This window comes from Xanthomonas sp. (assembly GCF_017163755.1).
In the GTDB taxonomy this organism is placed as follows: Bacteria; Pseudomonadota; Gammaproteobacteria; order Xanthomonadales; family Xanthomonadaceae; genus Xanthomonas_A.
The window spans coordinates 1-115,343 of sequence record NZ_JAFIWC010000009.1 but is presented as its reverse complement, the minus strand read 5'-3'; the positions used below and the strand labels follow the sequence as shown (position 1 = coordinate 115,343).

The 115,343-nt window shown below is 68.1% G+C and carries 92 protein-coding genes, 1 tRNA gene and 1 pseudogene (1 of these 94 running past the window's edge); 39 read left to right on the top strand and 55 right to left on the bottom strand.

Going from position 1 to position 115,343, the window contains the following annotated elements:
- The 8 genes from JR065_RS08105 to JR065_RS08070 form a co-directional block, all read right to left on the bottom strand.
- Window positions 1–1,045: the 5' portion of a serine hydrolase gene (locus JR065_RS08105; protein WP_206233532.1), read on the bottom strand. It extends 566 nt beyond the left edge of the window; the window shows 1,045 of its 1,611 coding nt (coding positions 1–1,045); its start codon is at window positions 1,043–1,045; its stop codon lies off the left edge, out of view.
- A gap of 21 nt (window positions 1,046–1,066) precedes the next feature.
- The gene (locus JR065_RS08100; protein WP_206233531.1) at window positions 1,067–2,182 is read right to left on the bottom strand and encodes a YkvI family membrane protein; all 1,116 of its coding nucleotides are present in this window, start codon (window positions 2,180–2,182) and stop codon (window positions 1,067–1,069) included.
- 55 nt (window positions 2,183–2,237) lie between these two features.
- Window positions 2,238–3,281, bottom strand: a complete 1,044-nt coding sequence (locus JR065_RS08095) for a DUF1611 domain-containing protein (RefSeq protein ID WP_206233530.1) — start codon at window positions 3,279–3,281, stop codon at window positions 2,238–2,240.
- A 90-nt stretch (window positions 3,282–3,371) separates the two neighbouring features.
- Window positions 3,372–5,717, bottom strand: a complete 2,346-nt coding sequence (locus JR065_RS08090; protein ID WP_206233529.1) for a TonB-dependent receptor — start codon at window positions 5,715–5,717, stop codon at window positions 3,372–3,374.
- A gap of 170 nt (window positions 5,718–5,887) precedes the next feature.
- Window positions 5,888–7,585: an N-acyl-D-amino-acid deacylase family protein gene (locus JR065_RS08085; RefSeq protein WP_241093473.1), complete on the bottom strand. Its 1,698-nt coding sequence runs from the start codon at window positions 7,583–7,585 to the stop codon at window positions 5,888–5,890.
- Between the two features lie 72 nt (window positions 7,586–7,657).
- A complete protein-coding gene (locus JR065_RS08080; RefSeq protein ID WP_206233526.1) occupies window positions 7,658–8,992 on the bottom strand; it encodes a peptide MFS transporter in 1,335 nt (444 codons plus the stop codon).
- Window positions 8,989–10,023, bottom strand: a complete 1,035-nt coding sequence (locus tag JR065_RS08075) for a dipeptide epimerase (RefSeq protein WP_206233525.1) — start codon at window positions 10,021–10,023, stop codon at window positions 8,989–8,991. Before JR065_RS08075 ends, JR065_RS08080 begins: the two co-directional genes overlap by 4 nt.
- 38 nt (window positions 10,024–10,061) lie before the next feature.
- On the bottom strand, window positions 10,062–12,080 hold the full coding sequence (locus JR065_RS08070; protein WP_206233524.1) for a serine hydrolase domain-containing protein: 2,019 nt from the start codon (window positions 12,078–12,080) through the stop codon (window positions 10,062–10,064).
- A gap of 245 nt (window positions 12,081–12,325) precedes the next feature.
- Here JR065_RS08070 and JR065_RS08065 point away from each other — a divergent pair, with 245 nt between their 5' ends.
- The gene (locus JR065_RS08065) at window positions 12,326–13,054 is read left to right on the top strand and encodes a helix-turn-helix domain-containing protein (protein WP_206233523.1); all 729 of its coding nucleotides are present in this window, start codon (window positions 12,326–12,328) and stop codon (window positions 13,052–13,054) included.
- Between the two features lie 245 nt (window positions 13,055–13,299).
- Here JR065_RS08065 and JR065_RS08060 read toward each other — a convergent pair whose 3' ends face one another.
- The gene (locus tag JR065_RS08060) at window positions 13,300–13,836 is read right to left on the bottom strand and encodes a CGNR zinc finger domain-containing protein (RefSeq protein WP_241093472.1); all 537 of its coding nucleotides are present in this window, start codon (window positions 13,834–13,836) and stop codon (window positions 13,300–13,302) included.
- A gap of 191 nt (window positions 13,837–14,027) precedes the next feature.
- On the opposite strand from JR065_RS08060, the gene JR065_RS08055 reads away from it, so the two are divergent.
- Entirely contained in the window at window positions 14,028–14,960 is a 933-nt protein-coding gene (locus JR065_RS08055; RefSeq protein WP_206233522.1) for an alpha/beta fold hydrolase, read from the top strand.
- 34 nt (window positions 14,961–14,994) lie between these two features.
- Here JR065_RS08055 and JR065_RS21700 read toward each other — a convergent pair whose 3' ends face one another.
- The 6 genes from JR065_RS21700 to JR065_RS08030 form a co-directional block, all read right to left on the bottom strand.
- Window positions 14,995–15,117, bottom strand: coding sequence for a hypothetical protein (locus JR065_RS21700; RefSeq protein ID WP_277420132.1), 123 nt, complete (start codon window positions 15,115–15,117; stop codon window positions 14,995–14,997).
- A gap of 450 nt (window positions 15,118–15,567) precedes the next feature.
- Complete coding sequence (locus JR065_RS08050) at window positions 15,568–16,209, bottom strand: 3-keto-disaccharide hydrolase (protein WP_206233521.1); 642 nt, start codon at window positions 16,207–16,209, stop codon at window positions 15,568–15,570.
- A gap of 91 nt (window positions 16,210–16,300) precedes the next feature.
- Entirely contained in the window at window positions 16,301–16,561 is a 261-nt protein-coding gene (locus tag JR065_RS08045) for a hypothetical protein (protein WP_206233520.1), read from the bottom strand.
- A gap of 38 nt (window positions 16,562–16,599) precedes the next feature.
- Window positions 16,600–17,226 carry a gluconate 2-dehydrogenase subunit 3 family protein gene (locus JR065_RS08040; protein ID WP_206233518.1) on the bottom strand — a complete coding sequence of 209 codons (627 nt, stop codon included), beginning with the start codon at window positions 17,224–17,226 and terminating at the stop codon, window positions 16,600–16,602.
- On the bottom strand, window positions 17,226–19,028 hold the full coding sequence (locus tag JR065_RS08035) for a GMC oxidoreductase (protein ID WP_206233517.1): 1,803 nt from the start codon (window positions 19,026–19,028) through the stop codon (window positions 17,226–17,228). The genes JR065_RS08040 and JR065_RS08035 overlap by 1 nt, the downstream gene beginning before the upstream one ends.
- Window positions 19,029–19,035: 7 nt before the next feature.
- Window positions 19,036–19,269 carry a hypothetical protein gene (locus JR065_RS08030; protein ID WP_206233516.1) on the bottom strand — a complete coding sequence of 78 codons (234 nt, stop codon included), beginning with the start codon at window positions 19,267–19,269 and terminating at the stop codon, window positions 19,036–19,038.
- A 121-nt stretch (window positions 19,270–19,390) separates the two neighbouring features.
- Here JR065_RS08030 and JR065_RS08025 point away from each other — a divergent pair, with 121 nt between their 5' ends.
- The 8 genes from JR065_RS08025 (at window position 19,391) to JR065_RS07990 (ending at window position 30,360) form a co-directional block, all read left to right on the top strand.
- Window positions 19,391–21,079 carry a GMC oxidoreductase gene (locus JR065_RS08025; RefSeq protein WP_206233515.1) on the top strand — a complete coding sequence of 563 codons (1,689 nt, stop codon included), beginning with the start codon at window positions 19,391–19,393 and terminating at the stop codon, window positions 21,077–21,079.
- The gene (locus JR065_RS08020) at window positions 21,076–21,735 is read left to right on the top strand and encodes a gluconate 2-dehydrogenase subunit 3 family protein (protein ID WP_241093471.1); all 660 of its coding nucleotides are present in this window, start codon (window positions 21,076–21,078) and stop codon (window positions 21,733–21,735) included. Before JR065_RS08025 ends, JR065_RS08020 begins: the two co-directional genes overlap by 4 nt.
- Before the next feature lie 60 nt (window positions 21,736–21,795).
- Entirely contained in the window at window positions 21,796–22,089 is a 294-nt protein-coding gene (locus JR065_RS08015) for a family 16 glycoside hydrolase (protein ID WP_206233514.1), read from the top strand.
- Window positions 22,090–22,160: 71 nt separating this feature from the next.
- Window positions 22,161–22,772, top strand: coding sequence for a hypothetical protein (locus JR065_RS08010; RefSeq protein ID WP_206233512.1), 612 nt, complete (start codon window positions 22,161–22,163; stop codon window positions 22,770–22,772).
- 206 nt (window positions 22,773–22,978) lie between these two features.
- A complete protein-coding gene (locus JR065_RS08005) occupies window positions 22,979–26,086 on the top strand; it encodes a hypothetical protein (RefSeq protein WP_206233511.1) in 3,108 nt (1,035 codons plus the stop codon).
- A 26-nt stretch (window positions 26,087–26,112) separates the two neighbouring features.
- Window positions 26,113–27,963, top strand: a complete 1,851-nt coding sequence (locus tag JR065_RS08000; protein WP_206233510.1) for a pre-toxin TG domain-containing protein — start codon at window positions 26,113–26,115, stop codon at window positions 27,961–27,963.
- A gap of 355 nt (window positions 27,964–28,318) precedes the next feature.
- The gene (locus JR065_RS07995; RefSeq protein WP_206233509.1) at window positions 28,319–28,612 is read left to right on the top strand and encodes a hypothetical protein; all 294 of its coding nucleotides are present in this window, start codon (window positions 28,319–28,321) and stop codon (window positions 28,610–28,612) included.
- Window positions 28,613–29,085: 473 nt separating this feature from the next.
- Window positions 29,086–30,360, top strand: a complete 1,275-nt coding sequence (locus JR065_RS07990; protein ID WP_206233508.1) for an FG-GAP repeat domain-containing protein — start codon at window positions 29,086–29,088, stop codon at window positions 30,358–30,360.
- Between the two features lie 51 nt (window positions 30,361–30,411).
- Here the strand turns inward: JR065_RS07990 and JR065_RS21695 are convergent, their stop codons facing one another.
- The 17 genes from JR065_RS21695 to JR065_RS07905 all read right to left on the bottom strand — a co-directional run bounded on the left by JR065_RS21695 (window position 30,412) and on the right by JR065_RS07905 (window position 54,509).
- A complete protein-coding gene (locus tag JR065_RS21695; RefSeq protein ID WP_206233507.1) occupies window positions 30,412–38,376 on the bottom strand; it encodes a calcium-binding protein in 7,965 nt (2,654 codons plus the stop codon).
- Complete coding sequence (locus tag JR065_RS07980; RefSeq protein WP_206233506.1) at window positions 38,373–39,131, bottom strand: hypothetical protein; 759 nt, start codon at window positions 39,129–39,131, stop codon at window positions 38,373–38,375. Before JR065_RS07980 ends, JR065_RS21695 begins: the two co-directional genes overlap by 4 nt.
- 148 nt (window positions 39,132–39,279) lie before the next feature.
- Complete coding sequence (locus JR065_RS07975; protein WP_206233505.1) at window positions 39,280–40,698, bottom strand: HlyD family type I secretion periplasmic adaptor subunit; 1,419 nt, start codon at window positions 40,696–40,698, stop codon at window positions 39,280–39,282.
- Window positions 40,695–42,860, bottom strand: coding sequence for a type I secretion system permease/ATPase (locus JR065_RS07970; RefSeq protein ID WP_206233503.1), 2,166 nt, complete (start codon window positions 42,858–42,860; stop codon window positions 40,695–40,697). Before JR065_RS07970 ends, JR065_RS07975 begins: the two co-directional genes overlap by 4 nt.
- Window positions 42,861–43,079: 219 nt before the next feature.
- Window positions 43,080–43,511 carry a SymE family type I addiction module toxin gene (locus JR065_RS07965; protein WP_206233502.1) on the bottom strand — a complete coding sequence of 144 codons (432 nt, stop codon included), beginning with the start codon at window positions 43,509–43,511 and terminating at the stop codon, window positions 43,080–43,082.
- Between the two features lie 370 nt (window positions 43,512–43,881).
- Complete coding sequence (locus JR065_RS07960) at window positions 43,882–44,610, bottom strand: abortive infection family protein (RefSeq protein WP_206233501.1); 729 nt, start codon at window positions 44,608–44,610, stop codon at window positions 43,882–43,884.
- A 43-nt stretch (window positions 44,611–44,653) separates the two neighbouring features.
- Window positions 44,654–45,577: a hypothetical protein gene (locus tag JR065_RS07955; RefSeq protein ID WP_206233500.1), complete on the bottom strand. Its 924-nt coding sequence runs from the start codon at window positions 45,575–45,577 to the stop codon at window positions 44,654–44,656.
- A 4-nt stretch (window positions 45,578–45,581) separates the two neighbouring features.
- Complete coding sequence (locus JR065_RS07950; protein WP_206233499.1) at window positions 45,582–46,229, bottom strand: DUF2026 family protein; 648 nt, start codon at window positions 46,227–46,229, stop codon at window positions 45,582–45,584.
- Between the two features lie 207 nt (window positions 46,230–46,436).
- Window positions 46,437–46,862: a type II toxin-antitoxin system VapC family toxin gene (locus JR065_RS07945; protein WP_206233497.1), complete on the bottom strand. Its 426-nt coding sequence runs from the start codon at window positions 46,860–46,862 to the stop codon at window positions 46,437–46,439.
- On the bottom strand, window positions 46,862–47,116 hold the full coding sequence (locus tag JR065_RS07940; RefSeq protein WP_206233496.1) for a type II toxin-antitoxin system Phd/YefM family antitoxin: 255 nt from the start codon (window positions 47,114–47,116) through the stop codon (window positions 46,862–46,864). Before JR065_RS07940 ends, JR065_RS07945 begins: the two co-directional genes overlap by 1 nt.
- A 148-nt stretch (window positions 47,117–47,264) precedes the next feature.
- A complete protein-coding gene (locus JR065_RS07935) occupies window positions 47,265–47,822 on the bottom strand; it encodes a copper chaperone PCu(A)C (RefSeq protein WP_206233495.1) in 558 nt (185 codons plus the stop codon).
- Window positions 47,823–47,906: 84 nt separating this feature from the next.
- Window positions 47,907–48,533, bottom strand: a complete 627-nt coding sequence (locus tag JR065_RS07930) for an SCO family protein (RefSeq protein ID WP_206233494.1) — start codon at window positions 48,531–48,533, stop codon at window positions 47,907–47,909.
- 10 nt (window positions 48,534–48,543) lie between these two features.
- On the bottom strand, window positions 48,544–50,619 hold the full coding sequence (locus JR065_RS07925; protein ID WP_343237255.1) for a TonB-dependent receptor family protein: 2,076 nt from the start codon (window positions 50,617–50,619) through the stop codon (window positions 48,544–48,546).
- 105 nt (window positions 50,620–50,724) lie between these two features.
- Entirely contained in the window at window positions 50,725–51,084 is a 360-nt protein-coding gene (locus JR065_RS07920; protein WP_241093482.1) for a DUF2946 family protein, read from the bottom strand.
- Window positions 51,085–51,504: 420 nt separating this feature from the next.
- Complete coding sequence (locus JR065_RS07915; RefSeq protein WP_206233491.1) at window positions 51,505–52,116, bottom strand: TetR/AcrR family transcriptional regulator; 612 nt, start codon at window positions 52,114–52,116, stop codon at window positions 51,505–51,507.
- 324 nt (window positions 52,117–52,440) lie between these two features.
- The gene (locus JR065_RS07910; protein WP_206233490.1) at window positions 52,441–53,844 is read right to left on the bottom strand and encodes a sensor histidine kinase; all 1,404 of its coding nucleotides are present in this window, start codon (window positions 53,842–53,844) and stop codon (window positions 52,441–52,443) included.
- Complete coding sequence (locus JR065_RS07905) at window positions 53,844–54,509, bottom strand: response regulator transcription factor (protein WP_206233489.1); 666 nt, start codon at window positions 54,507–54,509, stop codon at window positions 53,844–53,846. Before JR065_RS07905 ends, JR065_RS07910 begins: the two co-directional genes overlap by 1 nt.
- A 251-nt stretch (window positions 54,510–54,760) precedes the next feature.
- Between JR065_RS07905 and JR065_RS07900 the strand changes: the two genes are divergently transcribed.
- From JR065_RS07900 to JR065_RS07865, 8 genes are all read left to right on the top strand, one after another.
- A complete protein-coding gene (locus tag JR065_RS07900) occupies window positions 54,761–55,861 on the top strand; it encodes an oxidoreductase (protein ID WP_206233488.1) in 1,101 nt (366 codons plus the stop codon).
- Between the two features lie 49 nt (window positions 55,862–55,910).
- A complete protein-coding gene (locus JR065_RS07895; protein ID WP_206233487.1) occupies window positions 55,911–57,314 on the top strand; it encodes an NTP/NDP exchange transporter in 1,404 nt (467 codons plus the stop codon).
- A gap of 51 nt (window positions 57,315–57,365) precedes the next feature.
- The gene (locus JR065_RS07890; RefSeq protein WP_206233486.1) at window positions 57,366–58,151 is read left to right on the top strand and encodes a MipA/OmpV family protein; all 786 of its coding nucleotides are present in this window, start codon (window positions 57,366–57,368) and stop codon (window positions 58,149–58,151) included.
- Between the two features lie 287 nt (window positions 58,152–58,438).
- Window positions 58,439–59,557, top strand: a complete 1,119-nt coding sequence (locus tag JR065_RS07885; protein ID WP_206233485.1) for an SDR family oxidoreductase — start codon at window positions 58,439–58,441, stop codon at window positions 59,555–59,557.
- A gap of 233 nt (window positions 59,558–59,790) precedes the next feature.
- Window positions 59,791–61,167 carry an NTP/NDP exchange transporter gene (locus JR065_RS07880; protein ID WP_206233484.1) on the top strand — a complete coding sequence of 459 codons (1,377 nt, stop codon included), beginning with the start codon at window positions 59,791–59,793 and terminating at the stop codon, window positions 61,165–61,167.
- Between the two features lie 155 nt (window positions 61,168–61,322).
- On the top strand, window positions 61,323–62,279 hold the full coding sequence (locus JR065_RS07875) for an SDR family oxidoreductase (RefSeq protein WP_206233483.1): 957 nt from the start codon (window positions 61,323–61,325) through the stop codon (window positions 62,277–62,279).
- Window positions 62,280–62,420: 141 nt separating this feature from the next.
- Complete coding sequence (locus JR065_RS07870; RefSeq protein ID WP_206233482.1) at window positions 62,421–62,780, top strand: hypothetical protein; 360 nt, start codon at window positions 62,421–62,423, stop codon at window positions 62,778–62,780.
- Window positions 62,734–63,330, top strand: a complete 597-nt coding sequence (locus tag JR065_RS07865) for a hypothetical protein (protein WP_206233481.1) — start codon at window positions 62,734–62,736, stop codon at window positions 63,328–63,330. Before JR065_RS07870 ends, JR065_RS07865 begins: the two co-directional genes overlap by 47 nt.
- Window positions 63,331–63,817: 487 nt before the next feature.
- On the opposite strand, the gene JR065_RS07860 is transcribed toward JR065_RS07865, so the two are convergent.
- Entirely contained in the window at window positions 63,818–64,795 is a 978-nt protein-coding gene (locus JR065_RS07860; RefSeq protein WP_206233480.1) for an AraC family transcriptional regulator, read from the bottom strand.
- Between the two features lie 135 nt (window positions 64,796–64,930).
- Here JR065_RS07860 and JR065_RS07855 point away from each other — a divergent pair, with 135 nt between their 5' ends.
- From JR065_RS07855 to JR065_RS07825, 7 genes are all read left to right on the top strand, one after another.
- On the top strand, window positions 64,931–65,404 hold the full coding sequence (locus JR065_RS07855) for a DUF6152 family protein (protein ID WP_206233478.1): 474 nt from the start codon (window positions 64,931–64,933) through the stop codon (window positions 65,402–65,404).
- Window positions 65,395–65,868 (top strand): DUF6644 family protein, encoded by a 474-nt coding sequence (locus JR065_RS07850; protein ID WP_206233477.1) that lies wholly within the window; start codon window positions 65,395–65,397, stop codon window positions 65,866–65,868. The genes JR065_RS07855 and JR065_RS07850 overlap by 10 nt, the downstream gene beginning before the upstream one ends.
- 569 nt (window positions 65,869–66,437) lie before the next feature.
- Window positions 66,438–67,508: an NAD(P)H-binding protein gene (locus JR065_RS07845; protein WP_206233476.1), complete on the top strand. Its 1,071-nt coding sequence runs from the start codon at window positions 66,438–66,440 to the stop codon at window positions 67,506–67,508.
- Between the two features lie 342 nt (window positions 67,509–67,850).
- The gene (locus JR065_RS07840) at window positions 67,851–68,573 is read left to right on the top strand and encodes an ABC transporter ATP-binding protein (RefSeq protein WP_206233475.1); all 723 of its coding nucleotides are present in this window, start codon (window positions 67,851–67,853) and stop codon (window positions 68,571–68,573) included.
- Window positions 68,570–70,009 carry an ABC transporter permease gene (locus JR065_RS07835; RefSeq protein WP_206233474.1) on the top strand — a complete coding sequence of 480 codons (1,440 nt, stop codon included), beginning with the start codon at window positions 68,570–68,572 and terminating at the stop codon, window positions 70,007–70,009. Before JR065_RS07840 ends, JR065_RS07835 begins: the two co-directional genes overlap by 4 nt.
- Window positions 70,006–71,289, top strand: a complete 1,284-nt coding sequence (locus JR065_RS07830; RefSeq protein WP_206233473.1) for a DUF3526 domain-containing protein — start codon at window positions 70,006–70,008, stop codon at window positions 71,287–71,289. Before JR065_RS07835 ends, JR065_RS07830 begins: the two co-directional genes overlap by 4 nt.
- A gap of 41 nt (window positions 71,290–71,330) precedes the next feature.
- Window positions 71,331–73,373 carry a TonB-dependent receptor gene (locus JR065_RS07825; protein ID WP_206233471.1) on the top strand — a complete coding sequence of 681 codons (2,043 nt, stop codon included), beginning with the start codon at window positions 71,331–71,333 and terminating at the stop codon, window positions 73,371–73,373.
- Window positions 73,374–74,088: 715 nt separating this feature from the next.
- Here the strand turns inward: JR065_RS07825 and JR065_RS07820 are convergent.
- Window positions 74,089–76,281 carry a TonB-dependent receptor gene (locus JR065_RS07820; protein ID WP_241093469.1) on the bottom strand — a complete coding sequence of 731 codons (2,193 nt, stop codon included), beginning with the start codon at window positions 76,279–76,281 and terminating at the stop codon, window positions 74,089–74,091.
- A gap of 110 nt (window positions 76,282–76,391) precedes the next feature.
- Between JR065_RS07820 and JR065_RS07815 the strand changes: the two genes are divergently transcribed.
- Window positions 76,392–77,297 (top strand): helix-turn-helix domain-containing protein, encoded by a 906-nt coding sequence (locus JR065_RS07815; protein ID WP_206233469.1) that lies wholly within the window; start codon window positions 76,392–76,394, stop codon window positions 77,295–77,297.
- 370 nt (window positions 77,298–77,667) lie between these two features.
- Here the strand turns inward: JR065_RS07815 and JR065_RS21800 are convergent, their stop codons facing one another.
- The 10 genes from JR065_RS21800 to JR065_RS07765 all read right to left on the bottom strand — a co-directional run bounded on the left by JR065_RS21800 (window position 77,668) and on the right by JR065_RS07765 (window position 88,465).
- Window positions 77,668–78,264 (bottom strand): TonB family protein, encoded by a 597-nt coding sequence (locus tag JR065_RS21800; protein ID WP_206233468.1) that lies wholly within the window; start codon window positions 78,262–78,264, stop codon window positions 77,668–77,670.
- A 131-nt stretch (window positions 78,265–78,395) separates the two neighbouring features.
- Window positions 78,396–78,827 (bottom strand): TonB system transport protein ExbD, encoded by a 432-nt coding sequence (exbD, locus tag JR065_RS07805; RefSeq protein ID WP_206233467.1) that lies wholly within the window; start codon window positions 78,825–78,827, stop codon window positions 78,396–78,398.
- A gap of 13 nt (window positions 78,828–78,840) precedes the next feature.
- A complete protein-coding gene (gene exbB / locus JR065_RS07800) occupies window positions 78,841–79,515 on the bottom strand; it encodes a tonB-system energizer ExbB (RefSeq protein ID WP_206233466.1) in 675 nt (224 codons plus the stop codon).
- A 363-nt stretch (window positions 79,516–79,878) separates the two neighbouring features.
- The gene (locus JR065_RS07795; RefSeq protein ID WP_206233559.1) at window positions 79,879–80,259 is read right to left on the bottom strand and encodes a YbaN family protein; all 381 of its coding nucleotides are present in this window, start codon (window positions 80,257–80,259) and stop codon (window positions 79,879–79,881) included.
- 64 nt (window positions 80,260–80,323) lie between these two features.
- Window positions 80,324–80,917, bottom strand: a complete 594-nt coding sequence (locus JR065_RS07790) for a biliverdin-producing heme oxygenase (RefSeq protein WP_206233465.1) — start codon at window positions 80,915–80,917, stop codon at window positions 80,324–80,326.
- A 78-nt stretch (window positions 80,918–80,995) separates the two neighbouring features.
- Window positions 80,996–82,492, bottom strand: coding sequence for a surface lipoprotein assembly modifier (locus JR065_RS07785; RefSeq protein WP_206233464.1), 1,497 nt, complete (start codon window positions 82,490–82,492; stop codon window positions 80,996–80,998).
- Window positions 82,493–82,600: 108 nt separating this feature from the next.
- On the bottom strand, window positions 82,601–83,380 hold the full coding sequence (locus JR065_RS07780; protein ID WP_206233463.1) for a Slam-dependent surface lipoprotein: 780 nt from the start codon (window positions 83,378–83,380) through the stop codon (window positions 82,601–82,603).
- A gap of 84 nt (window positions 83,381–83,464) precedes the next feature.
- Window positions 83,465–86,551 (bottom strand): TonB-dependent receptor, encoded by a 3,087-nt coding sequence (locus tag JR065_RS07775; protein WP_241093468.1) that lies wholly within the window; start codon window positions 86,549–86,551, stop codon window positions 83,465–83,467.
- 356 nt (window positions 86,552–86,907) lie between these two features.
- Window positions 86,908–87,885, bottom strand: coding sequence for a FecR family protein (locus tag JR065_RS07770; RefSeq protein ID WP_206233461.1), 978 nt, complete (start codon window positions 87,883–87,885; stop codon window positions 86,908–86,910).
- Window positions 87,886–87,970: 85 nt separating this feature from the next.
- On the bottom strand, window positions 87,971–88,465 hold the full coding sequence (locus JR065_RS07765) for an RNA polymerase sigma factor (RefSeq protein ID WP_206233459.1): 495 nt from the start codon (window positions 88,463–88,465) through the stop codon (window positions 87,971–87,973).
- 850 nt (window positions 88,466–89,315) lie between these two features.
- Here JR065_RS07765 and JR065_RS07760 point away from each other — a divergent pair.
- The gene (locus JR065_RS07760; protein ID WP_206233458.1) at window positions 89,316–89,786 is read left to right on the top strand and encodes a hypothetical protein; all 471 of its coding nucleotides are present in this window, start codon (window positions 89,316–89,318) and stop codon (window positions 89,784–89,786) included.
- A 377-nt stretch (window positions 89,787–90,163) separates the two neighbouring features.
- On the opposite strand, the pseudogene JR065_RS21865 reads toward JR065_RS07760, so the two are convergent.
- From JR065_RS21865 to JR065_RS07745, 4 genes and pseudogenes are all read right to left on the bottom strand, one after another.
- Window positions 90,164–90,329: pseudogene (locus JR065_RS21865) on the bottom strand (response regulator); the annotation flags it as partial.
- Complete coding sequence (locus JR065_RS07755) at window positions 90,307–90,930, bottom strand: DUF4166 domain-containing protein (RefSeq protein WP_343237256.1); 624 nt, start codon at window positions 90,928–90,930, stop codon at window positions 90,307–90,309. The gene JR065_RS07755 and the pseudogene JR065_RS21865, both read right to left, overlap by 23 nt.
- A 666-nt stretch (window positions 90,931–91,596) precedes the next feature.
- Window positions 91,597–91,672: transfer RNA gene (locus tag JR065_RS07750), tRNA-Ile, on the bottom strand.
- A 57-nt stretch (window positions 91,673–91,729) separates the two neighbouring features.
- Window positions 91,730–94,105, bottom strand: coding sequence for a GH92 family glycosyl hydrolase (locus tag JR065_RS07745; protein WP_206233456.1), 2,376 nt, complete (start codon window positions 94,103–94,105; stop codon window positions 91,730–91,732).
- A gap of 129 nt (window positions 94,106–94,234) precedes the next feature.
- Between JR065_RS07745 and JR065_RS07740 the strand changes: the two genes are divergently transcribed.
- The 3 genes from JR065_RS07740 to JR065_RS07730 all read left to right on the top strand — a co-directional run bounded on the left by JR065_RS07740 (window position 94,235) and on the right by JR065_RS07730 (window position 97,957).
- Window positions 94,235–95,281 carry a substrate-binding domain-containing protein gene (locus JR065_RS07740; RefSeq protein ID WP_206233455.1) on the top strand — a complete coding sequence of 349 codons (1,047 nt, stop codon included), beginning with the start codon at window positions 94,235–94,237 and terminating at the stop codon, window positions 95,279–95,281.
- On the top strand, window positions 95,278–96,582 hold the full coding sequence (locus JR065_RS07735) for a sugar MFS transporter (RefSeq protein ID WP_206233454.1): 1,305 nt from the start codon (window positions 95,278–95,280) through the stop codon (window positions 96,580–96,582). Before JR065_RS07740 ends, JR065_RS07735 begins: the two co-directional genes overlap by 4 nt.
- A gap of 88 nt (window positions 96,583–96,670) precedes the next feature.
- A complete protein-coding gene (locus JR065_RS07730; protein ID WP_206233453.1) occupies window positions 96,671–97,957 on the top strand; it encodes an AGE family epimerase/isomerase in 1,287 nt (428 codons plus the stop codon).
- 676 nt (window positions 97,958–98,633) lie between these two features.
- Here the strand turns inward: JR065_RS07730 and rpoD are convergent.
- Complete coding sequence (gene rpoD / locus JR065_RS07725; RefSeq protein WP_206233452.1) at window positions 98,634–100,493, bottom strand: RNA polymerase sigma factor RpoD; 1,860 nt, start codon at window positions 100,491–100,493, stop codon at window positions 98,634–98,636.
- Window positions 100,494–100,605: 112 nt separating this feature from the next.
- Window positions 100,606–101,046 carry a D-aminoacyl-tRNA deacylase gene (gene dtd, locus JR065_RS07720; protein WP_206233451.1) on the bottom strand — a complete coding sequence of 147 codons (441 nt, stop codon included), beginning with the start codon at window positions 101,044–101,046 and terminating at the stop codon, window positions 100,606–100,608.
- 170 nt (window positions 101,047–101,216) lie between these two features.
- Here dtd and JR065_RS07715 point away from each other — a divergent pair, with 170 nt between their 5' ends.
- The 5 genes from JR065_RS07715 to JR065_RS07695 all read left to right on the top strand — a co-directional run bounded on the left by JR065_RS07715 (window position 101,217) and on the right by JR065_RS07695 (window position 105,513).
- Window positions 101,217–102,131, top strand: coding sequence for a lauroyl acyltransferase (locus JR065_RS07715; RefSeq protein WP_206233450.1), 915 nt, complete (start codon window positions 101,217–101,219; stop codon window positions 102,129–102,131).
- A 111-nt stretch (window positions 102,132–102,242) separates the two neighbouring features.
- Window positions 102,243–103,265, top strand: a complete 1,023-nt coding sequence (locus JR065_RS07710) for a zinc-dependent alcohol dehydrogenase (RefSeq protein ID WP_206233449.1) — start codon at window positions 102,243–102,245, stop codon at window positions 103,263–103,265.
- 21 nt (window positions 103,266–103,286) lie between these two features.
- The gene (locus JR065_RS07705) at window positions 103,287–103,685 is read left to right on the top strand and encodes a 6-pyruvoyl trahydropterin synthase family protein (RefSeq protein ID WP_206233448.1); all 399 of its coding nucleotides are present in this window, start codon (window positions 103,287–103,289) and stop codon (window positions 103,683–103,685) included.
- Entirely contained in the window at window positions 103,682–104,731 is a 1,050-nt protein-coding gene (locus JR065_RS07700; protein ID WP_206233446.1) for a glycosyltransferase, read from the top strand. Before JR065_RS07705 ends, JR065_RS07700 begins: the two co-directional genes overlap by 4 nt.
- A complete protein-coding gene (locus JR065_RS07695) occupies window positions 104,728–105,513 on the top strand; it encodes a class I SAM-dependent methyltransferase (RefSeq protein ID WP_206233445.1) in 786 nt (261 codons plus the stop codon). Before JR065_RS07700 ends, JR065_RS07695 begins: the two co-directional genes overlap by 4 nt.
- Before the next feature lie 16 nt (window positions 105,514–105,529).
- Here JR065_RS07695 and JR065_RS07690 read toward each other — a convergent pair whose 3' ends face one another.
- Both JR065_RS07690 and JR065_RS07685 read right to left on the bottom strand, forming a co-directional pair.
- Window positions 105,530–106,051: a GNAT family N-acetyltransferase gene (locus tag JR065_RS07690; protein ID WP_206233444.1), complete on the bottom strand. Its 522-nt coding sequence runs from the start codon at window positions 106,049–106,051 to the stop codon at window positions 105,530–105,532.
- A 415-nt stretch (window positions 106,052–106,466) separates the two neighbouring features.
- Window positions 106,467–107,297 (bottom strand): dihydrofolate reductase family protein, encoded by an 831-nt coding sequence (locus tag JR065_RS07685; protein WP_206233443.1) that lies wholly within the window; start codon window positions 107,295–107,297, stop codon window positions 106,467–106,469.
- A gap of 202 nt (window positions 107,298–107,499) precedes the next feature.
- Between JR065_RS07685 and ribA the strand changes: the two genes are divergently transcribed.
- The 4 genes from ribA (at window position 107,500) to JR065_RS07665 (ending at window position 111,567) form a co-directional block, all read left to right on the top strand.
- Window positions 107,500–108,633, top strand: a complete 1,134-nt coding sequence (gene ribA, locus JR065_RS07680) for a GTP cyclohydrolase II RibA (protein WP_206233442.1) — start codon at window positions 107,500–107,502, stop codon at window positions 108,631–108,633.
- A gap of 18 nt (window positions 108,634–108,651) precedes the next feature.
- A complete protein-coding gene (locus tag JR065_RS07675; protein WP_206233441.1) occupies window positions 108,652–109,437 on the top strand; it encodes a CDP-alcohol phosphatidyltransferase family protein in 786 nt (261 codons plus the stop codon).
- 88 nt (window positions 109,438–109,525) lie between these two features.
- The gene (locus JR065_RS07670; protein WP_206233440.1) at window positions 109,526–110,053 is read left to right on the top strand and encodes a PH domain-containing protein; all 528 of its coding nucleotides are present in this window, start codon (window positions 109,526–109,528) and stop codon (window positions 110,051–110,053) included.
- Entirely contained in the window at window positions 110,050–111,567 is a 1,518-nt protein-coding gene (locus JR065_RS07665) for a PH domain-containing protein (RefSeq protein ID WP_206233439.1), read from the top strand. The genes JR065_RS07670 and JR065_RS07665 overlap by 4 nt, the downstream gene beginning before the upstream one ends.
- Before the next feature lie 532 nt (window positions 111,568–112,099).
- Here JR065_RS07665 and JR065_RS07660 read toward each other — a convergent pair.
- The 3 genes from JR065_RS07660 to JR065_RS07650 form a co-directional block, all read right to left on the bottom strand.
- Window positions 112,100–113,134 (bottom strand): CDP-glycerol glycerophosphotransferase family protein, encoded by a 1,035-nt coding sequence (locus JR065_RS07660; protein ID WP_206233438.1) that lies wholly within the window; start codon window positions 113,132–113,134, stop codon window positions 112,100–112,102.
- Window positions 113,134–113,967, bottom strand: coding sequence for a glycosyltransferase family 2 protein (locus JR065_RS07655; protein WP_206233437.1), 834 nt, complete (start codon window positions 113,965–113,967; stop codon window positions 113,134–113,136). Before JR065_RS07655 ends, JR065_RS07660 begins: the two co-directional genes overlap by 1 nt.
- A gap of 75 nt (window positions 113,968–114,042) precedes the next feature.
- Window positions 114,043–115,326 (bottom strand): O-antigen ligase family protein, encoded by a 1,284-nt coding sequence (locus tag JR065_RS07650; RefSeq protein WP_206233558.1) that lies wholly within the window; start codon window positions 115,324–115,326, stop codon window positions 114,043–114,045.
- Window positions 115,327–115,343 lie beyond the last annotated feature (17 nt).

The following is a 115,343-nucleotide window of genomic DNA, read 5'->3' as shown; positions in this document are numbered from 1 at the left end:
ACACCGCGCCGCCGTGCTGCACCACCTTGACCCCGCGATAGTCCTGCACGTTCCAGCCCAGCGCGTAGCCGGAGAAGTTCGGCGTGATGTCGGCGATCGGCGCCGGATACGCATTGATCGGCACCGGCACCTGCGGGGTCCACATCGCCTGTGCCGACGCCTCGCTGTACAGGCGCTTGCCGTCGGCGCCGGGCAACTCGCCGCGCGCCAGCTGTATCTGCAGCCAGCGCGCCAGGTCGTTGGCGCTGGACGACAGGCCGCCGGCCGGCGCGCCTACCTGGCCCAGGCCCTCGCGCTCGGGCAGCGCCTGCTGCGGGCCGAGCCCGCGCGCGCGCGGGTCCAGGCGCGCATGCGGCTGCGCCCGGTTCGGATTGGCGAACCGGTCCTTCTCGTCGCTGACCGAGCGGCTCATGCCCGCCGGCTTGAACACGCGCTCGCGCATGAAGCTTTCCCAGTCCTGTCCGCTGGCCGCGGCGATCACCTCGCCGGCGACGATGTACAGGATGTTGTCGTAGGCGTAGTTGCTGCGGAAGCTGGTGGCCGGCCTGATGTGGCGCAGCGCGCGGACGATGTCGCCGCGGCTGCGCGAGCTGCGTGGCACGAACAGCAGATCGCCGGCGCCCAGCCCCAGGCCGCTGCGGTGCACCAGCAGGTCGCGCACGGTCATCTCGCGCGTCACCCAGGCGTCGTACATGCGGAACTCGGGCAGGTGGTCGATGACCTTGTCGTCCCAGCCCAGCTTGCCCTCGTCCACCAGGATCGCCAGCGCCGCGGCGGTGAAGGCCTTGCCGGTGGAGCCGGTGGGGAAGATGGTGTCCGCATCGACCGCGTCGGTCGCGCCCAGCCTGCGCACACCGTAGCCCTTGGCGTGCACGATCCTGCCGTGTTCGACGATGGCGATCGCCATGCCCGGCACGCCGTGTTCGCGCAGCGCTTTCTCCACGCGCGCGTCGAAGCCCGGCGGCGGCGCGGCCCAGGCCGCGGCGGCCAGCGCGAGGCCGGTCGCGGCGAGCAGGACCCGCAGGCAGTTCGCAATGGCGCTCATCGTGGATTCCCCAAAGGTTGGCTAGCGAAGGTCGGCGTCGACGCGCCGCGGACGGCGCCACAGCAGCCACACGCCCCAGGTGATCAGCGGCAGCACGTACACCGCCAGGAACAGCCAGGTCAGCGTGCCATAGCCCTTGGCGATCAGCTCGACCAGGCCGACGGCGCTGGCGGCGTACACCGCGAGCAGCATCGTGCCCACCGCCAGCGCCGGACGCAGCGCCTGCGGCATCGGCCGGCGCCGCTCCTCGAAGGCCTTGGCCACGCGCTCGTTGAGGGCGTGCAGCAGGGCCACGCCGGTGTCCACCAGGGTCAGCAGCACCGCGATCTGGAACGCCCACTCGAACCACGGCGCGTGCAGCTTGCCGAGCAGGAACGCCGACGGCAGCGCCTCGGCGCCGATCTCGTGGTAGTAGCCCATCATCGCGATGTAGAACACCACGCCCGGCAGCATGCCCAGCGGACCGGCCAGCGCGCCGGCGGCGAGCGCCTCGCGGCGGCTGCGCAGGTGGCGGATGCAGAACAGCACCGCCGGGATGGTGGCGACGTTGTAGCCGGCGTAGGTGATCCCGGCGGCGAACCAGCCATCGGCGAGCGGCACGGCGGCGAAGTTGGCTTCGATGCGCCCGCCGAACGCGACCACGCTCCAGACCAGGAACACGAAATAGACCAGGTACAGATAGCCCACCGAGGCGGTGAGGAACGTCTCGATCGCCGCGCTGCTGTAGACCAGCATCAGCCCGGTGGCGGCGATCATGCCCAGCGAGCCGGCCAGCTTCGGCAGGCCGAACAGGCTGTGCGCGATCTCGCCGGCGGCCGCGCCCATCACCGCCAGGATCACGATCATCAGCGCGACGTAGCCGATCTCGAACAGGAACCAGGCGCGGCCCAGCAACACCTTGAAGAAGGACCGGTAGTCGTACGCCCGCGTGACCCGCGCCAGTTCGAAACTGAGCATCAGCACCGCGCTCCACACCAGCATGCTGACCGCCATGCCCAGCAGGCCGCCCCATGGCCCGGCCGGCAGGAAGAACTCCACCAGTTCGCGCCCGGTGGCGTAGCCGCCGGCGATCACCGCCGCCTGGAACACGAAGCCCGGCAGCAGGTAGCGCTGGAACCAGCTGGGCGCGGCGGTCACGGCGCGTACCCTCGCGCGTCGGCGCGGGCCAGGGCGATGCGGTGGGCGGTCGGTGTCATGCCAGGCAATCCTCCACCAAACGGTCGAACGCCGCACCGCCGCGCATCGGATCGGCGACCGCGCAGCCCAGCCGCCGGCTCTCCGCCGCGCACAGCGCGTGCGCGGCGGCCTCGTCCAGGTGCGATGTGTTGAGGCTCACCCCGGCGCAGCGGATGGACGGATTGGTGCGCCGCCCCAGCTGCAACGCCAGCGCGATGGTCTCCTCGATGCTGGGCAGCGCGAACCCGGGATGGCCCAGCACGCGCTCGCGCCCGGGCTGGTGGCAGACCACCACCACGTCCGGCTGGCTGCCGTGCAGCAGCGCCAGCGAGACGCCGGCATAGGCCGGATGGAACAGCGAACCCTGCCCTTCGATCACGTCCCAGTGGTCGTCGGCGGCGTCGGGCGACAGCAGTTCGGCCGCGCCGGCGGCGAAGTCCGACACCACCGCGTCCATCGGGATGCCGCTGCCGGCGATCATGATCCCGGTCTGGCCGGTGGCGCGGAAATCCGCATCGGCGCCGCGCTGCGCGAACGCCCTGGCCAGCGCCAGCGCGGTGTATTTCTTGCCCAATGCGCAGTCGGTGCCCACCGTCAGCAGCCGCTTGCCGCTGCGCGGCCGGCCGCTGGCCACGCCGATCCCCGGCGGCGGCTGGCGCACGTCGATGAGCCGGCATCCCAGCGCGGCCGCCGCGTCGCGCAGGCGCCCGATCTCGCCCATCCGCACGTGCATGCCGCTGACGATGTCCAGGCCGGCTTCCATCGCCTGCAGCAGCGGCGCCACCCACGCCTCCGGGACGACCCCGCCGGGATTGGCCACGCCGATCACCATCGAGCGCGCGCCCCGCGCCGCGGCCTCGGCCGGCACCATCGGCGGCAGCCCGGTGGTGACGCCCGCGCCGGCGCAGGCGAACTCGCCGATGCAGCGCTCCGGCGCCCAGTCGCGCAATCCGAAGGCGGTCTTGGCGTAGCCGGGCTCGGCGATGTCGCCCAGGAACAGCAGGTGCGGCGCGGGCAACGCCTGCAATGCCGGTGGAGCGGACAAGCGGGTCTGTGGCATACGGTGTCGGTCACTGGAAGATCATGGAGGCGCCGCGCCAGGGCGGCGCGGCGGATGCGAAGCGAACCGTCCGTGCGCGCGGCACCGCGGCTAGAACCGGTAGTCGATCTCGATGCCCACGGTGCGCGGCCGGATCGGCACCGCCGCCACCTGCACCGGCGTGCCGCTCACCTCGCTGTCCACCGGCGTCAACGACGACCAGGCGTCTTCGTTGGTGAGGTTGTTGGCATAGACGCGCAGTTCCCAGTTGTTCCTGCCGATGCCCGCGTACACGTCCACGGTACGGTAACTGTCCAGCCGCAGCGGCGGCGTCACCACCTCGTCCAGCACGGTCGACGGGTCGCCCGGCGCGGTCACCCGCTGGCGCTCGGTGGTGTCGTTGAGCTGCGAGCCCACGCCGCGCAGCGAAGCGCCCACCTGGCCGGTGAAGCCGCCACCGGTGGCGAAGGCGTATTCGGTGTTCAGCGCCCACGCCAGCCGCGGCGCGTACGGCATGCGGTCGCCGGCCAGGCCGGTATTGAGCACGATGTCGAAGCCGTCCTGCGGGATCACCGTGGGCTCGAAGTCGTTCTTGATGCGGGCCTTGGTGTAGGCGACATTGAAGCCGACGGTCCAGTGGTCGGTGGCCAGGAACTGGGTGGACAGTTCGGCGCCTTCGCTGGTCGCCTCGCCGCCGTTGACCAGGCCGCCGATGCCGTTGAAGGACGAGCTCACCTGGATGTCGTCCCACTCGATGCGGAACGCGGCCAGGTCCAGTTGCACGCGCCGGTCGGCGAACTGGGACTTCAGCCCGAGTTCGTAGCTGGTCAGCATCGAGGAATCCACCTTGGGCGGTATGCCCGGAAGCGCCACGTTCGGCCCGCCCGGTTGATAGCCGGTCGCCACGCGCGCATAGAGCATGGATTCCTCGCCCAGCTTGAACTGCGGGCTCAGGCTCCAGGTGAACACGTCCTCCTCGGATTCGCCGGGCGTATCGCCGAGCGGGACCAGGATGCCCTCGCTCACGTTCTGGCTGAACCATTGTTCGTTGCGCGCCTGGCGCACGCCGGCATCGATCTTGAAACGATCGCCGATGCGCCACGAGCCGTTGGCGAACACCGCGAACTCCTTGTAGGTGCTCGGCATGCCGAGCAAGGTCAGCGTCGAGTACATCGCGTCGTAAGGCGCCGGCAGCGGCGAACCGTCGAGCTGGCTGAGCGAGGCGAGCTGGCGCTGCAACGCGTCCTCCTTGGTGTAGAACGCGCCCAGCAGCCACTCGAACGTGCCGCCGCTCTTGGAGCTCAGCCGCAGTTCCTGGGTCACCTTGTCCAGGTCGAACGTGTAGCGCACGAAGGAACTGCCCGCCTCCGGCAGGCCCAGCAGCAGATTGGCCACCTCGCCGAACTGGATGGTCGAATCGGTCTGGGTCATGGTGTCGGTCTGCGACCAGCCGGTGGCCGACACCAGGTCCGCCCAGCCCAGGTCCCATTCCAGGCTCAGCGAGGTCAGGGTCAGTTCCTTGGAGAACGGCTGCGGTTGCCAGGTCCGGTCCACGTGGTCGCCGAACAGCGGCTCGAGCGTGTCCGGGTCCAGCGCGGTCCCGCCGCGTCCGTCGGCATCGATGCGCTGGTGCAGCACCGACAGGTTCGCGTCGAACGCGTCGCCGTCCCAGAACAGCGCCGCGCGCGCGCCCATCTGTTCGCTGTCGTTGATGTCCTTGCGGCCGTCGGTGGCGTTGTCGGTGTATCCGGGCAGCGCGTTGCGCGCAAAGCTCATGCGCAGTCCCAGGCGATCCTCCTTCAGCGGCACGCTCGCCCCGAAACGCGTGTTCCAGCCCTGTCCGCCGCCGGCCACCGAGCGCAGGCCGAAACCGACACGGAACTCCTCGCCGCTCACCTCGGGCGCGCGCGTGACGTACTTGAGCAATCCGCCGATCGCGCCGGCACCGTAGAGCGTGCCCTGCGGCCCGCGCAGCACCTCGACCCGGGTGATGTCGTAGGGCAGCACGTCCAGCATCAAGGTGTTGGCGCCCTGGTAGATGCCGCTGGAGCCCACCGGCACCTCGTCGATGTAGGTCGCCACCGTGGCGCCGGAGGACAGCGCGGAGATGCCGCGCAACGACACCGAGGTCTGCCCGGGACTGCCGCTGTCCTGCACCTGCATTCCTGGAATCAGGCCGGCGTAGTCGGCCAGCGAATTGACCCCGAGGTTCTCCAGCTGGCGCTCGCCGATGACGCTGATCGAGGCGGCGACGTCGCGGATGTTCTCCACGCGCTTGTTGGCGGTGACCTCGATCCTGTCGAGCGTGGCCATGCGCTCGGCGGAGACCGGCGGCCCGGCGGCCTCGGAACTCGCCTGCGCCAGGGCCGGGACCGCGGCCGTCCACGCCAGGGTGCCGGCGATGGCGAGGGACAACGGCGAGCGATACCACGAGCGGGTGGACTGAAGCGCGTTCATCTTGCTCTCCCGGAAGGGCGATCGGTTCGCGGCGGGGTGCCCGGCGGTGGGGCGCTCGCGGCGAGCGGCATGCTCTGATCAGGGATAATGGTCCTAATCAGAGAATTGTCAATACGCTTGGAAAACCATTGCGCGCGCGGGCGCCGGCGCACGACGCGCCGGCGCCGCGCTCATTCCCGCTTGGGTTCGCGCCATCCCGGCCCGCGCACCACCCGCCCCGGCTTGGCGCCGGTGTGCTCGCCCTGGCGCAGCACCTGCACGCCATTGACGAACACGTCGCTGACGCCGGTCGCGTACTGCTGCGGCGCCTTGTAGGTGGCGTGGTCGGCGATCGTGGCCGGGTCGAACACCACGATGTCGGCGTAGCAGCCCGGCTTCAGGCATCCGCGGTCGCGCAGTTTCCAGTTCGCCGCCGGCAAGCCGGTCAGCCGGTGGATGCCCTCTTCCAGCGGCATCAGCTTGCGCTCGCGCACGTAGTGGCCCAGGAACCGGGCGACGTTGCCGTAGGCGCGCGGATGCGTGCTGGATTCGAGGAACACGCCCTCCGGCGCCGACGATTCGGCGTCCGAACCCAGGCTGGTCCACGGCTGCTTCAGGCCCAGCTCGACGTTCTCCTCGCTCATCAGGAAATACGCGGCGACCACGCGCGAATCGTCCTCCACGATCAGGTCGAGCACGGTCTCCTCGGCGGACTTGCCGCGCGCCCTGGCCACTTCGGCCAGGGTCTTTCCGAGCAACGGCTTGAGCTTTTCGTTCTTGAACTCGATGAACAGCACGCGCTCGTCGGAACCGGTGAGCAGGCGGATGTTCTCCCAGTCCACGTTGGGGTCCTTCATCTCGGCGATCACCCGCGCGCGGGTGGCCGGATCCTTGAGCCGGGCGACCATCGCGTCGTGGCCGCCGGCCTGCACCCAGGGCGGCAGGCCCGCGGTCAGGCCGGTGGCGCCGGCGGTGTAGGCGTACATGTTGGCGCTGACCGCCAGGCCTTGCTTGCGCGCCTGGTCGATCCTGGCGATCGCCTGGGCCATCTTCGGCCAGTTCTTCTCGCCCGCCGCCTTGAGGTGGTAGACCTCGGCGCGCTGTCCGGTGGCGCGGGCGATGGCGATGGTCTCGTCCAGCGCTTCCAGGAACCGGTCCGCCTCGCTGCGCATGTGCGCGACATAGCCGCCGCCGGATTCGGCCGCGGCCTGCGCGAGCGCGACCAGCTCGCCGGTGTCGGCGAACGCGGCCGGCGGATAGATCAGCGAGCCGCCCACGCCCAGCGCGCCTTCGGCCATCGCCTGGCGCACCAGCGCCTGCATGCGCGCAAGCTGCGCGGCGTCCGGCTCGACGTCGCCTTCGCCCAGTTCGTGGATGCGCACCGTGGTGGCGCCGACGAACGAGGCCACGTTCGGCGTGATGCCGCGCCGTTGCAGGTAGTCCAGGTACTCGCCCAGCGTGGTCCATTCGATCGGGTAGCGGATGTCGCCCTGCTGCTTCAGCGCATCGGCCTTCATCGCCGGGGTGTACGGGCCCATCGACCAGCCTTCGCCGAATACCTCCAGGGTCACGCCCTGCTTGGTGTCGCTCACGCCGCGGCCATCGACGATCAGCGCTTCCGGCGCCCAGCTCAGCATGTTGATGAAGCCCGGCGCCACCGCATGGCCGCGGGCATCGACGGTGCGCGTGGCCACCGCCGCGCTCCCCGCCGGCAGCAGCGCGGCGATGCGGTCCGCGCGCACCGCCACGTCCACGCGCCGGCCGGCGGCGCCGCTGCCGTCGTAGACCACGCCGTTGCGTATCAGCACGTCGTACGATTCGCCGGCGGCCATGGCGGCGGGCATCGACGCGCAGCCGGCCAGCATCAGCATCAGAACGGAAGGTCGCAATCGGTACATCGGTTTGCTCCTGGTGGATACCGCGATGACGGGCAGGCGCCGCCGGAAGGTGCAACGGCGGCTTCAACGATGGGGGTTCTCCGCCGGCGCGTGCGCCGCGGCGGGCGGCGGTTCGACGGACGCAGGGCGGCGCTCCCGTTCCATGGCGCGGATCGGCCGGTCCAGCATCCACAGCGCGCAGGCGGCGAGCAGCGCCAGTCCCGCCAGCAGCACGAAGAATCCGGCGTGGCCGATCCACGACCACAGGGCGCCCACCGCGCCGGCCAGCAGGCTGCCGGTGAAGATCGCCAGGAACCACGCCGCCACCGTGGTCGCGCCCAGCCGCGGCGGCGCCAGGCGCGCGAACAGTCCCAGCCCGGTCGGCAGGATGTACAGCTCGCCCAGGGTGAGGATCGCGAAGAACGCGAGCAGCCATGGCCAGCCGACGCGCCCGCCGCCGGCCGACCCATCCAGCGCCGCCAGCAGCAGGTAGGCCAGCGCGACGATGACCGCGCCGATCGCCATCTTGCGCGCCGGCGACATGTCGCGGCCGGCATCGGCGCGCCGCCGCCAGTGCAACAGCAGCAGCGGCGTCATGCTGATCACCAGCAGCGGATTGAGCGCCTGGAACCAGGTCATCGGAATGACCGCGTCGCCCCAGCTCCGATCCACGCCGCTGTCGATCCACAGCGGCAGCGTGTTGCCGATCTGCTCGTAGGCACCGCGGAAGATCGTCGCCGCCAGGCCCACGCACAGCAGCAGCAGCCACAGCCGCGCGCCATTGCCGCCGCGTTCGTCCGCCGCGGCGGCGGTGCGCACCCGCGTGCGGCTGTCCGGCGGGAGATAGCCGCGGCCCAGCACGTAGATGATCAGGCCGACGAACATGCCGATGCCGGCGGCGCCGAAGCCGTAGTGCCAGCCGTAGACCTCGCCCAGGGTGCCGCAGACCAGCGGCGCCATGAAACCGCCGATGTTCAGGCCGACGTAGTAGACGTTGTAGGCCCGGCCGCGGCGCGGGTCGTCGGCACGGTACAGGTCGTTGATCTGGCTGGGCAGGCTGGGCAGGAACAGGCCGTTGCCCAGCGCGATGGTCGCCAGCGCGACGTAGAACAGCGGCTCGAACGTCATCAGGAAATGGCCCAGCGCCATCACGCTGCCGCCGATGATCACCGCGTTGCGCTTGCCCAGCCAGCGGTCGGCGAGCGCCCCGCCCAGGATCGGGGTGAAGTACGCCATCGCGGTGTAGGTGCCGTAGATGAAGGAAGATTTTTCCTGGGCGAACAGCAGCTCCTTGGTCATGTAGTAGACCAGCAGCGTGCGCATGCCGTAGTAGGAGAACAGCTCCCACATGTTGGTCAGGAACAGGATGGTCAGCCCGCGCGGCTGGCCGAACCAGGTCTTTTCCGCCGTCTGGCTCATGCGCCGGCCCTGCAGCCCCAGACCTCGTCGCCGCAGAAGATGCGGCCGTCCTCGTAGCGCACCGACGGCGCGCGGTCCTGGGCCAGGAAGATCGGCCCATCCAGGTCGACCACGTCGCACAGCTGCCCCAGCACGAACGCCGGCGCCGCGGCCAGGCTGGTGCCGCACATGTTGCCGACCATCACCCGCTTGCCCAGTTCGCGCGCGCGCCTGGCCATCAGCAAGCCTTCGGTGAGCCCGCCGCACTTGTCCAGCTTGATGTTGATCACGTCGAAGCGGTGGTGGCGCGCCTCGAGTTCGGCCAGGTCCAGGATGCTCTCGTCCGCGGCAAACGGCAGCGCGCGTTCGATGCCGTCCAGGTCGGCCTCGCGGCCGCGCGCGCACGGCTGCTCGAGCAGCGCGACCTTCGCCTCGACCAGCGCCGGCAGCAGCGGCGGCAGGCTGTGCGCGTCGTAGCCCTGGTTGGCGTCGACCCCGATCCACGCGTCCGGACAGCGCGCGCGCACCGCGCGCACGCGCGCGGCGTCCAGTTCCGCATCGCCGGTCAGCTTGAGCTTCAACGCGCGCGCCTGCACATAGGCCGCCGCGCGCTCGGCCATCACCGCCGGATCGTCGGCGCCGACGGTGAAGGTGGTCAGCAGCGGGCGCACTTGCTGCAGACCGGCCAGCTTCCACACCGGCACGCCGCTGCGTTGCGATTCCAGCTCCCACAGCGCGCAGTCCAGCGCATTGCGCGCGCCGCCGGCAGGCAGCAGCGTGCGCAGCGCCTGCCGGTCGATGCCGGCCTCGATGCGCGGCCGCAACGCCTCGAGCGTGGCGATCATCGCCTCGGGATGGTCGTGCGTGTAGTACACGCCCGCCGCCTCTCCCCGCCCGACGTGCGCGCCGTCGCGCAGGGTGACCAGCGTCGCCGGCATCGCGTCGAACACGTGCCCGGCGATACGGAACGGCGCCGACAGCGGCAGCGGTTCGTTGTGCAGCTCCAGTTCGATGGGTCCGGCGATCACGCGCACCTCGGCAAGGACACCCATGGAAGGCGGCGGGCAGCAGACGCGGCCCGCCGGCTCAATCAGTAGTACGCGCCATAGCCGATCAGGTGGTTGGCCAGGCCCACCCACAGCAGGAACAGGCACGCCAGCGCCAGCAGCACCGCCCACACCTTGGCGAGCCAGCGGCGCCGGCTGCGCAGCACCTGCCACGCGTTCCATGCCGACAGCGCCGCGCCGACCGGCAGCGCCACCAACGCGAACAGTCGCAGCGCGTTGATCGTCAGGTCCGATCCGGGACCGGTCAGTTCCAGGTCGTTGAGCATCGCCACCACCAGCCCCATCGCCCCGGCGATCGCCACGAACACGGCCAGGGCCGTCAGTCGCGCCACGCGGTGGGCGCGCGCATCGGCGCCCGACAGGCCGTAGGCGACGCCATAGTGGCGCCGCACCAGCGCCGATACCGGCCAGGCCAGTACGGTCAGCAGCAGCACCGCCAGGCTGGCCGCCAGCAACGGCAGCGACAGCGAGCGCCACAGCGACAAGCGCTCGAACACCATGATCGGCGCATACGGTTCCATGCTGAAGCGCACCACCTTGCCGTCGACCACGTCGGCGGCCAGGCGGTCGCTGCCGGCCACGTCCTGCCACAGGTAGGGCGCCGTCTCGCGCCACTTCTTCGGCGCGCCGCTGGCGTCCGTGGCCATCGGCACGCTGATCGTGCCGTCCTCGTTGGCGATCACCTTGACCTGGCCAAGCAGGTTCGCCAGCGACAGCAGGTTGCTCTGCGCGCGGCGGCTGCTTTCGTAGCTGCCGGCCATCTGCGCGGCGTGCAGCTTGGCCTGCTCCGGATCGAACACCGGCGCGCGCGCCTTGGATCCGGGGAAGTAGCGATCGGCGAATCCGCGCACCAGCGCGCCACGGATGTGCCCGGTCGCGCCGTCGCGGCCGCTGCTGTTCATCGACACGAAAATGCCCACGCCGTCGTTCAGGAACAGCTGCAGGTCGCTGTGGAACCACAGCGTGTCGCCGCCATGGGCGATCGCCCGATGGCCGTTGACGGTGGTTTCGTAGAAGCCGAGCATCATCCGGTTCAGCGGGCCCACCGACGCCTGCCCGGTGGAATGCATCGTGCGCGCGGTCTGCGCACCCAGGATGCGCGCGTCCCCATAGGCGCCGTCCTGCAGGTGCGCGATCATGAAACGGGCCATGTCCGCGCCGGTGGCGGCCAGGCTGCCCGCCGGCGCCAGGCTGATGAACTCGTAGTCCTTCGGCGTGCCGTCGGAGGCCTTGTCGTAGCCCTTGGACACCTTGGCCAGCAAGGCCGGCGGCAGCGGCTGGCTGAAGCTCGCATGGGCCATGCCCAGCGGCTGGAAGATATGGCGCGCGACATAGGCGTCGAACGGCTCGCCCGACACGCGCTGCACGACGTAGCCCGCCAGCGCGGTCGCATAGTTGGAATAGGCCGGCGTGGCGCCGGGCACGTGGATGCGTTCGGGCACCCAGCGCTTCAGCGCCGCGTCCAGCGGCACGATCTCCTCGGCGCGCGAGCTGATCAGCCCGCGGATCTGCTCCTCCAGGCCGGTGGTATGGGTCATCACCTGGCGCAGCGTCATCGCCTTGCCGTTGTGCGGCGGGATCTCGAAGTCGAGGTACTGGTTGATGTCCGCGTCCAGGTCCAGCTTGCCCTGCTCGACCAGTTGCATGACCGCGGTCCAGGTGAAGAGCTTGGACACCGAGCCGGGCCGGAACAGCGTGCCTTCCGGATCCACCGGCACGCGCTTGTCCAGGTCGGAATAGCCATAGCCCTTCTGCAGCAGCACCTGGCCGTCCTTGACCACCACCACCACCGCGCCGGCGATGTCGCCGCTCTCCAGCGCGTAGGGCAGGTAGCCGTCCAGCCAGGCCTGCGCGTCGGCGCGGGTCAGCGCGGGCACCCCGTCGGGGCTGGGCGTCTGCGGCGGTTGCGACGGCGTCGCGGTCGCCGGCGCGGTCACCGGCGGGACAGCGGGCGGCACCGAGGGCGCCTGTTGCGCGCCCGCTGTCGACGCCAGGCCCAGGGTCAACAGACAGCCGTACAGCGTGAACGGAATTACGCGCATCGCTTACTCTCCGGAGCGGTGATGGGCAATCCCGCCGCATTCGATCATCGGCCAGGCGGGCTGTATTTGTCCTGATTTGGTAATAATGATCCTAATCAGAGAATTGTCAACCACGCCCCTGGCCGCGCCATCGCCTGCGGATCCAGGGGGCTGCCGGCCTTTCCAACGCTCCCCGCTGGGGCGATGATGATCCTGCCCAGGACGCTTCCACCGCTGCGGGCATTCCCCCAGGAGAGCAGGTAAGGATGAAATCGCAACACCCCACCATCGGCGGACTGCTGCGCTCGCTGCGCGCGCGCAAGGGCTGGACGCTGAAGCAGATGAGCCAGCATTCCGGCATTCCGCTCTCCACGCTGTCCAAGGTCGAACACGACCGTTTGACCCTGACCTACGACAAGCTGCTGCAGCTCAGCCAGCGCCTGCAGCTGCGCATGTCCGAGCTGTTCGCCGAGCAGGACGACACGCCCGAGCCGGCGGTGACCGCGCGCCGCAGCATCGGACGCATCGAGGACGCGATCCGCGTCAACACGCCCAACTACGACTACTACTACCTGTGCCCGGAACTGCGCCGCAAGCGCATGATCCCGGTGCTGACCCGGGTGCGCGCCAAGAGCATCGAGGAGTTCGGCGAACTCGTGCACCACTCCGGCGAGGAATACATCCACGTGCTCGAAGGCCGCGTCGAAGTCCATACCGAGTTCTACGACCCGATCGTCCTGGACGCCGGGCAATCGGTCTACATCGACTCCAACATGGGCCATGCCTACCTGGCCGCCGCAGGCTGCAAGGAAGCCCTGCTGTTGGGCGTGTGCTCCAGTTCGGACGAGCAGCTGATGGAATCGCTGATGACCCTGCACGGCGACGAGACCGCGGCGCAGCGCGAGCGCAACGCCCCGGCCGTCGCGACCAAGCCGGCCAAGCCCAAGGCGAAGGCGGTCCGGCGCAGCGCCTCCGCGTCGCGGAAAAAGACATGACGCCTGGCATGGCACCGTGCACTGCCAGCACACTCGCAGTTGTCGGTGGATCGCCTACAGGCGCAGCCGCAGCCTGAGCGCACACGCCCCGTGTGCAAGCCGACGCGGACTCGGCGGCAACGCGATTCAGTGGCAATGCTCGATCCGGCGGTGGGTGGCCAGGCCCGGTCGGCCTGGTCCTCGGATACGGGGCTGCCGATAACCGGTACTAGCCCGGGGTTGGATCGGGCCCGGCGCTGTCCGGGCTAGACGCTTTCGCCGCTGCTTCTTTTCCTGAACTGCGCGGCTTTGTGGCGATTCCCGCACTGGGCCATGCTGCACCACCGGCGCTTGTGCGATTTCGTGCGATCGTAGAACCACAGGATGCAGTCCGGGTGTTCGCACTGCCTGACCAGGGCGAAGTCGCCCTCCACCAGCAGCTGCGCCACCGCTTCGGCCACCGGGCCGAGCAACGACGCCATCGCATCGCCGCGCGGCACCCGCGCCAACACCAGCTTGCCCTCGCCATCGCGCTGCAGGTCCGGCGCGCTGAGGTAGGCATGCAGGTACTCGTTGAGGCCGCCGATGTCGCCGGCCTTCCCCTGCTTGCGCCTGGCGATCAGCTCATGGGCCTGTGTCCGCAGCGTCCTCGCACGAGCCAGCAGGCCCGCCGGTGCGGTGCCCCCGCGCCCGCGCGGCGACGCCAGGCCATGCCGTGCCAACCAGCGGAGCACGTCGCCATCGGTGTTCCAGTGGTCGACGACCCTGCCCTGCGCACGCGCCTGCGTGTTGAGCAGGTCCATCGCCAGATGGTCGCCGACCATCGGAGCCTCGCCGGCGTCGCCGTCGCGCTGATGCTGTGTGTCGGCCACGTCATAACCTCAAAAATATGATTTGACAGGTTACTACGTCCACCGCACACTACGCTCAAGTAACCTCTATATTTGTTTAATACAGGTTACTTACGCTGCACCCTTCCACCCAAGGAATCGCCATGAACCTCCAGCCTGCCCTTCTTGCGGCCGCCCTCGGCACCGCGTTCTCCGCAGCGGCCGCGGACGCTCCCGTACGCGTGCACCACCGGACGATGCAGGTCGAAGGCGTCGACGTCTTCTACCGCGAGGCCGGCCGGCCGCAAGCGCCCACGGTCCTGTTGCTGCACGGATTCGGCGCTTCCTCGCACATGTTCCGCGAGCTGATACCGGCGCTGGCGCAGCGCTATCACGTGATCGCCCCGGACCTGCCCGGCTTCGGCCAGACCACGGTGATGCCCGGGGTCCGGTTCGACTACACGTTCGACACGCTCGCATCGGTCATCGACGCGTTCACCGTCGCCAAGGGCATGGACCGCTACGCGCTCTACGTCTTCGACTACGGCGCCCCGGTCGGTTGGCGCCTGGCGGTGGGCAACCCGCACAAGATCAGCGCGATCGTGAGCCAGAACGGCAATGCCTACGAAGAAGGATTGAGCGCGGGCTGGGCCGACATGCGCAAGGCCTGGAACGCACCCACCGCCGCGAACCGCGAGGCACTGCGCCGCTTCAATACGCCGGAGATGATCGAGTGGCAGTACACCGAAGGCGTGAAGGACGTCTCGCTGCTCGCGCCGGAAAGCCATCAGCTGGCCTCCGCGGCGATCGAACGCATCGGCGTCGAAGCGCAGATGGATCTTCTGCTCGACTACGGCGCCAACATCGAGCAGTACGCGCAGCTGCACGAATTCTTCCGCCAGCACCAACCGCCGACGCTGGCGATCTGGGGCCTGAACGATCCCTTCTTCACCCCCACCGGCGCCGAAGCGTTCAAGCGCGACAATGCGAACGCCGAAGTGCGGTTCCTCGATACCGGCCACTTCGCCATCGAAACCCATGGCGGGGAAATCGCCGCGGCGATGCTGGAATTCCTCGACCGCAGCGTCGCGCCGTGAGTGGCGCTGCCGGGCGAAGGCGGTGCCCGGTCGGCTACGGCGCGCACGTGAGGTCGATGCCAGGCATCGCATAGGCGTCGCCGCGCTCGGCGACCATGGACCGCGCGCGCTCGGCGTAGGCCGGCGATTCGGAAAGCGTCGCGCGTGCCTTCCACAAGCTCGTGAATCCGCCAGGCCCATCGCTCGAGCGCGGCGAACGTACACTGCCAGTAGCGACATTTCGCCCTGGCCATCCCTACGGCGACCCGTGCCGTGGCGACATGTACGCGGCGCGCAAGCGAACGTCCCCGAGCGACCATGGCGCAGCGCCGCTGCCTCGCGCTTAGCCGCTCGCGCTCGCCAGCGCCATCACTGCGCTACGCGGCGAAGGTCACCCAGGCCGCGCCTTGCCGCGCGCCAGCCACCGCGGCTTCGATGAAGACCATGCCGGCGACGCCGTCGTCGATGCCGGGAAGATCGAGATCGTCCGGCGCCGGCGCACCGGCGGCTTCCGCGGCGATCGCGCGGAAGGCTTCGCGATACAGGACACGCGCAGGCTCAGGCGATGCAACCGGCGAGGAACAGGCGCTGCGGGTTCATGGGTTTCTCCGCGGATGGGACGGGCGCCTCAGGGCAACACCCGTACCTTGATGTTGCGGTAGTGCACTTCGCTGCCCGGATCGTGCGCCTGCAACGCGAAGGTGCCCGAGGACAGCACCCGGCCCTTCATGTCGGCCGGCCGCTCCGGCCGCTCGGGCTGGGTGTAGTCGACGATCGGCTTGTCGTCGACGAAGGTGCGGATGCGGTGGCCTTCGACGCGGATGCGCAGCGTGAACCAGGTATCGTCCTTGGCCGGCGCCTGGAAGGTGTCCTCCACCGCATACAGGCCGCCGGTGCGCTTGGGATCGCTCTGGCTGTTGTTGACCTGCACTTCGTAGCCTTTGGCCGGCCAGCCCGCATCCTGCCAGGCGGTATGGAAGTAGACGCCGGAATTGGCGCCGGGCTTGGTCATCACCTCGAGCTGCAGCTCGAAATTGCGGAACTCGTGGCGCTGCACCTGGCCCAGGTAGTACAGATGCGAGCGCGGCCCGCGCACCACGATCGCGCCGTCGCGCACGCTGAACGAACCGGGCGCCTCGCTGGCGCGCCAGCCGTCCAGCGTCTTGCCATCGAACAACGGCTTCCAATCGGCAGCCGCCGGTTCTGCGGCGTGCGCGCTCATGCCGCTGGACATTGCCAGCAGACAGGTGCCGAGCAAACGGATGTACATGCGATATCTCCTCGAGGAAGGCCGACATGCCGCCGGCATGGATGGGTGCGATGCCGCAGACGGCGGCAACGCCGTGCTCATGGCGGCCCGCTCATTGCGGCACCGGCCGTGCGATGGTGCGGATCCAGATGTTGCGGAACGCCACCGGAGCGCCGTGGCCCTGCAGCCGCAGCGGCCACCGCGCGGCATGCGCTTCGACGATGTTCTCGCCGCGCAGCGCGGCGATGGCGCCGCCGCCTATCCCGCCCACGCCGATCGTCGCGATAGCGAGCCGGTCGTTCGGTCCGATGCGCCGTACGCGCGGCACCGACGGCGCAGCGCCCACCGGCATCGCCAGCGCGCCGGACGCCACCGCGGCCGCGAGCCGTTCGCGGCGCGAGAGCGCCGGCATCAGCCCACCCCCACACGCTTGAGCACGTCCGGCGGCGGGCCGTCGAAGCTGGCCAACGGCACGTTGCCGACATAGCCCAGGTACTGCCGCCCTTGCGGCGACGTGGAGAATCCGCCGATGGTCAGGTCGCGATAGCGGGCGAAGAATTGCGCGGCCTGCCTGAACTCGGCGCGCGCCTTGGGCAGATAGCAGATGTCGTCGCAGATCGCGCGGCGCTGGTCCACGCCCGATCCGCCGAAGCTGCGCGAGAAGCGCTGCTGCGCCTGCGCATCCAGCCAGTCGAACCCGGCCAGGATCAGCGTGCGGTCGGCGACCTGTCGCGGATACGGCGCGCTGACCCATTCGTTGATGAAATCGACCACGCCGACCGCGACCGCGCCGGGCCCTTCCGCATCCGCCGGCACGATCAGGTCGCACAGCGCGGTGGCGATGCGCCGCTGCCGTTCGTCCAGCGTCAGCGGCCAGACCGAATCGGGCCCGTAGGCCTTGAGCAGGTCCGGATCGGTGCCGTAGCCGGTGCCGGAAGGCAGCGTGGGCGGCGGCGCCTCGGCACTGCATCCGGCCAGGTGCAGCAGCGGCAGGCTGGCCGCGCTCAGCATCCACTTCAACGAGGTGCGGCGGTCCATCAGAGCTCCTTGCGGCGCATGCGCGCCAGGATGTGGTCGGACGCGCGCCAGGCCAGCGCCATGATCGTCAGCGTCGGGTTCTTGTCGGCGTTGGAGGCGAAGACCGCGCCGTCGGTGATGTACAGATTGTCCACGTCCCAGGTCCGGCACCACCGGTCGGTGACCGAGGTGCCCGGATCGGCGCCCATGATCGCGCCGCCCACCTCGTGGATGATCGAGCCGCCGGGTTCGATGGCCTTGGCGCCGTCGGTCTGGACCTGTCCCTGCACGCGTCCGCCCATCGCCTCGATGATGTCGGCGAAGGTGCGCTGCATGTGTGCGGCCTGGCGGATCTCGTGCTCGGACCACTGCCAGTGGAAACGCAGCACCGGGATGCCCCACTTGTCCTTCACCTGCGGGTCGATCTCGCAGTACGAATGCTCGTTGGGAATCATCTCGCCGCGGCCGGCGAAGCCGACGAAGGAGCCGTAGTAGCGGCGCACGTCCTGCTTGAATTTGTGGCCGTAGCTGCCGCCGGTGAGCCATTCCAGCCCGGCCCCGGTACTCAGGCCGGGCATGCGCCGGCCGCCGCCGAACTCGATGTGGTAGCCGCGCGCGAAACCCAGCTTGCCGGCCAGTTGTTCCTGGTAGAGCCACCACGGCGAATACATGTGGCCGCCGTCGGCGCCGTCCTCGTTGTGCGGCGGCAGGTTCTCCAGCAGCGGCACCTGTCCGCTCAGGCTGGCGCCGACCGTGTCCATCACATAACGCCCGACCTTGCCGCTGGAATTGGCCAGGCCGTTGGGGAACGAGGTGGACTTGGAGTTGAGCAGGATGCGCGCGGTCTCGCAGGCGCTGGCGGCCAGCACCACCACGCGCGCCGAGGCGGCGAATTCCTTGCCGCTGGTCTTGTCGATGAAGCGCACGCCATCGGCCTTGCCGTTGGCGCCCAGCACCGTCTCGCGCACCATGGCGTTGCAGACGATGTCCAGCCGCCCGGTGGCCAGCGCCGGCGGCAGATGCACGGTGGTCGACTGGTAGTTGGCTCCGGTCGAGCAGCCGCGGCCGCACGGGGTGGCCCACCAGCAGGCCGCGCGGCGCAGCATCGACTCGCGCAGGATCCGCTGCGCCTCGGCGTTGCCCGGATGCAGCTTGGCCGGCAGGGTGTCCGCATCCAGGCGCCGGGTCAGCACCGCGCGGTGGCCGGCGACCACCGGCACGCCCAGGCGCCCGGCGCGCTGCTGCACCAGCAGGTCGCTGACCTTGGGCTTGGGCGGCGGCAGCAATACGCCGGGGGGCGAATCGGGCGTGTTCTCCAGGCCGTCGTTGTCGCCGTACACGCCGATCAGCATCTCGACCTTGTCGTAGTACGGCGCCACGTCGGCGTAGTCGATCGGCCAGTCGAAGCCCAGCCCGTCGCGGCTGTAGGGCTTGAAGTCGTAGGCGCCGTTGCGCAGCGAAATCCGCCCCCAGTGGTTGGTGCGGCCGCCGAGCATGCGCGCGCGCCACCATTCGAAGCGGCCGGCATCGTCCTGCCGCGCGTTGACGTAGGGTTCGTCCGGCACCTGCCAGCCGCCGTCGACGGTGGCGTCGTAGAAGCCGAACGCCTTTTCCGGCGTCGCCGTGCCGCGCAGCGGCGCCTGGTCCGGGGTCTGGAACATCGGCGTCTCGCTCTCCGGCGCGTAGTTGCGCCCGGCTTCGAGCATCAGCACCCTGGCGCCTTCCATGCACAGCGTATAGGCGGTCTGTCCGCCGGCCGCGCCGGAGCCCACCACGATCACGTCGTACGCCTGCTTGATGGCGTCTGCGGTCAGGAAAGGCACGGGCGCGTCACGCTTTCAGGCGGCTGAGGCAGTCGAAACCGAGCTCCGCGCTTTCCAGTGGTGCCCGCTCGAAGTTCTCCTGCTCCACGAAGCAATGGCGGATCCGCGGCTTGGCGGCAAAGGCATCCAGCGAAGTCATCGCCGCCAACGTTAGCGAACTGCTGTGAAGAAATGCGCGTCGAGTCAACATCGTGTTCCTTCGCTCCTTCGGGAAAACATCCGGCTGGAATTCAACGAACAATGCTGCATTGCGACAACGCATTCGCGTCGCCCATCGTTGCGAGGGTCGCTCGAACGGCGTTTCGATGTTAGCGTCTTTCCGCGGTAGAGTCCTAGACCAGCTGGCTCGGGGAAGCGCAAGCATGGCGGCAGGAAACCATTCCTTCGACGCGATCGTGGTCGGTACCGGCATCAGCGGTGGATGGGCCGCGAAAGAGCTGACCGAGAAGGGATTGAAGACCCTCGTGCTCGATCGCGGGCGAATGGTGAAGCACGGCGACTATCCCACCGCGATGGAGCCGCTATGGGACTCGCCGTACGCCGGCCGCCCCACGCAGGCCGACCTCCAGCAGCAGATGGTCGCCGAGCGCGGCGGCGTGCTCACGCAGGCGACCAAGCACTGGTTCGTCAACGACAACGATCATCCCTACATCGAGAAGCAGCCGTTCGCCTGGGTGCGCGGCTATCACGTCGGCGGCCGTTCCATCATGTGGGGCAGGCAGTCGTACCGCTTGAGCCCGATGGACTTCGAGGCGAACGCGAAGGAAGGCATCGGCGTGGACTGGCCCATCCGCTACGCCGATCTCGCGCCGTGGTACGACCGCGTGGAAAGCTTCATCGGCGTCAGCGGCCAGGCCGAGGGCTACGAGCAGCTGCCGGACGGCAAGTTCCAGCCGCCCATGGCGATGAACTGCGTGGAGCTGCACCTGAAGCAGGCCGTCGCCGACAAGCTGGGCCGCGCGGTCACCATCGGCCGGACCGCCAACCTCACCGCGCCGCTGGCGCACAGCCCGCAGCGCGGCACCTGCCAGTACCGCAACCTGTGCATTCGCGGCTGTCCGTTCGGCGCGTACTTCAGCAGCAACTCCAGCACGCTGCCGGCGGCGGAGCAGACCGGCAACATGACGCTGCGGCCCAACTCGATCGTCTACGAAATCATCCACGACCCGAACAAGGACCGCGCCAGCGGCGTGCGCGTGCTCGATGCGGAAACCAACGCGCAGATGGAATTCCACGCCAGGGTGATCTTCCTGTGCGCGTCCACGTTCGGCTCCACCTTCATCCTGATGAATTCCGTCTCCAGCCGGTTCCCGGACGGCCTCGGCAACGACAGCGGCGAGCTCGGCTGCAACATCATGGACCATCACCTGGGCGTCGGCGCATCCGCGCTCGTCGAAGGCTTCGACGACCAGTACTACAGCGGCCAGCGGCCCAACGGCATCTACGTGCCGCGCTTCGTCAACCTCGGCCACGACAGGCGCCAGTACCTGCGCGGTTTCGGCTACCAGGGCGGCGCATGGCGGCCGGGCTGGACCCGGCTGCTCGAGGATTCCACGCTGGGCGCGGACCTGAAGACCAAGGCCGCGGTACCCGGGCCGTGGCAGGTGGGGCTGGGCGGTTTCGGCGAGACCCTGCCGTACCACGACAACCGCGTCACCCTGGATCGCACGCGCAAGGACAAGCACGGTTTCGCGGTGCTGGCCTTCGACGCGACCATGCGCGAGAACGAACTGAAGATGCGCAAGGACATGGCGGCCGAGGCCGCGACGATGCTGGAAGCGGCGGGGTTCAAGAACGTCAACCCGCACGACAGCGGCGACGAACTGGGCATGGGCATCCACGAAATGGGCACCGCGCGCATGGGCCGCGATCCGGCTACCTCCGTGCTCAACGCCTGGAACCAGGTGCATGCCTGCAAGAACGTGTATGTCACCGACGGCGCCTGCATGACCTCCTCCTCGGCGTGCCAGAACCCCTCGCTCACCTACATGGCGCTGACCGCGCGCGCCGCCGATCACGCGGTCCAGGAACTGAAGCGGATGAACCTATGACGACCCTCATCGACCGCCGCGAGGCGATCCGCCGCGTGGCCCTGCTGATGGGCGGCGCGGTGTCGGCGCCGGCCCTGCTCGGCGTGCTCGCCGGCTGCTCGGCCGAGCCCGGCACGGACACCGCAGGCACGCAGGCCGCGGGCACCGGCAGCGACTGGACGCCGGGCTTCCTCACCCAGGCGCAGGCCGCGCTGGTGGCGGAAGTGGCCGAGATCATGATCCCGCGCACCGACACGCCGGGCGCGAAGGATGTCGGTATTCCTGCCTTCATCGACAGGATGTTGAAGGACGCCTACCCACGGGACGAGCAGGCGCGCTTCGTCGCCGAACTCGCCGATTTCGCGGCCCGCGCGCAGCGCGAACACGGGCGCGGTTTCCTCGAACTGGAGCCGGCGCAGCGCGCGGCGATGGTGACGCAGGCGCACGACCCGGCGGTCGAGGCGGAGCGGGCGTTGCAGACGCCCATCGCGCAGCGGCGCCGTCCTTTCATCCTCATGATGAAGGAGCTCACCCTGCTCGGCTACTTCAGCTCCGAACCCGGCACCACGCAGGTGTTGCAGTACCGCCCGGTTCCCGGCGCCTACCAGGCCTGCGTGCCGCTGGCGCAGGCGGGCAACGGCAAGACCTGGGCCGCGGAGACGAGCTACCGGTTCTGATCCGCGCTCCACGTACCCGGCGGCAGCCACGCAACACCAGCCACGACAGCAGGCCGACGCATGACTCCGAAATCCCGTCATATCGCGCGATCCGGTGGCCTTGCATTGCTGTGCGCCGCATTGGCCGCGGGCAACGCCGCGGCGCAGGCCTCGGCCGAGAAGGAAGAGTGGATCGCGCTGTTCAACGGCCGCGATCTGGACGGCTGGACGCCGAAGATCGCCGGCCACGCGCTCGGCGACAATTTTGCCAACACGTTCCGCGTCGAGGACGGCCTGCTCAAGGTGCGCTACGACCAGTACCGGTCCTTCGGCACGAAGTTCGGGCACCTGTTCTACAAGGATCCGTTTTCCTAGGTGGATACCGCTTCGTCGGCCAGCAGGCGCGCGATGGCCCCGGCAGTTGGGCGTTGCGCAACAGCGGCGTGATGCTGCATTCGCCGCATCCGCGCACGATGGGGCGCGACCAGGACTTCCCCATTTCCATCGAGGCGCAGTTCCTCGGCGGCCCCGGCGATGGCAAGCCGCGCTCGACCATGAACCTGTGCACGCCGGGGACGGACGTGGTCTATCGCGGCGCGATCCATCCCGAGCATTGCCTGGACTCCACGTCCAAGGCCTTCGACGGCGACCAGGGGGGCCGCGCCGAGATGCTGGTGCTGGGCAGCGGGCAGATCACCCATTTGGTCAACGGCGAGGGCGTGCTGCAGTACGCGCTGCCGCAGTTAGCGGCGGCGCGAACTTCGACCCCGCCGCCACGCCCGACGGGAAACCGGTCGAAGGCGGCTACCTCTCGCTGCAGAGCGAATCGCACCCGATCGACATCCGCAAGGTGGAGCTGCTCAACCTCGCCGGCTGCATGGACCGCAGCGCGAGCAACTACAAGCGCTCCCACGTCAGATCCGTGCCCGAAAGCTGCGTGTATGCGCAAGGCGCCGGATCAGGGAAATAACGTCGCGCCGTCCGTGACCGCCGATGCGTGGTGGGGGCACCGTAGGTTCGCCGAACGGCTATTGCCCGGCTTTCCACATTCCCGATAGGCCTCTGGCGGAACTTCAGGCGCATCGCATCCCGATGCGAATCGCGCTTCCGACCGTCGCTTCTCATCGCACCTGAGATATGGCCACGGATCACACTACGCTGCGAAGTGGAGGTCGCGCTGTCCGCGACCGAGACGATTCCACGTTCCTGGAAAGAGACCGACCGATCTCGTCTGCTTTCGGCGGATTTCAAAGGAGCGTTATCCATGGAACCCCTGTTCCGCTTTGTGCTGAATCGTCCCCCTGTCGCCCAGGACCCCGCCAATCCCAGCATCCGCCTCACCCAGGACTCGCATTACCAGGCCGCGCTGCGCCGGCTGGAAGGAAGCGGCAATCGCGAAGGCCTCAAGAAGCTCGCCGCCGGCTTCATCGCAAGCCCCGAGTTCATCGCCAGCCCCCAGGACACCCCGCTGAGCCACGGCATCGAACGCCTGTCGGCCAGACTGGACCAGCTCGAGCGCAGCGACGACGCCGGCCCCCGCACGCTTGGCCAGGCGATCGAGTCGGTCTTCGACAAGGACGCCGCGGGCCTGGCCGGATCCGACAGCTTCACGCAGGCCCTGGCGCGGCTCCGCGACAGCATCACCGCCATCAAGCAGCTGCCCGCAGAGCACCGCAGGCCAGTCGAGGCGCTGGCGCATCAGCTACGCACGCTGGAACTGGTGGAGAAGGCAGCGGCCGACGCGGACTTCCCGGCCACTGCGGCCGCGCTGCGGCGCTACCGCCGCCGGTCCATCGAACTTCCGTCCAAGGATCGCCTGCCCTCGGTGCTGCGCCCCTCCGAGGCCGACCGCAAGAAGGCCGACGAGCAGCGCGAAAAGCAGCGGTCCTCGCGCAGCAGGACCGTCGAAGGCCTGGCCGCCCGGCACCGCGCGCTCAGCGCGGCGCTTGCGGAACTGGAACAGCTCGATGGGGCCAGCTTCCAGGTCAGCGTTCCCGAAGCGTCGGAAGAGCAGCCGCCCACGCCGGGCCTCGAACTGGAAACCATGCTCAGGCGCAGCGCGTCGTTCTCCGAAAGGCTCTCGGACATGCAGCTCAAGCACCTGGAGCGCTTGCTGGATTCGCCCCGAGAGCAGAGCCCTCCACGCCTCGGCGGCGCCGTTCCCACCATCGACAACACCACCACGCGCTTGGCGGCGTCGGCCGGTAGCCCGGCGGTGTCCTTGGCACAGTTCCGGAAGGACGGCCTGCGCCTGTCGCCGGAGGCCTCCAGAGGCTTGTCGGAGCAAACGCAGAAGGTCCTCGCCGCAGGCAAGCTCTCTGCGGAACAGGATGGGATCGAGAAGATGGTCTCGTCGCTGACCCTGGCGCGCGAGGCCGTCCAGCGCGAGCTGCGCGCCGCCGCCGGTCCCCTGGTGGAGCGCAGGTTCCGCAAGGTAGGCAGCACCCTGGTGGCCACCAGGACCGCCAGGGCCTCGCTGTGGGGCCCGGCCTACGAGTCCTTCGAGCTGTCTCCGTTCCTCCCCTTCCCCGGCACCGCCAGCGTTCCCTCCACGCGCGGCAAGGTGGAGCCGGCGGGGATCGCCGACCTGCTCATGGTGCGCCAGCAGCTGATCGGCTACGAGCGCGCCGACGTGGCCCATATCGAGAACGTGCTCAAGGGCGAACTGAAGGAGCGGGAACACACCGTTCGCCGGCAAACCGAAGAGCTCACCTTCGTCGAAACCGAAGTGTCCACCTCCGAAGAGCGCGAGCTGGAGACGACCGATCGCTACGAGATGACGCGCGAGAGCAGCGAGACGATCAAGGAAGACGCCTCGCTCAAAGCCGGACTGACCGTGTCCGGCAAGTACGGCCCCACGGTGGAGTTCACCGCCAGCGCCGAGGGATCCATGTCGCGCTCCAAGGAAGAGGCGACCAAGTCGGCCTCCAGCTTCTCCCAGGACGTCACCCAGCGCAGCGCCAACAAGATCACCGAGCGGGTGCTGGAACGCTCCTCGCTGCGCGTGACCAATGAGGTCACCGAGAAGAACCTGCACAGGCTGGACAACGTCGCCGGCACCGGGCACATCTCGGGCGTGTACCAGTGGGTCAACAAGGTCTATCAGGCGCAGATGTTCAACTACGGCCTGCGCACCCTGTTCGACTTCATGGTGCCCGAGCCGGCCGCCTTCCTGATCAAGGCCATGCAGGCAGCGCACGAAGGCAGCGTCGAGCTGGAGAAACCGGAAGCGTTCGCCCTGACGCCGGACCAGATCTCCGAAACCAACTACGGCGACTGGGTCGCGGCCTACTCGGCTACCGACGTCGATCCGCCGCCGGAGATGTACCGGACCAAAGCGGTGGACTTCAAGGCCACCGACGAAGAAGCGCCGACCATGCTGAGCCACTCCGGCCAGATCGCCATCGACGAAGGCTACGAGGCCATCACCGCCTACATCGGCACGCTCGTGATCTTCTGGGCGTACAACTGGAAGCTGTTCGCGGTGGTGGGTAACAACTTCCTGCAGGTGAGCAGGAAGCCGGACATGACCTACCAGGCCATGCATACGGTGAGCATGAGCAAGGAGACCGGCTCGGTCCCCTTCGCACTGATCACCAATCGCGTGGCCACGGTGGGATTCGCCATCGAGATCAAGTGCAAGCGCACCGATCGCGCGATGGCCAAGTGGCGGGCCGAGACCCATGCCAAGCTCACCAGCGCCTATCGCGCGCGCTTGAGCGAGTACGAGGAAAAGCTGGCGGCGATCGAGCTGCAGGCGGGCGTGGCGATCCGCGGCGCCAACCCGGCGCTCAATCTGGAGCGCATGAAGGACGAGCTCAAGAAGGACTGCATCAGCATCATCACCGACCAGCACTACGACCTGTTCAACGCGATCGACACCGCCCCCAGCACCGGCCTGCCGCAGATCGACGTCTCGGAGGCGGCCAAGGAGGGAACCTATGTGCGCTTCTTCGAGCAGGCCTTCGAGTGGGAACACCTGACCTGGGTCACCTACCCCTACTTCTGGGGCCGCAAGAGCCAGTGGGACGAACGCATCGCCTTCGACGATCCCGACCCCTTGTTCACCCAGTTCCTGAAAGCGGGCTACTGCCGCGTGTCCGTACCAGCCCGGCCCGGATTCGAAGGCGCCATCGATCATTTCATGACCTACGGCGAGCTATGGGAAGGCGGCCCCCTGCCCACCATCAGCAGCCCCCTGTACCTGCCCATTGCCGACGAGATCGCCGAGCGCCTGGACCGCCCGGGCGACGAGATCGCGCAGGGCGACCCATGGACGGTGCGCATTCCGACCACCCTGGTGCAGTTGCGGCCGGACGACACGCTGCCGCGATGGACCCAGAACCCGGAAGGGGAATGGGTGGAAGCCTGATCCCGCCACGCCAGGGAGGCGAGCAGATGGCAGGCAACATCAAACCCTACGAAGCGGTGCTGGCCGACGAGAAGACGCGCCTGTCGTCCCTGCTGCGCAGCGGGACGGCAGGCCCGTCGACGATCGCCGTGTCCAGGCGCGCCTGCGAGATCATGGCCGACGAACTCAAGCGCCCCGGTTCGGTGCTCGCCTACGAGCGGATGCCGGCCAACAAGACCGGCCTGAAGGGCGCCGATCTGTGGCGCGTGGCCTGTGCGGCCAAGGCCGATGCCGAACTCCACCCCGCGTATCTGCCGCCGGCCGAATACGCGCGCAAGGCCGGCGAATACATCGCATTGGGCAAGCAACTGGTGGCGGACAGGCATGTTCGCCAGTACGCGTTCACCGACAAGAAAAACGGCATCAGCTATCTCGTCCATGGCGAAAAGCCCATCGTCGGCGAAGTGATGACCCTGGTCGCCGACGAGCTGTCGGCCTGGTTCAAGGCTCAGCCCAATGCCAAGGCCGCCATGTCCATGAGCGCGCAGGCGGGTCTGGCCACCATGCTCGGTGAGCGGCCCGACCTGGTGGTGCTGGTGCGCATGGCGCAGGAAGCGCCGTTGGACAGCGAAGTGCGCGCCGTCCCGGTCGACCGCCCTGCCGTGGTCGAAGGCATGGAGCTTGCGATCAGCCTGGTTCCCTACGTCGGCAACGCGGTGGCGGCCTATGAGGCCTATGCCGGCCGGGACCTGTTCGGCTATCGGCTCACCGACGTGGAGCGCGGCATCCTGGCCGCCACCGTGCTGCTGCCGATCGCCGGCCGCCTGGTGAAGGGCGGAAGGCTCCTCTACACCGAGGCGCGGCTGGTGTCCTTGTATGGGCGCGATGCCGCAGCATGGAACAAGGTCGTGCGCGCCAGCGGGCGCGCCGAGGCCGCATCGGGCGGCAAGGCGCTTCGCGACGTGGAGCAGGCCAGCGCGGAACTGCGCGCGCAAAAGCAGCTGGTGGGCCAGGCGGCCAAGGACGCCGCGCCAGCGATTCCCGCAGTCGTCAAAGGCTCCGGCGCAGCGTCCGCGGCCATCGATCCGGCGGTGGAAACCCTGCTCGGGCAACTGCAGAAATCCAGCAGCGCCATGAAATCCCTCGACGGCCCCGCCTTGCTGCGCATCCTGGAAAAAGGCCCCCATGTCGACCACCTGAAAGGCCAGTTGCTGGAAGAGCTGATCGAGAGCTCCCTGCTGCCCTGGCTGCGCACGCGCCTCGGGCCCCTGGCGCTGGGCGTGCGCGTGCCGGCGGGCAAGAAACTGGAGTTCATCCCCGGGCACATGATCCGGGACCTGAAAGGACGGCAGATCACCGACGGTATCCTGGCCTATCGCAGCGGCGGCGAACTGCACATCGTGGGGATCTTCGAAGCCAAGGCCGGCAAGCACGCCGCACGCGAACTGAGCCTGGCCAAGGGCTCCATGTCGTCGCTGACCCAGGCCGAGAAGCACGAACTGCGCGCCAACGCCAAGGACGTGTGGCGCGACCGGCGTGCGGAAGCGCGCCTGGCTGGGCAGCCCTACTCGGAAAAGATCGAGGACATCATGACCGAGTACGCGCTGTCGGAACACGGAGGCCAGGTAAGGCGCGACATCGAGCGGCTGGCGCCGTCCGGCGGCAAGACCAGCCTGCGCATCGGCTCCGAGCGGCTGGTGGTCAACATGTCGCCGACCCAGACCAAGTTCTTCGGCGTCGTGCCCAAGAACGTGTCGCTCAACAGCATCGAGGCGCAATTGAAAGCCGAGAAGGTGAGCTACGAAATGCTGGCGGTGGACATCAAGGACACCGAACTGAAGGCCCTGGCCGAGAAGATGCAGGGCCTGGCCGGGACGCTGGCGGCTGCGGCGCCCTGAGGTGCGGCGTGGCCGGCAGCGGTGCCGGCCGACTGCCGATCCATCCGCCGCATCCCTGTACAGGGCAGAGCTGTAGATCCGGCACACCGAAGCGGACGGCGCATTGCCGCGGCGCGCAGACGGCCACCCAACCGAAGCGGTTGTCAAATGCTAGAGCGGATTTCGGTAGGCATCTGCATCGAGTGCACCCGGCGGCCATCGGCTCAACTGGCCCGATGGTTCGGCGGGCAGGCCGCACCCGCCGCAGCCTTGCCTTCGTGCGACGAGTCTCAGGAGGTGAGACACCCCGCTGGAATGATGCGCGGCGGCCCTTCGCGGTGCCGCGGGCTCGTTCGTCTTTTCAACGGAGGAAGGTATGCCGGCAGTCATCATCGGAACGCAGATGGAACGGGGTCCCAGCAAATGGAGGTTCGCGGCCACTGTCCCGGACGAGGGCCCGGCCGATGGCCTCTTGTTGATCGAGTTCCATGGCGACGTATGGCAGCTCCCTGGATTCAAGGGGGATGTGCTGGACATCAGCGAGCTGCGCGCTGCCTGCCCGTTGGTGATGAAGGACTGGGTACCGTCGCAAGGCAACCTGAAGTGTCGCGCGCGGTTGCGCATGCCGGCGCTGATCTCGGTATCGCTGAGTCATCTACCGGAGCGCTGACCGCGACGCGACAAGGTAGGAACGGCACATGAGAGCGGGCTGCCGTTGCAGGCCACGCGCCGCCGACGGCGGCAGGTTCCGTTCGAACGCGTTGCGGACGGCGCCGAAGATCACGGTCACCAGGGCGAGTTCACGTCCTTCAGGTCGGCGAAGGTGGCGTCCTTCGCACTGACACGCATCGCGCTCGTCGCGGCATCGATCCGGCGTGCGAAGGCCTCGATCATTGGCTGCACGCGAAGACGTGCGGGGAACGCAAGCTCGGTGCCATCGCCGGGAATTTCCTGCGTCGCCCCGCTGTCTTCCCAGCGGGAGTGACCACTGGATTGCAGCAGGCGGATTCTCCGCCGTGGGTACTCGAGTGCGGTCCAGCCGCCCGTCGGGATCCTTGAGGATGGTGTGACGAGCGACTATCGTGGGCTCGCACGCATCATCCATCCGACCAGGGAGCTTCTGTCTCGATGAACAGATCGCGCATGACACTGGGTGCCGCCCTCCTTTGCTGCCTGGCCTCCGCCACGGCATCCGCGCAGGGGCAGACGCCAAGCCCCTACGTCGACGTGACGACGACGCACGTGCCGCAGGCGCCCGACCTGCATGCGGTCGACGCCACGATGATCGACGTGGACCGCGACGGCGACCTGGACGTGGTCGTCGCCGTCGAGCACGGCGCCAACGTGCTCTACCTCAACGACGGCAACGGGAAGCTGACGTGGAAGCCCGGCGTGTTCGGCGACGCGGCGAACGACAACGAGCACGTGCGCGCCGCGGACTTCAATGGCGACGGCCTCATGGACGTGATCTTCGTCGCCGAGGCCGACGAAGTGCACAACCTGTTCTTCGGCGACGGCAAGGGCGGCTTCGTGCCCATGAACTCGCGCCTGCCCCGCACCAGCCAGGGCAACGGGCTGGCGGTGGGCGACGTCAATGGCGACGGCCTGGCGGACATCGTGGTCGGCAATACGCCGGAGGACAAGCCCGGCCCGGCCCGCAACTTCCTGTGGCTCAACGACAAGCAACGCCCGGGGCACTTCATCGACGCCACCGCCACCCACCTGCCGGCCAGCGAGGACCACACCCAGGGCATCGCGCTTGCCGACCTGGATGGCGATGCCGACCTGGACATGGTGGTCGCCAACCAGTCGCCTCCCAACCGGCTCCTGCTCAACGACGGCAAGGGCCGATTCGCCGATGCGAGCGACCGGCTCGAGCTGCCGGTGCCGCTGGAGACGCGCGAGGTGCACGTGTTCGATGCCAACCGCGACGGCCATCCGGACCTCGTGTTCTTCAACCTCACCAGCAACAACGGCGGCTGGGACAAGGACCCGCAGACGCGGCTGCTGATCAACGACGGCAAGGGCCGCTTCAAGGACCAGACCGGCAAGCGGCTGCCCGCCCACCGGTTTTCCAGCTGGGGCGGCACCGTGGTCGACTTCAACCACGACGGCGCGCCCGACCTGCTCGTCAGCGCGATCCAGGTGCCGGGCTTCGTGCCGCTGCAGGTGCGCGCCTGGCAAAACGACGGCCGCGGCAACTTCGAGGACGTCACCCTGCAGGCGATGCCCAGCGCCACCGTGGGCCGCGGCTGGAGCATGGCCCAGGGCGATCTGGACGGCGACCGCAAGCCCGACATCTTCATCGGCGGCTGGCGCTCGCAGGCACGCCTGCTGCTGACCGACCGCGTGAAAGTCGGCCCGCAGAAGCCTGCGGCGTCGCCGGGCCCGCCCCCTCAGAAGTGCCCTTGCCCATGAGCATGACAAGACGTAATCAGGAGGGCAGCAGCCACTGCCCTCCCTCCCGTCTCACAGCGCCATCTGTCTCAAGCGCAGGCTGGTGTGCGACATCCTCCAGTTCGACACCCTGTTGGCGATACCAGGCTCATCAAACCCGATGTCGTTGGACGCCGGCAGCACGCTTTGGCCGGCGAAGCTGGCCAAGCTGTCGACAAGCTGGCGCAATTCAGCATGGGGCTGCTGGACCGCGCCGGCCGGGACCGAATATGAAATCGGCGGTTCCGTCTTGCCGAACCCAAGCGCTGAGACGCCACCACTGGCCGGCGGCGGCAGAACGATCCCGTGCTGTGGACTTGCCGCCGGCGCCGTGCCCGCTTCAATCGTCGCCGGCGCGCGGAGGACCGGCGCGCCGATGGCGAAGGCTTCGATGGCTTGCGCCAGGTTGCTCGCCTCGTCCTCGCTCAGGCTGAACGTGTCAAGCGTCGGCGCCGCCGTCAGCGAGGCCGCGGATGCGCTGCGGCTGGCTGAACCCAGCGGCGTCAGTTGGCCAGCGATGGTCGCGGCCGAGATCGCAAAGCCGCCATCGCCAGGCTGTACGTAAGCGATCGCACGTTCGCCGCCGAGGAAGTGTCCAACCACACGCATCTGCTGCCCCGCATCACCATCCACGCGCACGATCAGATCGTCGCCATCGCGGTGGTAGGCCAGGCGGGCGCGGTCGATGCCATCGAAGTACAGCCAGTCGGTGCCGCCGCCGGTGTTGTCGATGGTGTCCACGCCGGAGCCGGCGGCATAGAAATAGGTGTCGTTGCCCGTGCCGCCGAACAACGTGTCGGCACCGTCCTCGCCCACCAGTTGGTCATCGCCGGCGCCGCCAATCAGGATGTCGTTGCCCGATCCGCTGAAACTGCCGTTGCCGCCAGAGAGATAGTCGTCGCCGTCGCCGCCATCGAGCTTGTCGTCGGCTCCCATGCCGAACAGCGTATCGGCCCCGCCCAGCCCCTTGATCAGGTCACGGCCGCTGGTGCCGACGATCTGTTCGCCGGTGGCGGTGCCGGTCTTCTGCGACGGGTAGTCCGCATCGTTGCCGGTCCCCGGCGTACCGCCGCCGTTGTCGCCCCCGCCGCCGTTGTTGGTGACCAGCGCGTTGATCGCCGCCGTGTTCAGGGCCGAACCACTGGCCGGCTGCAGGTAGTCCAGGGCCATGTCGCCGCCGAGGAAGTGGTCGGTGACCGTGACGCGCTGGCTGGCGTTGCCGTTGACGGTGATGACCAGATCGTCGCCGTCGCGGACTAGGGCCAGCTGCGACGTCGTGATGCCATTCTGGAAGATCAGCCAGTCCGTGCCGCCGCCGGTGTTGTCGATGACGTCGATGCCCCCCCCGTAGACATACTGGTCGTCTCCCGCGCCACCGGTCAGCGTGTTGCTGCCGTCTTCGCCGCGCAACGTGTCATTGCCGATTCCGCCCTCGAGCACGTCGTTGCCCGATCCGCTGCCATTGCCGTTGCCACCGGCCATGTAATCATTGCCGTCGCCGCCGCGCAGAGTGTCGTTGCCGCCCATGCCGAACAGCGTATCGGCGCCGCCCAGGCCTTCGATCAGGTCCTTGCCGGCGCTGCCGACGAGTTGTTCGCCGGCGGAGGTGCCGGTGATGACCTGGTCGAACTGCCCGCCACTGCTGCCGCCGGCCACGATCTGGTTGATCTCCGCCGTGGTGAGGTAGTAGCCGCCGTCCGGCTGCACGTAGTCGATGGCGGCGTCCCCGCCAAGGAAATGGTTCAGCACGCGCACCGACGGCGTGGTGGACGCATCCACGAAGATCAACAGGTCGTCACCGTCCCGCCCGAACCTCAGGCGTTCGCGAGTGACGCCGCTGGTGAAGAACACCCCATCGAAGCCGGCATCGCTGTTGTCGATGACATCGCTGCCGGAGCTTGCGTCGAACACGTACTTGTCGTCGCCGGTTCCACCGTACAGCGTGTCATTGCCAGCGCCGGCCACGATCGTGTCACTGCCTCCTCCACCATGGATCACGTTGGCGGCGCTGTTGCCGGCAAGGTAGTTGTCCAGGTCGTTGCCCGTGCCGTCGATGGCGCTGCTGCCCATCAGGAACAGGTTCTCGATGTTGGCCGACAGCACATATGAGGCGATGGTCTGAACCTGGTCCGTGCCAGCGCCGGCGGCTTCGACCACCACATCGGCGCTATCGTCCGTGACGTAGATATCGTTGCCTGCCCCACCTTCCAGGTGATCGACGCTTTCGCCGCCATCCAAGTAGTCGGCGCCGTTGCCACCGTACAGGATGTCGGCCCCGGTACCGCCGAACAGGTTGTCGTCGCCGTCCAGGCCGAACAGAACATCGTCGCCGTCCCAGCCACCCAAGCTGTTGGCGCTGGCGTTCCCGGTGATGGTGTTGTCAAGCGCGTTGCCATTGCCGGTGGTAATGCCACTGCCCAGGATCAGGTTCTCGACGTTGTTGTCGAGCACCAGGTTGGTTTCGAACACGCGCTCGACGGTATCAATGCCGCCGCTCGCACGCTCGTGCACGCTGTCGGATGCGGATACGGACACATACATATCATCGCCCGCACCACCGTACAGAATATCGGCACCGGCACCGCCAACGACAAGATTATTACCGGCATTGCCGCGGATTACGTTATTGCCGTCGTTTCCCGTCGCAGCGAGATCGTCGTCGCCCAACAGCGTCAGGTTCTCCAGGTTCGTGCCCAGCGTGTAGCTGATGCTGGACTCGACCGTGTCGATCCCTTCCCCGGCCAGTTCGACGATGACGTCACCGGCCTGGTCGACCATGTATGTGTCGTTGCCTAGGCCACCGGTGAGATCATCGGCTCCAGCGCCGCCATCCAGGCGATTGTCGTTGCTGTTGCCAATCAGGACCTGGTTGCCTGCGCCCGCAGCACCCTCGTACGCACGGCTCCCTTCGACCAATGTCAGCTGTTCGATGTTGTCTGTCAGCCTGTAGCTGTAGGCGGAGGACTCGACCTTGTCGGCGCCCTCGTCTGACAGTTCAACTACCACATCCGTGCTTTCATCGACTCTGTAGGTATCGTCGCCAGCGCCGCCTACTAGCTGGTCGCTCCCGCTGTCACCATCAAGCACATCGTGCCCAACCCCACCGTCCAGCACATCGATGCCGATGCCGCCGTTCAGGGTGTCGTTGCCGTCCCCGCCCTCCAGTCGATCGTCGCCGTCATCTCCGTTCAGTACGTCGTTTCCGCCAAATCCCTGCAGGTAGTTGCCTCCGCTGTTGCCAACCAACTGGTTGTCCAACTCGTTGCCGCTGGCGTTGACGTCGTCTCCACCAATCAATTCGAGCCGTTCGACATGGTCCGGCAAGGCATAGCTGATGCTGCTCCGGACATGATCCGTGCCACCATCGACGGCCTCGGTTACCACATCACCCGCATCGTCGACCACATAGGAATCGTCACCATTGCCACCGGCGAGTTGATCGCTGCCGGTCCCACCATCGAGCAGGTCATCGCCAGCATCTCCTGCCAACAGATCATCGCCAGCGTCCCCATACAGGAGATCATTGCCGCCACCCCCATTGAGGGCATCGGCGCCACCCCCGGCCCGGATCGTATCGTTCCCCGCCAGGCCACCGATCGTGTTGTCCAGCGCGTTAGCGTTGATCGTGTCATCCAGGGAGGTGCCCAGAAGCACCACTGTGTCCAGTTCGTTCGCGGAGATGTCCCATGGCTCACCCTCTCCGGTATCGATGCTGATCCCTGATGTCGCCAGTCCCGTTGCAGCGTCGAAAAAGCCTTCCAGGCTGATCTGGTCATCAGGACTGGTAGTGAAGAGAATGAGGAGCCTATCTCCATCCCGGCGGAAATAGACTTCATTCAACGGCAAGTTCGACACCAGGATCGTGCTGAAACCACCAATGTCATTGATCGTATCCTTCCCATCGCCTCGGGCGAAGTAATACCGATCATCGCTATAGCCGCCTTCCAGCCGATCGTCGCCCAATCCCCCTACCAGCTGATCGCCATCGGCACCACCGTACAGATGATCGTTACCGGCGCCGCCGATCAGCCGATCAGCGCCGTAACCACCCTCCAAAAGGTCATCGTCTGCACCGCCGTCCAGCACATCGTTTCCATCCTCGCCGAGCAACTGGTCCTGGCCTGCATCGCCAGTCAGTGCGTCCGCCCCGTTCCCGCCATACAAGCGATCGTCTCCATCGCGCCCTAGCAGTTGGTCATGGCCTTCGCCGCCACGGATGACGTCATCACCAGCCAACCCGTCTATCACGTCGTCCGACGCATACCCGGTCAGCGAGTCGTTATCGTTCGTGCCGCCCAGTGCCTTCGACCTTAGCGTCTCCGTAGTCCAGATGGTCCCATTGGCAAATTGGATCTCACTAATGCTGTAGGCGCCATCGCCATCTGCCTGAAAGTGGGATTTCACCAGCAGGCTGTCACCACTGGACAAGATCAACAGCAGGTCATTGCCGACCCGCGTCAACGTGACGTCGGCAGGCACGATCCCGGCTTCAAACGCGATCTTGTCGAGACGTTGCGCCTCGTCATCGTAGCTTTCAATGACGTCATGCCCAAAACCAGGGCCAAATAGATAGGTATCGTCGCCTGCCCCACCGTTCAGCAGGTCATCGCCAGCGCCACCGGCGAGCACGTCGTTTCCGTTCCCGCCGTGGATCGTGTCATCACCGGCATCACCGTTCAACTGGTCGTCGCCATCCAAGCCAAAGACACCGTCGTTCCCGGCCTGGGCGGAAATGATCTCGCCGGAAACGGTACCGTACAGCACGTCATCGCCTGCGGTAACGGGAAGCACGATGCGCGACACGAGATCCGCCATTCCCCAGGTCGTGCCATTGTGGAAGTGGACTGCCTCGATCACACCTTCCCGCTGGTGGCCGTTCTCATCGAACACGTTATCGATACGGATCTCGCCGACCGTCGCCCCCACGGCTATGGTCAAGGTGATCGACGTCAGATCGCGCGATATGGACACGTGCGTCGTCTCTATTCCCTCCATGAACACCAGCTGGTCCGTGCCGCTGGTGTCGTAGATCCTGTCCTTGCCGTCCCCTGCCCGATAACGGTAAGTATCGTTGCCTCCGCCGCCGAACACGGTGTCGTCCCCCTTGTCGGCGACGATCACTTCGTCTAAGTACTGGCCCACAAGCCAGTCGTTTCCCTCGGTTCCAATCAGCGAGGGAATACCGAAAAAAGACGACAGTTCGGGGTGAAGCGCCATGGCGAGGGCGAACCCCTGCATGGTTTGGTCTCGGAACACAGGGGAATAGGCGCCGAGGTCGCGCAGGACGTCGACGATCTCGGTCAGCTTGGCGTCCCGTCCGTCTGCAGCGAGAGATGCAGCCACCTGGTTGAACTCTTCCCAGTCGATCATGACGTGGGAATAACCGGAGGCGAAGCCCCCCTTGATGAACGAGTAGTTCTCCGAATCGACCTGGGCCAGCAGTTGTGCACCTACATACATCGAGAACTTTGCGAACTCCTCCCTCAGCAGCGGAGCCGCATTGCCATGCGGGTTGGGGTCGCGCTCGCCCCAACACCAAGTGCCCTCGTAGCCCCGGCCAACCAGCTGCTCGAGTACGATCAGCTGGCGCGCATCCATGACATGCCCATAGACCATGCGTGGATCCCTGCTGTATGGGTCCACGTCGGCCACGCCTGCCCACTGGAAGATCAAGCCTTCCAGCATGGCCGCCCGGGATGCCGGGTCCGTCTCCGCGGTATACGCTTCAACCAGGTCGACCAGCGCGGGATCCCTCGCCATCGCCTGCCGCAGGTCAGGCAGGTTGCCGAAGGCCTTGGCATCGGGAAGCTGCAAGAAATCCCGAATCGCCGGGTCGAACTGTGCATTGCTCCTGTGTGTTGCATCTACCTGGAACCAGACGTCGGCAGCTGCGGCATCCGTCCCGTCATGGCGGATCGCGGTGCCAATCTGCGCATGCATCTGTCCGTTCGCGTCGACGTAACCCGAGGATTGCCAACCCGTCCGAACCGCGCTCAGGCCGCTTTGCGCCAAGGTCTGCAGCTCGCCCGAATCAGTCCTGCCGTTGCCGTTCAGGTCGCGCCAGATCCGCAGCTCGGCAAACACTGCGTCGTTCTGGTCGATGAGGCCGTCCTGGTTGTCGTCCAGGTCTCGGAGCGCTTCGAAACCATTCGATGCCAAGTTGCCATTTGCGAGGCGCGTCTGATTCCCAAACATCTCGCGTCCATTGTCGATCCGCCCATTCCTGTTCAGATCGCGAACGAGAAACCCGTCGTCAGCAGATGCCCAGGCAGTTCGCTCGCGCATTCCATTGGCATCATGGTCGAAGTAGCGGTTATTCTGGAGCGCAGTGGTCTCGACACCGTCACCATCGAGGTCGATGACGATCGGCGACGTCCTGCTCTCGGCAGGCCCGATATCCGGCCCCTCCTCTGGCTCCTCTGGCTCGTCCGGCTCCGTCTCCAGAAAGATCCCGAGGTCGCCATTGCTGAACTGCTCAATGGTCAGCCCGCCATTGACCACCAGTGTCGCACCATTCAGAACGTAGGTATCGCCATTGCCGTAGTAGGTATTCTCGGGATCATCCTCGGTCCGCGTTCCACCTGTAAGATTGAACCCCTCCAAGAAGACGGTTCCGGATCCATCATTGTCCAATATCGTATCCAAGCCGTCCGCCTGGTAAATATCGAAATTCTCGCCACCCTCCAGGCGATCGACATCAGCGCCCCCTTCCAGAAGATCCCGACCCTGGCCGCCCTTGATGAGATCATTGCCGCCTTGCCCGTATAGATCGTCATCCCCTTCAAGGCCGAGTATTTCGTTGGCGGCATCATTGCCCCGGATCTTGTTCTTGTAGCTATTGCCCGTCGCGGAGATGCTTTCACTCCCGGTCAGCTCAAGATTCTCAACGTGGGCCGCCAAGGTATAGTTGATTTCCGACCTGACGGTGTCATCGCCACCACCATCCTCTTCGATGACCTCATCCCCCTCGTCTTCGACGAGGTAGATGTCGTCGCCAGAGCCACCGATGAGCGTGTCACCGCCCCCCCTTCCGTCCAGCGTGTCGTTGCCAGCACCGCCACGCAATTCATCACCCGCGGTGTAACCCGTGCCGTGCAGATGGTCATTCCCATTTCCGGCAATGACAACGACGCCGTTGTACGGAAGCTGCTCCGTTAGGTTCAAAAGGGTCATCGCGTCAAGGTTGGAGTTGCTATTGTTCGTGTCCTTGCCGTCGTAGACGACAAAGCGATTGTCCGCATCCTCGTAGGTGATGATATCCCCAGTGACCAAGTCGCCAAGCAACGAGCCAAAGACCCCCGCGAAGTGACCGATATCGGCGACCAAGGCCGCTTTCGCGGCCCGCTCGGCGGCCAGCGCCTGTGCATTCTTGAAGTCCAGCGCATACCAGTCCTCGGCACTGAAGCTGTACCTCTGCGTGACAGTCTCGGTGAAATGTATCGGCACAGTCCGGCCGATGCCTGAGGGGTCGATCTCTCCCTCCGTCAGTCCATTGGTGACTGACGCCAGCCAGTTCGTGCTCTCATAATCAAAATCGTTATCGACGGGAACTACACAAATGTTATCAATCTCTCGCGTACCGTCTTCGTTGACATAGAAGACCGCGTCCATATTGATCTCATAGGCTCCAGACCCGAATACATATGCTCGTTCTGCATAATCACTCTCGTACACGCCCTGATAGTACTGTTGCACAGCCAGCCGACCCTCTTTTATCCCATATAATGTCAGCAGATCCGATGTCGAGTAGACACCAGGAGGGAGGCTTCCTTGGTAGTCGTTTCCAGCAAGGAAATTGCGCACGAAGTTGAATCTTTCGACACCTGCGAATCGACCAGCCCCGGTCGTCATATATTCGTTTGCGTTGACATTTACTTGATCTCCCTGCTGCCCTGCACTACGGATCAACGCTTCGTCAGCAAGATTTGAAGGCGGCACGTCCGTATTGAACAGGTACCGTGAAACGATCTGGTTGATGGTTGGCATCGTCACATTCATTCTCCTTTGATCCATTTGATTTCGTTGAACCCAAGTGCATTCCTGCGAGTCATGATTTCGCCACAGTTGGAGACGTAGGCCACTCCTCCCAAATCGTGGTGACCAATTATTACGCTGCCGTCCTTACCCGTCTCCCAGTAATGGGTAGTGCCTCCTGGTACGGCTGGGTGCACCCGGGTGCCGTGTTTGTAGGTACAGCAGTCGTAGATGAACTGCCGCACTTGAATCCTGTAGTAGTGAATCCCGAAGCCCCTCAGCCGGTTCACCAGTCCTGGCCAACCCGCGCCAGCTGGCAAGCTGGACGGGTCTACGTAAATGACGTCCTGCGATGCCGTTCGCGTCGCTGTATAGGTGCCATGAGTGGAGTAATCAAGCAGGACAAATGGCTCCCTGATCGAGTCGATGTGCTCACTGGCCCCCTGCGTGACTTCCTTCGCACCGAGCTCGCCAGCGAAATCATTCCCGCCGTTCTTCAGATCAAACAGCGCCTTTGCAATATCACGGTCCGACATCGGGCCGGCCACCTTGAGACCGCGCCCCCCGTGGTAATAGTCGGCATCCTGAACACGAATATTCTCCAATCCGATGCCAATCAGGCTAGACAGCACCCGCGACCGCAGATCCGCGTCACTCATTTGAACGCCCGTGCTCGGGCAGATTCCCGCATCTATCTGCCTGAGCTTCCACGAAACGGAGGCGACGACCACCGACACCGCCGCGATCGTCAACCCGATCACTACGCCCATCTTCCTCATGCAGTCCTCCTTCCAACCCGGGCTGTAATAAAGCGCGGAGCGCCCCATAGCGTTGTAACCACTGTGTGCAAGCGAGCATCGAATAGTTCCCACTTCCAATGTCCTGCGGGCAAAAGCTGCCCACCGTGGATTGGCGGGGTCGGCAGCCTCACCTTTCCCGCATTCCTTCACCCACATGCTGCTTCAGCGGGCTCAGCAAGTAGTCGATCACCCGCCGCTTCCCGGTCTTGATCTCCGCGCTCAACGCCATGCCGGCGCTCATGCTCACCACCACGCCGTCGATATCCAGCTTGCTGCCGTCCAATCGGATGCGTGCGGGAAACACCAGCCCCAGCTTCTCGTCCTGCGCCGCGTCGTGCGACACGCTCACCACCTTGCCGGTCAGGTAGCCGTAGCGGGTATACGGGAAGCTCTCGATCTTCACCGTCACCGGCTGTCCCGGCCGTACGAAGCCGATGTCCTTGTTGAGCACCGTCGCCTCGACCTCCAGCGCCTCCTGCGGCACGACCGCCAGCAGTTCCTGCGCCGGCGTGACCACCCCGCCGACGGTATGCACCGCCAGTTGCTGCACGGTGCCGTCCACCGGCGCGCGCAGCGTCATCAGGCCATCGCGCCGCCCGGCCTTGGCCAGTTCCGGCGTGCCCTGCGCCACCTTCTGCTCGGCCTCGCGCAACTGGTCCAGCGTCTGCTGCCGGAAGTCGGCCACCAGCACGCGCAGTTCCTCCTCGGCCGCGCTCAGCGCCGAGCCGATCTCCTGCAGCCGGTTGCGCTGCGTGGCCAGGTCGCGCTCGGCGGCGATGCGCTCCTGCTCGCGCAGCAGGTAGTCGTGGCGGCCGACGTACTTGCCCTCGACCAGGCGGCCGTAGTCCTCGGCACGCGCCTTGGAGATGCGCGCCGACTCGGCCATCGGCTCGATCGTGTCGCGCGTGGTCCGCAGTTCGGCCCGGCGCTGCGCGATGGCCGCCTGCAGGTTGTGGCGCTTGGCCTGCAATGCCTCGAACTGGCTGCTGGCCAGGGCCTGCTCGGCGGCGAAGCGCCCGGCCGGCACGTCCGGCGTCGGGGTCAGGCGCGGGGTTGCGCCGCTGTCGATGGCCGTGGCCAGGGCGGTCAGGCGCAACGAAGCCAGGCGCGCCTCTGTCAGCGTCTCGCCGACCTGGGCGAGCTCGGCGCCCGTGGTCGTGGCATCCAGTTCGATCAGCGCCTCGCCAGCCTTCACCTGCTGGCCATCGCGCACCAGGATGCGTCGCACCACCGCCGTCTCGGCCGGCTGGATGATCTTGGTGCGCGAGTCGACCACGGTCCTGCCGGGTGCCACCGCGACGATATCCAGCTTGCCCAGGCACGCCCACAGCAGGGCGACGCAGAAGAACGCGACGATGATCCGCATCGTCCAGCGCAGCGTGGGGGAGACCGGCGTTTCGATCAGTTCCAGGTGGGCCGGCAGGAACGCGCGTTCGTCGTCGCTGCGCTCGGGCGAGTCCAGTTCGCGGCGCGAGGCCCAGGCCGAGCGGAACACGCCCCAGTAACGTCGGGCGAACGCACCAAACCCCTCGACGACGTGCTTCATGCCACCCCCGCCTGCAACCGGTGCAGCCGCGCGTAATGCCCGTCCGGACGCTCGACCAGTTCGGCATGGGTGCCGGTCTCGACGATCTGCCCCTTATCCACCACCACGATGCGGTTGGCGCGCCGCACCGTCGATAGCCGATGGGCGATGATCAACACGGTGCGGCCCTTGCAGATGGAGTGCATGTTGGCCATCACCGCATGCTCGGACTCGTAGTCCAGCGCGCTGGTGGCCTCGTCGAGGATCAGGATGCGCGGATCGGTGATCAGCGCCCGGGCGATGGCGATGCGCTGGCGCTGGCCGCCGGACAGGCCGGTGCCGTGCTCGCCCACCGAGGTGTCGTAGCCTTCGGACAATTCGGTGATGAAGTCGTGCGCGCCCGCCAGCTTGGCGGCGTGGATGACCCGCTCCAGCGGCATCCCCGGATCGGCCAGCGCGATGTTCTCGCGGATGCTGCGGTTGAACAGGAAGTTCTCCTGCAGCACGACGCCGAGCTGGCGGCGCAGCCAGGCCGGATCGGCCAGGGCCAGGTCATGGCCGTCGATCAGCACGCGGCCGCGTTCGGGGGTGTAGAGCCGCTGCACCAGCTTGGTCAGCGTGCTCTTGCCCGAGCCGGAGCGCCCGACGATCCCGATCACCTCACCGGGCTTGATGTCCAGTTCGACCCCGGCCAGGACCTCCGGCGCCTCCGGGCGATAGCGGAAATGCACGCGCTCGAAGCTGACCCGGCCCTGGATGGGCGGCAGCGCCATCTTGCTGCCGGGCAGCTCGGTCCGGGTGTTGAGGATGTCGCCCAGCCGCTCGACCGAAATGCCCACCTGCTGGAAGTCCTGCCACAGCTGCGCCAGGCGGATGATCGGGGCCGACACCTGGCCGGAAAGCATGTTGAAGGCGATCAGCTGGCCCAGCGAAAGCTTGCCGTCGATCACCAGCTTGGCGCCGAAGAACAGGATCGCCACGCCCACCAGCTTCTGCACCAGCTGCACGCTTTGCTGGCCGATGGTCGCCACGCGGGTCACGCCGAAACCGGCGCTGACATAGCCGGCCAGCTGGTTGTCCCAGGTGCGGGTGGCGCGCGGGTCCACCGCCATCGCCTTGACCGTGCCGATGCCGCTGACGGTCTCGACCAGGAACGACTGGTTGTCGGCACCACGCGCGAACTTGTCCTGCAGGCGCTTGCGCAGCACCGGCGTGATCGCGCCGGAGATCAGCGCGTACAACGGCAACGAAATCACCACCACCAAGGTCAGCCAACCGCTGTACCAGAACATCACCGCCAGGAAGACCACGGTGAACAGCAGGTCCAGCACCGAGGTCAGCGCCTGCCCGGTCAGGAAGCTGCGGATGTTCTCCAGTTCGCGCACGCGGGCAATGGTGTCGCCGACGCGCCGCGACTCGAAGTACGCCAGCGGCAGCGCCAGCACGTGGCGGAACAGCCGCGCGCCCAGCTCCACGTCGATCTTGCTGCTGGTATGGGCGAATACATAAGTGCGCAGCCCGGTCAGTACCACCTCGAACACCGCCATGCAGACCAGGCCGATGGCGATCACGTCCAGCGTGGTGAGGCCGTTGTGCACCAGCACCTTGTCCATCACCACCTGGAAGAACAGCGGCGTGACCAGCGCGAACAGCTGGATGAAGAGCGAGACGACGAATACTTCCAGCAGCAGCCGCCGGTACTTGACGATCGCCGGGATGAACCAGGTGAAATCGAACTTGGCCAGCTGGCCCAGCACCGACGCGCGCGAAGCGACCTGCAGCAGGCGCCCGCCATACCGCTGCTCCAACTCCTCCACCGCGATCTGGCGCGGACGCCGCTCGGCGAGATCGTGGATCAGCGCCTGGTCGCCCTGAATGCGGGCGATCAGAAAGGCCTCGCCCGCCGTTCCCCAGGCCAACGCCGGAAAGTTCGCCATGGACAAGCGAGCGGCCGGCACCTTGGCGACCTTGGCCTTCAGCCCAAGCTTGCGCGCAGCCAGCAGCAGGGTGACCTCGTCGAAGGCCTCCCCGCTCCTGCCGAACTCATGTGCAAGCTGGGACGCATCGGCCGCGATTCCGTGGAACTGCGCCAACAGCACCAGGCCACGCAACGCAAGATCCGGTGGCGGACCTGCAGGCACTTCTTCCCCAACGAGCGCTAACGCGACTCCCCCCTGTTGCATAACGTCCCTGCTATGCGGCCCTCAATGGCCTAATGGCGCGGAGCATTGCGGGATCTTCACGCAATGTCAACAACCCCCCGATCCGGCCCGCCGGGGGTTCTGCGGCTTCGAGTCGAGACGGGACGCTTTACCGATGATCACAGTACTGAAGACTGTGGTTACCGGTCACCGAGAACCGCTCAAGCGGCCGCAGAACGCCTGCGGCCGCTTGCGGCATGGCTAAAGTGACGGCTTGCGCGAACGCCGCTTCTTCTCCACCGGCGGCTGCGTAGGCACGGTGGTGATCAGCAAAGCGCCTTCGACCATCCTGATCCGCACCTTGCCGCCCACCGCAAAGCCGATGCCTTCCAGCCACAGCCCATGCAAGCGCAGGCTGGGCACCTGCCGCCCGACCACCATCCCATTGCGTTCCACATCGTAGTAGCGATAGCCGATGGTGCAGTGCGTCGGCCGGCGTGGGATCGAGCGCCTGGGCGCGGCGACCACCTCGTCGGCAACGGGGTTTGCCGGCGGCGCCGACGCACCAGACAGCGGTTCGGCGGCAATTGCATCCAGGGGATCGGGCGATTCGACCTTGAGCCAGCAGGGTGGCGCTTCGGCGGCGCGGCGGGTGGACGCGGACTTCGAACGAGCGGAAGCGTTACGGGGCATGACGTTCTCCTTGTGTAATGGAGTCCGCCATCCCCGAGACCAATCAAAGGTGGCGGACGGTGCGGGTTGGTCTACCGGCCACAAGGCAACCGGCGGGCCCGAAGGCCCCCGCGCACCGCCCGCCATAAAGCTGCAAGCCCTGCCCCGCCTCGAAGCCGGGAAACAAAAAAGCGCCGGACATCGAAGATGGGCGCTGGTGCGCCTTGTAGATTTCGGGAGACCAATCCCGGCTGCGGAATTTGCCGCAACAAATAAATAGTTACTCGACCAAAAGAAGCTGTCAACGTTTAAAGCAGGACGCCTGTAGACAATTGCAGGACATCCTGCGGGAGCGGAGTAAGTCAGCCTGACCCCGACATCTTGCCGCCCGCTAGACCTTCGCGCTGATGTAGTGGAACAGGGTGCGCGTGATATTCACCATAAGCATCGCTTCCGCCTCATCCAGCAGATTTTCGTTGGGGTGCGCGACCGACGCATGATTCCGGATCGTGTTGAGCGCATCAACCACGTTGGAGAGCGAGTTAAGCACTCGCACAATGTCTTTGTCTTGGCTACCGAGGTGCTGGAACTTCGGATGGCTGGCGCGCAGCAGCTTGAAGAGCTGAGTAAGGGATGACTGGTCATCAACGACGAGCCCAGCGCGAATAGCCAAGTCCTTCAAGTATCCATGGAGCGCGGTGTGCAGGCGGTCGATGCAGCTGATGGGACCGCTCTTCGCTAGCAAATGATTCGCGTCTGCCAGCGCGCGCTCCACAACTTGGGACGCTGTGATGGTGCCAGACGGAATTGCCGGAACATGCGACTCGATCAGCCCCAAATCATGCAGCAACTCCTGAGCGTCATTCTCCAATGCAAACCGAATCTTCTTCCGCTTGAGAAGTACCTCAATGGCAGCCGCGTTGTGGTCAGCGAAGTACCGAAGTACTTGGAAGACGCAAGAACCATAGTCTTCATCACCAAAGTACAGGCTCCGCATGAGGCGCTGGTGCCCGGCAATGTAATCGTGCTCGCCGGTTTCGTAGCCCAGCTCTTCCCAATCGGTTTGGGTGAACTGGTCAGAAACCGCACGTTGCAAGGCAAGCATCAGCTTGCCTGACATGCTGGGGTCTTGCAAAGCGTCGCGAATGTTCAAGGTCAAGTACTCAGTTAGGAAGGTCGCTCAAGAACACCGCAAACAAGCGGTTTTCCGCGCTGCTAGTGGCGAACCGCATGAGCTGCTGAATGTTCTTCCGTGTCAGCAATCGCCTTCCGGCAGCGACAATGGCGCGAAGCCGATCAAGATTCGCATCAAGCTCGCCACCTACCTTCGACAGCTCCCGGAGCTGTTTGTCCGGCAGGCTCTCAATATCTGCTTCCGAAAGGCCTTTCAGGAACGGCTCAATCGCCCCAAGGATTTCCCGTAGTCCATTGCCAGGTGCAAGCGCAGCGAATCCATCCAATTGACCAACCTGATCCTCAACAACAAACGAGACGTTTCGGCGCATGTGCTCAAGACCCTTGACGTCTACCGCAGCGGATCGTTCTTCGCGCTCTTGCTTGGTCGCCGCGCGCTCAATGATGAGAACTCCATTGCCTCGCCGGACCGCTTGGCGAACCGCGTTGATGATCGGCGTCGGAAGAGCAGTAGATTTCCCGGTGAGCTGATTAACGCGGGTATTGATCCACGCGGCACCATGCTGTTCGTTCTTGATGGTGGCGACTTCTGTCGTGATGGTGGGAAGTCGGCTCCTCAGTTCACCCAAGAACTCGCGGTTCTGTTGCGCCCTAACAGCGGCAAGAAAAATGCGACTCATCTGCGTGAACTCCACGGAGAAATGTCGCTTTCCGCAGATGCGTCCGATGTTGGTCACTCTCCCATCTGCCGCCGCAACAAGGAATCCGTTGCCGTGGGGCTGGTGACAAGTCGAAAGCCCGCATGGAATCAGAGCATCGAACGTGTAGCTGCCAATGATCTCTTTGAGCTTCACCGTCTTTGGGTCAATGTCCGCCGTGAATCCGGGGACGGACTCGATGTCACCCCAAGACGCAATGCGAACAAGTCCCCGCTCATTGCTGAGTGTAATCATGCGCTTACCAAGCCCCCGAAATCCGGGGTGCGCTCAAGGTCAGCTTGTGCACTTCGCCGAGGTCATTTAACAGACTCAGGCCATCCAGTTTCTTTGGGTATTTCTTGAACCAACGATCGACTGCATTCAGAAGATCCACATTTGCAGGTCGCTCAAATAGTGAATCAACAAGCTCCTTGGTCAGCTCAATGCTGGGCATCGTGAAGTAGTCGCCGGGCGCGCGCAGCTGCTCGATGGATTCCACTTCCGCAGACAGCGAGCGCTGAAACATTTTGCGCGGCACCGTGCCAGGATAGCCCTTGCCCTTGATTGCCTCGTTAAATATCGGCGCCATGAAATCAATCACATGGGTTTCGGTCTGAACCCACATATGGAACCCATCTCGATCAGACGTGACCACGCCATCTTCGTTCTTCGCAATGCTGATGACCGAAGGCGCAAGATCAGCACATAGCAGAAAAGCGCCTGCTACTGCACGAGCTGGAATCTTGTAGTGCTTGTTAAGGATCAGAGCCCCAGCGGCAGCAAAAAACATGCATGCAAAAGGTGTATTTGCCCTTCCTTCAAGCACGGAGTAGATGATCTCGTAGATGCGATTGTATTCAGGCAGCGTGAGCTGGAGCTTCGGCGAAGCCGCTATGTCCTTGGCCATATTTCTTGTTCCCCCGGTCGCGAGTTGCAGCCCCTAAAGAATGGGGTCAGGTTCTAAGGTTTCCCCACGTTTTCATGCAATCATCTCCATCTGATCGACGGCCGCTGGCGGCAACGATTTCGAATAGACGGGGTCAGGTTGACTTCTAACCCTCACTTTTTCATAGCGGACAACTTCCAATTGCCTTACGCATAAGCCCGTAGGCGATCATGGCAACGGCTCCCAAGCATTGACGACGGGAACTCCCGTGGGCTCGAAGTCAGAGACGTTGCGCGTGACCACCGCCATGCCATGCACCAGCGCCGTCGCCGCGATAAGCGCGTCGCGCTCGCCGCGCTTGTCGGGTACATGCAACCGGGCGCAGCGCTGCGCCACAGCGGTGTCGATCGGCAATGTGCGCCCGGAGAACTCAGGCAATACGTGCTGTTCCAGCCACGAACGCAGCATGGCGCCCTGGGTAGCGTCCTTGCGTTCGATCGACAGAACGCCAACCTCCAGCTCCATGACGGTGATGGCCGAGATGAAGAGATCGGCGGCATCGACGCTTTCCGCCCATGCCGCCACATTCGTATCCGCTCTGCCGAGCCGCACCTTGCGCAGCTCGGACAGCACGTTAGTGTCGAGCACGTACATCACGAGAGATCAACCGGCCTAGCTCCAATCGTCACGCGCGGCGGCTCAAACTCGATGTCTGCAACGCCCGGCATCGCCAGCGCATCGGCAATGTTGCGCCGCTGCCTAGTCAGCCGTTGGTAATCCTCGAAGCTCAACAACACATGCGCAGGCTTGCCGCGGTCCGTGATGAACACCGGGCCGCTCTTGGTAGCCTTCTTTGCCCGCGTCACGTCCTGGTTCAGTTCCCGACTGGATAAGGTTGTGATGGTCATTGGGCACCTCCTGCATTCACTCTATGTAGTTACGTTACTACAGTGCAGATTTGAGGCGCAAGCGGGCAGTCAGGGCGTTGGTAGCAGGCGCTAGCGCAATGCTATGCGCACGTTCGGTTCCGCCGCACCGGATGCGAGCCACCACGCGTCAGTGCATGTGCTGCCCGTGGTCGTCATCGCCAGGGCCAGCGGCCCCCATCGGCTGCACGTCGAACTGCACCGTCACCGGGGGCGCGTTCTGGAACGTCAGCGTGGCCTCGACCGGCGTGCCGGCGACGAACGGCGCGCGCGGCTCGATGAACATCAGGTGGTTGCCGCTGGGTTGCAGCACCACCGTTGCGTGGGGCGGCAGTGCCAGGCCTTCATCGAGCTGGCGCATCTTCATGACGTCGCCGTCCATCCGCATTTCGTGGATTTCCACGCGCGCACTCGCCTCCGACCGGATCGCGACCAGCTTGTCGGCGGTGTCGGCGTCGTTGCGCAAGGTGATGTAGCCCGCGCCCACGGCGGCGCCGGGCGGCGTGGCGCGCGTCCAGGCCTGGCTGGCGTGCACGGCCGGCGACACCGCGCGGGCGGGAGGGGCTGCGGCATCGGCGGGCGCTGGTGGCGTGGCGGTCGACCTGTCGTGCGCCGCATGGTCAGTGGACGGCTGGCAGGCTGCCAGGACGAGCAGCGCGGCGGCGAGTGCGGTGGCGCGCGTTTTCATGGTGAATACCTCTTGGCTTGCGGGAGAAGACCGCCGCGATGCGGCGGGTGGGTTCTTGTCGTGCGGCCTATGGAGCGCGCCGGATCAGTCGTACGCCAGCACCTGGCGGATATCCTCCACGCACGCCTCCACGCTCTGCTTGTGCGCCAGGCCCACGCGCAGGTGGCCTGCGGCGTCGAACACGTAGCTGCGGGTGGAATGGTCGATGGTGTAGGTGTTGCCGATCGGCACCTTGGCGTAGGCCACGTTGAGTTGCGTGGTGGCGATCCTGATCTCGCCCTCGCTGCCGGTCAGGCCGATGAAGTCCGGATCGAAGGCCTGCACGTAGGTTCGCAGTACGTTGGGGGTGTCGCGCTGCGGGTCCAGCGTGACGAACGCGAACTGCACGTGGCGCGCGTCCTCGCCGAGCTGCCGCTTGATCTGCGTGGCGCGCACCAGGGTGGTGGGGCAGATGTCCGGACAGCGGGTGAAGCCGAAGAACAGCACCAGCGCCTTGCCGCGGAAGCTCTGCAGCGGGCGGGGTACGCCTTCGGTGTCCTTCAGGTAGAAGCTCGCGCCGCGGCCGGCCGCGCTCAAATCGGCACCGTGCAGGGGCGGGCGGCTGCAGCCGCACAGCAGCAGGACGAACAACAGGAACGCCGCATGGCGGACGACGTGCCACGCGGGGCGGCTGTCCTGCCGCTGCGATATCGCAAGTATCGAAGTCTTCATGTGCACGCCCTCAGTACTGGAACCGCAGGCCCGCATACACCGAGCGCGGCGCGCCGGCCTGCAGGATCGCCGCGTCGGCGCTCGCCCGGTCGCGCACGCTCATGCTGCCCACGTAGCGTTTGTCGGCCAGGTTCCTGCCTTCGAGGAAGACCTGCCAGCGGTCGCGGGCGAAGCCCGTGCGCAGGCCGACCAGGCCGTAGCTACCGATGCGATAGGTGTTGCTGAAATCGGCATGGCGCGCGCCCACCAGGTCGAATGTGGGCCCGGCGTAGAAGCCGTTCTGGTGGCGATACATCACCTCGCCGCGTAGCGCGTAGTCCGGCGCGGCCGGCAGGGCGTTGTTGCCGTAGTGCGGATCGCCATCGAACGCGAAGCGGTTGTAGCTGGCGCTGAGCAGCGGTTCGATGCGCTGCGCGCCGTCGCCGAGCGGAATACTGGCGCCGAGCAGCGCCTCGACGCCGGCGTGCACGGTGCGATCCATGTTCGCGGACAGGCTGGTGCCCGGTGCGGCAGGGTCGTCGACGGAGAGGATCTCGTCGCGGATCTGCGCGTAATACACGTCCACGTCCCACTGCCAGCTCACCGATTGCGAAGCGGGCGGCGTGCTGCCGCGCACGCCCAGCTCGTAGACGATGCCGCGCATGGCATCGAGGGTGGAGCCGTCGCCGCGCACGTCGTCTTCCAGATCGAACGTGGTCGGCGCTTCGTAGAGGCGGCTGATGCTGGCGTAGGCCTCGCTGCCCTGGGCGATGGCGTAGATCGCACCGACGCGGGGATTGAAGGCGCGGTAGTCGGCCTTCGGATTGCGCAGCGTGCCGCTGGCCAGGTCGGTGTTGCGCACGTCGCGGCCGGTGAACACGCCCTGCGCGCCGTAGACCAGCGTCCAGTCCTGGGCGAGCGTCCAGCGGTCCACGACGAACACCTCGGTGCTGTCGGAGCGGTTGTCGATGATGCCGGTGCGGCCATTGCGCTGCCCGTGGTGGTTGCGGTAGTTGCCGCCGGTCTCGCGCGTGTCGGCCAGGTTGAGGCCCAGCAGCAGGTCGTGATCGCCGCGCTTGACGTTGTAGCGCGCCATGCCGGCCCAGGTGCGCTGGTCGGTGTTCTTGAGCAGGCTGAAGACTTCCACGGGCGCCGCGGGACCGCCGCCGTCGAAGTCGACCATGACCTTGTCGACGATGGGATGGTAGAGATCCTGGTTCTCGTAGGACAGGCCGAACTCCAGCCGGCCGTCCGCATCCGGCGTCCAGTCGCCCTTCAGCGCCAGGCGGTCGGTGGTGGTGTTCCATTGGAAGTTGCCGCTGATCGCCGACGGGTTGGCCTGGTCCGCGTCCTGGTCGAACTGCGCCCGGGTGAGCGCGCCGGCCAGCTGTTCGCGGTTGTCCACGTGCATGGCGTAGACGCGCAGATCCAGGTCCTGCGACGCCTGCCAACCGCCATTGGCGTAGACGCCGGTGCGGCTCTGCCGGCCGTGCTCGCGATAGCCGTCCGCATGCTTGCCTTCCACCGTCACCTGCCCGTCCAGGTCGCCGGAGACGCCGCCGGCGGTGAAGCGGCCGCTGATCAGGCCGTGGCTGCCGCCGCTGATGGCGGCCTGCCAGGGCGCGCTGTTGCGCGCGGTGTAGCTCACGAAGTCGATGGCGCCGCCCAGGTTGCTGGCGCCGTAGGTCAGCGCATTGGCGCCGCGGGCGACGATCGCGTGGCGCGCGGCCAACGGGTCCATGAAGCGGTTGTGGTTGTTGCCGTCGGCGGTGGTGACCGGCAGGCCATCCTGGAACAGCTTGACGCCGTTGTTGTCGTAGTCGGTGGCGTCGAGGTTGGAGCCGCGGCTGGAGATGAACATCGCATCGCCGCCGGTGCCGCTCTCGGCCCACACGCCGGGCACGTAGCGCAGCGAATCGGCCATGGTGGCGACCGCCCGTTCGTGGAACGCATCGCCATCGAGCACGGTCACGCCGCCCGGCGTGAGCGCCTGTTCGGCCTGGATGCGCTCGAGCGCCGCCGAGCGGACTTGCACGGCATCCAGAGTGGTGGGCGTGGCCGGCTCGGCGGCGCGCAGCGCGGCGGTCGGCAGAAGGATGGCGGCCACAGCCACGGCCAAGCGCGACGCACGCGGCGCCGCGACGGAAAGAATCGACATGAAGAACTCCCGAAAATGAAGTGACGCGCGCACGCGACGCGCGGAGGATCGACTTCAGGCCGGAAGCGGGGGCCCTCGGGAACCCAGGCCAGTGGGATGCAGGAACGCGCGCGCGACATCGAAGCGCCGGGTCCATGCGTTGCGCCGTGGCGTGGCGTGCAGGGCCAGCAGCAGGCACAGCAGCACCACCATGCCCGCGCTCAGCGGGCAGTACGGGCAGTCGTCGTGCATCGGGTCCATGGCCGGCGCCGACGGCAGCTCGCCGTCGGACGCGACGGGTGGGAAGCCGATCTTGACCAGCTTCATGCCGCTGGCCGTGCACAGCTGGGCCCACGTGCCGTGCGCGTCGCCGGCGGCGGACGCGACCAGCCGCGATGCGATCGGCATGGCGAACAGCAACGCCACGGCGAGCATCGCCAACAAGATCATCCTGCGCTGGAAGGCCGGGTGTCGCATCCGGTTGCATTGTAGCCGTGGCGCGCTCGTCCCTGGCAACCGCTTGCCGTCTGAGTCCCGAACGCTGCCGGGCGCTGTTCGGCGCGAGTCGGTGCGACATCGAGCGCGTCCACGGGAACTCGATGTCCAACCTGGTCAACGGCGCCTGGTCCGATGTCGGCCAGTCGCTCGACGGCTTGGCAGCATCAAGCCTGGTCCAGGCTACACGCGGGACACCTGGTATGGGCCACCGAAGCTGCGAACCGCTGGCTCGAGCCGCGCACGCACTGGCGGCGAGGCGGGAGCGGCCCGCCCGTGCGGATCAGCCGCTTCGTTGAGATGGATGCTGCATTGGCCGATCGGTGCGCCAGCGCCGGCGGATCCGATCCCGGCGTGCCGTCAAAGTACCGATTTCAGATTGTCGAAGGCGTCGCGCAAGAACTTGGCGGCGGGCTTTCGCTGGCCGGTCTGTTCCCGCCACGCCTGAAGCGCGATCTTCATCGCGCCGATGGACACCATGGCCACCATCCGCAGCGCCGCGCGGCGTTCGGGCTGCCGCCAGACCTCGCACAGCGCGTCGAACAGCGCCTGTTCCTGCTGCGCGTAATGTGCCTGCTTGCGCGCAAGCAGCGATTCGCTCGACAGCATGAGGTTGTCGACCGCGATCATCTGTTCCGTCGTGTATTGCGCGATGTGCTTGACCATCACATCGCGGACCGCGTCGAGCGGAGGCACGTCGGGCGAGGTCTTCAGCAGGCTGGCGATCAGGCTCGCCCGGTCGGTGTCCAGCCAGAAGAATATGATGTCGTCCTTGGACTTGAAGTACGAGAAGAAGGTACGGCGCGAGATGCCGGCCTCTGCCGCGATCGCGTCCAGCGTCGTGCTGTCGTACCCCTTGCTGAGGAACAGGCGCTGGCCGACCTCGGCGATGCGCTGCTGTGTCTGGCGACGCTTGCGTTCACGCAAGCCTTCTGCGGGCGCAATGCCCGCGCGGGGAAGGAGTTTCGACATCGTGAATGGGCGCCCGTTGCATGATTGCACTTGGCGCAAAATTCCAAGCATCCAGTGCACTGATTTATGCGCTCAGCTTACCAGAGCGTGTCCATCGGGAGCGCCTTCGACAAGCACCTGGCGCGGTCCTGCGCCGGTTGCGATGCCGGTGGCGCACCCGCGTTCTCGTCGTGGCGCCGCGGCTGCCACGGCCAACGGCTTCGCGCAGCGCGGGCCTGAGCCTCGCCAGGGCGCGGCGAAGCAGCCATCCGCCGCCGGCGCGCAGATCGCGATTGCAGCCGCGGCGCGTGGCCGGCGCGCCGGGTCGGAGTGGTTTCGTACGCGCTAGCGGCCGCGGTCGGCGTGGGAACCGCTTGCAGAGAGGGCAGGCAAGCGGATCTCGACGCCAAAGCCGCGGCCGTCGAGCCCCGCGCCGCAACGCAGCCGCCCGCCATGCGAGGCGACCACGCGCTCGACCAGCGACAACCCCATGCCGATGCCCTGTGCGCGATGGCCGGTGCCGGCGCGGTAGAACCGCTCGAATACCCGCTCGCGCTCGCCCTCGGCGATGCCCGGGCCATCGTCGGCAACGGTCAGGACCGCCATCGGCGCGCGCCCCTCCTCGCCCTCGACCCGGGTTTCCAGCCGCACCCGCGTGCCCGGCCCTCCGTGCCGCAAGGCATTGTCGAGCAGGTTCCGGACCAGGATGCCCAGGTCGTCGATGTCGCCATGCACCGGCGCGTGCCCGCCTTCGACCTCGATCGACTGGCCAGTACGCAGCGCGAGCAGTTCGAACTCGTCGGCGACCATCCCTGCGACCAGCGCCAGGTCGACGTCCGCCGCGCGCGCGATGCCGCCGCCGCCCTCCACCCGCGCGGCATCGAGCAGTTGCTGCGCCAGCCGCGACGCGCGCTCGATCCCGGCGACCAGATGGTCGAGCGCCTCGCGTGCCTCGTCGCGGTCGCCGGCGTGCTGCAGCACCTGCGCCTGGGTCAGCAACGCCGCCAGCGGCGTGCGCAGTTCGTGCGCGGCCTCGTCGAGGAACTGGCGCTCGTGCTGCAGCGCCTGCGCCAGCCGCGCCATCAACTGGTTGAACGAGCGCACCAGTGGCGTGAACTCGTCCGGCAACCCGCGTTCCGGCAGTGGCGCCAAATCCAGCGGCGCTCGCCTGGCGAGCGACTCGCTGACCTGCACCACCGGCCGCAGCGACCAGTGGATCACCAGCCAGATCGCGATGCCGATGCACAACAGCAGCAGCAGCGCGCTGCCGAGGCTGGTGCCGATCCATCGCCGCAGCTCCGCCCGCAGCGCGGCTTTCGGCAAGCCGACCTGCACCTGCACCCGCGCGTCGGCATCGCTGAGCGCGAACACGCGCCAGGGCGCGCCGGCGATGGTCGCTTCCGAGAAGCCGTTGGCGAAGTCCGGCACCATTGCATGCGCCGGCGCCGGCCGCGACGACATCAGCCGCCGCCCGGTGCCGCGCTCCCAGACCTGGAACCCCAGCGCGGCGAACTTGCCGCTGGCCGGCGTCGCTTCGCCGCCGAGCGCGAACTGCCGCTGCTGGCCCGCGGTGGCGATGTCCGCCGGCAGCGAATACAGGATCTGCTCGGCGACATTGCGCAACATGCCATCGACCTCGCCGCCCTGCCGCGCCGTCATCTCCAGGTACTGCATCAGGAACCAGCTGCCCCAGGTGGCGAGCAGCACCGCGGCCAGCGCGACCAGCAGCCGCGTACGCAGCGCGCGCATCAGTCCTCGCTCCCGGCGCGGTAACCGAAACCCAGCTCGGTCAACACCACCTCGTCGCCGAGCTTGCGCCGCAGCTGGTGCACGTACACCGCCACCGTGTTGCTGCCGATCTCCGCATCGCCGCCGTAGAGCCGGTCTCGCAGCTGATCGCGGCTGAGCACCCGGCCGCGCGACTGCAGCAGCGCCACCAGGATGCTGTACTCGCTCGCGCTCAGGCTCACGCGCTTGCCGCCCCGGGTCACCGTCCGTGCGGCCGGATCGACCTCGACATCGCGCCAGCGCAGCACCGGCGTCACCGCGCCGCGGCTGCGGCGGAGCACCGCGCGCAGCCGGGCCAGCATCTCGTCGCGCTGGAACGGCTTGACGATGTAGTCGTCGGCGCCGGCGTCCAGCCCGCGGACCCGGTCGCTGAGCTGATCGCGCGCGGTGATGATCAGCACCGGCGTCGGGTCGTAGCGGCTGCGCATCGTCGCCAGCACGTCCAGACCGGAGCCGCCCGGCAGCCCGAGGTCGAGCAGCACCGCGACGAAGGCATGGTCGACCAGGGCGGCCCGCGCGGATGCCGCGTCCTCGCAATGGACCACGCGCCAGCCGTCCTGGCCGAGCGCGGCAGTCAGCGCACGGCCAAGCATGTGGTCGTCTTCGACGAGGAGGAGTGCATCCATGGCGGCGCAGGCAGGAGAGAAAGCGATCGGCGATGTTCCGATGCAGGCATTAATACCGGATTAAACGCCGCAGTCAAAACCCGTCGGGGTCCATCGCCCGCCGTGGCCAGCCCCGGCGTGCGGGAGCGCCTGCGCGCCGATCGCCTTAAACGCAAATTAATCGCGCCCGCAGAAGTTGGCGGCGTCCGCTCCCGCCGATGCATGGATGCATGCGCCCGATCCCTCTTCCCCTCCCCCGCAAGGCACCGACCATGGCTCACTGGACCGCTACCGGCACTCCCTCTCGACGCGCTCGCGACGCGGCCGGCACCGACACCGCAAGCTACGGCCCCACCGCGCGCCCGCTTTCGCGCTGGCGAACCGGTTTCGCCGCGCTTGGCGCGCTGCTGCTGTCCGCATGCGCCGCAGGCGGTTCGATCGCGCAGGGCCAGCCCAAGCCGGACTGGAGCCTGGCCGACATGCCCTCCCAGGAAGGCCGCATCTTCCTGGTCACCGGCGGGACCAGCGGCATCGGCTACGAAAGCGCCAAGGCGCTGGCGGCCGCCGGTGCGCACGTCGTGATCGCGGCGCGCAGCGCGCCGGCGCGAGGCGAAGAAGCGCTCGCGCGCATCCGGCAGGAAATGCCCGACGCGCAAGTGCAGTACCAGAGGTTCGACCTGGCCGATCTCGCTTCGGTTCGCGCCTTGGCCGAGCACCTCAATGCGACGCTGCCGCGCCTGGACGGGCTGATCAACAACGCGGGGATCATGGAGCCGCCGCAGCGAGGCACGTCGAAGGACGGCTTCGAAACGCAGTTCGCCATCAACTACCTCGGCCACTTCGCCCTGACCGACGCGTTGCTGCCGCTGTTGCGGAAGTCGGATTCGCCGCGCGTCGTCACCCTGTCCAGCATCGCCGCGCGCCTGGGCGCGATCCACTTCGACGATCTCCAGTTCGAACGGGGCTACGATCCCGGCGATGCCTATCAGCAGTCGAAACTGGCCTGCCTGATGTTTGCCCTCGAGCTGCAGCGCCGCAGCGATGCGGCCGGCTGGGGCATCCAGAGCAGCGCATCCCACCCCGGGGTGTCCCGCACCAACCTGCAGGTCAACAACGGGTTTGTCCGCCGCAGCCTGGGCCGGCTCATCCTGCAGCCAGCCGCGCGCGGCGCGTTGCCGACGCTGTACGCCGCCACCGCGCCCGATGCACGGGGCGGACGCTACTACGGGCCGACCGGCGTGATGGAAATGCGCGGCCCACTCGGGTTCGCCGAGCTGCCCGCCGCCGCGACCGATGCCCAGGCCGCCATCCGCCTGTGGGCCGTCAGCGAACAGCTCAGCGGTGCGCGCTATCCATCGCGCCTGGCCGACTGAACCGCCAACGCGCGCCCGTGCGGCGTGCACCGATCCAGGATCCCCACTCATGAATCGAACCACGACACCGGCGCCGCGTCGCCCGAGCCCGTTGCAGGCCCTGTTCAATCTCCGCCGCGAGGAGGTCGGACCGGTACTCATCGCATCCGCGTTCTTCTTCTGCGTGCTGACCGCGCTGATGCTGCTGCGCCCGGCGCGCGACGCGCTGGGCATGGAACGCGGCATCGAGGGCATCCGCTGGCTGTTCATCGGCACCGCGGTGGTGACGCTAGCGGTGAACCCGCTGTTCGGCTGGCTGGTCAGCCGCCTGCGGCGGCTGCAGTTCATCGCGGCCACCTACGGGTTCTTCGTGCTGAGCCTGGTGGGCTTCTGGGCGTTGCTGTCGTTCGCGCCCGGCGCGATCGGGCAGCGCAGCGGGCAGGCGTTCTACGTCTGGTTCAGCGTGTTCAACCTGTTCGTCACCATGGTGTTCTGGGCGCTGCTGGCCGACCGTTTCAACCTCGATCAGGGCAAGCGATTCTTCGCCCTGATCTCGGTGGGCGGCACCCTCGGCGCGATCTTCGGGCCCTGGCTGACCTCGCAGCTGGCCGAGCCGCTTGGCACGCCCAGCCTGCTGCTGGTCGCGGGCGGGTTCCTGCTGCTGGCCCTGGTTGCCGCCTGGTTGCTGGTGCGCGTGGCGCCCGACAGGACAGGCACCGAGGCGCCCGGCGCCGCGGCCGGATCGGCGAAGGACGCCGGACCCATCGGCGGCAGCGCCTGGGCGGGCCTGCGCGCGGTTTTCCGGTCGCGCTACCTGACCGGCATCGCCGGCTACATCGTGCTGATGACCGTGCTGGCGACCTGCATCTACTTCACCCGCCTGCAGATGGTCGCGGCGGCGGCGGACGGGCTGGACGCGCGCGCGGCGATCATGGGCAACATCGACATGTGGACGCAGGTCGCGGTGCTGGTGCTGCAGTTCACCCTGACCGGGAAAATCATCCAGCGCTTCGGCCTGGGCGTGACGCTGGCGATCCTGCCGGTCGCTACCGCGCTCGGCTTCATCGGGCTGGCGATCTACGGCTCGTTCGCGGCGCTGATCCTGCTCGAGGCCGCCAACCGCGCTGTGCAGCGCGGCATCACCCGGCCGGCGCGCGAGGCGCTGTTCACCGTGGTCAGCCGCGAGGAGAAATACAAGGCCAAGGCCTTCGTCGACACCTTCATGTACCGCGTCGGCGACGTCGTCGGCGCGCAGGCCGAAGGCGTGCTCGGGCGGCTGGGCCTGGCCATGGGCGGACTGGTCGGCGCGGTGGTCCCGCTGGCGCTGGCGTGGGCCGCGCTGGGCCTCTGGCTGGGACGCGCGCAAGCGCGGCGCAGCGCGCTGCCGGCGCAAGCCGCGCCTGCGCCTTCCGGCAGCGCGCACGAAGACTCCGCCGCCCCTGCAGTGCAGACCACCGCGTCTTCCGCGCGCTAGCGCGAATCGTCCCAGCCCATCCCCCATCACCACGGCAGCCACGGAATGAACATGACAGCACGCAACCTCGTAAAGCTCGCGCTTCTCGCGCTTCCCGCCACCGCGCTCGGCCAGCAGCCCCCGCCCGCCTCCGGCACGTGGTCCCTCGGTGCCGGCGCTGCGGCCATCGACAGCCCGTATGCCGGCGAAGGGACGCGGGTACGGCCCTTCCCCCTGGTCGGCTACGAGGGAGAACGCGTATTCCTGCGCGGCGTCTCCGGCGGCGTGCACGTGTACAAGTCCGGCCGGTTCACGCTCGATGCGCTGCTGTCCGCCCGGCTCGACGGGTTCGACATCGGCGATCTCGGGCGGACCGAACTGCTCGCCAACGGCGTGAATCCCGACCTGCTGAGCGATCGCGACGACGGCATCGATGCCGGCTTTCGCGCCGGCGTCGGCTCGACCTGGGGCGCGGTCTCGCTCGAGGCCGTCCACGACATATCCGATTCCAGCGACGGCTACCAGATCTCCCTGGACTATCGGTATACGTGGCTGTTCGACCGCAGCTCGCTCACGACCAACGCCGGCGCGAGCTGGATGTCGTCGGATCTGGCCAACTACTACTTCGGAATACTCGACGAGGAAGTCGCGCGCGGTGTCGCCGCGTACGCGCCGGGATCGGTGCTGGTCCCGCGCGTCGGACTGACGCTGATGCAGCCGATCGGAACGACGAAGTGGCAACTGCTCGGTTCGATCGAGTATCGGTTCCTGCCAAGCGAGCTCAGCGACAGCCCGTTGCTGGAGCCCGGACGCAACGGGCTCGGGCGCGTGGTGCTCGGGCTGAGCAGGCGCTTCTGATCCCGCCAGGCGAGGCGCCGACGCATCTCGGCGAATGGACACGGATGCTCGCCCGCCTGGCGACGCCAAACGCACCGATTCGCGCCGTGAGGTCCCGTATGCCACGGCTACCGGATCGGTCCCTCCGCCCGCTCAAGCCATTGCACGCGATCTCGCGGCCATGGCGTCGGCCACGACTCCACCCCGGATGACCTCACCGCCTTGTTGAACCCAGCGCCATACGAAATGCCTCTATCGCAACCAAGCGGTTCGGCACCCTCCTCCCCATCGCCTTCAGGAAAACGATCATGACCCACTGGACAGTTCGCACGATTTTCTCTCGACGCCAGCGCTCGGCGCTGGCCACCGGAACCGGCAGCCACAGCTCCCAGGACCGGCGTGCCGCCGGCCACGGATGGCGCAACCGCCTCGCCCTCCTCGGCGTGCTGCTGGGCTGCGCTTTCTCGACAGGCAGCGCGCTCGCGCAGAACCCGCCGAAGCCCGATTGGGGCCTGGCCGACCTTCCCTCGCAGAAAGGCCGCATTTTCCTGGTCACCGGCGGCACCAGCGGCATGGGATACGAAGATGCGCAAGCCCTGGCCGCTGCGGGCGCCCAGGTGGTGATCGCGGCACGCAACCCGCAGCGGGGCCAGGAAGCGATCGATCGGATCAGGCAGCGGACGCCCGACGCCCAGGTGCAGTTCGAAGCCGTCGATCTGGCCGACCTGTCCTCGGTTCGCGCACTGGCACGGCGTCTGGGCACCACCCTGCCCCGGCTCGATGGCCTGATCAACAACGCCGCCATCATGGCGCCGCCGGAGCGCGGCACGTCGGCCGACGGCCTGGAGATGCAGTTCGCCACCAACTACGCCGGGCATTTCGTCCTGACCGCCGAGCTGTTGCCGCTGCTGCGCAAGTCCCCGTCCCCCCGCGTGGTCACGGTGTCCAGCATCGCAGCGCAGCGCGGCCGCATCAATTTCGATGATCTCCAATCCAAGCAGGCCTATGACCCGATGGGTGCCTATGCCCAGTCCAAGCTGGCGTGCCTGATGTTCGCCTTCGAGCTACAGCGGCACAGCGAAGCCGAGGGCTGGGGCATCCGCAGCATCGCCGCCCATCCCGGCGTCGCGGTGACCGAACTGGTCGCGCGCGGCCCGGGCCTGGACAGCGCACAGGGCCGCCAGTGGTCCAGCAACCGCCAGCACTTGCAGACCGCCGCCCAGGGCGCGGTGCCCACCCTGTACGCCGCCACCGCGGCCGAAGCGCAAGGCGGAGCCTACTACGGCCCGACGGGCCCGAACGAGCTCGCCGGCCCGCTCGGCTTGGCCGCCGTTCCCGCCGCAGCCAACGACGCGACGGTGGCGGCCTACCTGTGGACGATCAGCGAAGAACTCACCGGCGCTCGCTTTCCCACGCGCGCGCGCTGATCCCATCGGCCACCGCGGACGACGGCCGCACGCCTTGAACTCCAGCGTCGAAGCATCAGGACGTCGCGCACAGGAGAAGGCCGCAGAACGCTGTCAACGCGTGTTTGCGCTCCTGTGCGAAGCCTGCGTTTCGTTCGCCACTGCTGCCTGTGAGCCTCCGGCAAGGCTGCCGCGTGCTTGACCGAATCGATCGACCGCTGGCGTCCCGGGCGCCGGCGCGCCTGGGAACCACCATGAGCCGGACCGACATGCCCATCCAGCGCCCGCCTCTGTGGGAGGCCGCGTTCAACCTCCGTCGCGACGAGCTCGGGCCGGTGCTGATCGCGTCGCTGTTCTTCTTCTTCGTGCTGACCGCCTTGATGGTGTTGCGGCCCGCGCGCGACGCCCTGGGCATGGAGCACGAGATCGAAGGCGTGCGCCGGCTGATCACCGTGACCGCGGTGTTGACGTTGGCGGCGAACCCGCTGTTCGGCTGGCTGGTCAGCCGCCTGCGCCGGCTGCAGTTCATCGGCGCGACCTACGGCTTCCTCGCGCTGACCCTCGTAGGCTTCTGGGGCCTGATGACGTTCGCACCCGGTGCGGTACGCCAGGGTGCCGGCCAAGTGTTCTACGTCTGGTTCAACGTGTTCAATCTGTTCGTCACCATGGTGTTCTGGGCGCTGTTGACCGAACGCTTCACCAGCGACCAGGGCAGGCGTTTCTTCGCCCTGATCTCGATCGGCGGCACGCTCGGTGCGATCTTTGGCCCATGGCTCGCCTCGCGGTTGGCCGAGCCGCTGGGCACGTCCAGCCTGTTGCTGGTCGCCAGCGGCTTCCTGCTGCTGGGCATGCTGGCCGCCTGGCTGCTGCTGCGGGTCGTGCCCGACCGTGCCGCCGACGCCGGCCTGGCGGCGTCGCTGCGCGCGGACGACGCCGCACGCATCGGCGGCAGCGCCTGGGCCGGCATCGGCCTGGTGCTGCGCTCGCCCTATCTGGTCTGCATCGCCGGCTACGTGATGCTGATGGCGGTGATGGTGACCTTCGTGTACTTCACCCGCCTGCAGATGGTCGCGGCGATGGCTGACGGCATCGACGCGCGCGCGGCGATCCTGGGCAGGATGGACATGTGGACGCATGTCGCTGCGCTGGCGCTGCAGCTCACCCTGGCCGGGCGGATCATCAAGCGCTTCGGCCTGGGCGTCACGCTGGCGATCCTGCCTGTGGCCACCGCAGCCGGCTTCGTCGGGTTGGCGATCTACGGTTCGTTCGCGGTATTGGTGCTGCTGGAGGCCGTGACCCACGCGGTGCAACGCGGCATCACCCAACCGGCGCGCGAGGCGCTGTTCACCGTGGTCGACCGCGAAGGCAAATACAAGGCCAAGGCGCTCGTCGACACCTTCATCCACCGCGCAGGCGATGTGGTCGGAGCGCAGACCGAGGGTGCGCTGGCCCGGGCCGGGCTGGCGATGGGCGGCCTGGTCGGCGTGGTCGTGCCGCTGGCGCTGGCGTGGGTGGCGCTGGGCCTGTGGCTGGGCCACGCGCAGGCGCGCCACGCGGCGCTGCCGCTGGCGCGCGGCAGCCCCATGCCCTCCGGCGGTGCGAACAATCATCCGGTCCGACCCGTTGCGTAGTTCCCGCGCTCTCCCCGGTACAGCGCAGCAACCTCTTGGGGAGAAAGAGTCCACGACGTTCAAACAAGCCGTTGCAAAGCCGCATCCGGATGTCTACATTGTGCACTGAGTGCAATTTTAAATGCACTTAGCGCAACCCTCTAAAGGCGACCACCATGGCCCACTGGAAAGCTCCCGACACACTCTCCCAACGCGGTCGCATGGCGGTCGTCACTGGCACGGGAGGCCTCGGATTCGAGGATGCACTGGCGCTGTCACGCGCCGGTGCGCACGTCATCATTGCCGGCAGAAGCCCGTCGAAAGGGGCGATCGCGGTCGATCAGGTCCGCAAACGCGTTCCCGATGCGAACGTGCGGTTCGAAGCGCTGGACCTCGCCAGCCTCGGTTCCATCGAGGCGTTCGCGGAGCGGCTGCGCGCCTCGATCGACCGCCTCGACCTGCTGATCAACAACGCCGGGGTGATGACGCCTCCGAAGCGGCAGGTGACCGCCGACGGGTTCGAACTGCAGTTCGGCACGAACCACCTGGGCCACTTCGCCCTGACAGTGCAGCTGCTGCCGCTGCTGCGCAAGGGCAATCAGCCGCGCGTGGTCACGCTCTCAAGCGTCGCCGCGCGTAGCGGTGCGATCAACTTCGACGATCTGCAGTCCGAGCGCGGCTACAAGCCCATGGTCGCCTATAGCCAGTCGAAACTGGCCTGCCTGATGTTCGCGCTCGAATTGCAACGCCGCAGCGATGCGGCTGGCTGGGGGATACGGAGCGTGGCGGCTCATCCGGGCATTTCGCGCACCGATCTGTTGCCCAATGGCGCGGGTGCAGGGAGCGCTGCCGGCCTCGCCCGCCGCTTCCTGTGGTTCCTGTTCCAGCCCGCCGCGCAGGGCGCCTTGCCCACGCTTTTCGCCGCGACTTCGCCGCAGGTCCAAGGCGGCACCTACTACGGCCCGGACAAGCTGAGCGAGACGCGAGGCTACCCTGCCGCCGCCAAGGTGCCTGCGCAAGCGCTGGACTTGGGCACCGCCGAAAGGCTGTGGTGCGAGTCGGAACGGCTGACGGGAGCGCTTTTCCCTCCGGTCCGCACCCAGGCTCCCGGCGTGGCGGACATCAGGAAATGATCGCTCGCGCTGCCGCTGCCATCCCTGTACCGGATTCCTTCCCCGACGACCGGGCCAGTGCCGATGGGCCGTGCGCCGACGCGCATGGCCGCAGTCGCCGGTGACAAGCCGCTCGCCCACCGATCCTCAGGAGCAACCACCATGCACAAGTACATCGTCTATGCGGCCTACGGCTGGCTCGCCCTGAGCGGGACATTGCATTTCGCCATCGACGTGGTGTCCCAGCATCTACGCGGGAAACGCGAACCCAGCCTGGAAACGACGCTGTACTACGGGCTGAACTCCGCCTTTTCGCTAGGGCAGGTTGCCTTCGGACTGCTCGGGGTCTTCCTGGCCTGGCGGGCCAGGGAGTTGCTGAGCGAGACGCCCATGCTGATCCTGTCGATCGCGGCGGCGCTTGGATGGCTCGCAATCACGTTCATGTTCATGGAGTACTGGGAGCCCAGGCTCAACGTTGGAATTTTCCTTGCGCTGCTTGTTGCCGCCTTCGTCGCCCGGTGATCGCGGCTGCATGAAGGGACGCTTCTCGGCGATCGAGCGCTGGTGCGGACGGGGCTCCCCTCCTCCGATGCTTCGCGGCCGTCGCGGAAGGAGCCGTTTCCCCGCGCCGCCCGGCGATTTTTCGCATCGTGCACCGCCGCCATCGCAGCGACCGGGTTCGGCCTCCATCTGCGCTCTTCAGACCCCGACCCCGGATCTGCGCGCGCATGTTCGCCCGCTGGTCCGCGTCGGAGCGGATCCTGCGTTCCAGTCGCATGAGCAGAACCCGTCCCTCTCCGTCTACCCACAGGCAAAAAAGCAGGAAGCCACCGTCATGAAGCACGGCATCGTTCGCCAGGTCGCCAATCTAGCGCTTCAGCTCGACAGCAACCCGGAACACGTCTATCGCTGGATAACCGAAGAGCAGGTTCCAGCCTTCGATGATCGCAGGCCGATAGAGCTCATCTGGGAAGACAAAGGCGAACTCGTCCTTTCCTTTCTGTCCGATCTCATCGACAAGAACATGCCATCCCGGGGTGTTCGCGCCGTTCCGCGCCGGCCGCCTGGATGAACATCGCTAGCTGCCGCACCTACCCGGAACGCGCGACGGCATCTACGGTGCTCCGTAGCACTCGCCAGCGGGCGCCATATCCTGCTCGATGATGCGGCCTGGCGCCGTGGCGCCAGTGATCGAACAGCGACGGGGCAGCCACGCTGCGACGACGACACGCGGTGGCGGTGGGCCTTGGGAGACCAGGCGGCAGTGCGGCCCGTCGACTGATTGGCAACCAAGCCGAGCCTGTCATCGCACTCTGGCCAGATCGCCATCGATCGGCGTAGTCATCGCACTTCTCCCATCTGGCGCCGGGGCAATGGCAGCCGCAGGCCAGTGGCTCGAAGTGCCGCGAGCCGAAAGCTATCCGAAGGTGGTCTTGCCTCAGATCAAGATGCTTGGCGTCTGAGTCGCATCACACACTGCTGCGCAGCGTGCCGCTCCCGCGAAAGCGACGCCGGGTAGCCGCGCCATCGCGTTGCCTCGAGAGGCGACGCTCACGCCATCAATCGCGTGCATCGGCCTGGGGCTGCTTCGCACCGTTCACCAAGGCGGCAGCGCCATTCGAAGCGGGTGTCGCCCGCCGGCCATACTGTCGAGGCGAAACGCCCATTATCCGCTTGAACGCCGTGCTGAACGCGCTTTCCGATTCGTAGCCGAGCGAGAAGGAGATGACGGAAACGGGATCGCCGGAATTCTCCAGCTTGTCTCCCGCCAGCAGCATGCGCCAGCGCGTCACGTACTCCATGGGCGACGCTCCCACCGTCTCCCTGAATCTGCGCGCGAAGGCCGAGCGCGACATGCAGGCGTGCTCGGCCAGCGCCTGCAATGTCCAGCGATACGCCGGGTCGGCATGAACTGCGCTGATGGCCGGGCCCAGTTGCTTGTCCGCCACGCCGTACAGCCATCCCGCGCCGTCCGCTTCGCCTTCCGCAACGTGCAGCCGCAGCGCCTGGATCAGCATCATGTGGGCGAGGTGCTGGGCGACCAGGGCACTGCCGGCCTGGGGGGAATGCAGTTCCTGCATCATCCGCTCCACCGACCAGCGCAGCGCGGCCTGTTCCGACTGGTTGTGGATATGCACGATGGGCGGCAGCATGCCCATCAGGATTTCGGCGTGCCCGCCGCTGACGCCGAACCGGCTGCCGACGAGGAAGAAGTCGCCCCCGCCGTTGATCTTCACCACAGCACCAGGGCGCGGCGGCGGGAAATAGTGGCTGGAGGGCTCTGGCGGCAGCGCCATGTCGCTCGCCAGCCGGAACGGGCGGCCGCTTGGCAGGACGAAGCAGTCGCCTTGCTTCAGATGCGCGGCGTCGGGGACGCCCTCGACCTCCAGCCAGCATTCGCCGGTCACCACGGCATAGCACTTGATGAGCGTGTTCTGGTCCGGGAACTGGATCGACCACGCGCCCCCGGCGTCGACGCCGGAGGACACGTAGCTGCGCGGCTTCAGCAGCGAGAGGACGTCTGAGAGCGGATCCATGGGTTCTCCTGGACGATCGCAAAGATAAGGCGGACGTTATCGCATGGCTAGCACAGCCCATAGGGATCTAAGGTTCCCGTCATGGTCCCGGACGATCGCCGGACTGGGGCACACCATGACGTTGAGGAGCGCATCGTGAGACAGTTTCCTGATTGGCAGTACATTGCCGCGATGCTCGGCGTGCTGGCGCTTTCGGCCGGCACCGCATGGGCGCATCACGGGGTCACCGGCCGGTACGACACCGGCACGCCGATCGTGATCGCCGGAACGATCACGCGTGCGACGTTCGCGCCTCCGCATCCCGTCCTATCGGTGCGGGTCGATGCGACGGAGGTGCCGGCACTGGACGTCGATCGGCCGGATATCATCACGGGGCCCCTGGTCATGCGTCCAGAAGACGCCGGTCAAGTGCGCGAGATCGAATTCTCGCCGGTGCGGATGTTCCATGAACTCGGAAGCGAGCTGCGCGCCGGCGACCGCGTCGTGCTCATCGCGCTGCGCAACTGCCTGGCGCCGCATCAGTTGCGCAGTTCCTGGATTCGGCTGCCCAGTGGCCGGATCGTTTCCTACACCGGCGACTGGGCGGGCAGGACGCACGGATGCCGCTAGCCGAGGCCCTGACATGGATCGAGGGGTCGACGCCGGCGCGCTTCATCGCCACGGCGCCGCTCGTCTATCCATGCATCTCGGCGCTGCATCTGGTGGGGATCGGCCTGCTGTTCGGGGCGATCGTGCCGGTGGATCTTCGTCTGCTGCACGTCACGGGGCCGCAGTTCGATCGGGCGTTGCCATCGCTGGTGCGAATCGCGGTGTTCGGCTTCGCACTCGCCGCGGCGTCCGGCGTAGCGCTGGCGTGCGTACGCATTGGCGACTATGCGGACAATCCGGCCTTTCTCGCCAAGATGGGCATCCTGCTGGCGGCCGGGGCCAATGCGCTCGTGCTGCGCAGGCGGACTCCCTCGCGCGATGTCGTGGACGCGATAGGCACAGCGATGGGGCGGATTGCCGCCGCAGCGTCGCTGCTGCTGTGGCTGGCCGCCATCTTCGCGGGACGATGGATTGCGTTCACGTAATGGATGCCGGCGCGAGGCGCCGCCCGGGCGGCCGCGGCAGGCGGGATGGACGTATCCATGCCTGGCTCGGCTTCGCCGCGTCGAGCGCATTCCTTTCGGCGTTGCGCCGAAGACGCGCTCCGAACACCCTGTTCGGAAATCTGCGAATACCGGCTGGCTGATGCTTGCCCCGGCATGCCGACCGGTACCGGCGCGCAACAACGCCGCATGCGCCATTTCCGCAACCGCCGAAGGACTTCGTGGGCGAGGTCCGCGTCGGCGGTGCGACGCGAAGGCTATGGCAGCGATCGACCGACGCCGCCGGCTTCTTCAGGACTTGGCTCGACGACCCATTGCGGTCGTGCCCATCGGACGCGCCTGGCGGGCCTCATCGCATCGCAGGTCTCCGAGCGGTTGGTCCGGTCGTCGAACGCAGGCCGTATGCGGGTGCATTCACCCATGCGCTCATCGAGCGTGGACGATCGCGAAGATGAAACAGATTTCCACGCATGGATCGTACAAGCATCGGCTTCTAACCTTTGCAGCCAGAGTCGGCATCACGTGATGCCGGCTGGCCAAAGAGGTGAGATATGGTCGAGAAAGCAGATCCCGGTTTCGCAGCCGATGCGCAGCCAACATTCACGCAGGGCATCGACAGACGCCACTTCCTGGGCGGCCTGGCGCTGGGCGCCGGTGCCGGCATGCTCGCGAGCCTTGGCGTCGCGGGCCTTGCACATGCCGCCTCGCCGTCCACCCGCAACAGGATCGTCGTCACCGCGCCGACAGGCAACATCGGCCATCGCGTTCTCGACAAGCTCCTGGACAGCGGCGCGCTGGACAGCGGCGTTCCGGTCCGGGTGATCGCGCGCGATCCCTCGCGCCTTGCCGCCGCGACGCGGGACCGCCTCGAAGTCGTGCAGGGCTCGCATGGCGACGCCGCCGTCGTCGACGAGGCATTCAAGGACGCCGACACCGTGTTCTGGCTGTGCCCGGCAGACCCGCATGCCGAGAGCGTCATGGCGGCCTATGTGGATTTCACCCGTCCGGCCTGCGCAGCCATCAAGGCGCATGGCGTCCGTCGCGTGGTCGGCATCTCCGCACTGGGGCGCGGCACGCCTGTGGCGGCCAGCGCCGGATACGTCACCGCGTCGCTGGCGATGGACGACCTGATCGCGGGCACCGGCGCGCACTTCCGTGCGCTGACCATGCCGTCGTTCATGGACAACATCGCGCGCCAGGCTGCCTCGATTCGCGATCGGGGCATGTTCTTCCTGCCGATCAACGGCGATCGCAAGCTGCCGGCGGTGGCCACCCGCGACATCGGGGCAGTCGCCGCCAGGCTGCTGCTCGACACCTCCTGGCGCGGACGCGACGAAGTGCCGGTGCTCGGTCCGGAAGACCTGTCCTTCAACGACATGGCACGCATCATGTCCGACGTGCTGGGCAAGCCCGTGCGCTACCAGCAAGTCGGCTTCGAGGCCTACAAGGCCGGCTTCGTCCAGCGCGGCATGTCCGACGCCATGGCCCAGGGCATGACCGACATGGCCAGAGCCAAGAACGCGGGACTCGACAACGCCGTCCAGCGCACGCCCGCAAACAGCACCCCGACCCGCTTCCGGCAGTGGTGCGAAGAGGAACTGCGGCCGGCGGTTCTCCGCTAGCGCCCTACGCCGGCCCGAAGCGCATCGGACGCGGCTTGCCCCCCCCCCGCACGGCAAGCCGGCAACCCCATTCGTCCCGGGCAGGAGGCGTCGTGGCGGACACGGTAGTGCGACCCAGCAGACGATGCAGGCGCTGCTCCGCCGGCTGATGGGCGCAGCGGTCTTGCCGCCACTTCAAGCGGACATTCCGCAGCGCTGTAGCCGCCGAGCGGCGACTGAGTAGGCGCTCGCTGGGGTTCTCGCCACCGGGAATGGCGCAGGCCATGGGATCGCCCAGCCCTCTTGAAAATGTAATGTTATTACATGTTAGCATGCGGGCCGTTTGCGCGACTGGGCCACTGCATGCTCGCCACATCCCTCCCGGTGGATATCCGCCAGCTCTCTGTTTCCTACGCGGACAAGCCCGTGCTGTCCGAGCTCGACCTGCGCGTGGAGCCCGGCTGCATCTATGCCTTGCTTGGCGGCAACGGTGCCGGCAAGTCGACGACGCTGTCGGCCCTGCTCGGCTTCATCAAGCCCGCCGCGGGCCAGGTGTTCGTCGCCGGCATCGAGCCTTGGCGGGAACCAGCGAAGGCGCGCGCGCAGCTGGCCTACCTGCCCGAGAACGTGGCGCTCTACGAGCACCTGTCGGCGCTGGAGAACGTCGACTATCTGCTCTCGCTGAGCGGGCGCAGGCAGTCCCGCGACGCCATCCACGAGGCCCTGCGCGGGGCGGGCCTGCAGCAACCGGCATGGACGCAGCGGCTGTCGGGCTTCTCCAAGGGCATGCGGCAGAAGGTCGCGATCGCGGCGGCGCTGATGCGCGAAGTGCCGCTGCTGTTGCTCGACGAGCCGTCCTCCGGCCTCGACCCGGGCGCCAGCGCCGACTTCCATGCGTTGCTCGAATCGGTCCGCGCGCGCGGCACCTCGGTGCTGATGGTGACCCACGACCTGGTCGGCGCGATGGAGGTCGCCGACCGGATCGGCGTGCTCGAACGCGGCCGCATCGCCTACGCGGTGGACCGGGGCCGGTTCGACCTGGCCGCGCTGCACGCGCATTTCGCCGGGCGGGCGCAGGCGGCATGAGCGTCGTCGCTTCGGTGATGCGCAACGAGTGGCGGGCGATGGCGCGCAACCGCACCGCGCTGACCGGCATGGTGTTGCTGGCGATGCTGGCGGTGGTCTCCACCGTGGTGTCGATGCACCACATGGGCGCCGCCGCGGACTACCGCGCCCGCCAGCAGGCGGCGGCGCAGACGGCGTTCGCCAACCAGCCGGATCGCCATCCGCACCGAGTGGTGCACTACGGACATTTCGTTTACCGGCTGCCGTCGGCGTTGGCCGCCTTCGATGCCGGCGTCGATCCGTTCACCGGCAGCAGCATGTTCCTCGAAGGCCACCGCCAGAACACGGCCAACTTCGGCGACGTCATGCAAAGCTCGGTGCTGGTGCGGTTCGGCCAGCTGACGCCGGCGTTCGTGCTGCAGATCCTGGCGCCGCTGGTGCTGATCTTCCTCGGGCACGGGGTGCTGGCACAGGAGCGCGAACGCGGCACCTTGCGCCAGCTGATGCTGCAGGGCGCGTCGGGCCGGGTCATCGTGTCCGGCAAGCTCGGCGCGTTGCTGGCGGTGGCCGCGGTGTTCCTGTTGCCTGCCATGGCCGGCCTGGCGGCCATGGCCGCCGCGCCCGGCGCGTCGGCCGCCGTGGCGCTGGCGCTGGCGTCGGCCTACGCGCTGTACCTGGCGCTGTGGTGCGTGCTGATCGTGGCGCTGTCGGGGCTGATCCCGCGCCGCCGCGATGCGCTGCTGGCGCTGGTCGCGTTGTGGGCGCTGACCGCGCTGCTGGTGCCGCGGATCGCACCGGACGTGGCCTACGCCGCGCATCCGCTGCCCGACCGGCTGCAGACCGATGTGGCCATCGGCGCGGACCTGCGCGCGATCGGCGACAGCCACGACCCGAACGATGCGTACTTCTCCGGCTTCAAGCGCGACGTGCTGGCGCGCTACGGCGTCGCCCGCATCGAGGACCTGCCGGTCAACTACAAGGGCCTGGTGGCGGTGGAAGGCGAGCGCCTCACGTCCGGGCTGTTCAACGCCTACGCCGCGCGCAGCGCAGGCATCCAGCACCGGCAGAACGGGCTGGTCGCCGCCTTCGCCGCGCTGAGCCCGGCGATCGCCTTGCGCCAGCTCTCGATGGCCGCGGCCGCGACCGATCTGTCCGCGCATCTGCGCTTCCTGGAGCAGGCCGAAGCGCACCGCTACCGGATGGTGCAGCAGCTCAACCAGCTGCAGGCCGATGGCGTGTCGTATGCCGACGACACCGCCTCCGACGCGGGCGCGGACCGGCGCAAGCGCGTGGACAGCGGGCACTGGCAGGACATTCCGGCCTTCGCCTTCGCCCCGCGCGCGCCCTCTGCGGTGCTTAAGGCATTGGTGCCGGGCGCGCTCGTGCTGCTTGCGTGGCTGCTGGCCGCGCTCGCGCTGCTCGGCCTGGCGACACGCCGCCTGGGGGCCACGCGATGAGTGTCTGGCGCTATGAAATCCTGATGGTGCTGCGCTCGCGGATGTCCATGGCCGGGCTTGCGCTGCTGGCATTGCTGGCCGTGGCCAGCCTGGCGTCGGGGCTGCAGCGTATGGAGAGCCAACGCGAGGCGATCGCGCGCATCGCGTCGCTGCAGCAGGTGGACCTCGCGGCGGTAATGAAGGCGCATGGCGCGTCGACCGACGCGGGCAGCGCGGCCTACTACACCTTCCATCCCACGTGGCACGCGCCCACCCCGCTGGCGTTCGCCGCGGTCGGCATGCGCGATGTCGCCCCCTACATCCTGCGGGTCCGCGCACTGGGCCTGGAAGCGCAGATCCACGATGGCGACACCTTCAATCCGGAACTGGCGCTGGCTGGGCGGTTCGACTTCGCGTTCCTGCTGACGTTCCTGCTGCCGGTGTTCGTCATCGTGCTGTTCCACGACCTGCGCTCGGCCGACACCGAGTCCGGACGCGAGCGCCTGCTCGGCGCCCTGCCCGCGTCGTTGCGCCGGCTGTATCTGCGCCGCAGCGTGGTGCGTTGGGCCGTGTTGCTGGCGTGCGTGTCGCTTCCCTTCGCCGGCTTCGCGCTGCAGCAGCAGGTGCCGTTCGTGCAGATCGTGTGCGTCGTCGGCTTGACCGCGGCGTACCTGTTGTTCTGGATCGCAGTGGCGCTTGTGGTGGCCATGCGCGGCTGGTCGTCGGCGGCCAATGCCGCAGCGCTGGTCACCGCATGGGTGGCGATCGCGCTGGTGCTGCCGGCGCTGTCGCACGTCGCCGTCGAGCGCGCGATCCCGGTCGAGCAGGGCGCCGAGATCGCGCGCGCGCAGCGCGAGGCGGTCAACCGCGCCTGGGACATCCCGCGCGAGGCCACCATGCAGCGGTTCTATGCGCGATACCCGCAATGGAGCGACTCCGCGCCGCTCGGCGCCGCCTTCCACTACAAGTGGTACCTGGCCTTCCACCAGAACGGCGACGACAGCGTGGCCGCGATGGCCGCCGCCTATCGCGACGGCATCGAGCGCCGCTTGGCCACGGCCACGCGCCTTGGCTGGCTGTTGCCGCCGGTCGGCATGCAGGCCGTGCTGACGCGCTGGGCATCCACCGACATGGGCGCGCACCTGGCCTACCAGGACCGCATCCGCGCCTACCACGGCGAACTGCGCCACTTCTATTACGGCTACCTGTTCCGCGACCGTCCGTTCACCGCGGACGACTTCGCTCGCGCGCCGGCCTTCGCGCCCACCGATCCCGGCGCGGCCCGCCGTCCCTCCCTGTGACCGCCGGCCCCCGGCCCGCGTCCCCTCGAGCATCCGTCCCCATGAAGATCCGCATCCTCGCCGCTGTCCTTGCGGCCCAGTCCAGCACCGCCGCCTGCGCGCAAGCGCAGGGCGCCGCCACCACGATGGGCGCCGTGCAGGTGCGCGACGGCCAGGCCCAGCTGACCGCCAACCAGGTGCTGACCTCGGTCGATGTCCTGGGCGCGGAGCGGATCGAGGACAAGACGGTCATGCAGAGCTGGGAGCTGCTGGGCCAGATGCCGGGCATGCAGCTGACCGAGACCCGCCAGGGCGCCGAGTCGGGCAAGGTGACCTTCCGCGCGTTCAACGGCGAAGGCTACCTCAACGGCATCAAGACCCTGATCGACGGCATTCCGAGCAACGTCAACAGCGGCAACCAGCGCTTCATCGACATGATCTTCCCGCTGGAGATCGACTACATCGAGGTCGTCCGCGGCACCAACGACCCGCGCTACGGCCTGCACAACATCGGCGGCAACATCAACTTCGGCACCCGCCAGGGCGGCGACTACACCGATGCGCGGCTGACCTACGGCAGCTTCAACACCCGCGAGGCGCAGATCGCGCTGGGCCGCGAGGCCGACGGCTTCGCGCAGAACTATTTCCTGGGCACGCAGGCGTCCGATGGCTACCGCGCGCACGACGGCTCGAAGAAGGTCAGCGTCGGCGGCAAATGGTTCTTCGGCAGCGACGCGGACGTGGCGAAGTTCGGCGTGATCGCCCGCCTGTACCACCACGAGGCCGACGAGTCGGGATTCATGACCGCCGAGGAACTCGCCGCCGACCGCCGCGCGTCCGATCCGCGCAATGCCAACGACTCCGACGATCGCGACATGCGGCACCTGAGCACCCACCTCGATCTGCGGCTGTCCGACACCGTGCACCTGAGCAGCAAGCTGTACTACAACGGCTACGACGACGACCGCTACGTCACCTTCAGCGACTACCCCGTGGGCGACGCGCCGCGCCAGCGCCGCGAATGGAACGAGCGCCAGACCGGCCTGTTGTCGACGCTGACCTGGGCGGCCGGCGACACGCTGACGCTCGAAGGCGGCGTGAACCGCGAACACCAGGACAACCGCTACCGGCGCAGCCGGTTCCGCTTCGGCATCCCGACCGATTTCGATGCCGCACCGACGCGCATCCAGAACGACGACCGCTACTCGCTCGACAACACCGGCGCCTATGTCCAGGCGATCTACGCCCCCGTGGCCGCGCTGCGGATCGTGCCGGCATTGCGCATCGACCGGTTCGATGGCCACGCCCGGCTGCCCGGCGGCATCGAGGCACCGCTGCAACGCTACGGCACCATCGAGCAGCCCAAGCTCAGCGTGATGTACGCGCTCACCCCGACGCTGAACGTCTACGCCAACTGGGGCCGCACGTTCCAGATCCTCACCGGCTCCACCGCGCCCGCCTACCTCACCGCCGGCCAGAAGGCCTTCGCGCCGTCGGTCAATACCGGCAAGGAAGCCGGCATCAAGTTCAGCGGGGCCGGCGGCACCGACATCCGGCTGGCCATCTGGCAGCAGGACGCCACCGACGAGGTGGCCAACATGCCGGCCACCGGCACCACCGTGGGCCTGGGGCAGACGCGCCGGCGCGGCGTGGATCTGCAGGCCAGCACCCGCATCGGCGAGCGCTGGTCGCTGTGGGGTTCGCATGCCTACCAGGAGGCCAAGGTGGTCAGCGCCTTTGCCGACGACGGCACCTCGCTCGCCGGCAACGAAGTCCTGGCGACGCCGCGCTTCATCTCCAACATCGGCGTGGATTTCGACGCCTCCGACCGCCTGCGCCTCGGCGCGCAGGCGCGCGCGCAGGGCGACTACTACCTGGAGGCGCGCAACGCCGCAGGCAAGTTCGGCGGCTTCGCGGTGCTCGACCTGAGCGCGGGCTACCGGCTCTCCGAGCGCATGCGCATCGACCTGCAGCTCAAGAACGTGACCGGCCGCGAGTACGAGTATGTCTGGTACGACAACTTCTTCTGGGGCAGCGACGCACGCCCGATGTTCTCGCCTGCGCCCACGCGCTCGGCATTCCTGTCGTTGAGCCTGAAACTCTGAGCCCCGGCCACGCGCGTGGGTGGTTATTCCCACCCACGCCGCGTCGTCGCGCAAACGACAGTGTTCCGACCTCATGGCCTCGGCCCGGCCAGACCAGGCGCCAGTGCGACGCGGGTTACGACCGCGCGACATCGACGCTGCCGCCATGGTCCCCATCATTGATGGCATAGCGCCCGCACCAACCGGGTAGCGGCCTGCAGCGCTGCGTGAGCGAGCCTCTGCAGCCGCGTCGCCCCGATCGCCACAAGGCTGCACCGAGGCGTTCATCGCCTTGGCACCTACCACGTGCACGTCATCGCGATTCGCCGGCCACGCGGGGCAGAGGCTGGGCGGCAGTTCACTCACGCAACGCCACTCGCACCTGCGGCTTCCCGTCGCCTCGCCGAGTGCCGAAGGAAGGTCGCGCCGCCGCCACCGAAGCCCGCACGTGAGCCCAGACGACCTCCCGACTTTAGCAATGCCGTCCCCAGGCGGCCATCGGAAGTGGCACTGCCTGATTCCTGGGCGGCTGATGTGATTTTCGCCTCTTTTCATCCGCCGTCGCGATAGCGCCTCCCGACTCGGAGGCGGTTGATGGCGCCGTGCCAATGCTGAGCGTGCGTCCCAGGCGACGGAACACCACTAGATCCTATCGATGATCAACGGCCGCCCGGTGGCAAGCGGCACACCACGCATGGCGAGGGGGTAGCTGAAACCAAACAACGCGCCCATCGCATCAAAAGCGGTAGCCCATCTCGGCGCCGACGACGCGCGGGCTGTCGATCGGGCCGTAGTAGTTGCCGTCCCGGCCAAAGGCCAGGTTGTCGAAGATCAGGCCGTTGACTCGCCTCCTGTCCGTCAGGTTCTGGACGAAGATCCGGCCGGTCCAAGGCCCCTGCTCGTATCCCAGCTGCAGCCCCAGTATGGCCACGGCAGGCTGGTAGGCCCGGTTCCTCTCATCGAGCGCGCTGCTTCCGGTGAAAGCCGATTCAACCCTGGCGAAGATACCCGACGCATGCTGGTAACGCGCGGCGAGGTAGCCGGTGTAGTGCGGCGTCAGCTTTACCCGGTTGCCGGCCAGGTTTTCTTCGGCCGACGCCCACAGCCGGGTGTACTCGGCGTCCACATAGCCGACATTGCCCGTCAGCGTGAAGCCCGGGAACAGCTCATACACGCCTTCCAGTTCGGCGCCACGGGAGCGGATCGACGCATCCGATCCGACGTAGTCGGAGGACACCGGCCGCCCGTTGGCATCGGTCGCCAGCTGAATCTCCTGCCAGTTGTCCGAGGTGATATGGAACAGCGCGCCGCCCACATGGCCACGGCCCTGCCCGAGGTTCATCTTGAAGCCCAGTTCGTGGCTCCACATCATCTCCGATTCATAGCGAAGCACCCGATCGTTGATCTCCTCGCTCTGCGCCGCGGCGAGGTTGAAACCGCCGGGAATATAGCCCTTGGCCGACGCCGCGTAGAAGGACAGATCGCCCGCCGCGTCGTAGCGCAGCGACACGCGCGGCAGGGTCGCATGGAAGGTATGGTGCAGCGCTGCGTCCTTGTACATGACCAGGCCGCCCGCCCCCAGGTCCAGCGAACCCGCCCTCTGTTCGGTGGACCGCCGCGCCTGCTCATGGCGCACGCCAACGCTGGCTGTCAGCTTGGGCAAGGAAGGCGGAGTGAAACTGGCAGTGGCAAAGACGCTGTAGTCCTCGCCCTTGGCGGTTTGCCGTGGCGCGAGGTTGTAGCTGTCGAGCCCGCGCAGGATCGGCCCCACGAACGTGCCCAGGATGGAATCCTTGCCGTTGCGATAGGTCGATGCGCCGGCCATCCAGGTCAGCGGCTGGTCGTCGGGGGAGCTGAAGCGCGCTTCGGCGTTCCAGGCGTCCTGCTTGTCGTAGATCCGACCCGCCAACGCCGCGCTGTGGGTCATGTCGAAGTCGTAGCCGGCAGATGTGTCTTCCTGGGTTCGATACGAGGCGGCCACGTCCAAGGTCCCGGCCACCAGTTGCCACTGAGCGCTGATGCCGGCGACCGTCTCGTCCTTTTCAGTGCGCTTCGGCGCATCGTTGATGTAGGTGTAGTCCCCCGCCCGCCGCCCGCCATTGAGGGCATCGCCATAGGTGCGGTTGTACAGGCCCACATCCAGCGGCAGGTACTCGTACTCGAACATGCCGGGAGCGCGCGTGCGCAGATGGTAGGCCAGCGCATTCACGCTGACGTAGTCGCTTGGACGCCAGCGCAACTTGCCCTGCAGGTAGCCCTCCCTGACCTGGCCGCGGGTCCCCTGGAACGGAGTCAGGTTGCGCAGGTAGCTGTTCTCGTCCGATGCCATGAACGCCACCGATCCCGCCAACTTGCCGTCCTCCGCCAGCGGCCCGGCGAGGAACCCATCCAGGCTGTTGCCGTTGCCGTTGCCGAACCATGTGCTGCGCAGGTTGATCTCGCCCTCGCCGCCATCTGCCGGGCCACGCGTGCGCACCAGCACCAGCCCCGACTCGCTGTTGGCGCCATAGAGCGTTCCCTGGGGACCTCGCAGCACTTCGACCGATTCCACTTGGTTCAGTACCGCGTTGCTCAGTTCCCGGAACGGGATGCCGTCGATGTAGACGGACGCGCGGTTGACCAGGAACGGATTGGACTCGATGCCCCTGATCGAAATGTACATATCGCTCAACTGCCCCATGGCGTTGAACTTGACGTTGGGGGCGAGCTTGTCCAAATCGCGGAATTCGGTGACGCCGGCTTCCTTCAGCGCTTGCCGGTCGAGCACCGTCACCGACAGGTCGCTCTTGAGATACGGCGTGTCCCGCTTGGAGCCGGTGACCACGACCTCGTCCAGGGTCTTCGCCTCGGTCGCCTGCTGCGCATTGGCGTGGATGGCAGGAATCAGGACGGTCGCGGCGAGAGCGACGGCGGAAGCAGGGACTTTCAAGGAAACCTCACGGGTGGGAGAAGAGCGCGACCGCGCATCACTGTTATTCTGTAACATTGACGGCAATGCGCTACTCCATTCCCGGCCGCGGCCGATCCGATTCCGGCGCCATGCCCACGCTCGTCGATCAGGTTTCTCGACAAACGCCGCTTCCTCCCAATTCCCTGCTATCGAGCGCGGACGGCTCCATTGCACTGGTGCGGCATTCGTTTGCTGCAAGCGACGGCCCAATGGGCCACCCCACCCAGCTGCGGTTGGCCCTGGCGTTGGGCGGCGGGGGGCGCCTGTATCAATGCACGAACACAGGCGAGCTGGATGCGCATTGGCAGGTTGGCCAATTCAACGTCGTCCCTCCCGCCGTCACTGGTACCTACTCCAGCCCGCCGGTCGAGGTGCTGGGCCTGGCCGTGGAGTGGGCTGCGGTAGAGGCGGAGCCGGGCGTGGGAGATTTCGTCGCGTTGGCCAACGGCTTGTACCGCGACCCAGTGGTGACCTCCGTTCTACAGGCGCTCTGGTCGGTGGGTGCGGCTGGCATTCTTTCCGACAGCTATTTGGTGGAAGGCGCGCGCGTCATCGTGCGTAGGCTGGGACACCTGGCCGCCCGGCCTGCGCTGTCCGCGCGGAGCATGCGTCCGCTCTCGTCGGAGCAACTCTCCGCGCTGGAGCGCTTTATCGACTCCCACTGGGGAAGCCGGCCGGACGTTACGGCCATGGCCGCCGCCCTGGGCATCGAGGTGACGCGCTTCGGCCGAGCGCTGCGGGCCGCAACGGGCGTGTCGCCCTACGTATTCCTGACCCATCGGCGCATGCACTGGGCACGCGTGCAGTTGGCCTCAGGATGCCGCGTAACCGAGGTGGCGCAGGCTACGGGCTACACCAACGTCAGCAAGTTCGCGGCCGCGTTCCGCCGGGTGACAGGAACCTCTCCCTCTGCTTGCGGAGGGGGCGAAGCGGCGCGACTACAAACCGCGGAAAATCCGCTGGCGCCTGCCGCGCGGTGTCTGAAACATCCTTGAGCTCCAGTTAGAACCGAACCCAGCCGGGCTCACAAGCGCATGGTCGGCCACCCGCAGCCGGCGGGTGACCGCATGCCGTCATCATGAAGGCATCGGAAACGGTGCTGGAATCACTGCGGCCGAACGACCTGGGCCGGCACGGTGTGTCGGACGTCTTGGATATTCAGGGCTGTGAGCAGGTCCGTATGCAGGGAAGCACCCAATTTCATGGTCCAAGCTCGGCAGTCGCCGGCCTTGCCGCTCCGCCACTGGACATGCTCCCCGCGACCTGCTTCGCCAGTAGCAAACGCCAAACGGGCCCCTGAGGATTCGCGCTCCCAAGCCAGCCTTGCAGGCAAGCAATGCAACACCGCGCCCAGCGGAACGCGGCTCATCGCAGGAAGAACTCCACAGGCGTGGTGACCTCGACCACCTCGCCGTCGATCTCCGGCGGTGGCGCCGGCAAGGGGCTGGCGCGCTGCACCGCCGCCACGGCCTCGGCGTCGAGGGTGTCGCGGCCGCTGCTGCGCAGCAGCGCCACCCGCAGGACCTGGCCTTGCCGGTCCACGGCGTACTGCACCTGCACGACGCCCTCCTGGCGCCGGCGTTGCGCCGCGCGCGGGTAGCGCTTGAAGCGCTCCAGGTGGCCGAGCACCTGCGCCTGCCAGGTGACCATCGCCTGCGGTGCCACGCCGGCCAGCGTCTGGCTGGCCGCATGGCGGCGGCCGGTCGGGGCCTGCACGCTGGGCGGGGCGCTGGCCTGATCGATGTCGGCGGCGGCGCGTTCCTGGTCCTGCTGCGCCTGCGCCTGTTCCGGCAGGGCGATGTCGGCCTGCGGCGCCTTGCGCGGCGGCGGCGGCATCGGCGCGGGCGGCGGCGCGGCCTTGCGCTGTTCGTGCCGCGGCGGGCCCGGCGGCGGTTCCGCCGGTGGCGACGGCGGCGCTTCCGGCAGCGGCGCCAGTTCGACCATGACCGCTTCGGCAGGCACGGGCAGCGGCTCGGGTGCGCGGCGCGCCTGCCACCACAGCACGCCGCCCACGGTTGCCGCATGGAGTCCCAGCGCCAGGCCCAGGCTCGTCCCCCAGCGTCGCCATGCGTCGCCAGCGCCCCGCGTTTCCCTCACCCGGCCGGCTCCGGCGCTTGCTCCAGCCCGACCAGCGCCACCTTCAGGTAGCCGGCCTTGCGCAGCGCGTCCATCGTGCCCATCAGCTCGCCGTACGGCACCGCCTTGTCGGCGCGCAGGAAGATGCGTTCGTCGCGGTCTCCCCCGGTCAGCGCGTCCAGCCGCGCGCCCAGTTCTTCGGCACCTACCGCGTCGTGGTTCAGGCTCAGCGACAGGTCCTCCCGCACGGTCAGGTAGATCGGGTCCCGGTCCTTCGGCTGCGGCGATGCGGCGCTGGCCGGCAGTTCCACCGGCACGTCCACCGTCGCCAGCGGCGCCGCCACCATGAAGACGATCAGCAATACCAGCATCACGTCGATGAAGGGCGTGACGTTGATCTCGTGGTTCTCGTCCAGGTCGTCGTCGTGCCTGCCCGTCTTGATCGCCATAGTCTCCATCCTTTCAGTGCGCGGCCACGGCGGCGATGCCGGGCGTGGACGCTTCGCGCCGGTCCAGGTCGCGCGAGACGATCTGCTGCACGCTCGCCGACAGATCGCCCAGCACCCCGCGCAGGCCGCCCAGCTGCCGGGTGAAGTGGTTGTAGATCACCACCGCCGGGATCGCCGCGACCAGGCCGAGCGCGGTGGCCAGCAGCGCCTCGGCGATGCCGGGGGCGACCACCGCCAGGTTGGTGGTGTTGGAACGGGCGATGCCGACGAAGCTGTTCATGATGCCCCACACGGTGCCGAACAGGCCCACGAACGGCGCGACCGCACCGATGCTGGCGAGCAGGCCGGTGCCCACGCGCAGCTGGCGCGCGCAGGCCAGTTCGATCCGCTCCAGGCGCGAGGCCAGGCGCTCCTTGATGCCGGCCTTGTCGTGCAGCCCCGCCGACTGCTGCAGCTCGAGCTGCGCCGCCTCGATCAGGGCGCGCGGGATGCCGTGGCCCAGGTGCGGTCCAGCGATGGCGTCGGCCAGCTGCCGGCTGTGCAGCAGCGCGGCCTGGGCGGCGCGCAGGGTGGCGCCCGTCTTGCGCAGTTCCCAGGTCTTGGCGAGCAGCACCGTCCAGGTGGCGATCGACGCGGCCGCCAGGCCGATCATCACCGCCTGCACGATCCAGTCGGCGTGCAGGAACATTTGCCAGGGGCTCAGGTCAGGAGGAAGGCGTGGGGTCGGCATGGTCGTCCAGAGGGCGGGGAACGGGAACAAACGCATCGGCAACGGGCCGAGGCGACAGTGGAGCGCATGGCAGCAGCCTGGCCCGTGCCAGGGCGGACAGCGCGTGGTAGCAGGCCGACAGCGATATCGCGTAGCCGTGGCGGCTCGCCGCCTCGTGCATGGCGCGCGCGCTCAGGCGGCCGTGGGCCCGGTACACGTCCGGTGCCAGGCGCATGACCGCCAGGCGCGCCGACGTCACCCGCAATCCGGCGCCGCGCAACAGGGCCGGACAAGACACGCGTGGCGGTTGGCCGTACGGCGGGCGTTGCGGCGCGGCGCTGCTCATCGCGGCCGCCCGGCATCCAGGCGCGGCGCCGGCCGCGACACCACGTAGCCGGCGCTGGCGGCCAAGCACAGGCCCACGCCCAGCGCCGGTTTCCAGCCCGGATGCGCGCCGCAGAAGAACAGCGCATAGCCCAGGGCCATGCCGGCGGCGGCAAAGGCCTTGCCCTTGCGGCTGATCGCCCCCTGCTCGCGCCATAGCCGCAGCGGCTGCCCGTACCTGGGATGGTCCAACAGCCAGGCTTCCAAGCGCGGCGAGGAGCGGGCGAAGCACGCCGCCGCCAGGATCAGGAAGATCGTGGTCGGCATCACCGGCAGCAACGCGCCGATGATCCCCAGCGCCACCATCGACCAGCCGAGGCCGAACCACAGCCAGCGCATCACGCGCCCTCGCGCTCCAGGCCTGTCGGCACGCCGCACGGACCCGCCGCGGCATGCGCGCGGCTCATGCGATTTCCTCGCGGACGTAGCCGTGCACGGCGCCGAACGCATCCTCCGCCCCCTTCACGAGCTGGTCCTCCTGCGCTGCCGACAGCGGCACGCCGTCCAGCGCCGCGGTGAACGCGCGCCAGTGCCGCGCCACCCCGTCCGGATGCCCGGCCAGGTGGCGGGCGCCCAGGCCGTCGCACAGCCCCAGCTTCTGGCAGGCGAGCTTGTACAGGATCGTGCCGCCGAGGTTGGACCCCTCGGCCACATACAGCCAGCCCAGCGCCGTGGCCAACGGCGTGTCCAGGCCGAGCCTGTCCGGCGCGTGCGGCGGCAGCGGCTGGCCCAGATCGCCCAGGTCGTTGGCGATCTTGAGCAGCCGGCGGCGCTCGGCCAGCTGCGGAACCAGCGCAGCCAGCGCGGCGTGCCGGTACAGCGGGTCGACGTCGCGATGGAAGCGGTACTGCACGCGCACGAACTTCGCGAACCGCTCGCGGCTGGCGAAGATGTCGCCGGCCATGATGGTCCGGTCCAGGCGCTCGTGCACGGCCTGGGTGGCCGCCTTCAGGCGCTGGCTGCGGGTGGTGGCGGAGTCAGCGATGGTTTCGTTCATGGCAACGGCTCGCGGAAAGACGGGAAAGGGAAGAACGTTGGAATCGGCGTGCGGCTCGCAGGAAACATTCATGGCCGGTCAGAACGTGCGCTCCAGTTTCAGGTTGGCGACGTTCTTGTCGTAGGAGTACAGCCAACCGACGTTGCTCTTGACCGTGTTGCGGCGCAGGGTCAGCAGGGGCGTGAATCCGGCGACGGTCCAGCGCGCGGCCTTCACCACGAGGGTGAGACTGCGCTCGTCGTCCTCGCGCCGCGCTTCCAGCAGCGCGTTGTAGGCCCCGTAGTCGCGCCGGCGCCAGGCGGCGAACACCGTGCTGCTGAAGCCGTCGGGCCATTGCAGCGATGCGCCCAGGCGCAGGCCCTTCTGCCGGTACGCGTTGACCTCCGTCGGCGCGTCGCTGTCCAGCAAATCGGCGCCGCCGAACACGGAAAGCCGCGGCCCCAGGCTGCGGAAGTAGGTGGCGAAGATCGAGCGGGACACGCCGTCGTAGTTGTCCGCATACAGCGCCTGGCGGTAGCGCAGGTCCTTCCAGTCGCCTTCCAGCTTCAGCATCGAGGAGGGCGACAAGGTGTAGTTCCACTCGCCGTGCACGCCCCACGCGCCGTACAGCGCGGAATTGCCGAGCAGGTAGTAGTCGAACGAGGGCGCGAGCGCGATGCCGTGGCGTCCGCTGCGGAAACTGTAGCCGGCCTGCGTGGTCGAGGTCAGCTCGTTGTAGGCGCTGTGGTCGCGGTAGCTCTGGCCGAACAGCAACGAGCGCAGGTAGAGGCCGTGATGGCCTCGCAGTGCCAGGCGCCGGTCGAGGCTGGCGTCGTAGTCGATGCCGGTCGAGACGATGGCGTCCGGCGTCTTGCGGTCGAAGAAGCAGATGTCTTCGTAGTAGAGCAGGCAGGTGCGGCTGGCCGAGGTCCGGTTGACGTTGTCGCTCCACGCCGGCCCCAGCGCGAACGTCCCGTTCCAGGCGCGCCGGTTCTCCAGCGCCTGGCGGAAGGTCGCGATGGACGTGCGCACGCCCTCGGTCTTGGGATCGGCGGTATCGATGGAGGCGGCAATGGCCTCGAACAGTTCTGCGGCTTCGCGATCCTGCTGGTCCTCGAACAGCGTCCGCGCCAGTTCCAGCCGCCCCAGCAGGAAATCCGGCTGCAGCGCCAGCAGCGCGCGGAATTCGCGCGCGGCGTCGGCATGGCGCCCGCGCAGCCGCGCCAGCATGCCCTGCGCGTAGTGCACCAGCATCGGATCGCGATCCGGCAGCGCCAGGTATTCGTCCAGGAAGCGGTCCGCTGCCGTCCATTGCCTGTTCTGCAGCGACAGGTACAGCGCGCGCCCCACATCGCTGGCGTTGTGCCCGACGGTGTGGCTCTGTCCGTCCACGACGATCGTGGGGCGGGCGTCGTCCAGTTCGTCCTTGAGCAGTTCGCGCTCGCGCTCGGCGCCCTGGCGCTCTGTGCGCTGGTCGAGGATGCGGCGAATGTCCTCCTGCTGCTGCGCATGCAGCGGCAGGCTGCCCAGCAGGAGGGAGAGGAACGACGCGACCCGATACCGGTGGCGGCGCAGGGCGGGGAAAGCAAATGACATCGTCTGGAGTACCGAAAAGTGTGGCAAGGACTGGCAGCCGGCTGGTCCTTGCCTTCCTCAATCAACGTGGCGCGCCCATGCCGCCGAGCGGCAGGACGCCGGCACGGCTCAGAGCTTGCCGCCGCCGAAGGCCACGTTCTTCGACCTGTCGGCGAAGGTGGCCATGCCGGCCAGCGCCGCCGCGTTGGCGCCGTAGAAGCGGCCCTCGACGGTGCCCGCGGTCGCATCCGCCCGCGCCGCGCCGCTGAAGGTGGCGGTGGACGGATTGATGGTCACGTAGTTGACCAGCGTGCTGCTGCCCAACGCTAGCGTGTTGACCGTGCTGGAGCCGCTGCGGGTCAGGCTGCCGCTCAACCGGTTGGTCGAGAAGTTGGCGGTGAAGTTGCCGCTCAGCACGCTGCCGCTGCCGGAATTGTTGATGCCGGTGACGGCGTAGCTGGCCGTGCCGCTGGTCGGCACGGTGGTGCCGGTGGTGTCGCCGACGTAGTAGACGGTGTGGTCGCCGGCGCCGACATTGCCGTTGGCGGACCACTCGCCGAACCATACGTCGCCGCTGCCGGCACGGGCGAAGGTGAACACGCCCAGGTTGCCCGGGTGGTCCGGGTCGGCGGGCATGTTCAACTGGTAGATCGGGCCCGGGCCCGAATACTGCGACAGGCCGCGGAAGTCCACCTGCAGCGTGATGCCGCTGGCCTGCACGGAAATGCCGGCCAGGCCCGGCGTATGCACGGTGCCGGCCGAGACATCGGACTTGCCCACGCCGACCCGGGCGGCATCGCTGGTGCCGCCGAAGAACGGCGCTTCGGCCGACTGGGCCTGGGCCAGGCCGGCAACGGTCATGGCCGCCAATGCCAGGGCGAGCGCGGAGAGTTTGCTTTGCGTTTTCATGAGTGACCTCATTGGATGGGTGGATGCAACGGAAGAAGGACGTCCTGTCCGAAAAGCGATCGCTCCATGATTCGGAAGAGGCGCTCAGAACCTCGCGGTCAGGCTGAGCTTCAGCGTGCGCCCCGGCGCGGCGACCAGGCCGCGGGTGGCCGGATCGATGTAGTACTGGTCGGTCAGGTTGGTGGCCGACAGTTCGGCGACCAGGTCCTCGCGTATCCGGTAGCTGGCGTAGGCATCGAACAGCAGGGTCTCGCCCCAGGAGTACGGGTAGTTCGACGTGGCGAGGAACCCGCCGCCGTTGTCGATGACATTGGCGCGGTAGAAGTCCAGGTCCGCGTTCTTGTACCGGCTGTAGTAGGTGACCCGGCCACCGAGCTCCAGGCGCTTGTCGAGCAAACGCCCGCCCAGCGACCAGTTGGCCGAGAACTCCGGCGTGGCCTGGGTCAGCAGGTAGCCCTGCAGGAAGCCGTACTTGACGCAGCCGGGCAGGAAGACGTCGGAGGCATTGCCTTGGGCATCGACGTTCTCCCCGTTGGGAATGCTGGTCAGCAGCGCGTGGCTCGCATCGCAGACCTCGTTCTCCAGCATGTAGTTCATGCCCAGGTCGGTGAAGAAGCGGCCGCCGTCGTAGCGCCCGGTCAGTTCGACGCCGCGGATGGTCTGCTTGTCGATGTTGCCGAAGCTCAGGCGGTTGTCGCGCTCGATGACGTTGCGGGTCTTGTTGGAGTAGTAGGCCAGCTTGACGTCGGCGCGCCCCTCCGCCGACAGCAGGTGGCTGAAGTCGTGGATGTAGGCCAGCTCCCAGTTGTAGGCATGTTCGGGCTTCAGGCTGCGGAACGGATTGACGTTGGCCGAGAAGCCGATGGTGCTTTCGAACAGGCTCGGATAGCGCACCGCTTCGGTGTAGCGGAAGTAGGCGCGGTCGTAGTCGCTGAAGACGACCGTGGCCGAGAACGCCGGCACCCAGCGATGGCCGCGTTTCTTCTCGGCGACCGCGGCGACGTACTCGTTTATCGGGCTGGTGCGGCAGTAGGTGGCGTCGTCCTCGCCGTTGATGGAGGCGAGCGTGGCGCCGCCCTGCAGGTGTTGCTGCGCATCCTGCAGGAACTGGCCGTTGAGGCATGGGTTGGTGGCGGCGGCGTACTTGCCGTCCGCATCCGGCGCCCAGGGCAGATGATGGGTTTCGCGCACCGTCCTGACCTGGAGGGCATCCCATGCCTCCCTGATCAGCGCATCCAGGTCGATCCCCTGGCTCTCGTACTCGGCCCGGTTCGCCTCGGCCTCGGCCACCGCCTGGGCGATCGCATCGTATTCGGCCTGGTCGAACTCGGTCCGTTCGGTCCAGTACGATGCTTCCCGGCTGACCGTCGCGCTGTTGCCGAACCTGCCAGGATTGGCCGCCACGTAGTCGTCGTAGGCCCAATAGTCCACGTAGCGCATGCCGGCGCTGAGCTGCAGCCAGTCGAGCGGCCGCCAGTCGAAGTTGAAGCTGGCGTTCCACTCCTCGCGGCGGCCGGCGCGCGGGTAGCTGCGCCAGCCGTCGTTCGGCGACACCACGTCGCCCGAGCGCAGCTTCTCGTGCTGGAAGTCGCCGCCGAGGGTGAGGTCCAACGCATCGGTGAAGCGGATCTTGTTGCTGAGCGTGACGCCGTTGCGGGCGTTGGTGGCGTTGGCGATGGCGGTGTTGCGCAGGACGACATCGCCGCTGTCGGCGCCGGCGGCGTAGTTGGGGAAACCGCCGGCACTGTAGGTGTCGCTCAGCGTGTCGGTACGCCACAGGTTGGCGTACAGGTCGATCCAGCGGCTGTCTTCCGGTTGCCATTTGTATTCCAGGTTCCAGGCCTGGGCGTCGACCCGGCTCAACGGCCATTGCACCGAACCGGGCGCGGACGACGCGAACAGCCGCGAGGGCATGATCTCGCCGTAGTGCGAAAGGCTGTCGCGATAGCCCAGTTCCAGTTGCTGGTCGTCGGTCGGCCGCCACGTCGCCTTGAACAGCCATGACTCCATCTGGCTGGAAGTGTTGGTCATCTCGTTGCCGGGCGGCAGGCGCGTGGCCAGCCAGGAGATGACGTCGTCGGACCAGCTGGCCTGCTCGTGCGAGTAGTAGCCGGCATTGCGCTTGCCGGCGTAGTAGTTGCCGCGTTCGCGATAGGCGTAGGCGCCGAGCAGGTCCACGCGCTCGGACTTCCAGCCCAGCGCCAGCCGGTAGGCGTAGTCCTCGCCGCCGAAGACGTCGTAGCCCCCGCCCCCGGTCCTGGGCGCGACGCGCAGGGTCAAGTCGTCGTTGGGCGTGATGCCGGAATTCTGCGGATAGCCGTCCACCGTGCGATAGTCCTCGCCGGTGTGCAGGGTCGGCAGGCGCGGGGCGACCGCGTTGCTGCTGCCTTCGACCCTGAATTCGCCGCCGAAGCCCGTGCCTTCGGACACGATGTCGTCCACGTCCAGCGTCTTGACCACCATCGCGCCGCCGACGCCGGTGCTGACGTTGCGCACCATCGCCGGCCCCTTGACGATCTGGATGCCGCCGATCAGGAACGGGTCGATGTAGTTGCGGTTGGTGGCGCCGTTGTAGCCGCGCCACACCGTCAGCGCCTGCTCGGTGCCGTCGATGAGCACCGGCACCCTGCCGCGGCCCTGGATGCCGCGGATGTTCAAGTCCAGCGCGCCGCTGTTGCGGGCGTCGCCGCTGAACACGCCGGGCACCCCGTTGACCAGGTCCGAGGGCGTCTTGCCCTTGTAGCGCTCGACCTCGGCGCGGCCGATGTAGGACGTGGAGACGTCCAGATCGTAGACGTCGTCGTAGCCGCGCTGGTCGCGCGCCGCGCCGCCTCCGCGGCCCCGGTCGCCGGACACGCTCAAGGCATCGGTGCTCAGTACGTCGCCTTGCGCCGCCACGGGCTGCGTCGCCTCCAGCGCCACCGTGCCGTTGCCGATGCGCCGGGCCGCCAGGCCCGTTCCCGCGAGCAAGCGACGCAAGGCTTCTTCCGCGTCCAACTCCCCTCTCACCGCATTGCCGCGCAGATCGGTGGCGATGCGGGTCTGGAACACCACCTGCACGCCCGAGATCCGCCCGTATTCGCGCACGGCAGTCAGCAACGACTGATCGGGGATGTCGTAACGGCGGACGTCGGCCTGCGTCGGCTGGGCAAGGACAGCGGGGACGAACATGACCGGCGACAGCGCGCAGGCGATGCACAGCGCGAGGGTGGCTGGCGCGGAAGCGCGCCCAACGGACGCAGGCGAAGCAGGCTGCATGAACTCGGATTCCTCAAGTGGATGGCGCCGCGCTGCGGGACCTGCGGTAGCGGCGTGACGGCTGGCTTGAGGAAACGGCGTTTTCTCTGGCTACTCCCCTAAAGACAAATGCGATTGATTCTTGTCCACACCGAATGCACGGACCCGGCTGCCTGGCGCCGGATCGGGCCAGGATTGTTTATTCCAGGTTCATCTTTAAGCCAACTTCTTGAGCCGAGGCGCCGGCGCGCATGGCTGCCCGGATCAAGGACGCAGCGGCTGCAACGTCGCTAGCGCCGTCGCGGCGTCAGCAACAACGCACCGCCCGGCAGTGCGCGTACCGCCATGCCGGCTTGGTCGGCCACCGCACCGATGGCTTCGTCCGCGGTGCGGGTATGGAACGTCGCGGTGATGGGTTCGCCGGGTCCGCCAAGGACCCAGACCGGCCCTGGCCGATAGCGGGCGATGCGGGCGATCGCTTCCTTGGCCGGCACGGCGTCGAGCAGGATCTCGCCTTGCCGCCACGGCGCGACATCGGCCATCGCGACCGGTTGCGGCGACGACAGCCACGGGCCGCCCTTCCGGTACCGGAGCTGCTGGCCCTGGCGCAGTTGCACTTCGCTGCCGCCCGCGATGGCGGCCACCGCCACCCGTCCCTCGCTGACGGAAGTCGTCACCTGGTCGGCATCCAGCGCCACCGTGAAAGCCGTCCCGATATCGCGGACCTCGCCTCCCAGCGCGGACACCCGGAAAGGACGCGCCTCGTGCGCGACCTGGAACCACGCCCGACCGCGCAGCAATCGGACCTGGCGCCGGTCCCCGGTGAACTGCAGGGCGATGGCGCTATCGGCATCCAGGGCGACCTCGCTTCCGTCTTCCAGGACGAATGTCTGCGGCTGTGCCGTGGCGCGCAGGTCGCTGCGTACGACCAGCCATCCATATGGCGCGAGCAGGACCGCCAGCACGAGCGCGGCCGCCACCGCCAGCGCCGGTGCAGGCCAGCGGCGGCGGCGCGGGCGACATGCAGCAGGCGCGGCGGCCTGCTCGGCCAGGTCCGGCAACGCCGCCAACACCATCGGCCGCGCCTGGTCCACCGTTCGCCAGAAGACCTGCTGCTGCTCGTAGGCGATGCGGTGGCGCCGGTCCGCCTCCAGCCATGCGGACAGCTTCAGCCGGTCGCGCTCGGTGAATTCGCCCGAACCCTGGCGGAGGATCCACCGCAGGGCTTGCCTGGCATGACGCGGCGACGGCAATGGCGATTGGCTCATGGGCGGGGTCCGATGGGCGGCCGATCAATGGCACTACTTTCATAGACAGTTGGAGAGCGGGCATTGCCCACACTCCTTTTCGGGTTCAGCGGCCATGATGGCGCTGGATGAGCAGGGCCGCGCGCAGCACGTGGCGCGCGACAAGCGTCTTGGAAATACCCATCCGCGCGGCGATCTCGCGCTCGGACAGGCCGAGATAGCGGTTGAGCACGAAGGCGCGGCGGACGGGCTCGGGCAGGCTGAGGATGGTCTGGCCGATCTCGCGCAACTGCGCCTGGGCGATGCCGACGTCCTCGCCGTCGACACCGGGCAACTCGCCCAGGTCGATGGCGGCGACCAGCTGCCTGCGCTCGCGTGCCTCGGCCTGGCTGCGATTGAGCGCATGGTGGTAGGCCATGCGGTAGAGATACCCGCGTACGTCGGCGATCGGCGGGTCCCCGGGGACGGCGCAGGCCTTCAAGTACATGTTCTGCAGCGTGTCCTCGGACGCGGCCGGGTCAAGGTAGCGGCCAAGGAATCGGAACAAGGCAGTGCGCTCGCGGATCAGCAGATCGACCAATGCGGCGGCGTTGGGGGACATGACGACGTCCTGGAAGCCGGACCGTTGAGTTGGGCGGGATGGCGGGCACGGTCCTTCCCAACGATTCTACCCCGTCCGCGATGGGCGGGCCGGCCGCTCGGGGTGCGGCTGCTTGCTCCTGGCGCCGCGGTCCAGTCCCGGATCGGTGGAGTGATAGCTGCTCACTGACCACGCCACCGTTGTCCATCAAAACGTCCGCTTGGGCCGAGGGGTCGTCAACCGACCTTCAGCGCATGGATCAAAACGTGGCCACTGGAAGCGACATCGCAATGGCGGACGGAGCCGGCTAAGAATCTCTCGCCGATGTCCGTCAACCGCTGCTTTGTCTTTCGCATTCCGCAGCTGCTCCATCGCCTGCCTCTGTCACTGCCATCGAGTTCCCATCCGCCGATGGACCCTGCCGGCGTGCCCCGCTTAAGAAGTAGAACGCGGATGTCGACCCGGGCGGGACATGCGCCATTCGAAGCGCCGACCTGTCAGATAGAGCTGGTTGCAAGAATGGATCCGAGTCCATTTCTGTGGATCTCGTCGGCATCAAGATCCGCTCAGCTCGTTTCGTAGCCCTGGGATTGCCCCAGGTAGGCAAGTCACGCTCATAATCTTGGGTTCGGAGAACCGGCGTGATCGATGGCGCCAGCTCCCCCATCTTCACAGGAGTGAAAATTATGGCGGTGGATGGTCCTTCAGGCGCCTCCGGCAATGCCGGCAACGCAAACGGAACTGGCGCAACCGGCGCCACTGGTGCGTCGCAGACGGCGAACGGCTCGGTCGAATCCAGACTGAACGATGCTGAGACCGCAGCCCGGTCTCGACTCGACAGTCTGGAACGTCCCGCGTCGAGTGGAGTCCGATGCCGATGCTGAAATGCACGCCGCTGTCGGTGTTCTCCTGGAACTATTCGGTCTCGGGCCTGACCTCTGGAAACGCACAACTGACACTCGAACCGTTTTCCGATCAGGGCGCCATCGCATGGGAGGGCAACATGTATAACGTCCGAAAGGATGGATGGGTCAACGCGCGGTGGACGCTTGAGCGCGACGGGAGCGCAGTCGCCGCCGCCAAAAAACGCGGCGTTCGGGGGCGCTCGTTCGATCTTGTCTGCGACGGAGCTACGTTCCTGCTGAAGCCACAAACCTTCCTGACCAGGGACTACCACATATTCATTGGGGGCACGGTAGTTGGCACTATCGAGCCAGAGCATCCACTCACTCGCAAGGCAGAGGTGAGATGCGAGAGTACAGTTGTAGAAATGGCGCAGCTATTCTCTTTTTGGCTCGTTGCAATGGTTTGGCGAAGTACAACGGATACATCGCCCACATAACCAGGTGCGATGCCGCAGCTCTGCGGTGCGCTGCCAACGCTCGATGCGTCCTTGTGGTCCCCCACCGTGGGCGTGGCCCACACCGCCTGCGCCGAGCGGACGTTCCCAATCAACCGAAGAGCACATTCCTCCCCAACCGATGTTGTGCAGAACTCGCGGGGACTTCCCTCGCCTAATGCCTGAACAAGAGCAGCCGTACGATGCATGACAGGCCTTGAATGGCCTCTTCAGCAGTTTGACTAGCAGTGCGAATTCAGTGGGTGTCAGGTCTAGTGACCTCGGCAGACCACTGGGGTCACTGATCGTCGCCGTTCGAGCCTCCAGACCCACGGAGTCCTTCATGTTGCAAAACAGGGGGACTGGATCGTCGCGCTGGAGGGTTCGACGCAAGACCGCGTGGATACGGGCTAATACTTCTTTGGGGCTGTATGGCTTGACGACGTAGTCATTTGCGCCATAGCGCAAGGCGCCGAGTTTGTCAGACTCATCACCGATAGCCGTCACCATGATGACAGGCACGTCAATAGACCGTCGGATACCTGATCTCGCCAGCCCCGGAACCCGGCTCGACGTCGCCGAGCGTAAAGCCGCCACTGTAACGGAACAGCTCACCGAACAGCCGATGGGTCAGCGTCATGCGCATGCTGAAGCGTTCGTCGTCCACCGGCCGCTCCTCGATATAGGCGCGGCCGAGCAGCAGCCCCAACGGCAAAGGCACATCGACGCCGAACATCCGCCAGACATAGCCCTCGTCGCGAAACACCAGCGCGCCGTCCTCGGTGGTCACTTTCAGCCGCATGCCCACCCCGAAGCGGATGAATTCGATCACGCCGTTGCCGCCGACATGCTCCATGTGCGAGAGGAAATGGAACGGCGGACGTCCGGCGAAATGGAACACGCGGTCCCAATGCAGAGCGCCGCTGTCGGGCCTGGCGTTGTAGTGGACCTCGATCGGCACGTCCGTCCCGCGATAAGGCACCAGCGCACCGAATATTCGCGCGGCCGGAATCAGGCACTTGGCGATCGCGCTGTGCCAAACCTCGCGCATGCGGCCCTTGACGCAGATGGAGTCGTCGCTGAAAGCGCGCAGGAAGTAATGGCGCCGGATGACCTCGCCGAGACGGTTCCAATCCTCGCCGAGCACCTCCTGGAAGATGGGCTCACGCGCCACGCGCTCAGATGGATGCCCCACGATCGGCGCATTTCGGGCGGTTGTTTTATTGGAGTGGACCAATCGTCAATCCTCGACAGGCAACCCGCCTGTGGTGCCGGGTTGGAATCCTGGCCGACAGGTTGATCGCCATGAAACCCATAGAACAGTCCGCGTGTAACTGACTGATCCGCAAGGCTTGCAAAACCAAGCCCCTGGTTTCCAGCCTACAGCAAGGGAAGACATGGAAGATTCGGCGAAATTCTCGCCCCAAGGGGCGTGGACGTTCGCTCCGTCCACAGGCCAGCGACGAAGCACCCGGAATCCAGCGCATTGTCTCTACAACTCGGCGTCGACACCGATCACTCTCCGTTCGCCGCACCTGTGGTTTCGGAGAGCGGGTTTTGCGTTCTGGTTGACCTGTTGATCGCAAAACACTCGCAAAAAAGTCCACGGCTAACCCGTTGATTCGTAAGGACCGAATTTTCGGGCCTTTGGTTCCGAGACCACAGGTAGGGAGAAGAGAGAGAACTGACTGGCTAAAATATCGCCAAACGGCGTTTTTCGCCGGCTCTCCGAAACCACGGACTCTTCACGAAAACCCTCGAAAATAAGGGGTTTTCTCAGCCTGGGGGGAGATAACCGCACTTCCGTAAGGAGTGGTGGGCCCACCAGGATTCGAACCTGGAACCAAAGGATTATGAGTCCTCTGCTCTAACCGTTGAGCTATAGGCCCGCTGCGGCCGCACAGTGTAGTGGACAGCCACGGCACGGGCCACTGGGCGGGTCGCGACTACTCGCCCTTCTGCGCGCCCTGCCCGGCGTCGCTCATCGAATACGCCCGCTGCGCGCCGTCGCCCGCGGCCCACGTCTTGTTCGGCTCGGCCTGCAGGGTGAAGCGCAGTTCGCCGCCGGCCATGATCTCCTCGTGGCGCAGGAACGCGCGCTGCAGCGGCTGGCCGTTGAGGGTGGCGCTGCCGATGTAGGGGTGGGCGTCGTCCAGGCCGTCGGCGACGACGGTGAAGCGCTTGCCGTTGGGCAGGTTGAGCGTGGCGCGCTTGAGGAACGGGCGGCCGATGATGTACTGGTTGCTGCCCGGCGCCACCGGGTAGAAGCCCAGCGCGGTGAACACGTACCAGGCCGACATCTGCCCCAGGTCGTCGTTGCCGGCCAGGCCGTCGGGGCGCGCGGCGTACTGGCTGCGCATGATCTGCCCGAGCCGGGCCTGGGTGCGCCACGGCTGGCCGGCGTAGGCGTACAGGTAGGCGACGTGGTGGCTGGGCTCGTTGCCGTGGGCGTACCAGCCGATCAGCCCGGTGATGTCCTCCATGTGCTCGAACACCGACGGGTCCACCTTGGCGTCGAACACCTGGTCCAGCCGCGCCAGCAGCCTGTCCGCGCCGCCATGCGCCTGGGCCAGGCCGGCCACGTCCTGCGGCACGTACCAGGAGTACTGCCAGGCGTTGCCTTCGGTGTAGTCGCTGCCGTAGCCGCTGGCGCTGGGGTCGAACGGTTCGCGGAAGCTGCCGTCGCGCTTGTGCGCGCGCATGAAGCCGGTCTTGGCGTCGAAGGCGTGACGCCAGTTGCCGGCACGCTTGGCGAACTCGCTGGCCACGTCGCTGCGGCCCATCGATTGCGCCATGCGCGAGATGGTCCAGTCGTCGAACGCGTATTCCAGGGTCTTGGACGCGGCCTCGCCTTCCTCGTCGATGGGCACGTAGCCCAGTTCGCGGTATTGGGCGATGCCGTCGTAGGGGCCGTAGTTGGCGCTGGCCACCATCGCCTCGAGCGCGGCGTCGGTGTCGTAGCCGCGGATGCCCTTCATGTAGGCGTCGGCGATCACCGGCACGGCGTGGTAGCCGATCATGCACCAGGTCTCCAGGCCCTGGAACGACCACACCGGCAACACGCCGTAGGGGTTGTGCTGGCGATGCGCGAGCAGCGAGTTGACGAAGTCGTTGGTGCGCTGCGGCGGTTGCACCAGGGTCAGCAGCGGGTGCAGCGCGCGGTAGGTGTCCCACAGCGAGAACGTCGAATAGTTGGTGAACCCCTGCGCCTGGTGCACGGCGTTGTCCGGGCCGCGGTAGCGGCCGTCGCTGTCCATGAACAGCGTGGGGCCGAGCAGGCTGTGGTATAGCGCGGTGTAGAACTGGGTGCGCTGCGCGGCCGGCGCCTCCACGTCCACCGCGGCCAGCGCCTGCGCCCATTGCGCGCTCGCGGCGCGGCGCACGCCGTCGAAGTCCCAGCCAGGCACTTCGGCGTCGAGGTTGGCGATGGCGCTGTCCTCGCTGACCGGCGAGATCGACACCTTCACCAGCAGCGGCTCGCGCGAGGCGTCGCCGAAGTCAAAGCTGCCCACCAGCTGCCGCCCCTCGATCTGCGCGCGCTGCGTGGGGTCCTTCTCGCCTGGCGGCGGGAAGCCCTTGTAGGGGATGTCCTGTTCGGTGTTGTGGAAGGCGTGGCCGCGCAGCGGCTGCGAGAAGCGCATGGCGAAGTACAGCTGCCGGCCCGGCGCCCAGCCGCGGGTCTCGCGGAAGCCGGTGACGGTGCCGTCGGCGCGCAGGCGCAGCCGCGACCAGCTGATCTTGCCGGGGTAGTCGTACATGCTGGTGCGCAGGTCCAGCAGCACGTGCGCCGGCTGGCCCTTGGGGAAGGTGTAGCGGTGCACGCCGGCGCGGGCGCTGGCGGTGAGTTCGGCGCGCACCTTGTAGTCGTCCAGGGTCACCGCGTAGTAGCCCGGTTCGGCGCGTTCGTCGTCGTGGCGGAAGCGCGAGCTGTAGCCGCTACCGGGCTTGTCCGGGTCGCCGCGCTCCAGCCGCACCGCGCCGCTGATCGGCATCAGCAGCACGTCGCCCAGGTCCGAGTGGCCGGTGCCGGAGAAATGCGTGTGCGAGAAGCCGACCAGGCTGCGGTCGTCGTAGCGGTAGCCGGCGGCCCAGTCGTAGGCATCCTTGCGCGGCTGGATGCGCGTGTCCGGGCTCAGCTGCACCATGCCGAACGGCACCGTGGCGCCGGGGTAGGTGTGGCCTTCGCCGCCGGTGCCGATGAACGGGTCCACCGCCGCCACCGCGCGCGCGCCTGCGCTGTCGCCCGCAGGCGCCGCGTGGGCGGCCAGGCTGAGGGTCATCGCCAGCAGTGCCGTGGCGCGCCGCATCCAGGTTGTCCGCATCTGAGTTCCCCGACCGAATCGATCCAAATCGATAACACAAATTTGGCCACAGGCTTTGCTGCACTGCAAAATGCGCCGCAGGGCGTGACGGCGCAGGATGGGTGGCCTTTTGAACCGGTCTAAATCGTCGTGCCGTCGCCCCCCGCCGACAAACGCGTCACCGTGTCCGACATCGCCGCCGCCTGCGGCGTGTCGCGGGCGACCGTGTCGCTGGTGCTGCGCAACAGCCCGCTGGTGCATGCGGACACGCGCGCGCGGGTGGCGGCGGAGATCGCGCGCCAGGGCTACGTGTACCACCGCGGCGCGGCCAGCCTGCGCGGGCGCGCGTCCAACGCGGTGGCGCTGGTGGTCAACGACCTGTCCAACCCGTTCTTCGCCGAGTTCGCCGGCGGCGTCGACGCGGCGCTGGCCGAGGCCGGCTACGTGATGCTGATCGGCAGCACCGGCGAGTCGCCGGAGCGGCAGCAGACCGTGCTGGCGTCGCTGATCGAGCACCAGCCGGCGGCGATGATCCTGTCGCCGACCGAGAACAGCGATCCGTCGCGGCTGCGCCAGTTGCTCGGCGCGTTGCCGGTGCTGCTGTTCAACCGCGCGCTGGGCAACGATTGGCCGTTGCTGGCGCTGGACAACCGCCGCGGCGCGCGCCTGGCCACCGAACACCTGCTGGCGCAGGGCCACCGCGCGATCGCCTTCTTCGGCGGGCACCGCACTTCCAGTTCCTGCGACGAGCGCCGCGAAGGCTACCGCGACGCGCTGCAAGCGGCCGGCATCGCGCCGGACCCGGCGTGGCTGATCGAATGCGCGCCGACGCGGCTGGAAGCGGCGCGCCAGGCCGGCGCGCTGTTCGCGCGCGACCCGGTGCCCACCGCGCTGGTCTGCTACAACGACGTGGTCGCGCTGGGCCTGGCCAGCGGCCTGGCCGAACGCGGCCGCTACGCCGGCCACGACTACGCGCTGGTCGGTTTCGACGACATCCCCGAGGCCGCCGTCGCCACCCCGCCGCTGTCCACCGTCGCCGTCGCCCCGCGCGAGCGCGGCATGCAGGCCGCGCGGCTGGTGCTGGCCGCCGTGCGCCAGCAGCAGCCGCTTCCACCGCTTACCATCGCCCCGGCGCAGCTGTGCCTGCGTGCCAGCAGCCGTGTCGTCCTATCGCCCGTCCCCGGAGTTGCCGCATGAGTCGTCGCCCGCTGTCCAACACCGCCGCCATCGCGGTGGTCAGCATGATCTTCTTCACCTGGGGCGGGCTGACCAGCCTCAACGACGTGCTGATCCCGCACCTGAAAGCCGTGTTCCAGATGAACTACGCGCAGTCGATGCTGATCCAGTTCACCTTCTTCGGCGCGTACTTCCTGATGTCGCTGCCGGCCGGCGCGGTGGTGTCGCGGGTGGGCTACAAGAGCAGCATCGTCATCGGCCTGGTGGTGGCGGCGATCGGCGCGGCGATGTTCTACCCGGCGGCGCGGCTGCCGTCGTATCCGCTGTTCCTGACCGCGCTGTTCGTGCTGGCCAGCGGCATCACCCTGCTGCAGGTGGCGGCCAACCCGTACATCAGCCTGATCGGCAATCCGGACACCGCGCCGAGCCGGCTGAACTTCGCCCAGGCGCTGAACTCGCTGGGCACCACCATTTTCCCGCTGCTGATCGGCCCGCTGATCCTGGCCGGCGCGGTGCTGTCGGCCGACAAGATCGCGGCGATGGGCGCGCTCGAGCAGGCCGCCTACCGCAGCGCGCAGGCGCAGTCGGTGCAGGTGCCGTACCTGCTGCTGGCCGGCGGCTTGCTGCTGCTGGCGGTGTTCGTGCTGGTGATGCGCATCCCGTCGCTGCGCGAGGACGCCGGCGATTCGGTCGAGTCGCACCACAGCTTCGCCGACGCGTTGCGCCAGCCGCACCTGCTGTGGGGCGTGGTGGCGATCTTCATGTACGTGGGCGCGGAAGTGTCGATCGGCAGCTTCCTGATCAACTACATCTCCGGCCCGACCACCGGCGGCCTGAGCGAAGCCACCGCCAGCCGCTACCTGGCGTTCTACTGGGGCGGGGCGATGGTCGGGCGTTTCGCCGGCGCCGCGTTGCTGCAGGTGATCCCGGCGCGCCGGCTGCTGGCCGCCTTCGCCGGGGTCGCCTCGCTGCTGCTGATCGTGACCATGATCAGCACCGGCCATGTGGCGATGTGGAGCGTGATCGCGATCGGCCTGTTCAACTCGATCATGTTCCCGACCATCTTCACCGTGGCGATCGAGCGCCTGGGGCCGCTGACCAGCAAGGCGTCGAGCCTGCTGATCATGGGCATCGTCGGCGGCGCGATCATCCCGCTGCTGCAGGGCGCGCTGGCCGACACGGTCGGCATCCAGCACGCGTTCGTGATCCCGCTGCTGTGCTACGCCTACATCCTCTGGTACGGCGTGCGCGGCTCGCGGCTGTCGTCCAACCTGCCGGCCGACGCGCCGGGCGCCGCGCCGGTGGCGCGCGCGATGCATTGATCCGCGGCGCAGGCGCGGCGGCGCGCTGCCGCCGCCTGCGCGTGGCCGTTCCTCCCCCTTCCCCTTCCCTAGGCTTGCAAGCGACCGCATGAATCTGCCCTCCACGCCTCTGCCCGACTTCGCCGACGCCGCCGTGCTGCGCGCGCATATCGCCGACACCATGGCCTTCTACCATCCGCGCGCGATCGACCCGTCCGGCGGCTTCTTCCACTATTTCCGCGACGACGGCAGCGTGTACGACGCCGGCCACCGCCACCTGGTCAGCAGCACCCGATTCGTCTTCAACTACGCGATGGCCGCCAACGAGTTCGCCGATTCGCCGCTGGCCGCCGAGTACCTGGACGCCGCGCGCCACGGCCTGCGCTACCTGCGCGAGGCGCACCGCGACGCGGCCAGCGGCGGCTACGTATGGACGCTGCGCGACGGCGCGGCGGAAGACCGCACCCAGCATGCCTATGGCGCGGCGTTCGTGATGCTGGCCTACGCCACCGCGAAGAAGGCCGGCCTGGACACCGACGCGTGGATGGACGAGACCTGGCAGCTGCTGGAGACCCGCTACTGGGACGCCGCCGCCGGCCTGTACCGCGACGAGGCCACGCCCGACTGGCAGTTCTCCGGCTACCGCGGGCAGAACGCCAACATGCACCTGTGCGAGGCGCTGATCGCCGCGTACGAGGCCAGCGGCCAGGCGCGCTACCTGCAGCGCGCGCTGCTGCTCGCCGACCACATCACCCGCCGCCAGGCGGCGCTGGCCGGCGGCCTGGTATGGGAGCACTACGACGCCAACTGGCAGGTGGACTGGGACTACAACCGCGACAACCCCAAGGACCTGTTCCGGCCATGGGGCTTCCAGCCCGGCCACCAGGTGGAGTGGTCGAAGCTGCTGGTGCTGCTGCACGGGCATCTGCAGGCCGCCTCCGGCAGCGCGCCGGACTGGCTGCTGCCGACCGCGCGCCACCTGTTCGACACCGCGCTGGCGCATGGCTGGGACGCGCAGCACGGCGGCATCGTCTACGGCTTCGCCTCCGGCACCGAAGCCGAGCCGGTGGTCGGCGTGCCCGACGTGGCGCAGGGTCCGACCTACTTCTGCGACGACGACAAGTACTTCTGGGTGCAGGCCGAAGCGATCGCCGCCGCCGCGCGGCTGCTGGCGGCGACCGGCGATACGGCCTACCGCGCCGCCTACGACAGGCTGTGGGCGTATTCGTGGGAGCACCTGGTCGACCACCGCTACGGCGCCTGGTTCCGCATCCTCAGCCGCGACAACCGCAGCTACAGCGACGAGAAGAGCCCGGCCGGCAAGACCGACTACCACACCATGGGCGCCTGCCACGACGTGCTGGCGGTGATGCGCGGCAGCCGGGCGTTCGCTTAGGGCAGAGGCGCGGAGATGCGTTGGTGGGAGCGACTTCAGTCGCGACGAGGCGTTACTAGGAAAGCCCGTCGCGACTGAAGTCGCTCCCACAGTGGCTTGGCTGGCTACGGACAGGCAGCGCTAGGCTGCAGCATCCAGCGGCACTGTCCGCAACACGACCGACGCCGCGGCAACAAAAGCCCCGCACATGGCGGGGCTTTTTCGTTGCCGCGAACCGCGCTCGGGACTCGCTGGCGGCGATGCGCAGCAGCCGCGCGTTCGCGTAGGGCGATACGGCACACCGGCCTCGCTCCTACAGGGGTGGGTCGCGCGCAGCACTGTCCGATCGCGGCCACGGCACGGTGTTCGCCCACTAAAAAGCTCCGCACTTGCGGGGCTTCTTCGTTGCCGCGAACCGCGCTCGATCAGCGTCGAGGAGCTGCTGGCGGTGATGCGCAGCAGCCGCGCGTTGGTGTAGGGGCATAGGTGCACTGTGGGAGCGACTTCAGTCGCGACGGGCCTTCCCGGTAGAGCCGCGTCGCGACTGAAGTCGCTCCCACAAGGGTTGGCCGGCTGCGCCGGGCCGCATCGCCACATCGGCCGCCGCTATCCGCACCGCACCACCTGGCCCACGCCTGCGCCCACGAAGAAGCCCCGCACATGGCGGGGCTTCTTCGTTGCCGCGAACCGCGCTCGATCAGTCGATGTCGAGGAAGCTGCGCAGCTGTTCGGAGCGGCTGGGATGACGCAGCTTGCGCAGCGCCTTGGCCTCTATCTGGCGGATCCGCTCGCGGGTGACGTCGAACTGCTTGCCGACTTCCTCGAGGGTGTGGTCGGTGTTCATGTCGATGCCGAAGCGCATGCGCAGCACCTTGGCTTCCCGCGGGGTGAGGCCGGCCAACACGTCGCGCACGGTCTCGGACAGGTTGATGTTGGTGGTGTTCTCGATCGGGGACTCCACGTTGGTGTCCTCGATGAAGTCGCCCAGATGCGAATCCTCGTCGTCGCCGATCGGGGTTTCCATCGAGATCGGCTCCTTGGCGATCTTCATCACCTTGCGGATCTTGTCCTCGGGCATGTCCATTTCCTTGGCCAGCTCCTCCGGGGTGGCCTCGCGGCCGTACTGCTGGAGCATCTGCCGGGAAATGCGGTTCAACTTGTTGATCGTCTCGATCATGTGCACCGGGATGCGGATGGTGCGCGCCTGGTCGGCGATCGAACGGGTGATGGCCTGGCGGATCCACCAGGTCGCATACGTGGAGAACTTGTAGCCGCGACGGTACTCGAACTTGTCCACCGCCTTCATCAGGCCGATGTTGCCCTCCTGGATCAGGTCCAGGAACTGCAGGCCGCGGTTGGTGTACTTCTTGGCGATGGAGATCACCAGGCGCAGGTTGGCCTCGACCATTTCCTTCTTGGCCTTGCGCGCCTTGGCTTCGCCATAGGCCATCGCCCGGCTGATTTCCTTCAGCTCGGCCAGGCTCAGGTAGGTCGCCCGCTCCACCGCCACGGTGGCTTCCTGCTCGGCGACGATCTGGTCCTTGACGTCGCGCAGCGCCGAGGACCACTTCTGCTTGCGCTTCAGTGCGTCGTCGACCCAGGCCACGTTGGTCTGGTTGCCTTCCCAGGAGCGGATGAAATCCTTGCGCGGCATGCGCGCCACGTGGGTGGCCAGGTGCAGCACGCGGCGCTCGTGGTCCTTGACCTGGGCCATGGTGTCGCGCAGCTTGCGCACCAGCACGTCGGTCAGCGGCAGCGGCAGCTTCAAGGTGACGAACACCTCGGCGATGTCGTTGCGCAGCTTGGTGACCAGCTTGTGCTCGGCGCCGTTCTTGGCGTGCGCCTTCTTGAACTTGGCGTATTCGGTGGCCAGCACTTCCATGCGCCGCGCGACCTCGGCCGGATCCGGGCCGGTCGGGCCGGCTTCCTCTTCGGCGGCTTCGACTTCCTCGTCGTCGTCGTCGGCATCGGCATCGGCGGCGGTGTCGTCGTCGCTGGCGACCACGACCGGCGCCGGCTCTTCCTCGATCAGGTCGTTGAAGCCGACCACGATCTCGGCCAGGCGCTTCTTGCCTTCCTTGTGCTGCTCGTAGTCCTCGAGCAGGGTCTCCACCGCCAGCGGGAACGCGCCGAGCGCGGCCTGGACCTGGCTGAGGCCTTCCTCGATGCGCTTGGCGATGGCGATCTCGCCCTCGCGGGTCAGCAGCTCCACCGTGCCCATCTCGCGCATGTACATGCGCACCGGGTCGGTGGTGCGGCCGCCTTCGGTGTCGAGCGCGGTCAGCGCCGCGGCGGCCTCTTCGGCCGCGGTGTCGTCGACCTCGCGGTTGCCGGTGTTGCCGTCGTTGAGCAGCAGGGTTTCGGCGTCGGGGGCAACTTCATGGACGTCGATGCCCATGCCGTTGATCATGCCGATGATGTCTTCGATCTGTTCGGGATCGACGAGGTCGTCGGGAAGGTGGTCGTTGACTTCGGCGTAGGTCAGATAGCCCTGTTCCAGGCCCTTGCTGATCAGTTGCTTGATGTCGGATTGCTGGGCAGGACGTTCGTTGGCCATGAGTGCTCGCGCCACCGGCAGGTAGATGAATGAGAGAACCTAGCATTATAACAGCCCGGACCGCCGCTTGCCGGGCAAGGAGCCTGAACCGCTCCGCTAGGTCGCGCCCAGGCTAGGGCCTGAGCAGGAAAGTGACCGGGCCGTCGTTGACCAGGCTGACGATCATATGGGCACCGAAGCGCCCGGTTTCCACCCCTGGGCGATGCCGTTGCCGGCAGATTTCCAGCAGCCGGTTGAATCCGCGTTCAGCCTCCGCCGGCGGCGCGGCGGTACTGAAGCTGGGGCGCATCCCCGAACCGGTATCGGCGGCCAGGGTGAACTGGCTGACCAGCAGCAGGCCGCCGCCGGTGTCGCTCAGCGAGCGGTTCATGCGCCCGCCGGCATCGGCGAACACCCGGTAGCCCAGCAAGCGCTCGGCCATGCGCTGCAGCCTGGCTTCGTCGTCGCCCGGCTCCACCGCCACCAGCGCCAGCAGGCCGGGGCCGATGCGGCCGACGATCCGGTCCTCGACGCTGACCGAGGCCTGGTTGACGCGTTGGATCAGGGAGAGCATTTTTCGGGACTCGGGACTCGGGACTCGGGACTCGGAAGCATCCGGCTTCGATGGCTGCCTGTCATCCGTTGGCTCCCGACTTCGGCGCGGAGGGCGCGACACGCAATGCGCCGGTTGCCGCGCCGCGGCCGTCATCCTGGCATGGCGGCGCCAGCGGATAAACTGGGTCGATGAAACCTGCGACATCCGCCGCCCTGTTGTACCGCTGCGCCGCCGCCGTGGCGCGCCTGCCCTGGCCGTGGCTGCGGGGCCTGGCCGATGGCCTGGCCTGGCTGTGGCTGCGCCAGGACGCGCGCGAGAGCCGGGTGACCCGGCGCAACCTGGAACTGGCCTACCCCGAGCTGCTGCCCAGCGAGCGCGCCGCGCTGCACCGCGACGTGCTGCGGTCCACCGCGCGCCAGGCCGCCGAGACGCTGCGCTTGTGGACGCGGCCGCCGGCCGAGAACCTGGCCCGGCTGCGCCAGCGCTACGGCCAGGAGCTGTACGACGCGGCGCTGGCATCGGGCCGCGGGGTGATCGTGGCCGCGCCGCACTTCGGCAACTGGGAGCTGCTGAATCAGTGGCTGGCCTCGCGCGGGCAGATCGCCATCGTCTACCGCGCGCCGGCCTCGGCGGTCGGCGACGCGTTCCTGCAGCAGGTGCGCAGCGGCGACAACGTGCGCCAGGTGCGCGCCGAAGGCCCGGCGGTGCGGCAGCTGTTCAAGGTGCTCAAGGACGGCGGCGCGGTCGGCATCCTGCCCGACCAGCAGCCCAAGGCCGGCGACGGCGTGTTCGCGCCGTTCTTCGGCGTGCCGGCGCTGACCATGACCCTGGTCAACCGGCTGGCCGAGCGCACCGGCGCGATCGTGCTGTTCGCGTGGTGCGAGCGGGTCGACAGCGACCTGCAGTTCGCGCTGCACGTGCAGCCGGCGCCGGCGGCGATCGCCGATCCCGACCCGCGGGTGGCCGCGACCGCGCTGAACCAGGGCGTGGAGCGCGTGGCCCGGCGCGATCCGGCGCAGTACCAGTGGACCTACAAGCGCTACACGCTACGCCCGGATCCGACCGAACCCAATCCCTATGCCACGGCGCGGCATCCGCATTGAGCCGGGATTGGGGATTGGGGATTGGGGATTCGGGAGTGGTGGCGTTCGTGACCTGGTGTTCGCGGCGGCTGCCGTAACTTCGATGGGTCGCCACTCCCCACGGCCTGTCCAATGCCCAGCCACCGCCGCGATGCCGCCACGCCTGCTGCCGACGATGCCGGCGATGCGCGGGCGTTGTGGATCGTGGCCGCCGGACGCGCCGAATTGCGCCGCGAGGCCTTGCCCGGCTGCGATCCGCTGACCCAGGTCCGGGTGCGCACCCGCTACAGCGGGATCAGCCGCGGCACCGAGGCGCTGGTGCTGGCCGGCGCGGTGCCGGCGTCCGAGGCGGCGCGGATGCGCGCGCCGTTCCAGGCTGGCGAGTTCCCGTTCCCGGTCAAGTACGGCTACGCCTGCGTCGGCGAGGTCGAGGCCGGACCGCCGGCGCTGCTCGGCCGCAGCGTGTTCTGCCTGCATCCGCACCAGGACCGCTTCGTGGTGCCCGCCGGGCGCGTGGCGCTGCTGCCCGTGTCCGTGCCGGCGGCGCGCGCGGTGCTGGCAGCCAATGCGGAGACCGCGCTCAACGTGGTCTGGGACGCCGGTATCGCCCCGGGCGACCGGGTCGCGGTGATCGGCGCCGGCGTGGTCGGCCTGCTGGTCGCGCAGTTGGCCTCGCGCATCGTCGGCACCGAAGTGACCGTGGTCGATATCGCGCCCGCCCGCGCCACGGTGGCGGCCGCGCTCGGCCTGGCATTCGCCGTACCGGCGCAGGCGCCGCGCGACTGCGACGTGGTGGTGCATGCCAGCGCCAGCGCCGCCGGCCTGGCCACCGCGCTGGCGTGCGCCGGCATGGAGGCGCGCGTGGTCGAGGCCAGCTGGTACGGCGCACGCGAGGTCCCGGTCGCGCTCGGCGGCGCCTTTCACAGCCGGCGCCTGCAGTTGGTGTCGTCGCAGGTCGGCCAGCTGCCGCCGGGGCGGCGCGCGCGCTGGTCGCATGCGCGGCGCATGGACAGCGCGTTGGCGCTGCTCGCCGATCCGCGCCTGGACGCGCTGGTCGCCAGCGCCAGCGCGTTCGCGGCGCTGCCCGGCGACTACCCGCGCGTGCTCGCCGACCCGGCCACGCTGTGCCATCGCGTCGACTACGAAGACGCCTGATTCCTAGCCCTGGAGAACCGAATGTTCGCCGTCGAAGTCAGAGACCACGTGATGATCGCCCACAGCCTGCCCGGCGAGGTGTTCGGCCCCGCACAAGGCCTGCATGGCGCCACCTTCGTGGTCGACGCGGCGTTCTTCGCGCCGGCGCTGGACGGGGACGGGCTGGTGGTGGACATCGGCCTGGCCACCGCGCTGCTGCGCGAGGTCCTGGCGCCGCTGAACTACCAGAACCTGGACGCGCTGCCGGTCTTCGCCGGGCGCACCACCACCACCGAGTTCCTGGCCAAGTACATCTTCGATGCGCTGGCCGACGACCTGCGCGGCGGCCGGCTCGGCGCGGCCGGCGCGCGCGTGCAGCGGCTGCGCGTGCAACTGCACGAATCGCACATCGCCCGCGCCTGGTACGAGGCGGCACTGTGAATCCGGCGGTGCGCGCGCTGGTGTTCGCCATCCCCGGCGACCTGCAGGCGCGCACCGGCGGCTACGGCTACGACCGGCGCATGATCGAGGAGCTGCGCGCGCAAGGCTGGCAGGTGCGGGTGCTCGCGCTGGGCGGCGGCTATCCGGCGCCATCGGCGCAGGAATGCGCGCAGGCCGAGGCGCGCTTCGCCGCGCTGGCCGACGGCGCGGTGGTGCTGGTCGACGGACTGGCCTACGGCGCGATGCACGCACTGGCCGCGCGCGAACATGCGCGCCTGCGCCTGGTGGCGCTGGTCCACCATCCGCTGGCGCTGGAAACCGGGCTGGACCCGGCACGCGCGCAACAGCTGCTGGACAGCGAGCGGCAGGCGCTGCAGCTGGCACACGCGGTGGTCGCCACCAGCCACAGCACCGCGCGCCAGTTGCAGGCGCTGTTCGGGCTGCCGGCGCAGCGCGTGCACGTGGCGCCGCCGGGCTGCGATCGCGCCGCATCCGCCGCGCCGCGCGAAGCGTCCGCGCAGGTGCGGCTGTTGAGCGTGGGCGCGCTGATTCCGCGCAAGGGCCTGGACCTGCTGGTCGACGCGCTGGCGCCGCTGCGCGAGCTGCCGTGGACGCTGCGCATCGTCGGTGCCGCGCGCGATGCGCCGACCGCGGCCGCGCTGCGCGCGCAGGTCGCGCGCCACGGGCTGGAGCAGCGCATCGAGCTGGTCGGCGAAGTGGACGACGTCGCGTGCGAATACGCGCAGGCCGATGTGTTCGTGCTGCCGAGCCGCTACGAGGGCTACGGCATGGTCTTCGCCGAGGCGCTGGCGGCAGGCTTGCCGGTGCTCGGCTGCGATGCCGGCGCGGTGGCCGAAGTGGTGCCGGAGGATGCGGGGCTGCTGGTGCCGGTGGACGACGTGGCCGCGCTGGGCGACGCGCTGCGCCGGCTCATCACCGACGCCGCATTGCGTGCGCGCCTGGCCACCGGCGCGCGCCATGCGGCACGGTCGCTGCCGCAGTGGCGCGACAGTGCCGCCGCGCTCGCCCGCGCGCTGGCCGCATGAGCGGCTTCTCCGCCGCCTGGCTGGACCTGCGCGAGCCCGCCGACCGCGCCGCGCGCGATCCGGCGCTGCTGCAGGCGGTGGCCGGTCACCTGCACCATCGCTCGCGGGTCACCGTGCTCGACCTGGGCTGCGGCAGCGGCGCCAGCGTCCGCGCGCTGGCGCCGTCGCTGCCGGCCACGCAGCGATGGCGCCTGCTCGACCACGATCCGGCGCTGCTCGCGCTGGCCTGCACACGCATCGGCGATGCGGTGCCGGTGCAGGCGCACGCGCAGGATCTGCGCGCGCTGGATGCGCTGCCGCTGGACAGCGCCGACCTGGTCACCGCGTCGGCGCTGTTCGACCTCGCCGGGCACGACTGGATCGACGCGCTCGCGGCACGGCTGCAGCAGGCCGGCGCGGCGCTGTACGCGGCACTCAACTACGACGGCACCATGCAGTGGACGCCGGCGCTGGACGACGATGCGGCGGTGCTGGCGGCATTCAACGCGCACCAGCGCCGCGACAAGGGGCTGGGGCAGGCCCTGGGGCCGGACGCGGCGCGGGAACTGGCACGCCGCCTGGCCGCGCGCGGCTTCCAGGTGCGCAGCGCGCCCAGCCCCTGGCGGCTGCGGCCGGACCAGGCCGAACTGCACCGCGCGCTGCTGCGCGGCATCGCCGAGGCGGTGCGCGAAACCGGCCAGTTGCCCGACCACGCGCTGCAGGCGTGGCTGGCGCAGCGGCTGGCGCTGGCCGACCGCGCCGAATGCGTGGTCGGCCACGTCGATCTGTTCGCCTGGCGTTGAGGCGCCTGCGCCGCGCTCAGCCGTCCACCGGCTGCGCCGGCGTGGCCAGCACGCGCTGGTAGAACGCCAGGTCCAGCCAACGTCCGAACTTGAACGCCACCTCGCGCAGCGTGCCGGCATGGACGAAGCCGAGCTTCTCGTGCATCGCGATGCTGGCCTGGTTCTGCGCATCGATGCCGCCGATCAGCACGTGCACGTCGCGCGCCTGCGCCTCGGCCACGATCCGTTCCAGCAGCACCCGGCCCAGGCCCTGCCCGCGGTGGTCGCGCTGCACGTACAGCGAATGCTCGACGCTGTACTTGTTGGCCGCAAACGCGCGGAAGCTGCCGTAGCTGGCGAAGCCCAGCAGATCGCCGGCCTCGCTCTCCACGCCGATCACCGGGAACCTCCCGGCGCGCTTGCCGGCGAACCAGCCGGCCATGCTCTCCGGCGGCCGCGGGCGGTACTCGTACAACGCCGTCGAATGCGCGATCGCATCGTTGAAGATCTCCAGGATCGCGGCCGCATGGCGCTGCTCGGTGCACTCGACGATACGCATTCCACTTCGGCTCCGGCGGCGGTTCCGGAATAGTAGGGCCTGGTTCCATCGTGTTGGAATAGGCGGGACTCGGGACTGGGGACTGGGGACTCGGTTGCGGTCGCGCCTTGAGGCGCTTCTGCGTGGAGCATTTCAACCAGGCGCTTACAGACAGGTACATCTGTGCGGCTCCGAGTAGCCTTGGTCATGCCCGACTGATGGCCCGGTCAAGCACACAGTCCCGTCCAGAAGAACGGGTTGCCTAGGTCGGAGGAGACAGTGCTCCCGCCTGGATCGCGGCGAACCCCGCGCACGCGACGGGTCGCCGGCGGTAAGGTTCTGCTGCTCACCGCAGCCCGCCATCGAGGTGGATGGCCGAGGCCGCCGAACGGCGGGCCGCACAGGCCGGCTGCAGGTTTGCGCCGGCCCGCGCCGCTTACGATTCTGCCGCGGCGGTCGGTGAGGTGGCGCGCAGATCGCAATCGAACACCACGTCGCCGCCCAGGTCGTAGGCCACCGTGAGCGGGCGCCGCGCCTGCGCCAGGCGCTGCACCGGCGGCAGCGCGATGCCGCTGGGGCCGGCGCCGATGATCAGCGGCGCCACCGCCACGTGCAGGCGATCGATACAGTCCGCCTCGAGGAACGCGGCGATGGTGCGCGCGCCGCCTTCCACCAGCACCCGGTGCAGGCCGCGCTGCGCCAGCGCATCGAGGATCGCCTGCGGGGCGATGTGGCCGTGCGCATCGGTGGCCAGGGCCAGGCACCGGCCGCCGATGTCCGGGGCAGGAACATGGTCGCCGTGGATCAGCAGGGTCGGTGCCGCGCCGTCGTGCAGCAGCTTGGCGGCGGCCGGAATGCGCCCGTGCGGATCGACGATCACCCGCACCGGATTGACCCCGTGCACCAGGCGCACGGTCAGCGAGGGGTCGTCGGCGACCACCGTGCCGACGCCGATCACGATCGCGTCGACCAGCGCGCGGCACCGGTGCAGGTGGCGCAGGCCGGCGGCGCCGGAGATGTCGCGCGCATCGCCGCTGACGGTGGCCACGCGCCCGTCCAGCGATTGCCCGACCTGGGCCAGCACCAGCCGCGACGCTTCGGCCAGCGGCGCGTACAGCGCGCAGGCCGGTTCGCGCCCCAGCTCGCGCTCGAGCAGGCGGCGCCGGCGCTCGTGCGGCAGCGGCGTGCGCCGCAGCGTGCACAGCGTGGCCCACGCCTCGTGGCTGGGCTCATGGCCGCCGGCAGGCGCGGCGGGACGGGGTGGCACGCTCAGTTCCATGCGCGCCACGCTAGGCGCGACACAGTGTCGCAGGCGTGAAACCGCACCGGCGGACGCTTGTCGCGCATGCTTCGCGACGCGTTCATGCCGCCGGCCTTCTACTTGCGGTAGGCGGCCACGGCCGCGGATGCGAAGATCGACGCGGTCGGCCGCTTGAATCCGCGGCCGATCCCCCCCACTAGGAGCCTGCATGACTTCGCCCCTCGCCCCCGCTCCCCCCCACGCCGCCGGCGCGTTCGGCGATCCGGCGGCGATCCGCTGCGAGCGCGCGGCGTCGGAGCTGCGTGCGGGGCGGCCGGTGCTGGTCGAGGACGCGGCGCTCGGCGTGCGCGCCTACATCGCGCTGGACAGCAGCACCCAGGGCAGCTTCGACACCTTCGCCCGGGTCGCCGACGAGCGCCATTACCTGTTCCTGACCCCGCAGCGCGCGCGCGTGCTGGGCCTGGACGCGCCGGCCGGCGCGCGGGTGGCGCTGGCCGGGCTGGACTACACCGCGCTGGCCGAGCTCGGCTATCTGCGCGATGCGGCCGCGCCGGCGTCGTGGACCGCCGGCGATGCGCTGGACGCGGCGGCGGTGGAGATCGCGCGGCTGGGCCTGTTGCTGCCGGCGATGGTCGCGGTGGCGGTGGACGCCGGCGATCATGCCTTCGACGGCTGCCAGCGGCTGTCGCTGGCGGAGCTGGCGCAGGGCGTGGCGCAGTCCTCCGGCGGCTACGAACTGGTGACCCGCAGCCCGGTACCGCTGCGCGACATCGGCATGACCCAGTTCGCGGTGTTCCGCGGCGGCGTGGCCCAGCGCGACCAGGTGGCGATCATCGTCGGCCATCCCGACCCCGCCGGCGTGGTCCCGGTACGCGTGCATTCCTCGTGCCTGACCGGCGACCTGTTCGGCTCGCTGAAGTGCGACTGCGGCGACCAGCTGCGGCGCGGGCTGAGCAAGCTGAAGGAACTGGGCGGCGGCGTATTGCTGTACCTGGACCAGGAAGGCCGCGGCACCGGCATCGCCGCCAAGATGCGCGCCTACGGCTACCAGCACGATGGCCTGGACACCATCGACGCCGATGCGCAGCTCGGCTTCGGCGCCGACGAGCGCCGCTACGGCAGCGCGGTGGCGATGCTGCACGGGCTGGGCATCCACCGCGTGCAGCTGCTGACCAACAATCCGTCCAAGGCCGAGCACCTGCGCGCGGCCGGCATCGACGTGGTCGGGCGCATTCCGGTCACCGGCGAGATCACCGCCGAGAACGAGCACTACCTGCGCACCAAGGCCGCACGCGCCGGCCATGCGCTGGACGTGGACGCGCTGCTGCACGCATCGCGCTGAGCGCCACGGGGCGAGGCGATGGCGTCCCCTCCTTCTGAATATCCCGCGCCCGCCGTCGGCGCGTCGGCGTTGCGCGGCGATGCCGCGCGCAACTTGGTCGCGATCGCGTTGTGCCTGGCGCTGCCGGCGCTGGCGCTGGCGCGCGCGGCCAGGCTGGGGCCGGCGTTCCTGCCCTGCGCCGCGCTGCTGTTCGCCGCCATCGCGCTGGCGGTGCTCGGCCGCCTCCCCGGCCACCATCCTTTCCCGCGCTTCGGCGCGCCGAACCGCGTCACCAGCGTGCGCGCCGCGCTGACCGCGCTGTGCGGCGGGCTGGCCGCGGTGGCGCCGGCGCTGGATCCGCAGGACCGCTGGCTGTGGGCCTTCGTCGCCATGGCCGCCACCGCGCTGCTGCTGGACGGCGTCGACGGCTGGCTGTCGCGGCAGCTGCGGCTGAGTTCGGACTTCGGCGCGCGCTACGACATGGAGATCGACGCGCTGCTGATCCTGCTGCTGGCGCTGGCGGCCTGGCGGCTGGACAAGGCCGGCGCCTGGGTCCTGGCCATCGGCGCGATGCGCTACGGCTTCGTCGCCGCCGGCGGCGCCTGGCCGTGGCTGGCTGCGAAGCTGCCGGCGTCGCGGCGGCGCCAGGCGATCTGCGTGGTCCAGGGCATCGCGCTGTGCGTGGCGCTGGCCCCGATCGTGCCGCACCCCTACAGCGCGCTGCCGGCGGCACTGGCGCTGGCGCTGCTGGGCGCCTCGTTCGCGCTCGACGTGCGCTGGCTGTGGCGCCACCGCGCCATTGCGGTGCGCCCGCCGTGGCAATGATCCGCCGCCAGCCGCGCTACGATCGCTGTCCCGGCGAACCTGCATCGCCGCCCGTACGGCGACGGCCCTTCGCTTTCGAGACGCGTCCGTGACCGCACCGCCCGAACCCGATTCGCCCTTGCCGCCGGCTGCGCCGCCGCCCGAGCACGACTGGCAGCCGCTGCCGGCGCGCGGCGCGTGGCTGGCCGCACTGGGCGGTGCCGCGCTGTTCGGCGTGCCGCTGGCGATCGCCGGCGCCGTGCTCGGCCTGGCCATGGACCGCGGACTGGAACTGGTAGCGGGCGTGGCGGCCGCCGCCGTGGTGGGCGCCGGCCTCGGCGCCTGGCTGGGGTTCAAGCGCCATCGCCGGATCCGCTGGCGGCTCGACGCGCAAGCGCTGGCGCTGCGCCGCGAGCACTGGTGGCACAGCGAAACCCAGGTGCCGATCTCGCGCGTACAGCACCTGGACCTGCGCATCGGCCCGTTGCAGCGCGCCGCCGGCCTGGCCACGCTGGTGGTGCACACCGCCGGCACCCGGCTCAACGCGGTCGCGGTGCCCGGGCTGGACCAGGCCGATGCCGAACGCCTGCGCGACCGCCTGGCGCGCCAGCTCGACCACGACGACGACGCGCTGTGAGCGCCGCGCAGGACCTCGAGGCGGCGCCGGAGCGACGGCTGCACCCCTGGTCGTGGCTGTTCGTGCTGCTGCAGCAGCTCAGGCAGTTCCTGCTGCCGCTGCTGGTGCTGGCGGTGTTCGGCGGGCGCAGCGGGCGCGGCGAGCACATCGAGCAATGGATCGGCGTGGCGGTGGCGGCGGCGCTGGTCGCGGTGGCGGTGCTGCGCTACCTGACCTACCGCTACCGCATCGGCGACGACGGCATCAGCATCCGCAGCGGCCTGCTGCAGCGCAGCCGGCGCGAGATCCCGTTCGCGCGCATCCACAACGTGGTGGTGCACCAGTCGCTGCTGCACCGGCTGTTCGGCGTGGCCGAGGTGCGCCTGGAATCGGCCGGCGGCGACAAGCCCGAAGCGGAGATGCGGGTGCTGCGACTGGAGCAGGCGCTGGCGCTGGAGCAGCAGGTGCGCCATCGTGCCCGCGCCGGCGCGGTGTCCGCCGCCGATGCGCCCGCGGCGGTCGACGCGCAGCAGTTGCTGCTGGCGCTGCCGCTGCCGGAGGTGCTGCGCCTGGGGCTGATCTCCAACCGCGGCATGGTGGTGGTGGCCGCGGCGTTCGGCGCGGTGTACCAGCTGTTTCCCGAAGACGCCATCGCCGACGCGGTCGAACGCTACGGCGCGCAGCTGCTCGGCTACGCCAGCGGCCTGCAGCTCGGCGCGACGGCCAGCGCGCTGGGCGCGGCGCTGCTGGCCGCGGCGCTGCTGCTGGCCATGCGCGCGCTGTCGGTGATCCTGGCGCTGCTGCAATACCACGGCTTCCGGCTCAGCGAGACGCAGCGCCGCCTCACCGTCGAGCGCGGCCTGCTGGCGCGGTTGCGCACCAGCGTGGCGCAGCGGCGGATCCAGGCGTGGACGTTGCACGAGGGCGCATTGCACCGCCTGTTCGGCCGCCGCAGCCTGCGCATCGACACCGCAGTGGTCGATCCGCAAGGCGAGGACGGCCGCGCGCTGAAGGAGTTGGCGCCGCTGGCCACGCCGGCGGCCTGCGATGCGCTGCTGCAGCGGCTGCTGCCGGCGATCGCCTGGCCGCCGCCGCAATGGCGGCCGGTCGCGGCGCGCAACTGGTGGCGGCTGTGCCTGCCGGCAGTGCTGGTGCTGGCGCCGGCGAGCATCGCGCTGTGCGCGAACTTCGGCGCCTGGGGCGCGCTGCCGTTGCTGTTGCTGCCGTGGTCGGCGCTGCAGGCGCGGCAGCAGGCGCGGCGCATGGCCTATGCGCTCGATGCGCACTATCTGGTCGTGCGCGGCGGCTGGTGGACACGCTGGTGGCGGCTGGCCGAGCTCGACAAGCTGCAGGCGCTGCAGCTGATCCGTTCGCCGCTGGACCGCCGCTGCGGCACTGCCACGTTGCGGCTGGACACCGCCGGCGCCAGCGCCAGCGCGCCGCCGCTGCGGCTGCGCTTTCTGCCCGTGGCCGAGGCGCAGGCGCTGTACCTGCAGCTGGGGCATGCGCTGGCGCGGCGGCGCTTGCGCTGGTGAGCGCGGCCGCGGCTAACGCACCCCCTCGCCCAATCCTCTCCCGATGGGAGAGGGCTAACCGCTCTTCCTTCTCCCATCGGGAGAAGGTGCCCCGCAGGGGCGGATGAGGGTACGGCCACCAGTGCAGCGATTGCGCGCGCTGCGCGCCCGACCCCAATCCCTCTGCCGGTGGGAGAGGAACCGAAGCGCGCCGGGCTGCTCCCTTCTCTCACCGGGCATCGCCGCCTTTGGGGGGAAGACGGCCCGCAGAACCGGATGCGGGTGCGGGAAAAGCATCGTGCACCCAAGCTCGGCGGGACGCTTCGCGCCATACCCTCACCCCAACCCCTCTCCCGACGGGAGAGGGGCTGTAGCAGACGGCCTGCAGGGCCGGACGAGGGTGCGGGCGAAGCCTTGCGCGCTGCTCGCACGAGGCTCGCTGTCTGTTGACGTGCCGCCGCGCTCGGAAGCCACTCCCCTCGTACAGCCGCGGCCAGCCGCCAGGCGGCTTCGATCGCAGCCGCGCGCGTTTTGCCGCGCGCGTCCACCGCCCTCACCGCGCGCCGCGGCCCCAGTAGCCGATGCGCCGGCGGATCTTCAGCTTGCGCCAGAAATTCCACGGCTTGCGCCGCGGGTTGCGCGCGCCCTCGGCGACGAAGTCGTCGATCGCGCGCAGCACGCGCTCGCTGGATTGCCCGTCGCGGTAGGGATGCAGGCCGTCGGCGAACTCGCGGATCGCCGCCATCAGTTCCGGCGGCCGCGCCAGCGCACGGCGGATCGCCGGCTCGAACTGCGCCGGGTCGTCGATGTCGATCAGCTGCGGGCCCGGGCGCCGGTTCTTGAACGTGACCACCGGCTTGTAGGTGAGCAGGAACTCGTTGAGCGCCGAGGAGGTGTCCGAGCACATCATGTCCACCTGCGGGAACAGCTCCAGGATGTTGTCGTTGTCGGCGAAGCGCAGGTAGTCGTTCTCCAGCGCGCGGTAGCGCGCGACCACGTCCGGATCCATCTTCGGATGGAAGGTCACGATCCAGCGCCACTCGCCGCTGCGCGACAGCCGCGCGACCTCGTCGTAGAGGATGCCGGCCGCGCTCCACGACGGCGAGAACGTGGAGTGGTACAGGATCACCGGCGGCTGCCGCACCGGCGCCAGTTCGCCGCCGATCTCGCGCATGAACGGGTCGATCTTCGGAAAACCGGTTTCCTTCACCGCGAAGTGGCCGAGCTTGCGCGCCAGTGCCCCGAACGCGGCGGTATCGCGCGGGCCGGTGGTGCAGTACAGGTCGAAGAAGCCGCGGATGTAGATGTGCCGCGGCTTGCCGGCGTCGAAGCCGTGGAAGGTCTCGACCTTCACCCCGGGGAAGAAGTGCGGCACCGCGTTGCTGGAGGTGATCACCGCGTACGGATCCCACGCCAGCACGTCCTCCACCGTGGCCAGGTGGCGCTCGTCGGCGGTCAGATCCTCGGCGCCAGGTCCGTCGAAGAACCAGGCCGCCTCGTCGCCGCGGGCACGGATGGCGGTCTGCAACGGACGCAGGATCGCCAGCGCATAGCGCTCGGACCCGTACAGCAGATAATGCTTGCTCATCAGTGCTCCAGATCGTGCTTGTGCAGTTGCGCCCGCGCCTGTTCCACCGAGTCCGGATTGAACTGCATCTCGTAGTAGCGCATGCGCTTGTAGATGGCGTAGTTGGCCGCGATCTGCGCCACCACGAAGCCGCGCCAGCCGTCGAGGAACGCCAGCCGCAGCAGGTAGTCCTTGAGGAACGCGCCGACGAACACGAACGGGCTCTGCCACATTTTCACCGGCTTGCGCTTGTCGCGCCAGCCGAGCGCCTTCAGTTCGGCGTAGCGCAGCACCTTCAGCTGCTTGTGCACCAGGGTCGGGTTGTGCAGATGGTTGAACGGCGGCGCGAACTCGGCGCTGGCGCCGCCGAACTGCAGCGATTCGTGCACGCGCGCATCGCTCCAGCGGGCGCGGCGGCGATGGTAGATCCGCGCCAGGCGCTCGCCGACCATCGGCCGGTACCAGCGCATCGGCGCGCCCATGTACCAGGTGCTGCGGCGCAGCCACACCGCATCCAGCCGGTCTTCGGCCAGCAGCGCCGGCAGCCGCGCCAGGCATTCGGCGCGCAGCGCGTCGGACAGGAATTCGTCCGCGTCCAGCACCAGGATCCAGTCGTGCGCGGCCTGGGTGGAAGCGAAGTTGCGCTGCGCGCCGAAGCCCAGCCAGGCCTGCTCGACCACGCGCGCGCCATGCGCGCGCGCGATCGCCACGGTGTCGTCGCTGCTGCCGCAGTCCACCACCAGCTTGTCGGCGGCGAACGGCACGCTGTCCAGGCAGCGGGCGATGTTGGCGGCTTCGTTGTAGGTCATCACCACCAGGCTGAGCGGCAGGGTGGTCGCGGTGGCGTCGGCCATGGCGCTCGGTTCCAGGGGCGTTGCAGGCCCGCCCAGGCGGCGCGGCCGTTGGGCGGACGATGCGGGACCGGCAGTCTACCGGCTTCGCTCGGCGCCTTCAGCGGCGCGCGTGCGCGGCAGCTGGCTGTCGCGCAGCGCCAGGCCGATCAGCACGCCGACCAGCGAGACGTAGAACCCGGTGGTCACCTGGTGCGCGAACATCGACTGGGTCAGCCCGCACAGCATGTAGGCCGCCACCACCATGATCCCGGTCGCGGCCGGGCCGTGGAAGTTGCGGCCGGGCCGGCGCCGGTACAGGCGCACGAACAGCCACATCGGCACGCCGTAGATCCCGATCAGCAGCAGCGCCCCGGGCAGGCCCTGGGTCGCCGCCCATTCGGCCAGGTCGTTGTGCGCATGTCCCAGGTGGCAGCGCTTGACCCACTCGCCCTGGCAGGCCGGCAGGCGCAGCATCGCGTTGTCGAAACGGCCGACGCCGACGCCGAGCAGCGGATGCTCGACGAAGGTGTCCGCGGCCACCTGCAGGCGTTCGATGCGCGCGCCGGCCGACGAGTCGCTGTCGCCGCGCTCGTAGCGCTGCACGTCATGCCGCAGTTCGGCCAGTCGGGTCTGCCGGGTCAGCGCCGGCACGGTCAGTACCAGGGTCGCGGCCAGCGCAGTCAGCGTCACCAGGATCATCAGCCGTGCGCCGCCGCTGCGCCAGCGCAGGCACAGCGCGGTGACCACCAGCAACAGCAGCATGCCCAACCATACGCCGCGGCTGCCGCTCAGCAGGATGGTCGCGCACCCGCAGACGATCGCCAGGATCGTCCATGGCCAGCGCCCGTGCGGCCGGCAGAACACCGCCACCACCATCAGCACCAGGATCACGTCGGCCAGCACGATCGCGTTGGTCCAGCCTTCGGCGCGGGGATCGCCCTGCAGCACCTGCATCACCGCCACCGCCAGCGTGGCGCAGATGCCGACCAGCGCCCCCCACCACAGCAGCTGCCGCGGCGGCTGCAGCGCGTACACCCACAGCGCGGCCCACGGCAGCACCAGGAAGCGGGTACGGTTGTCGATGTCCTTCAGCTCCTGGCCGAAATAGCCCAGCGAGAACAGCGACAGCCCGATCACCAGCAGCGCCAGCACGGTCAGCCAGCGCAGCGCCGGGCGCATCTGCGGCACCGCGCGCCGCAGCCGGTCGGCGCCAAGCACGCTGCTGGCCAGCAGCGCGATGCCGAACGGCAGCAACCCACCGGGGATGCTGACCACCAGCGCAGGCAGGCACAGCAGGCCCAACGCCGCCCCCCAGTAGGCCAGGGTGTGGCGATCGAGCTTGGAGGCGGTGGCGCCGCGTGGCACGGGCTTTTCGGTCATCTGGAAGGCGTGGGGGG

Excerpts from the sequence above, each read along its gene's own strand:
- JR065_RS08095 (WP_206233530.1), bottom strand. The coding sequence starts at position 3,281 with ATGCCACAGACCCGCTTGTCCGCTCCACCGGCATTGCAGGCGTTGCCC.
- JR065_RS08090 (WP_206233529.1), bottom strand. The coding sequence starts at position 5,717 with ATGAACGCGCTTCAGTCCACCCGCTCGTGGTATCGCTCGCCGTTGTCC.
- JR065_RS08080 (WP_206233526.1), bottom strand. The coding sequence starts at position 8,992 with ATGAGCCAGACGGCGGAAAAGACCTGGTTCGGCCAGCCGCGCGGGCTG.
- JR065_RS08075 (WP_206233525.1), bottom strand. The coding sequence starts at position 10,023 with ATGGGTGTCCTTGCCGAGGTGCGCGTGATCGCCGGACCCATCGAACTG.
- JR065_RS08070 (WP_206233524.1), bottom strand. The coding sequence starts at position 12,080 with ATGCGCGTAATTCCGTTCACGCTGTACGGCTGTCTGTTGACCCTGGGC.
- JR065_RS08065 (WP_206233523.1), top strand. The coding sequence starts at position 12,326 with ATGAAATCGCAACACCCCACCATCGGCGGACTGCTGCGCTCGCTGCGC.
- JR065_RS08060 (WP_241093472.1), bottom strand. The coding sequence starts at position 13,836 with ATGGACCTGCTCAACACGCAGGCGCGTGCGCAGGGCAGGGTCGTCGAC.
- JR065_RS08055 (WP_206233522.1), top strand. The coding sequence starts at position 14,028 with ATGAACCTCCAGCCTGCCCTTCTTGCGGCCGCCCTCGGCACCGCGTTC.
- JR065_RS08050 (WP_206233521.1), bottom strand. The coding sequence starts at position 16,209 with ATGTACATCCGTTTGCTCGGCACCTGTCTGCTGGCAATGTCCAGCGGC.
- JR065_RS08040 (WP_206233518.1), bottom strand. The coding sequence starts at position 17,226 with ATGGACCGCCGCACCTCGTTGAAGTGGATGCTGAGCGCGGCCAGCCTG.
- JR065_RS08025 (WP_206233515.1), top strand. The coding sequence starts at position 19,391 with ATGGCGGCAGGAAACCATTCCTTCGACGCGATCGTGGTCGGTACCGGC.
- JR065_RS08020 (WP_241093471.1), top strand. The coding sequence starts at position 21,076 with ATGACGACCCTCATCGACCGCCGCGAGGCGATCCGCCGCGTGGCCCTG.
- JR065_RS08015 (WP_206233514.1), top strand. The coding sequence starts at position 21,796 with ATGACTCCGAAATCCCGTCATATCGCGCGATCCGGTGGCCTTGCATTG.
- JR065_RS08010 (WP_206233512.1), top strand. The coding sequence starts at position 22,161 with ATGCTGCATTCGCCGCATCCGCGCACGATGGGGCGCGACCAGGACTTC.
- JR065_RS08005 (WP_206233511.1), top strand. The coding sequence starts at position 22,979 with ATGGAACCCCTGTTCCGCTTTGTGCTGAATCGTCCCCCTGTCGCCCAG.
- JR065_RS08000 (WP_206233510.1), top strand. The coding sequence starts at position 26,113 with ATGGCAGGCAACATCAAACCCTACGAAGCGGTGCTGGCCGACGAGAAG.
- JR065_RS07995 (WP_206233509.1), top strand. The coding sequence starts at position 28,319 with ATGCCGGCAGTCATCATCGGAACGCAGATGGAACGGGGTCCCAGCAAA.
- JR065_RS07990 (WP_206233508.1), top strand. The coding sequence starts at position 29,086 with ATGACACTGGGTGCCGCCCTCCTTTGCTGCCTGGCCTCCGCCACGGCA.
- JR065_RS21695 (WP_206233507.1), bottom strand. The coding sequence starts at position 38,376 with ATGAATGTGACGATGCCAACCATCAACCAGATCGTTTCACGGTACCTG.
- JR065_RS07980 (WP_206233506.1), bottom strand. The coding sequence starts at position 39,131 with ATGAGGAAGATGGGCGTAGTGATCGGGTTGACGATCGCGGCGGTGTCG.
- JR065_RS07975 (WP_206233505.1), bottom strand. The coding sequence starts at position 40,698 with ATGAAGCACGTCGTCGAGGGGTTTGGTGCGTTCGCCCGACGTTACTGG.
- JR065_RS07970 (WP_206233503.1), bottom strand. The coding sequence starts at position 42,860 with ATGCAACAGGGGGGAGTCGCGTTAGCGCTCGTTGGGGAAGAAGTGCCT.
- JR065_RS07965 (WP_206233502.1), bottom strand. The coding sequence starts at position 43,511 with ATGCCCCGTAACGCTTCCGCTCGTTCGAAGTCCGCGTCCACCCGCCGC.
- JR065_RS07960 (WP_206233501.1), bottom strand. The coding sequence starts at position 44,610 with ATGTCAGGCAAGCTGATGCTTGCCTTGCAACGTGCGGTTTCTGACCAG.
- JR065_RS07955 (WP_206233500.1), bottom strand. The coding sequence starts at position 45,577 with ATGATTACACTCAGCAATGAGCGGGGACTTGTTCGCATTGCGTCTTGG.
- JR065_RS07950 (WP_206233499.1), bottom strand. The coding sequence starts at position 46,229 with ATGGCCAAGGACATAGCGGCTTCGCCGAAGCTCCAGCTCACGCTGCCT.
- JR065_RS07945 (WP_206233497.1), bottom strand. The coding sequence starts at position 46,862 with ATGTACGTGCTCGACACTAACGTGCTGTCCGAGCTGCGCAAGGTGCGG.
- JR065_RS07940 (WP_206233496.1), bottom strand. The coding sequence starts at position 47,116 with ATGACCATCACAACCTTATCCAGTCGGGAACTGAACCAGGACGTGACG.
- JR065_RS07935 (WP_206233495.1), bottom strand. The coding sequence starts at position 47,822 with ATGAAAACGCGCGCCACCGCACTCGCCGCCGCGCTGCTCGTCCTGGCA.
- JR065_RS07930 (WP_206233494.1), bottom strand. The coding sequence starts at position 48,533 with ATGAAGACTTCGATACTTGCGATATCGCAGCGGCAGGACAGCCGCCCC.
- JR065_RS07920 (WP_241093482.1), bottom strand. The coding sequence starts at position 51,084 with ATGCTCGCCGTGGCGTTGCTGTTCGCCATGCCGATCGCATCGCGGCTG.
- JR065_RS07915 (WP_206233491.1), bottom strand. The coding sequence starts at position 52,116 with ATGTCGAAACTCCTTCCCCGCGCGGGCATTGCGCCCGCAGAAGGCTTG.
- JR065_RS07910 (WP_206233490.1), bottom strand. The coding sequence starts at position 53,844 with ATGCGCGCGCTGCGTACGCGGCTGCTGGTCGCGCTGGCCGCGGTGCTG.
- JR065_RS07905 (WP_206233489.1), bottom strand. The coding sequence starts at position 54,509 with ATGGATGCACTCCTCCTCGTCGAAGACGACCACATGCTTGGCCGTGCG.
- JR065_RS07900 (WP_206233488.1), top strand. The coding sequence starts at position 54,761 with ATGGCTCACTGGACCGCTACCGGCACTCCCTCTCGACGCGCTCGCGAC.
- JR065_RS07895 (WP_206233487.1), top strand. The coding sequence starts at position 55,911 with ATGAATCGAACCACGACACCGGCGCCGCGTCGCCCGAGCCCGTTGCAG.
- JR065_RS07890 (WP_206233486.1), top strand. The coding sequence starts at position 57,366 with ATGACAGCACGCAACCTCGTAAAGCTCGCGCTTCTCGCGCTTCCCGCC.
- JR065_RS07885 (WP_206233485.1), top strand. The coding sequence starts at position 58,439 with ATGACCCACTGGACAGTTCGCACGATTTTCTCTCGACGCCAGCGCTCG.
- JR065_RS07880 (WP_206233484.1), top strand. The coding sequence starts at position 59,791 with ATGAGCCGGACCGACATGCCCATCCAGCGCCCGCCTCTGTGGGAGGCC.
- JR065_RS07875 (WP_206233483.1), top strand. The coding sequence starts at position 61,323 with ATGGCCCACTGGAAAGCTCCCGACACACTCTCCCAACGCGGTCGCATG.
- JR065_RS07870 (WP_206233482.1), top strand. The coding sequence starts at position 62,421 with ATGCACAAGTACATCGTCTATGCGGCCTACGGCTGGCTCGCCCTGAGC.
- JR065_RS07860 (WP_206233480.1), bottom strand. The coding sequence starts at position 64,795 with ATGGATCCGCTCTCAGACGTCCTCTCGCTGCTGAAGCCGCGCAGCTAC.
- JR065_RS07850 (WP_206233477.1), top strand. The coding sequence starts at position 65,395 with ATGCCGCTAGCCGAGGCCCTGACATGGATCGAGGGGTCGACGCCGGCG.
- JR065_RS07845 (WP_206233476.1), top strand. The coding sequence starts at position 66,438 with ATGGTCGAGAAAGCAGATCCCGGTTTCGCAGCCGATGCGCAGCCAACA.
- JR065_RS07840 (WP_206233475.1), top strand. The coding sequence starts at position 67,851 with ATGCTCGCCACATCCCTCCCGGTGGATATCCGCCAGCTCTCTGTTTCC.
- JR065_RS07835 (WP_206233474.1), top strand. The coding sequence starts at position 68,570 with ATGAGCGTCGTCGCTTCGGTGATGCGCAACGAGTGGCGGGCGATGGCG.
- JR065_RS07830 (WP_206233473.1), top strand. The coding sequence starts at position 70,006 with ATGAGTGTCTGGCGCTATGAAATCCTGATGGTGCTGCGCTCGCGGATG.
- JR065_RS07825 (WP_206233471.1), top strand. The coding sequence starts at position 71,331 with ATGAAGATCCGCATCCTCGCCGCTGTCCTTGCGGCCCAGTCCAGCACC.
- JR065_RS07815 (WP_206233469.1), top strand. The coding sequence starts at position 76,392 with ATGCCCACGCTCGTCGATCAGGTTTCTCGACAAACGCCGCTTCCTCCC.
- exbD (WP_206233467.1), bottom strand. The coding sequence starts at position 78,827 with ATGGCGATCAAGACGGGCAGGCACGACGACGACCTGGACGAGAACCAC.
- exbB (WP_206233466.1), bottom strand. The coding sequence starts at position 79,515 with ATGTTCCTGCACGCCGACTGGATCGTGCAGGCGGTGATGATCGGCCTG.
- JR065_RS07795 (WP_206233559.1), bottom strand. The coding sequence starts at position 80,259 with ATGCGCTGGCTGTGGTTCGGCCTCGGCTGGTCGATGGTGGCGCTGGGG.
- JR065_RS07790 (WP_206233465.1), bottom strand. The coding sequence starts at position 80,917 with ATGAACGAAACCATCGCTGACTCCGCCACCACCCGCAGCCAGCGCCTG.
- JR065_RS07785 (WP_206233464.1), bottom strand. The coding sequence starts at position 82,492 with ATGTCATTTGCTTTCCCCGCCCTGCGCCGCCACCGGTATCGGGTCGCG.
- JR065_RS07780 (WP_206233463.1), bottom strand. The coding sequence starts at position 83,380 with ATGAAAACGCAAAGCAAACTCTCCGCGCTCGCCCTGGCATTGGCGGCC.
- JR065_RS07775 (WP_241093468.1), bottom strand. The coding sequence starts at position 86,551 with ATGTTCGTCCCCGCTGTCCTTGCCCAGCCGACGCAGGCCGACGTCCGC.
- JR065_RS07770 (WP_206233461.1), bottom strand. The coding sequence starts at position 87,885 with ATGAGCCAATCGCCATTGCCGTCGCCGCGTCATGCCAGGCAAGCCCTG.
- JR065_RS07765 (WP_206233459.1), bottom strand. The coding sequence starts at position 88,465 with ATGTCCCCCAACGCCGCCGCATTGGTCGATCTGCTGATCCGCGAGCGC.
- JR065_RS07760 (WP_206233458.1), top strand. The coding sequence starts at position 89,316 with ATGCCGATGCTGAAATGCACGCCGCTGTCGGTGTTCTCCTGGAACTAT.
- JR065_RS07745 (WP_206233456.1), bottom strand. The coding sequence starts at position 94,105 with ATGCGGACAACCTGGATGCGGCGCGCCACGGCACTGCTGGCGATGACC.
- JR065_RS07735 (WP_206233454.1), top strand. The coding sequence starts at position 95,278 with ATGAGTCGTCGCCCGCTGTCCAACACCGCCGCCATCGCGGTGGTCAGC.
- JR065_RS07730 (WP_206233453.1), top strand. The coding sequence starts at position 96,671 with ATGAATCTGCCCTCCACGCCTCTGCCCGACTTCGCCGACGCCGCCGTG.
- rpoD (WP_206233452.1), bottom strand. The coding sequence starts at position 100,493 with ATGGCCAACGAACGTCCTGCCCAGCAATCCGACATCAAGCAACTGATC.
- dtd (WP_206233451.1), bottom strand. The coding sequence starts at position 101,046 with ATGCTCTCCCTGATCCAACGCGTCAACCAGGCCTCGGTCAGCGTCGAG.
- JR065_RS07715 (WP_206233450.1), top strand. The coding sequence starts at position 101,217 with ATGAAACCTGCGACATCCGCCGCCCTGTTGTACCGCTGCGCCGCCGCC.
- JR065_RS07710 (WP_206233449.1), top strand. The coding sequence starts at position 102,243 with ATGCCCAGCCACCGCCGCGATGCCGCCACGCCTGCTGCCGACGATGCC.
- JR065_RS07705 (WP_206233448.1), top strand. The coding sequence starts at position 103,287 with ATGTTCGCCGTCGAAGTCAGAGACCACGTGATGATCGCCCACAGCCTG.
- JR065_RS07695 (WP_206233445.1), top strand. The coding sequence starts at position 104,728 with ATGAGCGGCTTCTCCGCCGCCTGGCTGGACCTGCGCGAGCCCGCCGAC.
- JR065_RS07690 (WP_206233444.1), bottom strand. The coding sequence starts at position 106,051 with ATGCGTATCGTCGAGTGCACCGAGCAGCGCCATGCGGCCGCGATCCTG.
- ribA (WP_206233442.1), top strand. The coding sequence starts at position 107,500 with ATGACTTCGCCCCTCGCCCCCGCTCCCCCCCACGCCGCCGGCGCGTTC.
- JR065_RS07675 (WP_206233441.1), top strand. The coding sequence starts at position 108,652 with ATGGCGTCCCCTCCTTCTGAATATCCCGCGCCCGCCGTCGGCGCGTCG.
- JR065_RS07660 (WP_206233438.1), bottom strand. The coding sequence starts at position 113,134 with ATGAGCAAGCATTATCTGCTGTACGGGTCCGAGCGCTATGCGCTGGCG.
- JR065_RS07655 (WP_206233437.1), bottom strand. The coding sequence starts at position 113,967 with ATGGCCGACGCCACCGCGACCACCCTGCCGCTCAGCCTGGTGGTGATG.
- JR065_RS07650 (WP_206233558.1), bottom strand. The coding sequence starts at position 115,326 with ATGACCGAAAAGCCCGTGCCACGCGGCGCCACCGCCTCCAAGCTCGAT.